Below are 115,343 nucleotides of genomic sequence, written 5' to 3' on the forward strand. Positions count from 1 at the left end.
TCTGCAATGCTACTTTCAACCACAGGCGTGTCGTTCACCGCATTCACGGTGACGTTGACCGTCGCTTGGTCAGTCAGCGAACCATCGGTGATGGTGTAAGTGATTTCGGCATCACCATGGAAGTTCTCGGCCGGTGTGAACACCAGTTTGCCATCAACAATCTCAACTGTCCCTTGGTCACTCGGCACAGACGCCGAGTCAATACGTAATGTATCACCATCGATGTCAGTATCGTTTGGCAAGATATCAATCGTAACAGCGGTATCTTCTTGTGTTGTTGCCGCGTCATCGTTTGCCACTGGCGCGTCATTCACTGGCGTCACATCGACGTTCACTGTGGTGGACTCCGATACCCCACCCGAGGTAACGATGTAGGTAAAACTGTCTGCCCCGTGATAGTTGTCGTTTGGCGTGTAAGTGACACTGCCGTCCGGGTTGACCGAGACCGTGCCGTTCGCTGGACCGTTATTGCTATCGAGCGACACCACTTTGTCGTCGCCTTCAAACGTATCGTTACCTAAGACCTTAATTATGGTTGGCGTGTCTTCCACAACCGTCGCGTTGTCTGCCACGATGTCCGCCACAGGGGCTACCGTGAAGTTCACCGTTTGGCTGACGCTTTCACCACTTGGATCGGTGGCCGTAAACGTTAGGGTTTCTGAGCCGTTCCAGTCTGCGGTTGGAGTGAACGTAGCAATCCCATTGACGATCGCCACTTGAATGTTGCTGTTGCCGGAGACGCTGAAGGTCAGATCGCCATCCACGTTATCTACATCGCTGAAAGCCGTATTTAGATCGATGCTGTATGGCGTAAAGTCTTCTGCCAAGGTTTGGTCTGCAATGCTGCTTTCAACCACAGGCGTGTCGTTCACCGCATTCACGGTGACGTTAACCGTCGCTTGGTCAGTCAGTGCACCATCGGTCACGGTGTAAGTGATTTCAGCGTCACCATGGAAGTTCTCAGCCGGTATGAAGACCAGTTTGCCATCAACGATCTCAACTGTACCTTGTGTTTCAGGTACGGAAGCCGATTCAATCGACAGCTTATCACCATCAATATCGGTGTCGTTTGGCAGGACATCAATCGTCACTGGCGTGTCTTCGTCAGTAACGGCATTGTCATTGGTCGCCACTGGCGCATCGTTCACTGGCGTGACATCGATGTTCACCGTGGTGGACTCCGATACCCCACCGGAGGTAACGATGTAGGTAAAGCTGTCTGCACCGTGGTAGTTGTCGTTTGGCGTGTAAGTGACGCTGCCATCCGGGTTGACCGAGACCGTGCCGTTCGCTGGACCGTTATTGCTATCCAGCGACACCACTTTATCGTCGCCTTCAAACGTGTCGTTACCTAAAACCTTAATGATGGTCGGCGTGTCTTCCACAACCGTCGCTTTATCTGCCACGATGTCCGCCACAGGCGCCACTGTGAAGTTCACCGTTTGGCTAACGCTTTCACCGCTTGGATCGGTAGCAGTAAAGGTCAATGCTTCTGAGCCGTTCCAGTCCGCGGTTGGAGTGAACGTAGCAATGCCATTTTCTATTGAGACATTGACATTACTGTTGCCTGAGACGCTAAACGTTAACTCACCATCCACGTTATCCACATCGCTGAAAGCAGTATTTAGATCGATGCTGTATGGCGTGAAATCTTCCGCCAAGGTTTGGTCTGCAATGTTGCTTTCAACCACAGGCGTGTCGTTCACCGCATTCACGGTGACGTTGACCGTCGCTTGGTCAGTCAGCGAACCATCGGTGATGGTGTAAGTGATTTCGGCATCACCATGGAAGTTCTCGGCCGGTGTGAACACCAGTTTGCCATCAACAATCTCAACTGTCCCTTGGTCACTCGGCACAGACGCCGAGTCAATACGTAATGTATCACCATCGATGTCAGTATCGTTTGGCAAGACATCAATCGTCACTGGCGTGTCTTCGTCAGTAATGGCCGTGTCATCGTTTGCCACTGGCGCATCGTTGACTGGTGTGACATCGACGTTCACCGTGGTGGACTCTGATACCCCACCCGACGTAACGATGTAGGTGAAGCTGTCTGTACCGTGGTAGTTGTCATTCGGCGTGTAGGTCACGCTGCCATCCGGGTTGACCGAGACCGTGCCGTTAGCTGGTCCATTGTTGGTATCCAGCGACACCACTTTGTCGTCGCCTTCGAACGTGTCGTTATCTAAGACCTTAATGATGGTTGGCGTATCTTCCACAACCGTCGCTTTATCTGCCACGATATCCGCCACTGGCGCTACTGTGAAGTTCACCGTTTGGCTAACGCTCTCGCCGCTTGGATCGGTAGCCGTAAACGTCAGCGCTTCTGAGCCGTTCCAGTCTGCCGTTGGAGTGAACGTAGCAATCCCATTGACGATCGCCACTTGAATGTTGCTGTTGCCAGAGACGCTAAACGTTAACTCGCCATCCACGTTATCCACATCGCTGAAAGCGGTATTCAGATTGATGCTGTATGGCGTGAAATCTTCCGCCAAGGTTTGGTCTGCAATGCTGCTTTCAACCACAGGCGTGTCGTTCACCGCATTCACGGTGACGTTAACCGTCGCTTGGTCAGTCAGTGCACCATCGGTCACGGTGTAAGTGATTTCAGCGTCACCATGGAAGTTCTCAGCCGGTATGAAGACCAGTTTGCCATCAACGATCTCAACTGTACCTTGTGTTTCAGGTACGGAAGCCGATTCAATCGACAGCTTATCACCATCAATATCGGTGTCGTTTGGCAGGACATCAATCGTTACTGAGCTATCTTCCTCTGTAATTGTTGTATCATTAGAGGCAATAGGCGCATCGTTAACTGAGTTTACTGTTACCGAAACTTGAGCTTCATCCTCTAACTCACCATCTGAGATGGTGTAGCTAATCGTTGCATTACCGTTGAAATTTTCAGCCGGAGTGAAAACAAGCTTACCATCGATAATCTCAACGATACCTTGCTCTTCTGGTACAGAAGCAGAGGTAATGATTAAATCATCACCTTCAATATCACTGTCGTTAGCGAGCACATCAATTACAACCAGGGAATCTTCGTCAGTTTGAATCGCATCATTAGTTGCTATTGGCGCGTCATTAACAGGCGTAATATCTAAGTTAGCAGTGCCATTAATAACACCACCATCATCATCAATGATGTCATAGGAGAATGACACTTCAGTGTCATCATCAGCTTCTGGGATGTAAGTCCAAGAGCCATCGCTGTTATCAATTAAGGTGCCATTCCCACTCTCAATAGTGACGTTTGTAATGACAAGAGTATCGGCATCATCAATATTGACATTCGATAGTAATTCTTCAGTAGTTATCGTGATTGGATCGCTATCTTCCTCAACAGCGCTTAATGTCACTGGAGAATTAGTAAGTGGCTTACTTGAGCCATCCCCACTTGTCTCGATACCTGTTGTGAAGAAGTCATTTAAGGTCAACGCTTGTGTTTCAGATAAGCCGAGGGATTCTAGGCCAATAGTTTCAAAGTTTGTTGAGGCTAGCACTTCAGTACCATCTCGTACAATCGTGGCACTATTTTGCAAACTGGAGCCACTATTTTCACCCGCTGCAGGTGCGAGTTCTTCATCAATAGCAGAAGGGTCTTGACCTTGCTCAATAGCACTAATAATCTGTGCTACATCGTCTGAAATATCTTTTAAACCTTGCTCTTGAGCAAGCTGAATTTTCAGGTCTTGAGGCGCAGCATCTGTCATTGCCACTATCACTTCACCTGGTAGAGGCTGCTGTCCTTCTGCAAGGACTCTCAGCTGCCCATCCAAACCTATTACGACGACTTGATTACCGAGTGGCACTAATGCTGTACGATCCATATAAACCTTAACCCTAAATAACTGTCAAGTTTTTGACTAACAATACTAATTTGCTATATATTGCCCGAATATATAGTGCAATAACAGCAATTTGATGCTCAATAAAGTAATTATGTGTCATACATCAATAAGAATCCAGATGCATAAGTGTTTTATTTTATTAAAATCTGGACTCTCGTTTCTAGCCATTACCTCCATGTTTAATTTGAGATCTTAATTCAATTTTTAGGCAGATTTAGTAGGTTGATTTATCAAAATTGAAACAAATGAACAGCGAATCAACAGGTTACTTCATCGCATATTAATGTTATTGTGCGCTAAATTATTGACGCCCTTATAAGTATTCCACTTATAAGCCCTATCACCTCGAGAATTTTTACCATTATCTAGGAGAATCACAGTGAAGTGGACTCGTGCCAACGCCTTTTGTATTGGTATGTTCACCGCTAGTCATGCTTTTGGGCAAACGCTAGAGCAAGCGGTTGAAAACACATTAAAAACCAATCCTGACATCAAAAGTGCGTTCAATGAATTCGTTAGCAAGCAGTATGTGAATGAAGCATCTGGTGGTGCTTACCTCCCATCCGTAGACTTAGATGCCGGTATCGGTTACGAAGGAATCAAACCTGCAGAGTCAGGGCGAGATTCAACCGATCTGACAAGAAAAGAAGCCACCGTGACACTAACCCAGCTAATATGGGATGGCTCAGCGACACTTAATGATATGGATCGAACAGCAGCTGATGCTGAATCGGTCCGTTATCAACTTCTAGCTGATGCCCAAGACACCGCTTTAGAGGTCGCGAAAGTTTATTTAGACTCAGTAAAAGCTTATGAAATTCTTACACTTTCCGAGAATAACTTGAAAGTGCATAAGAAGATCTATGAAGACATTAAAAAGCGAGTTAACTCAGGTATCGGTTCTACAGCAGACCTAACCCAGGTAGAGGCTCGTTTAGCAAAGGCTCACGGTAACTTGGTGGCAGCTCAGAACAACTTATATGACAGCCACACCACCTTTACACGCCTTGTCGGACAGTCACCACAAGGATTGATTTTCCCAAGAGCGGACCAAAACTTTATTCCCTACACCATCGATGAAGCGATTGACTTGGCATTCGAGTCACATCCAGTAATCAAAATTTCGGTAGCTGATGTGGACTCTGCAAAGTTCCAATACAAGCAATCTAAGGGAACTTACTACCCAACGATATCGGTAGAAGCGGCTCAAACATGGCGTGATGATGCAAGCGGTATCGAAGGAAGCAGCGAAGAGACAACAGCAATGTTACGTATGCGTTACAACCTCTTTAACGGTGGTAGTGACGTAGCCAACGCTGAAAGTTTTGCCTACCAACTAAATAAAGCAAAAGACCTAAGAGAACGTGCATACCGCCAAGTAGAAGAAGGCCTTCGTCTATCTTGGAGTGCGTTAGATTTAACACTTCAACAAAAAGAGTTCCTAGCGGATCACGTAGATTCGGCCTCTGAAACTGTCATCGCCTACGAAAAGCAGTATCGCATTGGAAAACGCACTCTGCTGGACTTGTTAAATACTGAAAACGAACTTTTCGAAGCGAGAAAGAACTACTTGGATGCTCGATACTCAGAGCAGTACGCCAAGTACCGCGTTATGAACGCGACTGGCCAATTGTTAAATGCCTTGCGTGTCGATGTACCTACAGAATGGAATGAAAAGGTGGAGTACTGATCATGAAACCAGTGAAGATTCTATTTGCATTGGGTATGCTCGCCATCACTCAACACGTTGTTGCTGAAGACGAATATGAGTATCGTCCTGTACCAAATGCAGAACAAATAGCAGATTTGCAAGATGACGATAACGATGGTGTCATCAATGCTCGAGATATGTGCCCAGGTACACCTGAAGGCTCAGAGGTCGACAACGACGGTTGTGGAGAATACATTAAAGCATCAGATAACATGCAAGTGCGGATACTTTTTGCTAACGACTCTGATGAGATCAATCCAGTCTTCAGAAGACAAGTTCGAGAGCTTTCCGACTTTTTAAAAGAGTACCCTACTACTTCGATAGAGCTGCACGGCTATGCTAGTAAAGTTGGTGGTTCGAAGCATAACCAAGATCTTTCTGAAAGACGAGCACGCAATGTCCGTGAAGCCCTACTAAGCTACGACATCGAACCGAGTAGAGTCCGCATTGTTGGTTTTGGTGACACTCACTTAGCACAGCAAGGGAGCGATGAAGTCAGCCATGCTTTAAATCGTCGAGTCACCGCATCAGTCGTTGGTTACAAAGGCGAGATAAAAAGAGAGTGGACAATATTCACAACTCTTCCAGAAAGGTAAAGTACCTGTTTTTGTTTGCTCTGCAAGCACAAAGCAAACAAAAACGAGTGAATACTTAACCTCAGAAAAGGAGCTTCGGCTCCTTTATTTTTACTCATTTCGACAACCGTATTATGCTTTAGGAATCGGCACTTTAGTGTTACTCTAGCCACGTCATAACAACGAGAGTTTTGAAATGAGCAAACTTACATCAGATATCCAAGCGAACCTTGACCTTTTTGTTGCAGAAACGAAAGAAAACCAATTGGTTTGGGGTTTACGCAATGAAGAAGGTTGGCTATCTTGCGATTCAACTGAATTCGAAAACAGCGAAGTCATGCCTTTCTGGTCTTCTAAAGAAGATGCAGAAGCACATAATGTTGAAGAATGGGCAGATTTTACTGTACTAGAAATCCCATTAGATATCTTTGTTGAAGATTGGCTTTTGACTCTTGCTGAAGATGGTGTTCTTGTTGGAACTAACTGGAACGATCAGTTAGAAGGCAAAGAAATGGAACCTCAAGATCTAGCAAAGCTTTACATTGATTAAAGATTTCTGACCTCAACTTTATGTTGAGGTCTTTCTTTTTTATGCCTCTTCTTTCAATATCTCGACCAAGTGCATAGTTTTACTACTCTTTTTCTTAGTACACCCAACTTAATCACAACGCTGATGCGTTAAAAGCGCTATGATAACTCAACTTTAAAGGCACCTTAAATTAAAGGCTCGTTTAAACATGCGCGTGCTCTATCCCTTGCTTGCGTCACTTTTGCTCACTCCAGTATATGCAAGCGACACTCAAGATATTGAACCAAACCAAAATATCACACAGTGGCACTCTGTCTACCAAACCACACTACGAAGCAACCCTGAGTCGGCATTGAGCATGCTTCAAGATCGCTACCATACAGCGAAATCGGACAGCGAAAAGCTCTACGTAAGTGGATTGATTTATGAATATATGTCAAACATAAATCAGCCTTACTACGGCAGCAGTCAAGTCTTAGACAACCGTTTTTCTCAATTAGAATCAGAATATATTCTTGCCTTAAAGGAACGTAAGCATGGTAGTTACGAGGCCTCAGTAGATAGCTTTTCTTCTTTGCGACAGACAATGAAGAAAATATCCGATTCCGAAGGCAAGGCTCTGATGAACTATCAACTTTGTTATACGCTGAATCAACAAGGTCGTTATCACAAAGCAAACTTTTATTGCTCATCCTTAGAGAGCCACTTAAATCATAAGCATCAAGAAAACTTCCCTGTTGATCTTGCTTTGCGCGTAATAGCAAATAACTACAATTACCGCGGTGACTATGAAAAAGCCTTAAGTTTGTATCGACAGTTGATGGCCAACATGTCGACGCAAAGCGATCCTTCAGGGATTTACAATGACGTCGGCAATTTACTTGCAGAGCTGGGGCAATTTGAACAATCAGAGCAATATCTCATTCAAGCCCTACTGGTTCGCCAAGATGAAGGGACACCTCTTGAAGTTGCACAAGTCGAACATAGTCTAGGAGCGATGTACAGAAAATCCAAAGAACTCGATAAGTCCATCAGCCACTACAAAAATGCATTGACGATTCTCGAACAACTTCATTACCCATACGGGCAAGGGTTGACCTATTTAGGGTTATCTGCTGCTTTGGCCGATTCTGGGCAATTAGATACCGCGGTAGATTACATTGGAAGAGCATTAAACATTGCCCAAACTTATGAGAATACGCACCTTGAAACAGAGGGTCATTTGGCTGCTGGATTGGCATATTTAAAGAACCATACACCCGAAAAATCGATTGAACACACTACAATAGCGTTAAGATTAGCGGTAAAAAACGCTAGGCCCTTATTGCAAGCGCAAGCCCAATTACTCCTCTCAAAAGCATACCAAGCTCAAAATGATTACAAAAAGGCGCTGGAGCATCACAAGGCCTACTCGACGATTGAACTAACGAACCGAGACGCGAGTAATATCAAGGCGTTAGAGGCACTAGATCTCACTAAAAAAGAGTATGAATATGATCTACAAGTCGCGCAGTTGAACAACGAAACTCTTCTAAGTCAGTACCAGTTTGAAAAACTCACAGATCAACAACGCACTTATAATTTTGTTGTTTTCTGTTTATTGGTTCTCCTCGCTCTGGCATTGATGGTTCAGCGACAAACACGCTTAAAAGCCAAAATAGACAGCTTAACGTGTGCATTAAACAGAGCGGCAATTATAGAGACGATTAAAAGCCAAACCTCCAAAGCTGAAGGAGACTTCCGCTACGTTCTAGCATTAATCGATCTAGATGACTTTAAGGCGATTAATGATCAGTATGGTCATCCGACTGGCGACTTAGTACTACAACAGGTGTGCAAAGCGCTTAAAGCTAAACTTAATAAGGGAGAGTACTTGGGTCGTTTAGGTGGAGAAGAGTTTATCTTGCTATTGAAAAACGTCGATGAGATTGACGTTCCCTTTAGAATACAAAGTCTGCATAAAACAATTTCAGAAAAGAGTGTACATTCGCTTAATAACCATCAATTGAATATATCTGCGAGTCTGGCCTATCTATCAACCTCAATGCCACTCACCAACTTTGATGAGCTCTATTCGATATTAGACCAAGCGTTATACAATGCTAAGAAGCAAGGAAAAAACTCCCTTGTGGACGCATACAACGAGCCGATCAGTTTAAGTGCTGAGTATATTCTCTAATAAAACCAAACCACCAGCGTAGTGGTTTGTTATAGGTGGAAGCATCAGTAAGCCATTCAGATGCAACATCATCATCAAGGAGTCTTTGTGCCCAAGGCAAGAAAAAACATTCAGTCTCTAGAGCGAGGTTTTCTAATCCTCGAGTTGCTCTCGATGAGTGAATCTCCCCTATCATTACAGACTATCAGTAATGCGATCCAGTTAAATAAGACGACTGTTCACGGGTTACTTGCGACTCTACACTCTCTTGGATATGTATCCAAACACAACCATAGCTACAGCCTAGGGTTTAGATGCTATGAACTGTCTAAGCCGATTGAACAAAAAAACGAAGCTATCCGACAACATTTTGTTCCATTGCTGAAAAAAATGGCCCAAATGACTAACAACACAGCTTACCTCGCTGTACAAAGTGGCGCTAAAGAGTACTTGTATATCGATGCTATAGAGCAGGATAACCCTCTTACTATCCGTAGCCCGAGAGGGAAACGAGAAGGACTCACAACATCTGCGATCGGCAAAGTTTTTCTTAGTTTTGATGATGAGCTTCGTCGAACATTACGCCTTGAAAACCAAATATCCCCCACGTTAGAAACTGAACTTAATCAGGTTGTATTATCAGGTTACGCACTCGATTTAGAAGAGGCAGAGCCAAACCTCAATTGCTTAGCGATCCCCCTTTACTTGGATGGTAAAGTCGTTGCTGTTGCAGGTGTTAGCGGTGCTGCCTCCGAACTGACGGTCACTAGGCTAAAACACTTTGCAAGAATCTTTCTCAAATTTTAAGATTTGACAATGTCGAATCCTAGGCCATTTTTATACTGTTTTGATTACATGCTTATACGTCGCCTCTAATATGGTCGTTGTTCAACTCAACAACGTAGGAGAAGCGATGTCTACTGTATTAATCACTGGCGCTAACCGTGGCTTAGGCTTGCAATTTGTCCGCCACTACCTTGGAAAAGGTTGGCAAGTTATCGCAACTTGTCGTTCACCAGAAAATGCTAAGCAGCTCAATGAACTAGTAACCCAATCCAATCAACTTCAACTGATGGCTCTAGACGTCACTAACCAACAAGATATCGATCAGTTAGCCACTCAATTAGCGGATCGTCCGCTCGATCATTTAGTTCTTAATGCAGGTGTATTAGGCGAAGAGTGTGCAAAGCTTGGCGAAATGACCCAGAAAAAATGGCTAGAAGTACTAAACATAAATACCGTCGCACCTGCCCTGCTAATTCAAGCCCTACAAGACAACGTTGCGAAAAGTCAGCACAAAACCATCGTGGGAATCTCAACCCGAGTTGCGAGTTTAAGCGATAACAGTTCAGGTAACATGTACAGTTATCGAGCATCTAAAGCAGCGCTTAATCAGGTTCTAGTATCAGCAGCACGCAATCTCGAATCACGAGGAGTAAAAACTGTCGCAGTTCATCCCGGCTGGGTAAAAACCGATATGGGCGGTGAGGACGCAACCTTTTCTGCCGAGGAAAGTGTTGCTGGTATTGTTTCGGTCGCAGAACAGCTAACACTTGAGCAATCCGGAAGCTTCCGCGTATTTGATGGCTCTACAATTGACTGGTAAATGATCTCTAAATGACGTCTCCCGGCCAAATTGAAGGCCGGGAGAATACAATAAACCAATAGGCCAAAAAGATAAAAGCACGCGCTATCGTCAGACAAGCTAGCCGTTATCGTCTATGGTGTTGTACCACCGTCAAGCGCTGAGGAAGTCAGCGATTGCAGCGGCATCATTTAGGCAATGATTTCCCGTGAAACTCACTCAATCGTCCCACTCAGGCGCTAGCCCTTCAGGGTTTACTTCGCGGCCATTTCTTTCCAGCGCATCTATCTTAGCGATCGCCTCTTCACTCAGATTAAGTTCAAGTGCTTTCAGGTTACTTGCCAAATTCTCTCGTTTAGTTGAAGACGGGATCACCGCGTAACCTTTTGACAAAGCCCAAGCAAGTGCGACTTGAGCTGGCGTGGCCTGATAGTCCTCAGCAATACCTGCAATAGTTGGGTCCCTAAGTACTTTCCCATATGCCAAGGTCATGTAAGACGTTACCTGAATATCGTTTTCCTGCATGAAGCTGACCAACTTACGATTTTGCAAATAAGGGCTAAGCTCGATTTGGTTAGTAACAATATTCTCTTTACCGACCACTTCTATCGCTTGTTGCAACAAGTCAATATTAAAGTTGGATACGCCAATATTACGGGTTAACCCTTGCGATTTAGCTTCAAGTAATGAAGCCATGTATTCGTTCAAGTTATTATTATTGCCAGGCCAATGGATCAAGGTCAAATCCACATAATCTGTATTTAGCTTTTCTAAGCTCTCTTTTAGACTTGGAATGAGTTGTTCCGTGTTCATGTTATCAACCCAGATCTTGGTCGTAATGAATAGCTCATCACGTGCAATACCGGACTGTGTCAATACTTCACCGATTTCTGCCTCATTACCGTAAATCTGTGCAGTATCAATTACGCGGTAACCCACTTCTAACGCATCACGGACTGAATCCTTAACTACTTCACCCTCTAAACGAAACGTGCCGACGCCAAATGATGGTACTTTCATCTAAATCTCCTGAATTATCGATTTTATAGTTGATTCGAAGCAAAACTTTACGCCGCAAGAAACTTTCCGTAAAGTTAACAATACTCAAATCTAATTTGAAATATATTCAACAATGAAAGCTACTCTAGATGAAATGCGCACCTTTATGGCCGTGGTCGATACGGGTTCAATCAGCTCTGCGGCTGAACTGTTATCGATGACCGTCTCGGCGGTGAGTCGATCGGTATCTCGGCTAGAAGCCAAACTCGAAACGACTTTGTTAAATCGCACAACCCGTAAGTTAGATGTTACTAACGAAGGAACGATATATCTCGATAAAGTCAGACATATTGTAGAAGCAGTAGAGAATGCCGAAGCACAACTGAAAAGCCAGAAATATAAGCCCTCTGGCCTCCTACGAATAAACGCAGCTACCCCCTTCTTACTGCACGTACTAACGCCGCACATTGCTAAATATCAGAGCTTGTATCCGGAAGTCGAAATCGATCTCAATTCCAATGAGGAAAATATTAGCCTTTTGGGAACAAAAACCGATATTGCTTTTCGTATCGGTGAGCTACAAAACTCAACCATGCGCGCGATATTTCTTGGTAAAAGTCGGATTCGAATCGTCGCGAGTCCAGAGTATTTAAGACAACATGGTACTCCAACCTCAATAGATCAGTTACTCAATCACAAGCTACTTGGATTCAACAAGCCGGAGTATCTTAAGGAATGGCCGATCATGGATGATAAGAACAAACTTCTGCGTATTATGAGTAGCCTAAGATCTGATAATGGCGAGACGCTAAGATGTTTAGCCTTACATGGTGCGGGGATAGCTTGCCTGTCTGACTTTATGACCTACTCTGACCGACAAGCTGGTCGCTTAGTGGGCGTGCTTAGTGAACACACGCATAATGTCGAACAGCCCGTTCATGCGGTGTATTACAAAAATGCCAGTACCTCACGCCGGATCAGCTCTTTTATTGACTTCATCAAGCAAGAAATCAAGGTAGAGAACCACCAGTTCCTTTAAAGACCACCGCTGTTTGTGGCAAAACACTTTTGTCTTTTTGCCGCTTTTTCTCACAACAAAAATCTCATAGTGTCCTGAATATCAGGGAGGCACCTTGCCTCCTAGTACTCACAGTAATAGTCAGGCTTCATAATGCATAAAGATTTAAGTAACAGATTCACCATCGGGGTTGAGCTCCCCCTAGATAATGACTGGACCCAAGAAGGCCAGAAAAAACGCCTGCTCCAACGAAAACCGTTCGGCGTACCAGACATGAGTGCACATAAACAGCGTATTATGTTAGCCGATAAGTTAGGCTTTAACGTAGCGTGGGTGAGAGATGTCCCGTTGTACGACCCTAACTTTGGAGACGCGGCACAAATTTATGAACCGTTCAGTTATCTTGGCTATCTCTCTGCGTGCACCGACAACATTCTACTAGGGACAGCAGCGATAGTATTACCGTTAAGACAACCTTGGCTAGTGAAAAAAGCCGCTGCGACCATCAACGAGTTAAGTGGTGACCGCCTGATACTCGGTGTGGCTAGTGGAGACCGCCCTAGTGAATATCCCGTTTTTAATGCCAACTTTGACAGCCGTGGCTCAGCTTTTCGAGAAAGTGTAGAGATTTTGAAAGATACGCAAAATGATAAGCTGGGTAACGATCTACAGTTATTACCCGAGTTTGCTGATATTCCTATCTATGTCGCAGGGTTAGCGCAGCAAAGTCCACAATGGATAGGAGAAAACCTAGACGGCTGGCTCGCCTACCCAGGCACACCTGATGATCATGAACACCGCGTTGCACTTTGGCGCTCCGTAGCGGGAAACAAACCCTACGCCAGCTTTATTCATCTTGATTTAGTCGATAACCCAAATGCACCAGTCGTTCGGCATCATTTTGGTATCCAGGCCGGAGTCAATGGCTTGAGCGATGAGCTAGAAAAAATGCAAGAAGCAGGAGTCAATCACATCGGGTTGCATTTCCGTCGTAATAGCCAACCAATTGATAAATCAATGGAACAGATCGCTCAGTACGTGTTGCCACGCTTTAACTAAGAGCAAATAAAAATATGTGCCACCTTACTAAGGGGTGGCACGCTAGGCTTGGCAGTTGGAAAAACAAAAGCTGCAATAACGACAAAACTCTTTTGTTAAAACAACAATAATAGTGTTATTTTAAAGTAAGTCTTGGTTGAATAAAGTCGATGAACGCGGAAATACGCTTAGAGACTGAAGAAGATTTGTAGAACACAGCATTGACCTGTTCTCGTCCAGTATTTGTGATTTTTTCCGATTCAAACAATGCCACTAACCGTCCAGAATCAAGATCATCTTTCACCATAAAGCCAGATAAACATGCAATGCCGTTCCCTGCCAGCACTAACTGTCTAACCGTTTCACCACTGCTGGATAGGATATCAGGCTCTATCATCTCAAACCCTCGTAATGGCCACTGATTTAACACTTTAGCGCCAGAAAAACCGATCAAGTTATGACTGCGCAAATCGCTCACCGCTTCAGGGAAACCTCGTTTAGATAAATAACCAGGCGTGGCAACGATAAATAGTGGGCTTGTTCCTAAAGGTTTAGCATGCAGTGTTGAATCCGATAATCGTCCAATACGTATCGCCACATCGGTTCTTTTTTCCAATAGATCCACAAAACCCTCATTAGAGGTAAGATCGAGTTGAATATCAGGATAAGCCTCTTTAAATGGCTGAATTAAAGGCACGAGTTGATGTAAAACAAATGGGCTAGCGGCATCAACTCTTAAGCGTCCCTTGGGTAATTCACCTCGTGTGATGATCTCTTCTTCAGCTTGCTGTATTTGTAGTAAACCTAAGCGAACCACTTCAACAAACTGATGCCCTTCCTCAGTAACTTCGACTCTGCGCGTCGTGCGATTCAGCAACGTTACCCCCAACTGTGATTCAACTTTACTAACCGCACGAGATACCCTAGCGACTTGAATACCTAGTGCATCAGCAGCGGAAGAAAATCCGCCACTATCCACAACTGCCATGAGAATCTCTAATTCATCTGATCGGGTTAACATTTCACCCCCTTTCTTAACTGCGCATTTTCATCATTTATAACAAAAGTATTTTGTAATAAACACCATTTTTCGCAACGAATAACTCTTTAATAATACACGACATGGAAACGGGCTATTCGTTTATCCATTCATATTCAATGATTATAAGAGAGAGTTGTTATGCCTTTAGCTTTACTTGCATTGACGCTTAGCGCCTTTGCTATTGGAACCACGGAGTTTGTAATTGTCGGTCTGATACCGACTATGGCCTCCGACCTCAACGTATCATTACCTTCAGCGGGTCTTTTAGTTAGCCTGTACGCACTTGGTGTCGCGGTTGGTGCTCCCGTTTTAACAGCGCTGACTGGTAACTGGAAAAGAAAGTACGTTCTGCTTTCTGTTATGGCACTGTTTGTTCTTGGCAATCTGTTAGCCTGGCAAGCACCTGGATACAACACACTAGTTACAGCAAGGATACTGACCGGGCTTGCACACGGTGTGTTCTTTTCGATCGGCTCGACTATCGCCACTGGCCTAGTGTCAAAAGAAAAAGCCGCTAGCGCAATTGCTATTATGTTTACCGGTCTCACCGTAGCTCTAGTGACGGGCGTGCCACTTGGCACCTGGATTGGCCAGACATTTGGTTGGCAGGCAACCTTCCTAATCGTCGCGAGCCTTGGAATCATCGCACTGATAGGAAGCGCTCTGCTAGTGCCGAGTAATCTGAAACAACCACCAGCAACCAAGCTGTCATCGCAAGTAAAAGTCTTGACTCAACCTCGTCTACTTTTGGTGTACGCAATCACCGCGCTCGGTTACGGTGGTACGTTCACAGCCTTCACTTACTTGGCTCCTATTTTGGAAGAAGTTTCGGGGTTTGGCTCTAGCGCTATCAGCCTAATTATGTTGGTTTATGGTTTATCAGTCGCATTCGGCAACATCTGGGGCGGAAAGATGGCCGACTCTATGGGGCCAATCAAAGCTCTGACAGCGACTTTCTCGGGCCTAATTGTGGTATTGCTCGTGTTTAGTGTCACAGCATTTAATCCAATTTCTGCAGTAGTGACCATTCTTGTCTGGGGTGCCTTTGCCTTTGGTAACGTTCCAGGACTTCAAGTTTATGTTGTCAAACTAGCAGAGAAATATTCACCTGATGCAGTCGACGTCGCTTCTGGTCTCAACATTGCTGCATTTAACGTAGGTATTGCACTGGGTTCTTGGGGCGGTGGCCTTATCGTGGCCAATGCTGGGCTGATGCACACACCTTGGATTGGCGCGATCGTAGTATTAGGTGCTCTACTACTAACCCGTTTCAGCGGAATGCTAGACAAGCGTGGAGAGCAGCCCGCAACGGCACACTGATTCACGTTCCAAATCGATAAAAATCACTTAAGTTAGCCCGGCATTACGTCGGGCTTTCAATACAGAGTTTAAATACACCATTGACTGAGGTAGAAAGTTTATTCTACCCTTAGGTAAAACAAACGTTCTACCTGGTGTATCAAATAGTGAAAGAAAAAATCGCAGCAAGCCTAGAAAAAGCATTCAGTCAGTATGGCTTCGCCGAGCCGAGCGTACCCCAACTCAAAAACGCCTGCGAAGTCAGCCTGAGAACCCTGTACAAATACTACCCCTCCAAGGAAGCGATGATTGTTGCAGCTCTCGAGCATCGCCATCAAAGGTATTTGAGTTTTTTGCTCGAAGACGCCCCTGCCAATGGAACACCGGCTGTATTACACCTATTCACTCGCCTCGAGGATTGGATGAAGGAGTTTGCACCGAATGGCTGTATGTCCATCAATGCATTAGCAGCCTATCCAGAAAATCTATCTATTAATCAAGCAGTAAAACAACACAAATTGGCGGTTCGTCAGCTTATGGTCCAACTAAGTCAGCGAGAAGACCTCGCAACCACACTCTTCTTGTTACATGAAGGTCTATCCAACGCATGGCCGGTTCTCGGTCACGCTGCCTTTGTATCCGCTGAACACACTCTGCTAGAACTAATGAAGGAGAACAATCAATGACCACAATCCCGAAAGTCATGAAAGGCGTCCAACTTATCGGTCATGGTGGGCCAGATATGCTTCGTTACCGCGATGATCTACCTGTGCCAGTCCCCTCACCTGATGATGTATTGATCCAAGTTGCCGCCGCCGGAGTCAATAACACCGACATCAATACCCGAACAGCATGGTATTCTAAAAACGACGCCAATAGCATGGATGCAAGTTGGTCAGGAGACGCGCTATCTCTCCCTCGAATCCAAGGTGCCGATGTATGCGGTACCATCGTCGCTGTTGGTGAGAATATCTGCCCATCACGAGTCGGCCAGCGCGTGCTCATCGAACCATGTATTACGCGCTTCAACAGTCAAGCACTTAGCTCGCCTTGGTACTTCGGTTCAGAATGTGATGGTGGCTTTGCTCAGTTCACTGTTGTTGACAGTGAACATGCATATGCAGTGAATAGTAGTTTATCGGATATCGACTTGGCCTCCTTCCCTTGTTCTTATTCAACGGCCGAGAACATGCTTGTCCGCTCTAATGTCACAGCGAGCGATACCCTACTGATTTCAGGGGCATCCGGTGGTGTTGGCTCTGCCGCAATCCAACTGGCGAAGGCGCGTGGAGCATACGTCATTGCTATCGCCAGCCCAGAAAAAAAGGAACAGATCACGGCATTAGGAGCAAACCAAGTTATCCCTCGCGATGCAAATTTGCCGGCGACTCTCGGAGAAAACAGCGTTGACGTAGTGATTGATTTGGTCGCAGGAGAGCAGTGGCCACAATTTCTTCAGGTACTAAAGCCAGGATCAAGATACGCTGTTTCCGGCGCCATCGGCGGCCCAATTGTCGAGCTGGATGTAAGAACTCTTTACCTTAAAGACCTAGCGTTATTTGGCTGTACCGTTTTGGCACCAGAAGTATTCGGTAACTTGGTTCGCTATATCGAACAGAACGCAATTCGTCCCTTAGTCGCGGAGTCATTTCCCTTAAACCAGATAGGTCAAGCGCAAGAAGTATTTTCACGCAAGCAACATACTGGAAAACTGGTTTTGGAAATCACATAGCTTTTCGATTAACAGCGGTCTATACAAGTCGTTGTAATTTAAGAACACTTTAAGCATCCTAAAAAGTTCTCAATACTTAGAAGATCGCTACGGTTGGCTTAGCTTGTTATCCCTTTTCATCACGCTAAGCCAGCTTGTAAAAATATGCGGTGTTTATAAATGTTTAATACCAACATTATCTTACTTCTGGCGTTTATGAACAGAACCGAGATCTGAACGACTTTGGTGTTAAACCTACGATCCTATTAAATATTTTCCTGAACGCGCTCACATCTTGGTAACCCACTCTAAATGATATTGCGTCAAATGTTAGGGTTGTCGACTCAAGTAAATCACAAGCTTTTTGGACTCTTAAGCTTTGTATGTATTGGTTAACATTGAAACCTGTCGCCTTTTTAAAGCGTCGCTGCAATGTCCTTTCTGTTAAACAACTCAACTCTGCAAGCTCTTTATTGCTCAGTTTTCCTTGATAATGATCGTTTATATAGTGCTGTAGTTGAACAATTACCTCATCACCATGTTGGAAGTTTGGGGTAAACTGTTGATAAAAGCGTTGCTCTCTCGGACCAGTATCAATAACCAACATTTTTCCTAACAGGCGCATTACTGCCGGTGACGCAAATAAGGAAACCAATTCCAAGCCTAAATCCACCCATGACATCATACCCCCAGCCGTAATGATCGTTCCTTCGTTAATAAGGATGGCTTCTTGTCTTACGTGGATATCGGGAAACTGACTCGCTAATGAAGGAGCCAAGCCCCAGTGTGTTGTACAAGACTTATTGGTCAACAACTGGGTTTGAGCAAGAATAAAAGTACCAGCGCAGGCGGAGGCTAAAATCGCACCTTTACTATATTGGACATTTAACCAGTCGAGTAGCTCTGGCTCTGGTTCTAAGTAATATTGACCAGTGCCGCTAGGCGGAATCATTACCGCTGTTTTCACATCGAAGTGCGTGTTTGACCAGTGATCCAATATCTCTACTTCAAAGTGCACATCAACGCCCAATTTAGCCGCCGCACGGTTTGCCATCTCGAAGAGTTCGCTTAAACCATATACGGAGGCTTGCGAGCTATCTGGGTAATTAACGAGTGCTATTTTCATTTATCTTCAAGTGTCGCTTTTTGACTCTTTTGTGTCATTTTAGACTCTAAAGAAGGTGGCTAAAAGTCTTTATATTATTCGTACCGCAATGATCCTCAATAAAAGGAAAAGAAAATGACTCAAAAAGCCCTACTTGTAATTGATTTGCAAAACGACTATTTCCCAGAAGGAAAGTTTCCTTTATGGAATACAGAATCAACTTTAGACAATGTTAAGAGAGCAATAACTAAAGCCAATGAGCAAAACATTCCTGTGATTCATATTCAGCATATTGCCGATCCTGCCATGGGTATTGCCCCATTCTTCAATGAAGGCAGCGACGGTGCCAATATTCACCCAGAAGTTCTTGCTTTAGCGCCGAATTCCGAAATCGTGGTAAAGCACTTCGCAGATAGCTTTGAAGGAACACGTTTAGAAGAAGTATTGGCAAGCAAAAATGTAACAGAGTTACTTGTATGCGGAATGATGACACAAAACTGCGTCACACATACTGCTATCTCAAAATCTGCGGACAAGTATGATGTTTCGATCTTAATGGATAGCTGTACCACGGTCGATGAAATGATTCACAACATTGCACTTCACGCTGTCTCAACGAGAGTTCCCCTCGTAACTATTGAAGATAAGCTGTAATACACGTAAAACCTTTCGCTCACACAATGCGGGCGAAAGGTCACACATATATGCACTTTCATTGATATTTGCTTACTTTGTGTTAAACATTGGTTTCCAAATAGTTACAAGGAAACATTTATGAAATGGATAGTCGTATTGTTTATTAGCTTATTTTCAGTTTTCAGCCATGCGAAAGAGTGGAAACAAATTCGCTTCACTGTTGAAGGGGCTTACCCTCCATTTAGCTGGACGACAAAAGAGGGAAAGCTAGAAGGGTTTGAAGTCGACCTCGCTAACGCGTTATGCAAAGAGTTAGAAGTAAAGTGCGTTATCTCAAAAATGGATTGGGATGGCATCATCCCTTCTCTCCTTAGTCGCAAGAACGATGCGATTATTGCTGCAATGACAATCACAGAAGAACGAGAAAAGAAAGTCGATTTCACCGTCCCTTATGCAAAAGTACCGACTCGTTTTGTAATGAAAAATGATAGAGAAATCAATATGGATGATGGCAGCCTAAATCGTTTATCTATTGGAGTTCAAAGAGCCACAATTGGTGATAAGTACCTTTCTGCCTTGTATCCAGATGTTGATATTCGTCGTTATGGTACGTTCGATGAGGCATTTACCGATCTACTCAATGGACGGTTAGATGCTGTATTTGGCGGCTCAATCGGTTTAAGTGCTGGTTTTCTTGAAACTGCACAAGGTAAAGGCTATCACTTTACTGGACCAGCGTTTACAGAGGAAAAGTGGTTCGGCCGTGGCATTGGCGTAGCAGTGAGAAAACAAGACAAAGAATTAAAAGCATTACTCGATAGCGGAATACAAAAATTGATCCAGAGCGGTAAGCATAAAACCATCGCCAGCAAGTATTTCTCCTATAGTATTTACGAGTAACCTCTTTATCTTTTTATAGCCTGCGCGGTATAGGAAACTTCCCTTTCCCTATATGGCAACAAAAACAGAGCCCTCGAGCAATCGCCCGAGGGTTATTTTTATAAAAAAGCCCAGCTATATAAGTAACCCGCTCCCATGGCCATCGTTAAGATAACGATTAGGAAGGCAGCGATCATTTGGTTCTTAAAAATTGATTTCAACAAAATCACTTCTGTAAGACTTGCGCCAGCACTACCAATAATAAGCGCCATAACAGATCCAAGAGCCATACCTTTTTGTACTAGTGCCGCGCTAAGTGGAATGACCGCCTCTGCACGGATGTACAATGGAATACCAATGATTGCTGCGACCGGAATCGCGTACCACTTCGCTTCACCAGCGAACTCCGCAATGAACTCCGTCGGGATGAAGCCATAGATAAATGAACCAATCGCAATGCCCATCATGAGATAAGGGAACACTTGCTTAAAGTCTTTCCAAGTTGATTGCCAAATACGTACCCAGCGGCTAGGTTCTTTCTCTTCCACGACTGTCGCTGTTGCACTACCGTCTGATGAGCAGCAAGACACTTCCACTTTAGGTTCAGGTTTTGGTGCATCACCACAGCAAGATGTTTTCGCCGCAACTGGCGTAGGTTCATTGCAGGCGCTGGTACCACAGATTGATGCTGGTCTCGCTTCTTCTTTTTTCTTGCTTGAATCGCCACAAGAAGTACCGCACGAAGAAGAACCTACCGCTTGATATGCTTCTGGTTTGACGTAACGTTCAAACCCTAGTTTTTCAAGTACATAGCCTGCTACCACTGATACTGACATCGCGATAGCAAAGTAAAATACCGCAACTTTCCAACCAAAAGTCACCACAAACAAGCCAATAATCACTGGGTTAAGCAACGGGCTTGCAAATAGGAACACCATCATAGGTCCAAAACCTGCTCTTGCACGCAACAAGCCTTTTAAGAAAGGAATGGTCGAACACGAACAGAAAGGCGTAATCGAACCTAGCAACGCAGCAATGAAGTAACCTTTACCCTTTTTCGAGCTGAGAATAGATTGAATTTTTTCTGGCGTTAGAAAATCTTGCAACACACCGACAATGTAGCTAATTGCCAGAAATAAGATGATAAGTTCGGTTGCTAGAAACGCAAACATATCCAGCGCTTCTTTAGCCATAGTTATAATTTCTGTATTCACATTTACTCTCCTAGTCATTTTTCGCTAACGAGCTTACCTGATAGATAAGCCTTTATTTCGATATTTCTGGAATTATAGAATCACAAAACAAAAAATCAACAGAATATTTCCATAAAAATGGAATAATAAAACTAGTCATTACTTATCATAAAGTTACATGTCGTTAGCTATGCAGACTGGTTGTCGATGATAATTTCAGAGCATCTCGATTCCTTTTTATCAAACATAACCTAAAATTATCAAAATAAGAAAAAACCATAATTATTGCAGCAGCACCCTCTGAGTTAGTATGACTTTCGACCATTCTTAATAATAAGGAAAACCTATGAGAGCGATAACTTACCAACGAGATAACGATACTTTCTCTTTATCCGAATTACCTACACCAAAACTAGAAACCCAATTTGATGTATTGGTTAAAGTTAACGCTGTTGGTTTGAACCCTGTCGATGCAAAAATTCATTATTGGTCAGACATGGTCACTAACATGGATAACAATTTTGTTGGCGGGTTAGACGTATCAGGAGAAATAGTCTCTGTAGGCGATGCGGTCGTTGATTGGAAGGTTGGCGATAAAGTGTTGTATCACGGCAACATGAGGCGCCATCACGGTGGATTCGCTGAATTTGCTATCCATGATTCAAGAACGCTCATAAAGCACCCTCAGGTTCCGGTTGAAGTGGCAGCATCTACACCTTGCGCAGCCTGGACCGCATATCGCGCTTTGGTAGACAAGCTCGATATTTCAAATCGAAGCAGCATTTTTATCGCCGGAGGTGCTGGCGGCGTTGGAAGCTTTGCTATTCAGTTAGCAAAGACATTTGGTGTTGAACAGATCATTGCTACTAGTTCAGAAGCTAATCACGCATATTTGTCCTCGTTAGGAGCAACCCATATGATTGATTATCATCATGAAGATGTAATTAAGCGAGTAATGGACATTACCGGAAATCATGGCGTTGAGGTTGCACTCGATTGTGTAGGCGGTGATAACGACCGAATTGCAGCCTCGGTGTTAACCTTTGAGGGCGAAATGGTGGAGCTCGTCAAGACTGTCGACCCTTCTCAATATCCAGATGCCTTCTTAAAAGGCTTGGGCTTCCATCAAATAAGTTTGGGCTCTGGTCATGTCTTTGGCGAGAGAGGGTTTGCAAGTATCGTTAATGCCGGAAAGGAAGTGTCTGAGCTATTAGAAAATGGAGAATTGGAAGTACCGAAACTGAAGATCATCGGCTTAGAAGATGTAGGTAACGCACTCTTGGACATGCGAAATCAGAGAACAGTTGGAAAGATTGTCGTTAATCTGAACCAAAAATAATTAATAAAGATCTCGAGGCAAACTGGCAAAGTAATGAGCAAGTTAAAGCATCTTGTTACTTTGCCAGATATGAAAGACCTTTATTTTGTCTATAACGATGAATGAAAAACAAAACCTCTTGCCATACTTCCCTGCGCTTCACCAAAATTAGGCGTTTTCGAGAGTGTCTCTCCAAGTCGCTAGCAATTTAATATGACGTGGTTCAATCCCACAGCAACCACCAATAATGCTCGCTCCCTGCGCATGCCACTTTTTAGCATACTCAAGATATTCAGTCGGAGAGAAATGACGAACTTCCTGAATGGTCTCGTTGGCTTGGTGCGCTTGCTTTATCGGAGCAAAGCTATTTGCGAAAACACCTATCGTCAATTCTCTACCTGACTCACTCAATACTGCTTGTGTATCTATGATCGCTTGCTCGACAACTTCAGGGATAGAGCAATTGAAAAAGATACCTGAAACATTTGTTTTCAACAGCGTATTAACCGCGACTTTAAGAGATTCCCCTGAGCGAAGGCGAGGCAAAGAGTTAGGCTCATCCATTAAGGTGAAAGCAAGATAATTGGGCTTATCTGTTTTGGCTAAAATTATTGATAGAACTTCAACTTCAGCAAGGCTAGACACGGTCTCAGCTAACCAAATATCAACATATTGATCTTGAGCTTCAAATAACTCAGAAGCCACTTCCAGTGCCCTTTTCGGCTCGAATAATTCAGGCCTGTAAGACCCCATTACAGGAGGAAGAGAACCCGCAACGAGCACTCTATCGTTAGAGCTGGTGACTACATCTCTGGCAATTTTGGCTGCAGATTTTGCTAACTCAGTCCCCCGTTTTGCATAGAGTCCCTCGCCTAAGTGAAATGGAACACATGCATAACTGTTGACAGTGATAATCTCTGCGCCAGCGTCTATGAAATTCTCATGGGCCATTTTTACATGTTGTGGTGATTCAATTAGCGCTTGTGCACTCCAAAGCGGCTGAGAAAAAGGGGCGCCAATACGTTTCAACTCTCGCCCCATGCCACCATCTAAAATTGTTACTTTCTTCATTTAGACATCCATACCGCCAAACATCCATAAGCTCTATTCAAACACAATTTTTATCAATTCAAAATGAAATTGTTATGTTTAAAGTGAACAAAGACTTAATGGCTGATTAAACACTTTAGTATTTACCAGACCTTTCATTCGGACCAAGCTAATGTTATCGCCATTAACTTCGAGTAAAAAGCCCATTATCTATGTCTCTCGGCGAGGCGAACGTTACGAGCCACAATAGTGCATGAAGTGATTGAGGGGCTAACCCTCAATCAAATTTTCTTTTTATTATAAGACCTTAGATAAAAATTTCTGCAATCTAGGATTGGAGGGGTTATCAAAAAATCGCTCAGGAGAGTCAGAAACCAAAAGCTCACCATCTTCCATAAACAACACCCTATCAGCGACCTCTTTTGCGAAACCCATTTCATGAGTAACCACGACCATGGTCATTCCGTCCTTGGCCAAATCTTTCATCACATCAAGAACTTCTCCAACCATTTCAGGGTCTAGTGCTGATGTGGGTTCATCAAACAACATAATGTTGGGCTTCATTGCTAACGCACGAGCGATTGCGACGCGCTGCTGCTGTCCACCTGATAAATGATTAGGATAATTATCCATTCTCTCCGACAGACCGACTTTATAAAGCAAATCTTTTGCTTCTTTCTTCACCGATTCAGGGTCACGTTTAGAAACCTTTAAAGGTGCCAACATGACATTCTCTATCGCCGTTTTATGTGGAAAAAGGTTGAAGCCTTGAAATACCATGCCCACATCAGCGCGTAGTTTATTGATATCCGTAGATTTGTGGTACATATCGATACCATCTACGATTATAGACCCACTATTTATTGTCTCTAATTGATTAATCGTCCGTAAGAATGTTGACTTACCAGAACCTGACGGTCCTACGATGACAATCACTTCCCCTTTTTCTACATTTACCGATACGTCCTTGAGCGCATGGCAGCCATTAGGGTAAATTTTATTAATTGTTTTTGCTGAAATAATGTATTCCATTAATGACTCCACCATTAATCACTTGCTGCCAATTTCTTTTCTAACGTTTGTATTGCCCAAGATAAGGTACTAGTTAGAAGCAAATAAAGGGCCGCAACGGTAAACCAAACTTCAAATGGGGCAAAACTACCACTTACGACTTCCCTGCCCGCTTTTGTCAGATCAGTAATCGAGATCACGGAGACGAGTGAGGAATCTTTTATCAGGTTGATAAACTGCCCGGCTAAGGGAGGTAATGTCTGCTTAAACGCTTGAGGTAAAATGACATAAATCATCGCTTTGGGATAATTCATTCCTAGTGAACGCGCCGCTTCCATTTGTCCTCTTGGGATTGACTGGATTCCTGACCGCACAATTTCTGCGACGTAAGCGGCGGTAAACACGGAGAGCGCTATCACTCCCGCAGTAAAACGCTCAAGGTCAAGCACAGTACCAATAAAGAAGTAAACGATAAAAATCTGTACTAAAAGAGGCGTTCCACGAATAACCTCGACATACACAAGCGCCAGCTTTTTTAATGCCGGATTGCTGGATATGCGCATTAGTCCGACAACTAAGCCCAACGCTAGAGCAATGATAAGTGACCAGAGTGAGATTTTAATGGTCGTCACAACACCATCTAAAATTGGGCCAGAGCGCCACTCTTTTATAGTTGCTAAGGTATCTCCTTCAAAAATAAGATCACCTTCATAGACGTCCACAGACTTATATTGGCTTAGTTCAAGAACAATATCACCATGAATACTCTCCAGAGCCAGTTGGTTATTCTCGTCGAGAATGATGTTCCCATCGACAGGCGCGGTAATGGATGAAGCAGCGTTAGTGGCAATATAAGGAAGGACACGCTCCCAATTCCAGCTGTAATCGATTCGCTTACCTGACAGATAGACAAGACCGCAAATTGATAGCAAAACAAGAACAAAAACAGCGTTCCACAATAGGGATTTAAAGTTATTTTGCATGTGATTCCGAGAATGACTTTGATTAAAGTTGGTTGGGTATTTGAATAAAGAAAAGCGTTAGCTTCACAGCGCGAACCGTTTGGTTGGCGATGAACCAAGCCAGAAGCTAACCGCTCCTCTACAATAACAATATGATTACTTGACTTGCTTTAACCATTTATCGTCGTTAAACCACTTATCGTAAATGCGATCGTAAGTTCCATCGCCCTTAATTTGACGTAAATAGTTGTTTAAGAAGTTGAGCGTATCTGGATTTCCTTGCGGCACAGCCCAACCCAAAGGCTCGTAAGTAAACGGTTTAGCCAAGTGCATTAACTGCCCTTTGTTTTCCGCCACATAAATAGAGTTGTAAGGAAAGTCATAAACAAACGCATCTACCTTTCCGTTGGCAACCTCAAGTACCGCTTCAGACTGAGTTTCGTATAAATTTATCTTAGCTTTCGGAAGGTATCGTTTTACCGCTTGCTCACCCGTTGTCCCAAGCTTAGTTGCAACAACATATTCTGGACTATTGAGATCACGGTAACTAGACACTTTACCTTCATGTTTGAGATCTACGAGAATGGATTGGCCAATAACCACATAGGGATCAGCGAAATTCACCTGAGTATTTCGCATAGGTGTGATAGTCATCCCGCCCATAATCATGTGACACTTACCAGTCAACAGTGTTGGGATAATGCCATCCCATGAAGTGTTTACCGGCACAAACTTAACATCCATGGCACGCGCCATTTGCTTACCCAAATCGATATCAAACCCGATGTACTGCCCATTTTTTGCTGTCATTTCAAAAGGCATATACCCAGAATCAAAGCAGACTTTTAGCTCCCCTGTACTTTTGATGTCGTCTAAAATTGGGTCTGCATTAACCGTCGTCGAAACAGCTAACCCCAGTGCAGCAAAACACAATAACTTTTTCATGGATATTCCTTTATCATTTGTTGTAAAGTTTTTTTATACACGACAATAGAATAAAAAACCACAAACAATGACTTTTTAATCACTAGAATTTGTAGGATCGTTACTAAGCTGGAAGATCTGAATGAAAATCTATACCAAGCCATTGCAATTGAATTGCATGCATTAAGTGATTAAGTTGTAGGCAGGTCACTATAACGACAAGAAACATACGCTTTGACTGAATAGTCAGCGTTTCCGAGAGTGGTTTAATTATTAACGAAACCATACAGATATTCGCTTTTTCACATTGACCGTAATGTCAAAAGTGCTTGAGTTTTATTGTTGACAATTCTTCCATAGTTAATGGTCACAAATGTGATGTACAGCACATTTATATAATGGCACTATCACCTTTGTCGAGAGATATTAACAAGGATTCGTTGGACATCTTGACTTTGTAATACAAATAAAAAGGTGACTATATGAAAAAACTAATGACGCTCTCATCACTATTATTATTCAGTTTATCTGCTACTGCTGGTATTCATGTCGAACACTCTACAAACAAAGTTGTTCTCAATGACTTTACGACAAAAGATGCAGCTTATAGCTCTGCGTTTGATCTTGTCGATGAATACCAAACGCTATCAAAACATGAACTTAGAAATCGTCTAAACATCATTGGAAGCGGTTTCCCTCGTGATATTGCAATCGATGATAGTAAAGTGAGAGTTGAAGAATACGCACTTAACCGTGATGAAGTTAAATATCGTGCAATCATAAACTTCGATTATCACTTCAGAACAAGTGACGGCGGTAAAAACTAAAAAATCATCTGCACCTTTACTTTCTTAGAGCCCTTCCTATTTTAAGAAAGTAAAGGTGTCTAATCATATTGAAACGACTGCTTTTCATAAATCGCTCTCTCCTTACATAAACAGTATCAATCCCTACCTCTATCGTTTACATAAAAATAATTTTTCCAATCTTCATTGAGATACATTTCGTCGTTTGGCGCTTTATCATTCACTTGGTTCGCCATATGGATTCCACATCACTTAAATGAAAAAGACCCTTGAAATTGAGTTCACTTTTTTATGAAGATTAACTCAACCTAAGATTGACAATTTTCGTTATATTTTTCTCGTTTATAGCAATATATAAAAAAACTCTTTTTGTTTTAATTAACCATAAGACGTAAAAAAAAGGCAACAAGATACTTCTTGTTGCCAAAGAAAAAAATCATCATTCAAAAAATATGAAAATGAAAACTAGCAGTGGACTAGCTAACAAAACAATTATATCCAAAACACTTTAACAAGTAACGATCAATATAATCCATTATATATGGATGAAAATCAGCACTTATAAAATTACACCGATAAATAAAAAGCCTGAAAATAGTTTCAGGCTTTTTATATTTATTAATTTTTTAGAATGAATATCTCGCAGCTATTGCAAGAATATCGTCTTCATTGTCTACATCTGTAATTCTGTATTCTGCTAGTGCTTTAAAATTAGAAGTCAAATCGTACTCTGCACCTAGTGAGTAGTAATCGACGACATCTTCATCATCACGCTCTAAATTGTTATAGCCAACTAGTGCCCAAAGCTTATCTGTTACTTCATAAGTGGCAACAGCTTCAATACCGGTGTAATCAATATTACTTTCAGAACCATCTTTAGCCCAGTTTTCACCATCACTGTATAAAACAGAGGCATAAAACTTGTCGTATTCAAATGCAATAGCACCCGTTAGCAGCTCTGCATCTTCTGCACCCGATTGCCCTTCACCTTCGTTGTAACCAAGCGCAACTTTGAAGCCATATGGCAACTTGTAGTCCGCCGCCGCACCATAAGAGGCTGCATCTGTTGACACTTCATCGTTTTCAGCCTGATAGCTAACATGAATATTCAAACCTTCATAGCTTGTCGTTAGCTTAAATACTGAATCGGAGCGACCGGTACCATATAGATCCGCACTTACGCCAGCAGCTTCATTACCAAACTCCGGGAAAATATCCGTGTAATCAGATACTAAAGTGACCGCACCGTATTGACGTCCATAACTTACTGTTCCGTAATCTGCACCAACTCCTACATAGCCTTTTCGGATATCAAATTCATCATCTTCAATCCCATCAGCATCTCTGCGATTAGACTTAAATTCCAACTCATATAAGCCGAAGGCATAAAGATCTTCATTTATTTTAGACTCACCTGAAAGTCCTACACGAATGTAGCTATTATCTCCGTCAGCATTTTTATCATCAGAGAAATAATACATCCCTTGCGCTCGGCCATGAATATTTAACACTGATTCTTGATCTTCATAAACTACGGCTGAATTTGCAGCACTTGCAGAGAAAAGTGCTGCGATTGCGATCGACGTTCTTGTCATTTTCATTTAATTACCACTACTTGTGTTGTTTGAATCGAGTGAAATTATGAACAGTGGCAATTATTTTTAAAGTGCAAATTCAACCATATTCTATGGATAAATATAAACAAGCCCTCAATCTAAAACATTATGTCCTAGTACTCATATTAGTTGAGATAATCCATCCAAACAGGAGGCGTCCCTATTATTTTTTGAACAGTATCAATGAATAGTTTGGCTAATGGTTGTTGATTTCGGTGAGTATACATTGCATATATTTCCCCTATTGCGGGAAGATTATAATCAGGAAGCAACTGGACAAGATCTTGTTTACTCAAACTCTCCTGAAGAAAGAACTGCCCTATTAAAGCATACCCTAGATCAGATTTTACGGCATCGAGCATTAACTCAGTTTCATTCACGAAGTACTGCCCGTTGATATTATACGTTCTAACGTCGCTTGATGACTGGCTTGGCGCTATACGTAGTTTATCCGCCTTAAAGTTAGCATTAGAGTATATTACTGCTGGCATTTTTATAAGCTCTTCTGGAGAGCTCGGGGCTCCATACTTGTCAATAAAACTCTTCGATGCAACCAGTGCCATATTATTGCTTGCCAACTTACGCACTATCATGTTGGACTCTCGGATTGGTCCGATACGAAACACAACATCAAAACCTTCGTGGATAACGTCGACTCGATTATCATCGAGCAGCAGCTCTACAGTAATGTTTGGGTACTGTTTTATAAACTCTTTAACTGCCTGATTTAAGTATGCTCTGCCAAAGAAAGTGGAGCTTGATATTTTCAAGTTACCCTTCGGTTCATCCTGAAATGTAGCAGCAATACTACGAGTTTCGGTTAGAACCTCTCTTACTTTCTTGGCTTGCGCCACCATCTCAACACCTGCATTGGTCAGGGATAGCGAACGCGTGGAACGGTTTAACAGCCGTAAGCCCAATTCATCCTCTAGCTTTTTGATCTGTTTTGACAAAGCTGAACGATCTATATGATTTCTGTCAGCAGCCTTAGCAAAAGTTCCGTATTCAGAGACATCCAGTAGTAATTCAAGTTGGCTTGCGAGATCCACTGCACAATTCCTTATTTAGTTTTTATTCTTTATGTGATGGGAAATGGATTTTACAAAATTAATTTCAATTTTTTATGGTTAAAATTGCATCAGTGAATTGCAAATAATGCACGAATTAAAAACGCTTTAATTTTCGTCGCTATCTTTAGCTTCTGTTTAGTTATTCCTATCTATTATGGCTTATTACATTTAACAATACTCCACGTCTTTAAAACCCTAAACTGATCTTTTTCAAACCAAAAAATGAGCATTTTGACCAATATTTAATCGTGCATTTTTATCACTACTCTATGTTCGCTGAGGGCCTATTTACCCATAGGTACAATGAATACAATGCCGTTCCTTTTAGTATGAACAGAATCATTTAGGGCGCGACAAATGTTAAAGAAAGTTTTCGGCATTGGCCTTTTATCCGTTTTAGCTGCTTGTGCAGACGAAGAGATAACCAAACAACCTAATACTCCCTTACCTACGATAGACGTCTCCAAAGTCATCTATGAGCCCGTTCAATCGTGGTTCACCTTTACAACAAGGCTTCAAGCCCCAGAGAAAGTTTCTTTAATGCCACGCGTTTCCGGAGTTATTGAAACGGTAGAGTTCAAAGACGGACAGAGTGTCAACAAAGGCGACTTACTCGTCACTCTTGATGATCGAACCTTCAAAGCTCAGGTCTCACGACTTGAAGCGCAAGTTAAGAGTGCTCGAGCTGCGCTAGAGCAAGCAGCAAACGAACAAAAGAGAGCCGCTCAACTTGTTAAGCGAAAAGCCATCTCAGCGGAACAAGCAGAGGCCCGAGATACCGCAGTAAAACAACGCTCTGCAGAACTAATGGCTTTGCGTGCTCAGTTAGAATCCGCAAAGTTAGATCTTGAGTTTACGAAGATATATGCCCCTATTAGCGGCACTATTTCAAGAGCATTCATTACTAAAGGAAACAATGTAAACGCAAATCAAAGCGTTATATCAAACATTGTCTCTAACGATCAGGTATATGCATACTTTGATGTCGATGAGCGAACTTGGAACCGTTACTTCTCGACAATCAATGCCGACTCTAACTTACCTACTCGTCTTGAACTATCTGGACAAAGTGGGCAGGAGTTTTTTGGACGCGTTGACTTTGTCGACAACTCCATCAACGAAAACACCGGTACTTTGCAGGTTCGAGCGGTATTCGATGCAACAAAATCAAACTTAAAAGTGGGATCGTTTGGCCGAGTTCAGATATCAACAACCAAACCAGTTGAACGAGTTCTCGTTCCAGAGCGTTCTATTGGCACAGATCTAGAAAACCGCTTTGTATTAACACTCAATGAAGAGAATACGTTGCAATACAGCATCGTAACCTTAGGCGAACGTTACGGAACATTTCGTGCTATCGAGAATGGCTTGAACGCCGACTCAATTATTGCGGTAAATGGCCCAGCAAAAGTTGGCCCAAATAGCAAAGTCACACCAAAAAATGTCACGCTAGATATTAGCAATACTTCATTGATTATGGCTTCAAACTCAACATCGTTGCCAAACAAACGTTTAGCTCAAGACTAAGAAGACAACCGAATGAAATTTGCACACTTTTTTATTCAAAGACCCATATTTGCCTCTATGTTATCGCTATTGATATTAATAGTAGGCGCAATTTCACTTTTGCAGTTGCCTGTGAGTGAATATCCAGAGGTTGTCCCTCCTACAGTAGTAGTTACAGCAAACTATCCTGGTGCGAACCCAAAAGTAATCGCAGAAACAGTTGCTACGCCTCTGGAGCAAGAAATTAATGGTACAGAAAACATGTTATATATGTTTTCGCAGGCAACCAGTGACGGCAGAATGACATTGACCGTAACCTTTGCTTTGGGTACGGACTTGGACAAAGCTCAGGTTCAAATTCAAAACCGCGTCACTACAGCTTTGCCCCGATTACCAGAAGCCGTCCAACGGTTAGGAGTTGTTGCCGAAAAAGCCTCTCCTGATCTCACCATGGTTGTGCATATATATTCTCCAGATTCTAGCCGTGAAGTCAGTTATTTAGCTAACTACGCTAATTTAAACTTGAAAGATGAGATAGCTCGGCTCGGAGGCGTTGGTGATGTGCGCCTTTTCGGTGGTGACGAGTACTCAATGCGCTTGTGGTTAAATCCAGATGAGCTCGCTTCTAGAAATCTAACCGTAATGGACGTTGTCTCCGCCGTCCGATCTCAAAACCAACAGGTGGCAGCAGGCTCATTAGGTGCGCAACCAGCCGCTAATGAAAACCAATTCCAAGTTTTGTTGAACGTAAAGGGCCGCTTGGAGAATATTGATGAATTCAACGACATCGTAGTAAAAGTTGACGAAACAGGGGCTTTGACGCGTCTTAAAGACGTTGCACGCGTAGAGCTAGGTCAAAACTCTTATGCACTGCGCGCCTTGTTAAATGGTAAACCAGCGGTGGCGATGCCCGTATTCCAACGCCCTGGTGCTAATGCTATTGAGCTATCTAATCAGGTTCGTTCAACCATGGACCGTTTACAAGCAGCCTTTCCAACTGGAGTTTCATATGAAATAGCCTACGACCCGACCGTCTTTGTTCGTGGTTCGATAGACGCGGTGGTTCATACTCTGCTAGAGGCAATTGTACTTGTTGTTGTCGTAGTTATTCTGTTTTTGCAAACATGGCGCGCGTCTATCATCCCTATCATTGCGGTGCCTGTTTCATTAATCGGTACGTTCGCTGTAATGCAAATGCTCGGAGTATCGATTAACACACTTTCGTTGTTTGGACTTGTTCTCGCCATAGGCATCGTCGTCGATGACGCCATTGTCGTCGTCGAAAACGTGGAACGGAACATCCATAATGGTCTTGCACCACTAGAAGCAACGAAACAAGCAATGACCGAAGTTACCGGGCCAATTATTGCAATTGCATTAGTGTTATGTGCGGTGTTTATCCCGACGACCTTTATTACAGGGTTATCCGGTCAGTTTTATAAGCAGTTCGCACTAACAATTACGATCTCGACGATTATTTCAGCAATTAACTCGTTGACGTTATCGCCTGCTTTATCAGCACTGCTATTACAAGATAAGAACGCAAAACCCGATCGGCTAACCAAACTCTTGGATGCGGTTTTTGGTAAGTATGTTTTTGCGCCATTCAATAGAATTTTTGAGTACAGCTCGAACCAATATCAAGCTCTGGTCAAGAAGCTGATTCGCTTTAGCCTTGTTGTTGTGGTGGTATACATTGCGTTACTCGGGGGAACGGTTTCTCTATTCAAAGCGGTTCCTGGAGGATTCATTCCTCAACAAGATAAGCAGTATTTAGTTGCGATCGCCCAACTTCCAGATGCAGCAAGTTTAGATAGAACAGAGTCCGTTATTAAAGAAATGGAAAACCTCGCGCTGGCAACACCTGGCGTAGCACAAACCATTTCTTTCCCAGGCTTATCGGTCAATGGTTTTACTAACAGTCCGAATAGTGGCATCGTTTTTGTTACGCTTGAGGACTTCGATAAACGAAATGATCCAACTCTCGGAGCAAATGCGATTGTTGCATCTTTGAATAAGAGCTTTTCAATCATTGATGAAGCCTTCGTTGCGATTTTTCCACCACCACCAATCCAAGGACTTGGCTCTACTGGCGGCTTTAAACTTCAAATCGAAGACCGTGCGAACAAGGGGTTTGATGAGCTCTTCAAGCAATTGAACTTGGTAATAAGTGAGGCATCAACAAGACCCGAGCTGATGGGATTATATTCCACATTTCGTATACAAGTGCCGCAGATGGACATCCAAATAGATCGTGAACAAGCGATGCTGCAAGGTGTTCCTCTAGAGCAGGTTTTTGATGCGCTTCAAGTTTATTTAGGATCATTATACGTCAATGACTTCAATATGTTTGGTAGAACATACAAAGTGAATGCCCAGGCAGACATGAACTATCGTCTCGAACCTGACCAAATACTTAATTACAAAGTAAGAAATGCTGCCGGAAAAATGGTTCCTCTCGGCGCTGTACTGGAGATCATACCCACGATTGGGCCTGACCGCGTGATGCACTATAACGGCTACCCTAGTGCAGAACTAAACGGCAGTCCTGCTTTTGGTTACAGCTCTGACCAAGCCCAAACGGCTATTGAGGAAGTACTGGATCAAAACCTAGCAGAGGGAATGGTTTATGAATGGACTGATGTAACCTACCAGCAGATTTTGGCTGGTAACACGATGGTGTATATATTCCCACTTGTTGTTTTGTTAGTTTTCATGGTGCTAGCTTCGCAGTACGAGAGTTTAAAACTGCCATTCGCTATCATTTTGATCGTTCCTATGACCATTTTTTCTGCACTAGCAGGTGTTTGGTTCATTGGTGGTGACAACAATATATTCACACAAATTGCTTTGATTGTCCTTGTGGCTCTAGCGTGTAAAAATGCCATCTTGATGGTGGAGTTCGCTAAAGAACTTAAAGACAATGGCCAAGATACCTTATCAGCGATTTTGGAAGCATGTCGTTTACGTCTTCGACCGATTCTAATGACATCAATTGCATTTACCGCTGGTGTTATTCCATTAATGATTGGTACAGGGGCCGGAGCGGAAATGCGACAAGCAATGGGTATTGCCGTATTCTCGGGTATGGTAGGCGTAACGGTATTTGGATTACTACTCACACCTGTTTTTTACATGTTAGTGAGTCGAAACAAAAAACGTCAAACACTATAACCATAATATAAATACTCATTTAAATTCATACTAAAGGGAGCTATTGCTCCCTTTTCTTTTGGTTATTAAGTATATTAATAATTTCTAGACAGAGCAGCAGTTATACATGAAACTAATACGCTAATATCTAACTTGGATAAACATTGTGGATTTAGCAAATAAACTACACCTGCTTTTAGAAGTCTCTAAAGCTGGATCTTTTGCAAAAGCAGCAGATGGGATGAATATCGACCGCTCTGTTTTATCTAAACACATCAAGCAGTTAGAAGAGCACTTAGGCGTTAGGCTATTAAACAGAACAACTCGCTCTCTTTCATTAACACAAGTCGGCAAGCAAATAGTTGAAAAAGCAGACCAAATATCTCAACTCCTTGATGATACTCAACAAATAGCGGAGAACTTTCAGACTGAGCCTTCAGGGAAAGTACGAATTTCAAGCTCAACATTATTTGGAAAACTCTATCTACAACCTTCGATAGAGAAGTTTTTACATAAGTACCCAAAAGCAAGTGTTGAACTAATGCTAGATGATCTTCATGTAGACGTGATTAGAAGTAATTTTGATATTGCTTTTCGAATCGGACCTATGAGGGATTCATCAATGGTAGCAAGAAAATTAGCAAAAAATACGACTGCAATCATTGCTTCTCGAAATTTAATTGAAAAACATGGTAACCCAGAAACGCCTGATGAGTTAGTTAAGCTACCTTTTATTATTTATTCAAATGGTAATTTTATTGTCGATAAACTTAAATTCTACGACAAAGCAAAATCAGATGGTTTAGATACATACCCAATATCAGGGTCATACATGGTAAATGAAGCTGAGCTAATAATTGAAAGCGTAAAGTCAGGTCTGGGCGCTGCACTTATAGGTCAATTTATGCTTCCTAACAACCTAGAGTCTTCTAATTTAGTTCAACTTTTACCAGAATATGAAACTCAAGATTTTGGTGATATTTATGCCATGTACTCACACCGTCAGCAATCACCATTGGTTAGGGCATTCATTGATATCGTTCAAGAAGAAGTTGGCATACCACCAATATGGGAAAAGCATTTCAATAAAAGCTAGTTGATTCTATTTAATCAAAATTAACAGAAAATCAAATAAAATCAATAATTTAAAACAGAAATGTTTAAGATCCATCGAAGTTTAATGTTAGGTGAATTAAGTTCCATTCTAAATGGCGCTTAATTCACTAAATATAAAAAATTCTTGATTTATAATACTAACAAATCCATCACCTATACAAGTTACGATGTATATTAAAGAAAAACACACCTCGGTCACTAGTTTGTTAGTATATAAAATATCTTATCTTATTTTTTTGGTTATTTATACGTTAGCAACGATTTATTTTAGCGTAAAAATGGACAAAAGCACATCGGAGAACTCTCTTATAGAAATGACTCAAATAGCATTTGTGCTTTTTTCATCGTTAATGTGTTTGTATAAATCTAAGGAGTATCTTGAACTCAAACACATATTAGTAATAATGTCTTCATTTTTTATGGTTATATTCGTTAGAGAAATGGACTACCACATAGAGCAGTATTTCTCTCACGGTTCATGGAAGTACCCTGCTTGGATTATAATAGTCTCGGTCTGTTATTTTTGTTTTAATAACATAGTTAACATAAAAAATGAGGTCAAACTTTTCATTTCTCATTCTAGCTTCACGACATTAACGATTGGCTTTTTCATTGTTTTCTTATTCTCACGCTTTGCAGGGTATGGTGATTTTTGGGTCGAGTTTATGGGGAACTCATACAATAGAGACGTGAAAAACTTGGTCGAAGAAAGCTTAGAGTTACTAGGTTACGCGATACTTTTTAACGGTGTTTTACTTATTAAAGTAGAAAACCACTAAGTATAAATAAAAGTTCATAGCTTGTAGTTCAAGCTTTGAACTTTTTTGGCTAAAAAAAAGCAGCAAATTATATTTGCTGCAAATGATGAAAAAACAATATGCGTAAGTTAACTTCCTAGCAATGGATGCGTTAACGAGTTAATAATAACGAACCGTAACAATTAAGTCTCGTTGAAAATAATCCATAAAGAATGGCATTTATTACACTGTTAATTATGTAATCTAATCTAGTTATCACACGCCGTCGTTTTTATATCTTATCTCTTTCCGTCAATAAATAGCTCTTCACATCAGATCCCATTTATCATCCCACAACAGTCGGATTCAAAACAAAGTAATAAAAATCAATAAATTAGAAGTAGCCACTTAAAAAATAAAAAGGAGTAAAAACGAAACTATATCAGATAGAACATATTAAAGATCACCGACTCTGAGTAGAAAGCCGTTCATACTCGTTACGCATACAATCAATAAAGACTTCCATCGCCGGCGTCACACACTTCCCAGCATGATAAGCGCAGAGTGGCTTGATCATCTGTGAAAATTCGGTGAACTCAAGCTCTTGTAAACTGCCCTCTTGCAACTCTTTTTCAACCGTAAAACGAGGTAAGTAAGAGATACCAATATTACTCTCAACGCAATTTTTGATCGTATTAATACTGCTAAGTTCGATCATGTTGTCGATGCTAATATCACGCTCTTGAATAATGCTCTCAAACATCTGTCGAAAAAGGCACTTAGGGCCATTGCTTATAAACCCTAAATCAATATGTTGCTCTCTCTTCTTTAAATCTAGCCCTTTTAAAAGCGGTGAAGCAACCAATACCAGTGGCTCGTGCTCAAACTCGTGGACCTTGAGCGTATCGTCATTACCTACTCGATAAAACACACCTAAATCAGCTTTATCCGCTATCAACTCATCTCGAATCTGATAGCAATTTTGTGATTGCAGAGAGAGTCTGACATTGGGCGCTCTGATCCTGAACTCTTTTAAAACATTAGCCATCTTATAAGCAAGTTGAGTCTCAGCAATCAGCACTTTCAATTCACCGGTCGGCTCCGAGTTTTCTTGCTGTGCTGTTCCCTCAATATTTTCCATCACTCGCGCCAGTTCATAGACGTAAGGCAGTATCTTTTCTCCTGCTTGAGTCAAAACCATCTTACGCCCTATTTTTTCGAACAGCTGCAGAGACAGATCTTGTTCCAACTGCTTGATTTGAAAGGTGACGGTTGATTGCGTGCAATAAAGCTTCTGTGACGCTTTTAGAAACGATCCTTCTTCAACAATAGCTTTAAAAGTAAGAAAGCGTTTTAGATTCATGACTAGACTCCACAACCAACAGTTCAATAAATTAAAAGTCTAAGTTTTAATTTATTCAATTTTTTAATCAATTGTAGCGAAGTATAGTGCAGTAAAAACAGGAGAGATAGAGATGACCGCCATCTACACCGCATTTTTTACTTACGTAATCATTACTTCATTTACACCAGGGCCAAACAACATTTTATCGCTCAGCATCGCGACGCAATATGGACTAAAACGCTCAACAAAAGTGATTTCGGGGATGTTTTGTGGCTATGTTGTTTTGATGCTACTTTGTGGCGCTTTCACGTATAACATGATCAGCCTCTTGCCCGTGATTACACCTTGGCTAACATGGATTGGAGCAGCTTATATTGTTTGGTTGGCTTGGGGGCTTGCTACGAGTGAGATCAAAACTTCATCGGATAATTCTAAAGGTATCAGTTTCTTAACAGGTTTCGGTTTGCAGTTCGTTAATGTGAAAATCATTCTTTATGGAATTACCTCTATTTCTACGTTCGTACTGCCCCACACTCAGAATATCTACTGGATCTTAGCGACTAGCCTCATTCTTGCTTTGATCGCACTTCTTAGCAACGTAGTTTGGGCCGTTGCAGGAAAGCTACTTCAATCGCAATTCCAGAGATATGGAAAAGTCATCAATATGAGCTTAGCAGCAGCTCTGATCTATTGTGCGACACAGTTATTTACTTAAGTATATAGTTGATCATCAAGAACAATATTGCTCTTCAACTTAGACGACTACGTTTATGTGAAGAGCAAATTCTGCTCTACAAATCGCTGCGGTTTCTCGTGCCCTTACTCGCTCCTCCCGCTCCTTCATACGGCAGTTTTTGAAGAAGTAGATTCAACGTCACTTAATCAACCTAAAGATGCGAAATCTTTTTTAGTTATACAGACACGGCCTTGGCGACCTCGGCAATAACTAAGCATTACTTAGTATACAAAAATCAGAAAAACTAAGATAATCTTAGTCATCCAAGTCCTTCGTATGAACTTTAAGTGTTGTTTAATAACCCACTCCCAGCCCGCCTTAAGCATGCGCGTAAACAAGCGAATCTGTCCCAAAAAGCACTGGGCATCCGTATCGGCATGGATGATAGTTCTGCAAGTGCAAGGATGAATCAATACGAAAGGGAGCGCCATACTCCCGACGTAAAAACGCTCAAACTTATCGCAGATGAGCTAAACGTGCCTCTAAACTATTTTTTTTGTGAAGATGAAATCACCGCTGAACTTGCGGTGAATCTCCACAAGCTGTCAAATGATGACAAGCAAAGAGTGCTTGAGAGCACAGCCCAGCTGATTGCGGACGCAATCGCCACGAAGTCGAGTACGTAATTGGGATTAAACGCCTAAGAATACGTATCAATACCAAAGAATCAAAGAGCATAACTAAGGGTTCAACATGGCTACAACAAAAGCACTTGTGGTTTTTTCCGGTGGGCAGGACTCTACGACCTGCTTAATCGATGCATTAAATACATATGATGAGGTTCATGCTATAACATTTGATTATGGCCAGCGTCATTCAGATGAAATAGATATCGCTATCGAATTAGGTAAGCAACTTAACATCAAAAGCCACAAAGTCCTGGATGTAAAATCAATTAATGAGTTAGCGATAAGCTCGCTGACAAGAGACAACATTCCGGTATCTAATGACTTAAGCGACGCTAACGTACCCAATACATTCGTTCCAGGGAGAAACATTCTCTTTCTTACTTACGCATGTATCCATGCTTACCAGCTTGGCATTCAAGACATCATTACGGGAGTTTGCGAAACAGACTTTAGTGGTTACCCTGACTGCCGAGACAACTTTATTCGCTCTCTAAATCTCTCTTGCAACTTAGGTATGGATAAAGCCTTCAATATTAAGACTCCTTTAATGTGGCTTACTAAAGCCGAGACCTGGGCTCTAGCTGATAAGCACAATATGTTGGAGTTTGTCCAAAACAATACTTTAACATGTTACAACGGAATCGTTGGTAAAGGCTGTGGTGAATGCCCAGCGTGCCTACTGCGACAAAGCGGCTTAGAAGAATACTTAGCGAGCAAATAGTCTTTGTTAGCGGTAATAGCGGTGGGATGAAACCTTTTGCGTTAGCTTCTAAACGCTTTATCTCAGCGTGAAACTCCAGCCAACAGAGCTTCATTTTGATGCCGCCAGATTGGTGGCATCAATTAAATGCGAAACGATTGTCGAACCAAAGATAGCACCACACCACAGCAGTCAACACTTCTTAGCTTTTACAACGCTATAAACTGTTTAGATATATCGACAATGTTTCGATAGCAAAGCTACCTCGAATGATGACGAGCCTCTCGTCTAAGCAATACTCAAATATTTATGAGTTTGAACAGACAAACGCCAATTGCGGGCAATACACGTATCAATACACAATTGCGTAGCACGAGGCTTCTGGCTAATTGGTTGTAGTGCAATGATAGTCTCAGCCGCCACGTTCGCATTTGCTAAAAGATCATCAAGGTGGTCGATGTCTTTCTGGGTACCGACTGGATGCTTAATCTCATTTGCCCGTTCTAACGCGCTATTAAGCACTGGTAATTTACCTTTCATTGCTACTTTTGGTGACACTGTCACCCACGTATTTTCTGAAGTAATCACTTCTGATGTGCCACTGGTTTCAATTTGGCATTGGCACCCCATATCTTCAAACGCCTTTGTTAAAGGGCGCAGATCATAAATACAAGGCTCTCCACCAGTAATCACGATATGCTTAGCATTAAAGCCTTGCTGTTGATATTGCTCTACGATGTTCTCGGCAGATGCAACACACCACGTCGGAGAGTCTTCCGTTTTCACCAGAATATCGCCTATTTGACGTTGATCATTCTCATCTGCATACCACGTTTGTTTGGTATCGCACCATGAGCAACCAACCGGACACTCTTGAAGCCGAACAAAAACAGCAGGGACTCCAGTGAAAACCCCTTCCCCTTGGATGGTTTCAAACATCTCATTTAGCTTATACAACGCAGAACTCACTCAACTCATAACATTTCGAGGCGAAGACCATAATGGACACGCGTGTCTAGGTCAATTTAAACCAAAAATTAATTGTTAAAATAGATCATTTTGTAGTTTCATAGCGTAATGAATATAGGTTTCTGGTTAACGTTAAACCAAGCCTTATTCACTGACAGCTCCCAAAAAACTTTAAGGTAAGAAATGATGTATAAACTGATCGCACTAGATATGGATGGCACGCTACTCAATAGTGATAAAGCCATTTCTGAAGAAAACAAACAAGCGATCGCAAAAGCTCGAGAAGCAGGCGTTACTGTCGTTCTCGCTTCTGGTCGCCCATTAGAAGGAATGCAAGACAAGCTCGACGAACTGAATATCCATTCCGATCGAGATTTTGTTCTTTACTACAACGGTTCGATGGTCAAGAACGTAGGCACAAACGACATCATCCACCAGCAAATCATAGATGGTAAAGCTGCAAAATTGGTGGCGCGAAAAGCCGAAGAGCTAGGTGCGTACGTCCATGCTTTTAGTCAAGTTCATGGTTTAATCACCAACGAACACAACCCTTACACCGATATTGAAGCAAAGATAAATGGCTTAAATGTCACCGAGATGAACTTCGAATCACTAGAAGACGATCATCCAATCATCAAAGCTATGATGGTTGCAGAGCCAAGCAAACTAACAGAAGTTATAGCAGCACTGCCAGCTGAAATGCGCGAAGCGTTTACGGTTGTTCAAAGCGCTCCGTTTTTCCTTGAGTTTCTTAACCCTGCGAGCAACAAAGGTATTGGTGTTGCCGCAATTGCCGAGTATCTGGGAATTAAACCGGAAGAAGTTATCTGTATGGGTGACGCAGAAAATGACCACCACATGCTGAAATACGCTGGCCTTGGTATCGCGATGGCAAATGCAATGGAAGAAACCAAGCAAATCGCTGACTACATTACGGCAAGTAATGATGAGCACGGTGTCGCTAAAGCTATAGAAAAGTTCGTGCTCAATGCATAGCCCTTTCCGCCATGTCTGTTGCGTTAAGCTTCTTACGTTTAACACCCCTAACCGTCCAAGATAGGCAAGCGGCGTTGTTCGTAGACTAAACGTGTAAAAGCCTTGCTGTAATGCAAGGCTTTGTTTTTACTCAAATACTAATAGATAACAAATACAGCCATCAATCTAGCAACGTTTTGCTCGGTTGGTTTTCACAAGTCAGCTTCCTTGCAAGCAGCATAAATAACAACATTAATAATGGATAATGTAACGTCGACAAGACTAATGACCACAAACCGCTAAACGATACGATATTAGCCGAGTACAAATAGAGTTGATCAACAAGCAACAATGCCAGCGTTACAAAGATCATCTGCCGAGTATCTAAATGTGCTTTCGACTCTTTAAATGTCATGACCAACGCTGATGCAGTGATTAAAATTGCTAGCCAGCGACCAAACACAGGTAATGGCCAGATGACAGAGATGACCGATGTTGCCGCAGTCATAATGAACCAGACGCCTTTTGAGCTTAGAACTTTATCAACGTTCACATCTTGATTTGTCTCCAGTCGAAGAACATGCCAAGCCACCAAGCTGCCTAACAGCGCGCCAAATAACATATCTAAAATAAAGGCACTGCCGAGGAAAAACTTACCTAACACCACAGTAAGAGTGATGAACACGAAGACTGCCGTTGTTCCATTCAAACCAAAATACTGGGTTCTATGAAACAAGAACGTCAGCACACAAAACCACACAGCGATAGGCAAGCTAGGAAAACTAAAGCCAAAGCTGTGCGTTAACTCCATCATTGGTATATAGACATGTGGGCGCGGTAGCGAAAAGCCTTGTTGAGCGACAAGCACCATAAGCGACGTTGCACTAATTGCGAAAAAGAGTCGGTACACAAACCGGCTACCAAAGCGCATCATGGCTAAAGGAAATAGAAAGAGTAGTACCGTCGGTTCTGTCAGATCTATAACGAGTTTCGAGATCTGACTAGCTACCTCGTAACTCGTTTCTGACAACGCCCCTACCCAACTCTGTAAATCTATCAGCCACGCCAATTCAACCTGACGAAATGAAGGCGCGGATTCGATCAACTGAGTCACATAAGATACTGATTGCTTGGTAGCTTGATCAAAAAACTGAGTGGCTTGTGGCCATTGCTCAGGATAACGATATAAAGATGATGGTAATTCAGATGGGCTAAGCAACATCGCTGAAGCAACTTCTACTCCATAATGAGGGGCAAACCAAATAGGCAGTTCATTTCCACCTAAAGAATTATTCATAGAAAAAGCGATAATGTCAGAGTCTGATATACAGTCGTAAAAAACCGCAGTGTCCGTTCTGCCAAGCTCCTCTCCAACCGTAACCACTATACCGGTTTCTTCCCACGTTTCTCGTTGAGCAGCAACTTGTGGAGACTCACCATCAATGATGGTTCCGCCAGGTAGAGAAATCTTATCCGTTAATACTTCATGAACTAGCACTAACTTGTCATCAGCGCGAACAATACAGAGCGCTCCTTTAACTTCGCTCGCAGTGGCTTTAGCCGTAGAGATCGGTGAAACAGGTAACAAAATAAAACAAAGGATGAGTAATAACAGCTGTCTCAACACAAAATATGACCTTAAATAAACATAATGATAACCAATGAATCATGGCAGTTAATCTTATCTTTTTCGACAAAAATTAAGTAACGAGTTATGCCAAACTGAGTTGATCGCGTAAAACCCGATCTCAACGCTCACTGGAGAATAATTTAATGCAAACCTGACAAAGATCAGACAAAACATAAAATGTTGATCGCAATTCTGCCAGTTATATAAAGATAACGTCAGGACAAAGTCATACACATTTTGTGGGTTCTCATAGTTGACACAATAAAAAAGGGCTTATTATTCGCAAACAATAAACCCTAGTTATAATAACTATGTACTGATCGTTGAAACCAAGAATGAATCTTATCTCATGGTCAACGAATCAAATTCACTGGCCCGATAGTTAGTTAGACGTGCAATTCGCATCGCCTACTTTTTGCCAAACACCCCAAGGCCCTGAGTCTGCTGGATTATCACCTTGAGTCCACCACTGCGCTTGCCAAACTTTACCATTCCAAGTAACCGTATCTCCTTTGAGATACACTAAGCTGTCTTGCCATACAGTTGTACAGCTATCTGTGGGAGGCGTTGTCACCGTTTTCGCTTGAGCGGATACTAACGCTTGGTATTGTGTGCTGGTCTTATCAACGTTGAAGTTCAAAGCCACTCTTGCTTCTCCGCTCTGAGTAGCACCAAATTCAACATCAACACGACAACTTGCATTCATTGCTAACGTCGCCTGAGAGCACTGATCATTGGCAATAACAGCTGCATCGGTAACACCCGAAGCAAACGCGCGAACATTTTCCACAGTGAACGTGGTGCTCCCTGAATTCTGGATAACAAAGCTATGTTGCTGTAACTCCCCAACATTAAATGATGCCAGTGTCTGTTCGGTGGTGTATCCAACAGAAACATTTTCTTTTGGTGGTGTTGCTGTTCCGATAACACCATCGACAAAATTGCGCATAGCAGCGATATCGCTATAAACCCCATACATACCAGGACGAGCACAACCTATTCCCCAACTGACCACACCAAGTTGAGTAATTACACCACTGCGATTAATGACGATTGGACCACCACTATCTCCCTGACAAGAATCTATCCCACCTTGAGGAATACCCGCACAGAATGACACTTCTCCAACCGTTGTGTAGTTGCCACCGGCTTGACGGCAAGTCATATCCGACACAAGTGGGACGTCAACCTCTTGCAATCGAGACGGAGAGCTTCCTCCTTCAGAAGTTCGCCCTAAGCCAGCAACACTAAGCCAATCTCCGATGCTCGCGTATTGCGTTAGACTGCCATTCGCAATCTCAACTGAAGAAACACCTTGAGGCACAGAGTCGAGCTTCAATACCGCGAGGTCGTGAGAAAGCGTCGCGCGGCGATATGCCGGGTGCATATGGATCTCACTGACGTTTGCACGAACACCGTCACTACCGTTATAAACAACGCCACCGATTTTAACCGCTATCTGATTCGGAGAATCACCCTCAACACAATGCGCAGCAGTCAGGACGTAACCATTCCCGATATAACTGGCCCCACAATATGATCGGTTACCATAACGACTAACAATTTGGGTGTAGAATTTCCAGTCACGTGGGTCGGCAGTTACTCCGCCTACGATCTGGGGTTGGATAGTATGATTTTGCGTCTGTGACAAATCATCAGCACTTGCGAACATTGGCAAAACGGCTAAAGCAAGTAACGATTTTGTTAGTTTCAAAATATTGTCCTCTTGTTTTTGTAAGCACGATCCTCGTGCTACTAATAAACAAGCAGACAAAAACGCCGATACCAATGTGGGTGCATATCAATTTGTTAACATTGCGAGCAACTTATAGAGAAAAGTCTATTGACGAACTGAATGATTTCAATTCGATAGAACCTAAATCACAATATTAAAGTTAAATACGATTATTCGTTCAGCGGTTTTCTTAAATAGTGGATATGATGTGCAAATCCTTGTTTTTCATACAAAGATATTGCGCCCTGGTTAAAATGCCATACTTCAACAAACATCTGTTTTGCACCGTAATCAGAGAACGTTGACTCAATTTTATTAATCAATGCCTGCGCCGTACCTTGTTTTCGATATTCAGGCAGCACATAGAGCTCATCCACACTTCCCATCATAACTGGCTGGCTGACGGTAGAAATAAGTTCACAGAAGTGACCAGAGATAAAGCCAATAATTTCATCTCCTTGTTTTGCTACGTAAACAAGGCACTCAGGGTCGTCAATATATCGAGCAATGCTTTTTTCTTGTTCTATCTCCTCTGCCGTTTTGAAAAGCTCAGGAGATTGAAGATGATGCTCATCATGAAGCTCGAACATAAGATCGTTGAGCAACTCTAGGTCGCTAAAACACGCAGGTTTAATCGCAAACGTGGTCATACAAAGGGTCACTAAAAATGGAATGGCTGTAGTTTGTGAGGAAAACGTCGTATTGGCAAGTCACAAATGCTTTCACGATACGTTTGTACTGTTTGAACAACAAAAAGGCCCCTGCACTTAATAAACGTACAGAGGCAGAACCAACCAACAGAGTTCGAGGATCAGGGGTTAGTTAGAATTGAGTTTTTCTCAGCGTCGTAGCACTCGCTCAATTTCGTTCAAGCTACTTGGGTCATCAATCGTTGACGGAACGGTGTATTTTTCACCATCAGCTATTTGACGTATAGTTCGACGCAAAATTTTACCTGAACGTGTTTTCGGTAAACGGTCTACAACCAACGCATGCTTGAAGCAAGCAACTGCACCTATCTCACTACGCACTTTGCCAACAAGCTCACCCTCAAGGTCTAGCTCATCCACTTTAACACCGTCTTTTAGTACCACAAAACCAAGTGGAAGCTGACCTTTTAGATCATCGTGGATACCAACCACCGCACATTCTGCAATCGCTGGGTGGCCTCCTACTATTTCTTCCATTTCACCTGTCGACAATCGGTGTCCAGCGACATTAATCACGTCATCAATACGTCCCATAATAAACAGGTAACCGTCTTCATCCAGATATCCACCATCACCTGACACGTAGTAGCCTGGGAATTGGCTAAGATAACCAGTTTCAAAACGGTCATGATTACGCCAAACCGTTGGCAGACAACTTGGTGGTAGCGGACGTTTTAATGCGACAAAGCCTTGTTGGTTAGGCCCGACAGCCTCTCCAAGTTCATTCAGAATCTCGACCTGATAACCCGGAATGGGCTTCGTCGAAGAACCAGCTTTAACTGGCATCATTTCGACACCTGTCGGGTTGCCCGAGATGGCCCAGCCCGTCTCGGTTTGCCACCAGTGGTCAATAACGGGCTTGTCCGCTTTGCTCTGAACCCACTCCAGTGTCGGAGGGTCGAGGCGTTCTCCCGCCATAAAGATGGTTTTCAGATTCGACAAGTCGTACTGTTTTAAGTGCTCGCCTTCCGGGTCCTCTTTCTTAATCGCACGAAACGCCGTTGGTGCAGAGAACAACGCATCTACTTTATATTCATCACACACTCGCCAAAATGCGCCAGGATCCGGTGTTCGAACAGGCTTGCCTTCGAATAGGATAGTAGTGCAACCGTGAATCAGTGGAGCGTAAACAATGTAAGAGTGCCCTACTACCCAGCCCACATCAGATGCCGCCCAAAAGACGCCATCTTGAGGAATGTTATAGATTGCGCTCATGGAGTACTTCATCGCGACAGCATGGCCACCGTTATCACGCACAACGCCTTTCGGCTTACCTGTCGTACCCGATGTATAAAGTATGTAGAGCGGATCGGTTGCTAACACCGGAACACAACCATGTGGCAGCGCTTGGTTGTACTCTCGCTGCCAATCTAAGTCTCTATCTTGGTTTAGCTCAGCGTCGCACTCTGGACGTTGGAAAACAAACACTTTCTCAGGCTTCCAACGGCTGTCCATAATGGCTTTGTCTACCATTGGTTTGTATGGAATGACTTTGTTGATCTCAATCCCGCACGACGCCGTCATGATCACTTTCGGCTCTGCATCTTCAATTCGTACAGCAAGCTCATTAGGAGCAAAACCGCCGAATACTACGGAATGAATCGCCCCCAAACGCGCGCAGGCAAGCATCGCCATTGCGGCTTCTGGGATCATCGGCATATAAATAACGACTCGGTCGCCTTTTTCAACACCTTGAGCAGACAGCATGCCAGCAATTTTTGCTACTTGGTCACGTAGGTCGCTATAGGTGTACGTGGCTTTACGACCTGTCACTGGCGAGTCATAAATGAGTGCAGTATTATCACCGCGTCCTTGCTCGCAATGGTAATCTAATGCTAACCAGCACGTATTCATTACACCATCTGGAAACCAACGTTCTATGCCGTTTTCATCAGATTTCAAGATAGTTTTAGGAGATTCAAACCAATCGATATTCTCCGCTTGAGCGCGCCAAAAACTCTCCGGTTCATTCTTCGCCCATAAGTATTCTTTTTCGTATGAAGACATATTGCTTCCTCCAGTATGTCCTGACATTGCTCTCGTTCTACTCAAAGATCGCTCTTTTAATCCAAAGATCGTCTCTTTTAATCGAAGACATAGAAGGGTACACGCACAAATCCCTCCATCAGTATTCTCGCACTTCGGCTCATAATGGCTTTTTGCACCACCCAGCCCTGCTCAGTTTGCTTCGCTTGTGCCCCAACTTTTAACGTTCCTGACGGGTGGCCAAAAGTCACGGACTCTTTTTCACCGCCACCAGCGGCTAAATTCACTAACGTTCCGGGCACACACGCAGCAGAAGCAATAGCAACGGCTGCTGTTCCCATCATTGCATGATGTAGCTTGCCCATCGACAGCGCGCGAACGAGCACATCAATATCCGACTCATTAACGGCTTTACCACTTGAAGACAGGTAACTTTTCGGTTTAGAAACAAACGCTATTTTCGGCGTATGTTGGCGTGTTTGAGCTTCTTCTAAATCAGAAATCAGGCCCATTTTTAACGCGCCATATGCACGGATGGATTCGAACATTGCTAATGCTGTGTCATCGTTGTTGATATCGTCTTGCAGCTCGGTGCCCTGATATCCAATCGATTCAGCATCAATAAAAATGGTTGGTATGCCCGCGTTAATAAAGGTCGCGTTGAACGTACCCACATCCGGCACCACTAAATCATCAACTAAGTTACCCGTAGGGAACATACTTCCTTCGCCATCAGAAGGGTCAACGAAATCGACTTGAATCTCGGCGGCCGGAAACGTCACGCCATCGAGCTCAAATTCGCCGGTTTCTTGAACGAAACCATTGACGATTGGCACGTGAATCAAGATGGTTTTGCTGATGTTCACCTGCCAAACACGCACCGTCACAATGCCATTTTCTGGAATGCGATCTTGTGGGATCAGACCAGCATGAATGGCGAAAGGACCGACAGCGGCAGACAAGTTGCCGCAGTTACCGCTCCAATCGACGAATGGTTTGTCGATCGACACTTGACCAAATAAGTAGTCAACATCGTGATCGGCTCTGCTGCTGCGCGAAACAATCACTGTTTTACTGGTGCTTGACGTCGCGCCCCCCATGCCATCAATTTGCTTCGCGTAAGGATCAGGGCTGCCAATAACGCGTAGCAACAGTTTGTCACGTGCGGCTCCAGCCACTTGCGCTTCTTGAGGTAAATCCTCTAGGTTGAAAAAGACACCTTTACTCGTGCCGCCACGCATGTACGTCGCGGGCACTTTTATTTGGCTTGTTTGATTCGGAGTATTATTTGACATACGCACTCCTTATTGTGCCAAGAAATCTTGCGCGAAACGCTGCAGAACACCGCCCGCGTTGTACACGTGAACTTCGTCAGCGGTATCTAAGCGACAAGTAACCGGAACATCGACTTTATCGCCGTTGCTGCGTGTGATAACCAGCGCTAAATCAGCGCCCGGCTTGATTTCTCCAACCACGTCGTAAAGTTCCGTACCATCCAGATCTAGCGTATTGCGGTTAACGCCCGACTTGAATTGCAGTGGTAGTACGCCCATGCCAACCAAGTTAGTACGGTGAATACGCTCAAATCCTTCAGCAACAATGGCTTCTACGCCTGCCAGTCGAACGCCTTTTGCTGCCCAGTCACGGGATGACCCCTGACCGTAATCCGCGCCAGCCACCACGATCAATGGTTGTTTACGATTCATGTAGGTTTCAATCGCTTCCCACATACGAACCACCTGCCCTTCTGGCTCTACACGCGCCAGAGATCCCTGCACGACTCCGCCGTTTTCCTTCACCATTTCATTGAACAACTTTGGGTTAGCGAAGGTCGCGCGTTGCGCCGTTAAGTGGTCACCACGGTGAGTCGCGTAAGAGTTGAAATCTTCTTCTGGCACACCCATTTTCGCTAAGTATTCACCTGCTGCGCTGCTTGCGAGAATCGCGTTGGATGGTGATAAGTGATCAGTGGTGATGTTGTCGCCCAGAATCGCCAATGGACGCATACCAGACAATGTTCTTTCTCCCGCTAGCGCACCTTCCCAGTACGGTGGTCGGCGGATATAGGTACTCATCGGACGCCAGTCGTACAGCGGGTTGGGATTTTGCTCTTGATCATTCAGCTTAAACATCTGAATGTAAACTTGCTTAAACTGCTCAGGTTTAACATGAGTACCGACAACTGCATCGATCTCTTCATCGCTTGGCCACAAATCATTGAGATAAATTGGTTTGCCGTGTTGGTCCGAGCCCAATGCATCGCGCTCGATATCAAAACGAATGGTACCCGCTAGCGCATAAGCGACAACCAATGGTGGTGAAGCCAAGAAAGCTTGTTTGGCGTACGGATGGATTCGACCATCAAAGTTACGGTTACCAGAAAGCACCGCTGTTGCATATAAATCACGGTCGATGATCTCTTGTTGGATTTTTGGATCCAGCGCACCACTCATACCGTTACAAGTTGTACATGCGTAACCAACAATGCCAAAGCCAAGCTTCTCTAGCTCTGGTAATAAGCCCGCTTCTTCCAGATACAAGCGTGCAACTTTAGAACCCGGAGCAAAAGACGATTTCACCCAAGGTTTACGTACAAGACCAAGTTCGTTGGCTTTCTTCGCCACAAGGCCAGCAGCAACCACGTTTCTTGGGTTACTAGTATTCGTACATGAGGTAATAGCAGCGATGATCACTGCACCATCTGGCAACTCGCCTTCTTTCTCTTCCCACGCTCCAGAAATACCGCGCTGTGCCAACTCAGAAGTTGGTAAACGACGATGAGGGTTTGACGGACCAGCCAAGTTACGGCTAACTGATGATAAATCGAACTCAAGTACACGCTCGTAAACTGCGCTATCAAGATCGTCTGCCCAAAGACCGGTTTGTTTTGCGTAATTTTCTACTAAAGCAACTTGTTCTTCATCTCGACCAGTTAGTTTCAAGTAATTGATGGTCTGCTCATCAATATAAAACATGCCAGCTGTTGCGCCGTATTCTGGTGTCATGTTTGAAATCGTTGCGCGGTCTCCGATCGTTAGATCACGTGCGCCTTCTCCGAAGAATTCAAGATATGAAGATACCACACGCTCATTACGAAGAAACTCAGTAATCGCGAGGACAATATCCGTTGCGGTAATGCCCGGTTGACGTTTACCCGTCAGTTTGACACCGACAATATCTGGTAGACGCATCATTGATGGTCGGCCAAGCATGACGGTTTCTGCTTCCAGACCACCGACACCTATCGCAATAACACCAAGAGCGTCTACGTGAGGCGTGTGACTGTCCGTACCCACACAGGTGTCAGGGTAGGCAATGCCCTGCTTTGCTTGTACCACAGGAGACATTTTTTCCAAGTTGATTTGGTGCATGATGCCATTCCCAGCTGGAATCACGCTGACGTTTTCAAACGCTGTTTTACACCACTCGATAAAGTGAAATCGGTCTTCATTACGGCGCTCTTCAATCGCGCGGTTTTTGTCGAAGGCATCAGGGTCAAAGCCCGCATGTTCAACCGCTAAAGAGTGGTCAACGATCAATTGTGTCTCAACCACTGGGTTCACTTTTGCAGGATCGCCGCCCTGATCTGAAATGGCATCGCGTAGACCCGCTAAATCGACTAGAGCGGTCTGACCAAGAATGTCATGACAAACAACGCGTGCTGGATACCAAGGAAAATCAAGATCGCGTTTGCGTTCAATTAACTGTTTCAGGCTATCTGTCAATGTGTTCGGGTCACAGCGACGGACCAGTTGCTCAGCTAGCACGCGAGAGGTATAAGGGAGTGTTTCATAGGCTCCAGGAGAAATGGCATTGACGGCTTCGCGTGCATCAAAATAATCCAGTTGAGTTCCCGGAAGCGGCTTACGATATTGAGTATTAATATTTGTGTTCATGGTTTGCTTCCATTCAGTCTTTACATCTTGCCTTCATCAAGGTTTTCCATTGCTCCAGAAACACAGTGATGAGAGGATCTCCTTCCTCTGTTAGAGAGAATGACAAAGGAAGGAGGTGGTCAACCAAAGCATATAATGCCCTCGTTGACCTTCGCGCTAGCGATTCTCGATAGGCACCCATTCTTGATGATCTGGGCCCGTGTAATCAGCACTTGGGCGAATAATACGGTTATTGGCACGCTGTTCATAAACGTGTGCAGCCCAGCCCGTTAAACGACTCATCACAAAGATTGGGGTAAATAGTTTGGTTGGAATGTCCATGAAGTGGTAAGCCGATGCATGGAAGAAGTCCGCATTACAGAACAGACCTTTCTCTCGCTTCATCACTGATTCAACACGCTCAGAAACCGCATATAGATGTGTATCACCAACTTGCTTCGATAACTCTTTGGACCAGCGTTTTATTAAGGCGTTGCGAGGGTCACTTTCACGATAAATCGCATGACCAAAGCCCATGATCTTGTCTTTATTGGCTAGCATTTTCATGATGTTCGCTTCCGCCTCGTCGGGCGTTTGCCAATCTTCAATCATTTCCATCGCCGCTTCGTTCGCACCTCCGTGAAGTGGTCCACGAAGCGTACCGATTGCTGCCGTGATACAAGAATGGATGTCTGACAACGTTGATGCACAAACGCGTGCTGCGAATGTAGAAGCATTAAACTCATGTTCAGCATAAAGAATAAGCGAGCAATGCATCACTTGTTTGTGCAGCGCAGATGGCGCTTTGTCTGTAAGTAATCGCAAAAAGTAACCACCGATGCAATCTTCAGTCTGATCCTCGGTGTTGATACGCACGCCATCATGACTAAAGCGGTACCAGTAACAGATGATGGCAGGGAACAAGGCAAGCATACGTTCGGTTGCTTTCAGTTGCTCCTCGAAGCTCATTTCCTGCTCTAGGTTACCCAATACAGAACAACCCGTGCGCATTACGTCCATTGGGTGTGCGCTTGCAGGAATCAACTCTAAAGCTTGTTTTAGCTCGGCTGGCAAACCTCTAAGGCTGAGTAGATGTGTCTTGTACGCATCAAGTTCTTGTTGATTCGGTAAGTGACCGCGTAACAGAAGGTGAGCCACTTCTTCAAACTGTGCGTTGTTCGCAAGATCAGTAATATCGTATCCACGATAAGTTAGACCAGTTCCCGTTTTTCCGACAGTACATAAAGCTGTGCTTCCTGCGCTTTGACCACGAAGGCCTGCGCCACCTAATTCTGCTTTCTTTTCTGCAGTTTGAGACATTGTTTGAACTCCTTTTCTGTCTGACTTTTCCCTCTCTGGGGTGTTTTTAGCCAAACGAATTTCACGTTATTAGATGAGATAAATTCCGATTATCTTTTTCTTGGGCTTCCGTCTATTTTTGCTTTTCCCCGCTATTTCCCTTCAGAGAATAACTGGTCAAGTTTGTCTTCATAGTCGTGGTAATTCAGGTGCTGATACAACTCTTTACGTGTTTGCATCGAATCAACCAGTGCTTCCTGATTACCCACTTCTAGCAAATGTTTGTAGACCGTTTCAGCAGCTTTGTTCATGGCACGGAACGCACTTAATGGATAAAGCACCATGTCCACTTTTGCTTTCGCTAGCTCATCGCAGCCATAAAGCGGTGTCGCGCCAAACTCTGTAATATTAGCCAGAATAGGAACGTGCTTTCCGGTCGCTTGCTCAAGCGCATTTGAAAACTGAAGGTACTGGTCCAGCTTGTTCATCGCTTCGGGGAAGATCATGTCTGCGCCAGCTTCCACACACGCAATCGCGCGCTCGATTGCGCTGTCCATGCCTTCAACAGCTAACGCGTCAGTACGAGCCATAATCACGAAACTTTCATCATTGCGTGCATCAACCGCGGCTTTTACACGATCAACCATCTCTTGCTGGCTGACTATTGCTTTGTTCGGACGATGACCACAACGTTTCTGTGCGACTTGGTCTTCCATGTGCACCGCTGCCGCGCCTGCTTTTTCCATCGCTTTGATCGTGCGAGCAATGTTAAATGCACCGCCAAAACCCGTGTCGATATCAACCAAAAGAGGCAAATCACATGCGTTAGTGATGCGGTCAACGTCAACCAAAACGTCGTTTAATGTTGTGATACCGAGATCCGGCAATCCGTATGACGCATTTGCGATACCGCCACCAGACAAGTAGATCGCTTGGTGACCCAAGTTTTTTGCCATCATGGCGCAATACGGGTTTATAGTGCCGACAATTTGTAGTGGATTATTTTGTTCAATGGCGAGTCTGAATTTCGCTCCCGGTGTTAAGCTCATGACGAATTCCTTCTAGTCTTTGTCTAAACTTTCTGTATGTATAATTTGAGATTGGATGAGCTTTCGACTTCCTGATATGTGTCTTCTCATCAACATTTCTGCAAGCTCTTCATCGCGATTGCGAATGGCTTCCAAAATGAATTTGTGTTCGGTGAGCGCCTCATTCGGGCGAGATTGTGCACGTGGCGACTGGTAACGATACATCCGTAATAAGTGATAGAGTTCATCACACAGCAGAGATATTAACTTACTGTTTCTGCTCGCTTGGATGATGCGATAGTGAAAATCAAAGTCACCATGTTGATGGAAGTAAGACGCGCCTTCCATTTGGTCTATATGCTTGGAATGTGTCGACAATAGCATTTCCAAGCTTAAAAGCTCTTCTTGCGTAATGTGTCGCGCAGCTAACCTTGCCGCCATGCCTTCCAATGCTTCTCGAACGGCATAAAGTTCTATCAGCTTTTCCGGAGAAAAAGTGGTCACTCTGGCCCCAACATGAGGAATTCGCTCGATGAGCCCTAGCCCCTCTAAGCGCATCAATGCTTCACGCAAAGGCCCACGACTGACTTGATATTTCTTTGCTAGCTCAGGCTCTGATATCTTATGGCCAGGCTTCACATCGCCATTAACAATGACTTCAATCAGTGTTTCGGTCAGCGTTTCGGATTTGGTGTGTTCTTTCTCAGAACCCAGCACTTTATAACGAGCTTTCAACTCAGAGTTCATATTCAGATACTCTTGTTACCGACATCGAAATGTCTACAATTTCTTAACCTGAATATAAAGTAGTCGATCAAAGTGTCGACAATCAAGTTAATTGTCGACAATTTAGACTAAGGTCGTAATTTAAATGGGCCTAAAATGCCCATTAAGTGCCTTTTTTAGCAGAAATAAAGAATGGTGAGTTCATATTGTCGACAACTTATAAACCTTTAAGCTTATGATCTAAAAACTAAAAGCTCAGCTGTCGAACAATAATCGGATAAAAAACTATTCTTTAGGTACAAATTGATCAAAGACTTGTTGCGAAGTCATCTTTTGTGAAGCGGAATTGAGGTCATAATAAGCTGGCTTTTCATCGGTAAAAATCTCTAAAGTGAGTTTGAAATCTGGGTTATCGAACAAACCAGCGGAAAGAATGTACTCACCTGTCGGCAACAAATGATAGAAAAGGTTTGTGCCGCATTCGCCACAAAAACCTCTCACCGCCCAGTCAGACGATTGATAACGCTTTGGCTCGGCCCCCTTAAACGTTACGTTAGGCCCACAATGCACCGCATGAAGTGCGCCACTCGACCATTTTCGACACATAGAGCAATGGCACAGGCTAACCTCATTTTTAACCTCAGCGATGACTTCAATTGCGCCGCACAAACACGTCCCTTTCATTCTCTTTTCCTCGTTCATTTTCCGTCATTTTATTATGGCCTACCAAAGCGTAAAGCCGCGTGACCTAACACCAACTTCTCGCCGTGAACTTTATGAACAAAATAACCGAAATGCTCAATATTCTCTTTATATCTCTTTTACAGACAGATATTTAACACTTAATTAACCTTTACACCAAGTTCAGCTTTAACGCTTACAAGGCATGACAACTGAGCAAAAACAATAAGGCTCAACTAAATAGAGTCGCCAACATAAGGAACGTGAACATGTTAAAGGTACTCAAACCAACGCTCGCCGCTTCAATCATCGCAGCTTCATTTTCATTCAACGCTCTTGCTGCAGATATTGAAAAAATGCACTTTCTTATCCCTGGAGGTGCCGGTGGCGGTTGGGACATGACCGCCCGAGGTACTGGTGATGTATTAATAAAGTCAGACATCATCGAAACCGTATCATTTCAAAACCTATCTGGTGGTGGCGGTGGCAAAGCAATCGCACATTTGATTGAAACGGCTGATCGTCAAGAAGATACACTCATGGTGAACTCAACACCGATCGTCGTTCGCTCGCTCAGTGGGATCTTCCCACAATCTTTCCGCGACTTGACTCCTGTTGCCGCAACGGTTGCCGATTATGGCGCCATTGTTACATCAGCCGATTCTCCTTACAGCTCTTGGGAAGATGTCGTTAAAGCTTTTAAAGAAAACCCACGTAAGGTGAAGGTTGCTGGTGGCTCTGCTCGTGGTTCTATGGATCATTTGGTTATAGCAGCAGCTTTCAAAGGTGAAGGTTTTGATGCGCGTAAAGTTCGTTACATTGCCTATGATGCAGGTGGAAAAGCCATGGCAGCCCTACTTTCAGGCGAAACACAACTGCTCTCTACAGGGCTAGGTGAAGTACTCGAAATGTCTAAGTCTGGGCAAGTGAAAGTGTTAGCGATTACAGCACCAAAACGTTTAGAAGCTGCGCCTAACATTCCAACTCTCACCGAATATGGTAATGAAACTGTCTTTGCTAACTGGCGTGGATTCTTTGCAGCACCAGGCACAAGCCAAGAAAAGCTAGATGAATGGAATGCCGCATTTACTAAAATGTATAACACCGACGAATGGCAAGTCGTTCGAGACCGCAATGGTTGGATCGACAACTATAAAGCGGATAAAGCATTCTTCGCGTTTCTTGAAGATCAAGAGCAACAGATGGGTGACTTAATGCGCGAGTTAGGCTTCCTGAAGTAACAGTCGAATCGGGGTCCCTCAGATACCAACCTCAATGAATAACGTAGGTTGGTATTTCCCCATTGTATTTGCACTCTAAGTTTCACCGCATATGGACATTGTCGACAATCGGCATGCACACTCCTTTGTTTATATACCCAAAGCGGCTCGACTAGCAGCGAAATGCTTAATTGTTAATGGTTTAGTTTATTCATTAACGTCCATATGCGGTCTTTTTTACTTTTGTTAGGAGTTGAATATGCCTCGTTCAACCAACTTTTTCACCAAAGAGTATTTGCTCTGTCGTGACCGCGTCGGCGCAATGATCTTTCTACTTTTCTGTCTTTGCTACGGTTATCAAACCTCGCAGATTCCATTGTTTCCAGGTGATGAGTATGAACCATTCACCGCACGTACTCTGCCAACCATCCTGACTTACGTTGGTGTCGGCCTTTCTTTGCTATTGCTGGTGACAGGACAACCAGATAAACAAAGTGGCGCAGTGCTGACCTTCAATTGGAAGTTACTGATTGCCTTTTTAATTTTAATGGCGCTCTACGGCGTGGGCCTGACTTATCTAGGTTTTGTGATAGCTACTGGCTTCTTTTTATTGGCTGGCTTTTATCTGCTCGGGGAAAGACGTAAACCCGTTCTGTTTGGCGCGTCGTTTCCATTCGTGATCGCGTTCTACTTATTACTCACTCAAGGTTTGGACATCTATCTCGAACCGGGTTTGATTTTCACCATCTGGTAGTCAAAGAAAGGACTGAATTATGTTAGATGGAATTCTACAAGGTTTATCCACCGCAGTAATGCCAATGAACATTATGATGGTGATCGTTGGTTGCTTCGTCGGTACATTTATCGGCATGTTACCTGGACTTGGGCCGATCTCAGCCATTGCTTTGATGATCCCAATTACTTATGGCCTAGAGCCCTCCTCTGGCCTTATTTTAATGGCGGGTGTTTATTACGGTGCGGTATTTGGTGGTTCTACATCGTCGATTTTAATTAACGCGCCGGGTTGTTCTTCAACCGTGGTCACAGCATTCGACGGCTACCCAATGGCTCAAAAAGGCCAGGCAGGTAAAGCATTAGCTTTGGCAGCTTATTCGTCTTTCACTGGCGGTACGCTATCTGCCATTATGTTGCTTGTTGCCGCACCAGCATTGGCTAGCGTCTCCCTTAGCTTCCAATCGTCGGACTATTTTGCGTTGATGCTACTTGGGTTATCAGCAGTCGCGGCTTTTGCGGGGAAAGGTCAGGTAATCAAAGCGTGGATGATGACCATTCTTGGTTTGATGCTATCTACAGTTGGAATCGATAAAGGCGTAGGCGTTGAACGCTTTACCTTCGGTTTAACGGATTTAATGGATGGCTTTAGCTTCTTGTTGCTTGCAATGGCGACATTCGCACTGGGTGAGACACTGATGGGCATCCTTAAACCATCAAAAGACACCAGCGATGAAGAACAAGAAAAGCTGAGCAACATTGGCTCAATGAAAGTGACCAAGGAAGAAATCAAAGATGTTGCGCCTGTTTCAATTCGCTCTTCAATATTAGGTTTCTTCACTGGCGTTCTTCCTGGCGCAGGGGCAACCATTGCTGCTTTTTTAAGCTATGGTATGGAGCGCAACCTCGCACCTAAAGAGAAAAAGGATGAGTTCGGTAAAGGCAGTATCCGTGGTTTGGTTGCGCCAGAGTCTGCGAACAATGCAGCATCTAGTGGTTCATTTGTACCGCTATTAACGCTTGGTATTCCGGGCTCTGGTACAACAGCAATAATGCTCGGTGCGCTGATCGCTTATGGTATTCAACCTGGACCTCGCCTATTTGTTGAACACCCAGATGTGTTCTGGTCAGTGATCATTTCCATGTACTTCGGCAACATCGTACTTGTGATCCTGAACTTACCATTAATTCCGTACATTTCAAAGCTTTTGGCGGTTCCGAGAACGGTGCTTCTACCGATGATTTTATTCTTCTCAATCACCGGGGTTTATTTGGTCTCTTTTAACACTATGGATGTGTTCGTGATGCTGATTGTGGCTATGGCTGCCATTGCACTTCGGCTCGCTAACTTCCCGCTCGCACCTTTATTGCTGGGCTTCATCCTTGGAGGATTAATGGAAGAGAACTTACGCCGCGCATTAATGATTTCAGATGGAGAACTGAGTTTCCTATGGGAGCGTCCTATTACCCTTACCTTTACTGTTTTAGCTGTATTGGTATTGGCAAGTCCACTAATCGTAAAGCTGATTCAAAAGTTTAAAGCACAGCCAGTCAGCGTTGAGCAGTAATCGCTGTCTCTTTCAACCTAGATAAAGCCATCCATCGTGATGGCTTTATCTTCCGCCCTCCAAATCGTTCGCTTATTGTGCAGATGGTATTGACAAATCACTGTCGTTATATGAAGGTGATTGTATGAACACACACTTAGCGCAACTTAACCAACGAATTATCATCATTCCATAGGAATGGTGGGATTTTTTGATGCGCTCAGTATTTATCGAACCCACCCATAGCGGTGGGTTTTCTGTCTCTACCGTATGGGAAAAGCTCTCTTGGAGGCGGTCACAATGCAAAAAATAGCAGTTTTTGGTAAACCCGGCAGTGGAAAATCGACGGTAAGTAAAGCAATCGCGTCTGCTACCGGTCTTCCTCTTCATCAATTAGATTCAATAGTATATAAACCAAACGGTGATCCCGTTGAGCGTAACGTTTTTGATGAAGCCCATAGCAATATACTAAGCTCAGATCGTTGGATTATAGATGGCCTTGGACCGATCAGCTCTTTCAACGCTCGTTTAGATGCAGCCGATACTCTCATTTATATTGATCTACCATACTCCGTAAGCTATTGGTTTGTGACGAAACGTCTCCTTAAAGGACTATTCATAAAACCTGAAGGTTGGCCTGATGGTAGTTCGGTACTGAAAGGAACGTTACAAAGCTGCAAAGTTCTTCAGCAATGCCCCGCATTCTGGAATGATGACTTTATGTATCGCCTCGAAGGGTACTCTCAAACTAAAGCCGTTCATGTCATCAAAAACGTTACAGAACTGAACAATTTTGTTTTAGAGCGGGTAAAGTAAACCTCATATCAGAACATTAGAGCATGTAGGTTAGATCATCTGAAGCTCTAACAATGAAAAAGAACATAACAAGGATTGTTTATGCTTTTAGAACTCGCACTTTTATTCTTTGCTGGCGTAATTGGTGGGATCATTAACTCCATAGCGGGAGGCGGAAGCTTTATTACTTTTCCGGCTCTATTGGCAGTTGGTGTTCCTCCTATTATGGCTAACGCAACAAACACATATGCTTCATGTGCGGGTTACATTAGTGGAGCCGTCGGGTTCAGAGAAGAGATCATGAAGAACAAGCATGAACTGCTGTTCACAGTCTCATTCAGTTTAGTCGGCGGCGCTGTCGGAGCATATCTGTTGCTCAACACGCCAGAGTCGCTATTTATGGAAGCCATCCCTTGGTTACTCTTATTTGCCACCGTGCTTTTTCTCACCGGTTCTCGTTTAACAATGCTAATCAAAACTGTCACGAAAGAGCACAAACATGCTGGCATACTCGGAGCAATCGCGTTGGGTTTACTACTTGTTGGTGTCTCTGCTTACGGTGGTTTTTTCAACGCAGGTTTAGGGGTTATTGTTCTGAGCTATCTGGTAGTAGCGGGCCACCAAGACATTAATTTAATGAACGGTTTGAAATTGCTCGTATCTACGTGTGTTTCACTCATTGCTATCGTGATTTTTGTTGCCAATGGCTCCATTGACTGGCACACAGGTAGTGTTGTTTTGGTCGGTACGTTGGTAGGTGGGTATCTTGCAGCTCGCGTCTCTCGTCAACTGAATCCCAATCATGTTAAAGGGTTTGTTGCTCTTTCTTCTATTCTCATCACTATCTACTTTTTCATTGATGTTTATGTTTAAGCAAAACTTGTACAAGTGGATAACAATCCTACAAAAACACCAGCGCGAAAGATTAATGCAGATAGCTTAACGATTTTTTGTGTCACTCCAGCGAGGTTAGGAATCTAATAGCACTACACTGAGCGGCTAATGAAACCATTTTGATCACAAAGTGCTCGGATGGAAGATCCTGTATCACGCTCCTTCGTCGCTGTACAGGATGACGAGAGATAGAAATATGCCACTCGCAGTTAAACGAGTGGCATTGATCGAGAAAGATGGCGTTTTACATCAATAATAAGAGAAGGTAACGCTTACTTAATCAGCCCTACTTCTTTGTAGTATTTGAGCGCACCTGGGTGAAGAGGCGCAGATAAACCGTCTTTTACCATTTCCTCTTTCTTCAAGTTTGCAAACGCTGGGTGGAGACGGCGGAAATCATCGAAGTTTTCAAATACCGCTTTAACCACGTTATAAACCACATCTTCTGGTACCGCAGTAGAAGAAACGAACGTCGCGCCCACACCAAAGGTTTGAACATCACTATCTGTGCCACGATACATACCACCCGGGACATTTGCGACACGATAGAAGCTGTTGTCTGCAACCAGTTTTTCTACATTAGGTCCAGCTACCGTTACGATATTACTATCACACGACGTAGTGGCTTCTTTAATCGCTCCACTTGGGTGACCAACGGTATAAATCATCGCATCAATTTTGTTATCACAAAGTGCTTTTGATTGCTCTGCTGCTTTTAACTCAGAGACAAGCTTAAAGTCGTCGTTATTCCAACCATACTGGTTCATTAGCACTTCCATAGTACCTCGCTGACCAGAACCAGGATTACCAATGTTAACGCGCTTACCTTTCAAATCATCAAAAGTTTTGATGTTCGCGTCTTTACGTGCAACGACAGTAAACGGTTCTGGATGAACGGAGAATACGGCGCGTAGCTCTTTAAAAGGCCCGCTTTCTTCAAACTTACTGGTTCCTTTGTAAGCATGATACTGCCAGTCTGATTGCGCGATACCGAGGTCCAATTCACCAGCACGAATAGTGTTGATGTTATAAATCGATCCCCCAGTACTTTCTACCGAACAACGGATACCGTGATCTTCTCGCGATTTGTTAACCAAGCGACAAATAGCGCCACCAGTCGGATAATAAACCCCTGTTACGCCACCGGTACCAATCGTGACAAACGTTTCCTCCGCAGACGCAGAAAAGCCTGTTGTGAGTGCCGCTAAAGAAGCAGCAAGTGCGATTTGCTTAAACTTAAACATTGAACATCCCTTTTACCTGTGTTGATGACCGTTTAAGTATAGCAACCGTTAACAATTTGATAACGTTTGAGTTCTCATCCTTGGAGGTTGATTTATAGATATATACTTTTTTATCAACTTAACCTACTGATAAATAGCATTTAGACTTGAATCCCATAAAAAAAGCGTTGTATAAACAACGCTTTGTAGTTAGTGAAACGGATGGTTACACCGTTGGGACTGACGCTCGCCACGCTTGGTTCTGGCTATCTGAGATAGATCGGAACAAGTCACGTAGCTCTTTCAATAAACCTTCTTGGAAACCAATGTTTTCATCGGCTTTCTGTTTGGCTGCTTGTGCGCGAGTCGCTTGTACTTCATCATCTTTGCTGCGCGCTTGCGCTTTGGTTTGCTCTACATTCGATGCTGAGTTTGCCATCTGGCCCAAAGCTTGAAGAATCGCGTTCTTTGCTTGGTTTGAGCTCATCAACTTATCGAACTTACGGCCACCACTTGTCAGCTGCGCTGTCGTGTCTGCGATATTGTCTTTCGCTAGTGAGTGCGCACGCTTAACCTGATCTTGCTGCGTTTTAGACAAGCTATTGTTATTTAATAACTCTTCTGCTTGATCGAAGCCAGCTTTTTGCGTTTTCAGTACATTATTGCTCGCCATTTCATTCTTGATTTCTTTCCCTGCTTTGAAAGAACCAAGGGCACCAATAATTGCGGTAGCACCCGCTAATACACCCGAAACGACTGCCATCGCGATCATTGCGCTTGCCGAGTTGTTGAGTTCTGCCGCTTGGCTTTCTAAACTCGCGACGTTTGCTTCAACAGCAATTTCACGTTGTAGCACTTGCTGCTCACGGCTCAGCTTTGATACTTGATACAACAATGTTAATAGCGTCAACGATTGTGATACCGCATCTGATGGTAACTTGATCACCTCCTCACCGTTAAGCGCTTTCATCGTTGTGCTCATTAATGAGCTCACCGTCGGTGCAAGAGCGCTCATTAGGTTTGCAACAACCTGAGCTTGGTTACTCACTGTAGGAGCTTTAGGTGTCTCTAACTGGTAGCGTGCTGCACCAGAAACACCTGACTCACTCTGGCTTTTAACGGCGCCCGCTTCAAGCTTTGTTTCCGGCGCTTTTTCTGCTTTGTTGGTTTTTATGGTATCGCCTAAACCGTATAGTTCACCACGACCCGTTCCGCCTACTTTATCTAGCATAATAAACTCCTTATACCGTTGCAGGACGGCTTAACACCGTTTGCATAGTTTCACTTTTCGCTTGAATCATTTGCATGATGAGGCTCATCAACTCTTGGAAGTCTTCCATCAACTTACCAATCTCTTCTTTGAGCTTATCAATGACAGCCTGGCTTAACGTCATTTTGGCTCGAAGGTCTGTGATATCAGCCTGAATCTCTGTCACGTGAGCATTGTTAGCAGCGTGGACACTGTCCGTTGCGCCTTTACCCACATTGACGGCAAGATCGACGGTTTCTGCGCCATAACGAATCGCTTTCGCTGTTGTTGTCGCAGCTTTTGTGCCCATATCCGCCACTTTAGCCATGTTTGCAGCGGCTTTCGTAGCGATTTCCGTGACCTTTTGAGCTACCTTACCAGCACCTTTCGCTGCAAGTTTCGCGATACCGCCAGCTGCTGCACCACCAAATGTCACAACAGCTCCGATAACCGCGACGGCGATTTCTAATGCCATTACGACTTTGTTTAGCACATCGACATTTACGCCCGCTTCTTTTAGCGCATCTTGAACGGCTGGCTCTTGCAACGCCATGCTCACTGCTCCCATGACGCCACCAGCGATCATAAGTGCACCGGCCGCTGCACCAACACCCGTTGCCACCATTACGGCACCAACAACAATAGAAACCACCGCACTGATCCAACCAAAGATCTTCGCTGCTAAGCCTGATTTTTGGGCTTCTTTTGCAGCGGCTTCCGATTCTTTGATTTTGTCTTGGTTTTCCACCATCTCTTTTTCGTGCTTAGCTTTTGCGACCTTCACTTCCTGAATTTTCAGCTCGTTTTGAGCACTTTTCAGTTTATCCGTGATAGCAGCAAGCTCTACTTCAAAATCATCAGCAGATCCTGCGATGATTTTGACGGCAATCGAACCTGTTTGGTCTGCAACTGCATGGAGAGATTTTGCAATGGTATCGACGATCTTTTGCAGCTGTGCCATGGCTTTTAGCGTCAAATCATTCACTTTGTCACTAACAGCTGCGTTAGGTGCATCTAACTGAACTTTTACTTTTCCGGTGTTCAGTACATCTGCATCTTTACTCTTCACGTTTTCTACCGTCACAGAAGGCGTCGCTGTAGACGCCGTTTTCTGCACGTTATCTAACGTGGCTTGGCCAGATTCAGGGCTATAAACCTGTGTCTGGATGCGGTCAAGTGCAATAGAACTCATAGTCTAATTACTCCTTTTTATTTCTCACCGCTTCTAACATGATGCCTGCACGCTCATGCAAATCTGCATATTGTGATTTTCCGGCAGACATCTCCTTCGCGCTGTAAAACCCACTCTCTGCTTCTGTCAGTTGTTCCAGTTTAAGGTGACATTCAGCAGAGTGAAAAGGTGGGCGTGGATCATTTACGTCCACTAGCGCTGCGTAGCTGTAGGCGTCTATTGCCTGCAGATACTCACCCAACTCCTGACGAGCCGCGCCAAGGCCAATGAAAAATCGCGCCTGATAATGATCAAGCATGCTGAGTAATTGAAATACTTTCGCTGCTTGCTCAATCTTTCCCGATTGGAAAAAGTTGTAACCTACGGCATAAATGTGTTCGATGGTGTCCTGAGACACATCGTGCAACATTTTTAGCGTGCCTCCCTCTTCCAGAAAAGACAGCAGCTCTTCTGCTTGCATTTGGGATGGATCGGTCGCGTTTGTTTTAGTCATGGTTGGTTATCCTTAAATGGCTCGTAGGATTTCTTGTAAAATACTGTGGTACTTCTGAACAAACTTGTTCATCGCTTCAACGGTCGAGTTGTATTGAGAACTGGTGTCGTTCAGCTCAGTGGTTTTGATTTGCACTTCATCGTTAAGCAACTTGGATTTAGCACTGACAGAACTAGAAAAATTAGACAGTTTTTTCGACTTCTCTTCGTCTTGGTACGACGCACCATCACCGATAGTAATACCTTGTGTTTGAAGGAAGTCTCGATGGTTTGTTATCTTATTATCCGTCAAATACTTGTACTCAGGTGAAGCTTCAAAATCCGTTTGATTGCTGTAGTTAAAGTCACTCGCTTTGAAGTTACTTTCTGGATATCCCGGTTTATAAACCCCATCAACACTTTGCGTAGAGTGAATTTTTGATTGCACAACACCAAAAACTTTAAGCTGTATTGTGAGATCCTCTAATGCCTCTTTCTGGTCATTACGTTTCTCTAAACGGTTAACACGACGCTCATTTAGTGCAAGCAGCACTTGCTCATCAAAACGGTCTCCAATGCTGGACTCAACAACGGCCAACAAATCACGAGCCGTTAGAGAGTGCTCTGCTCTCACCTCGCGATCCGCTTTCTCTTTATCGGTGATATTGAGTAGACGCTCTTTCAATGCCCCTAAGTTCTTGCGCAATGCCTCGTATCGCTCAGTAAATGAAGCCCCGGTAGATTCACCTTTTACTATTTTTTCAAACTGTAATCGGATATCTCGTTCGGTGTTTTCTTTGATCAAATTAACTTGAGCTGCCGTTATTTGTGTCTTTTGGACATCGGCTATCGCGCTGTCCTGGTAAAAGTCGTCGATTTCTATATTTGTTAAACTCACCGCGAAGTTGGCGAACAGACTAGAAAGGGTCAAAGGCTCAGTTCCACCAATGACAGTATTAAGTGCTGCTTTTAGATTATTCGTTCCACTCGCCTCACCATAAGCTGCGCTATATTGGCCTTTCACTTGAGCGGCCATTTCATCTAACGCTTCTTTAAGCTGCTGTTTAGAAATACCAGGAGTCCAGGTAATTCTGCTAGCTAGCGCACTTGCGTCATCGGTGCTTAAAGTAATACCGATGCCTTGAAAACTACTTTTTAATTGAGCTGAGACTTGAAGAGCGAAACTCTCTTTAGTCAACAGAAAATCCGAGCTCTTCAGTTGCGCGAGATTAACGGAACCTAAGCTACTAAAGGCATTGCGAAGAAAAGAAATAGAAGCATCTCTCACTTCACGGGAGCCCATTTGATTAGCAAGCTCTGCAACAAAAAGAGAAATCTCTTTGGTGGCATTAGCCAGACCTGTCTCGGAGAGGTTGGCGATCTGCTCCGCTTGGTTACTCTGAGTGCCCAGATTAAATTGACTAACAAACTCAGTAGATAACGAGCTATCTACGTTTTCCGTCAGTAACTTACTAAACCAAGACTGAAACTGATTTGATAGCGTTTGGTTTGTTTGAGCATTAAACTCGGCTGCGGTTAATTCACCATCTGAGTTAGCACTTTGTAGCGACTTTAGCCAAACAGATGCGGTGTCGGTAAATGATATACCAGCAAACGCGTTATTTTTCGCTTTTAGGTTTTCAAGCGTATCAACATAAAGCGCGATGCTTTGTGATTCCGTTTGTCCCGAGATAGTTGGCAATGAAGAGATTATCGAGGCAAGTTGCTGAGTCTCTGCTTCACCCAGTACAGGGGTAAATACCTCTATCAAGTTTTGTTGGAAAGTGGGTAATGGTGCACTACTCGCAGCTGTGTCTGTTGCTCCTGTCGTAGAGCCAGTCGTTTTCATATTCGTCATTTCCAAACCTCTAAATCATCATGCCGCGCATCACTGTGGGACGCTTTCTGCGTTTACCTGACGTACCTTGTAGCTGAGTTTGTTGTTGCCGGCGGCGCTGGACTTCGTCTATTAGCTCTTGCTCTGCACGTTTCATGGTATCTACTGGCGCTTTTATGCCGCCAAGTAATACATCCCCCGCAACAGGACCAACACCTAAGCCTTCCAATAGCTCATTAAAAATATCGGTTCTGTCTTCAGCTTTTCTAATGGCAAGCTCAGCGTTCTCAATCGCATCGGTAAACGGTTGCTTCATCTTGATTCCTATCTTAAAGCGGGTCATCTCATCGGTGCTGTCAGTAACAGTCGTGAGTTTTTACTTTTTCAACTTTTTCAACTTTTTCAACTTTTTCAAAGGTCTATAATCTGCTAGGCGTAAACAGTACCAGTCTTCTAGCTCATCATGGCTTGCACCGCATGCTTTTAGATAGAACTGTGCCAATCGCTGGCTGCTCATGTTGCTACCACGTAACACATCGACGTTGCCGCGAATGACCCAATCGGAGGGATAAAGTTGAATGGCATGTTCAGCCAAGAGAAATAAGCCGGCAAAGGGGTTACTCAACCCCAATTTTGGACGAACGCGTTTCAGAAGAACGATGATGATTTCACCGTCCTCCACCCGAAAAACGAGCTCTAAGCCTTCAACTTCAATTCGATAACCAAGTTGAATTTCACTTTGTTGCCAAAAGTATGGCGTCACTTCGATCCCCGCTTGCGCCAGCGAGAGTATTAGTTTTGTTTTCATTACATCCCCACCCTTCCAAGTGGCTGAATATTGATTTGCTGGGTTAGTTCTTGAAATGACAAAACAGGCAGATCGTAGTATTCCGATTCAATAAGCTTTCGCACATATCGGCGTACATCCATAGACACAACTAGCACAGGTTTATTCGGCATGCGGCTTAAGTCACCAATGGTCTGTTTCACATCACTGACAAATTGTTGCGTTACTGACGGGTCTAACGCCAAGTAACTCCCTGCTGAGGTTTGACGAATACCGCTGCGTATTGTGTCTTCGAGACTTTGATCCAATAAGTAAGCGGGCAACATGTTTTGTCCGCTCGCGTATTTGTAGCAAATGTAACGTTTTAAGCTGGAACGAATGTACTCCGTCAGCTGTACAACATCTTTCTCTTTTTGGCCCCACTCAACCATCGCTTCCAAGATCACGCGAAGGTTTCGGATAGAAATGTCTTCAGAAACCAAGCGTTGCAAGATTTCCGTCATTTTTTGCAACGGAACAATACGCTGGGCCTCTTTGACTAGCTCCGAATAACTGCCTTCCATCTGCTCCAACAGATAACGCGTCTCCTGAATACCAATAAAGTCTTGTGCGTACTCCTTGAGAACATGAGACAAGTGGTACGTTAAAATCCTGTCGGGTGTGAGAAAACCGACATGACTGGCTACGAGTTTTTGCTCATAACTCTGTGCCACCCAAATGCTAGAAATACCGGGTAGAAAATCTTCATCTTGCTCATAAGGCACGCCTAATAAGTCGATCTGCTCATTCCCTTCTGTCACCAAGAGTTGGTCTTTTACAATTCGTCCTCGTGCAACCGGAACTTCTTGTAACTGAATTAAATATTCGCCATTTTGCATCCCCTCGTTAAAACGCAGGTGGATACCCGGGAAAGGCACGCCGAGGTCGAGATATAGTGCGCGCCTCACCCTTGCTAGCTCTTCATTTAATGCGACCGCTTCCAAGCTTTCCTGAAGGCTCGCGTCAAGATCAATCAACAGCGGGACCGTCATGGCGAACTCTTCTTGCTCACCTAACTTACCTTTACTGTTTCGAGAAGGCGTAGGTTTGCTTGGCTTCGCTGCTGGCGAACCGGCCCCTTGCGAAACAAAGCTTGATAAGTCGGTGCTATCTGATTCCGCTTGTTTTTTCTGTTGATAGAAAAGGAAGAAACCACCACCACCAACCACGGCGGCCAAGACCAGAAAAGTGATTTTTGGAAACCCAGGGATGAGTGCGAACAGCACCAAAAGCACACCACCAATAAGAAGTGCTCGTGGCTGAGCAATCACCTGCCCACCAATATCCGATCCAAGATCAGAAGAGTCTTCATGAGAAACACGCGTCACGATAATACCGGCGGTAATCGCGATAAAGAGTGCCGGGATCTGCGATACCAAACCATCACCAACGGTCAAAATCGCAAACAATTCAAGTGCTTCAGAAGCACTCATGCCTTTTTGCGTTACCCCGATCGTGACGCCACCTAAGATGTTGACCACAATGATGACCAGACCCGCAATGGAGTCGCCTTTAACGAACTTCATCGCGCCATCCATCGAGCCATACATTTGGCTTTCTTTTTCAATCAGTGATCGTCGGTGCCTAGCTTCGTGTACGTCAATTACTCCGGCACGCATGTCACCGTCAATACTCATCTGCTTACCAGGCATCGCATCGAGTGAGAATCGCGCACTAACTTCTGCTACCCTTTCTGAGCCTTTAGTGATCACCATAAACTGAACAATGGTAATGATCAGGAACACAACAATACCGACCACTAAGTTACCGCCCACAACGAAGTTACCGAATGTATAAACGATTTGACCAGCATCGCCTTGTAGCAAGATCAAGCGGGTTGTCGTGATAGATAAAGACAGACGAAACAATGTCGTGATCAATAGCACCGCAGGAAATGCAGAGAACTCAAGTGGCGTGGTGATGTAAATCGCTAACATAAGCAGCACCACCGCAATGCTCATGTTGGTGCCAATCAGCACATCCACCAGTGCGGTAGGAAGTGGCAATATCATCATAAAGACGATCGCGAGTAACATCACCGCAAGCATGATGTCTTTGCGTTGCCCTACTTTGTTTAGAATATCGATCAACTTATTCATGTGATTCACTATTTAAAGATTGCAGATAGCGTCGGTGCGCTTGACGGGCGCCATCGACGTCATTTTGTTTCCAACGCGCTTGGCTTAAACAAAACCAGAGTCCTGCCGAGTCAGGATGAAGGTCGGATTTTAATAAGTGCTCACACACCTCAATCGCCCGGGTATATCGACCACTTTGTAAACACGCCACAGCAAGTGTTTGCATCGCCTCTTTGTGCTGCGGTTCTATTTCTAGAACCGCATCGAGAATAGAAATGGCATGCTCTGGCTTTTGGTATTGAACTTGTAGCGCAGCGTGAACAAGTAAGAGTTCAATGTCTTTGGATCTCAACATGTTGGTTAGACCTGGATAAGGAGATTGAGCGCCATAGTGAGGTAACGCTGATCAAGTTGTGTACTTTGTAGCGTTTCAGATGCTTTGATAAAAGAAGCGGAGCCTGAGTCCTGTGCAAGAACTTGCAGCTGAGCCAACGTTTCATCAAATTGTTGACGGTATTTTTCTGGACGCAACAACTCTGAGTGCAGCAGCTTGGGCTTAGTTAACGCGATGAGATATTGGTCTGAAGGCCGGAGGTCATAGAGCTTCTCTAAATGTGTAGCGACCGCCTGACCATCAGGAAGCAATTGAAATCGCTCTGGGAAATCGGCCTTAACTTCACTATGAGTAACATGCGTAAAGGCTTCGATGCCTACGTTTAAAGTGCTGACTCGAGTCATGAGCCTGCCACATCGTTATGTAGACGAGCCAAAAGCGTAAACGCTTGCTCTAAGGTCGGAAGTGTTACTTCTTCTCCTTTTAGCCTTGCTGAAAAAACCAGAGTTTGTTCATCTAACAAGCCGGTTTTAATTTCGAAAGGCCAGCCTTGATCGGCATGACACAAACACAGTGCACTTTGAATAATGTCACTGGTTTGATGCCAAGATAACGCTCGAGACAACATCAAGAATAACTGCTCACCCTGTCGCTCAATATGCAGCGTACCACTTTGCTCAAAATCCAGCTGCACCCGTCCAGCTGATGAGAAATCGACGGCATCGAGCCCCATTCCTCGGCAAAATTCATCGACGGATGCATCAATCCAACTCATCTTCCCACGCTTCCTCTTCTTCTATATCAATGGCTTCGTCTAGCGCCTTTTGTACCGCTTGGATTAAATTCTGTCGTTGTTCTTCATCGGCGAATACGTCAATTGGGATTGCGCGAACTAACTTATGGAACTCTCGAAAAAAATCGATTTTTTGTTCTACCGCCGTCAATTCCATTGCGTTGGCGACTTTCCATATCTCATCACTGCTTACCCATCGCTGCTCTACCAACGCAATCACATCAGCCATCAAATTAGAAACTTGATAAGCCATAATTCGTCCTTTCCGGTTTAAACATTTGGAACAGCTGACTCACACGATCTTGCAACGTATTTAGAGTTTTGAGTTTTTGCATATCGGACATCAACCACTGCAACTTAACCGAATCGATACTGCTACCTTGAACACTAAGATCTGCACTCATGCCTTGCAGCATAAAGTCAACAGCGGTCGATACCTCCTGCTCACCAAAGCGCGCCACCACATCTTGATAAGCAGCGCCGAGCCCTTGATAACTATGAACGGTATCGCGGTAGAAGCCGCGCAGCTGATGCAAAGAGCTAAACTCTTGCTCTTGGCTATATTCATCAGCAAAATTTGAGACACGGATTTCCGTATCAATTTGAGACCATGTATCTGGGTTTTGCTCGATTCTTAGAAGTGCTTGGTCAATCAGCGCTAGTAGGTGTTTACTTTCTGGACTCGCACTCAAAAACTTTTTAACGGCTTTTAGCGCGAGGTATTGATGGCTTTTCTCCTCGGAAAACCCATTCAAGTAGGCTTGTAATTGCGCGATGGTCGAGATATTTCCTCCCGCCATTTTTGTAGCCAAATCTTTGATCTTTTGATTCTTTTCAAGATCAGGGACTTTTCTTAAATAGTCCGAAACGAGTTCATGTGCTTCATTAACTCGAACACCACTGTCTTTCACTTTGCGCTTAGTCAGATCTTTCTCTGCTTTTTCGGAACCGAGTGAAGTGAGTTCTTCCATCGCATCAAAAAGTGATTGTGTAGCATTGTGAACACGGACGGTTTCACCGCGATAATTGCCTTTTTGTGAAACGTCGGGGCGAGACGATTCCAACCCGTTTTGGATAGACGCATCAAACTTTGGATTTGTTGCGATATGATTGTTGATAATACTCATTCACTTGCACTCCTTCCGCACAATACAGGCGAATTATAGAAAGTGCGCTTTGTTGAAGCTGTCAAAATCAGACGTGTTTTTTTAGTGCGCTTTCAGTTTTCTAAAAACTCCCGACTGATATTCACTATAAATTGATTCTTATACTTTCTATCCTCTCAGCATCAATCATTGCGCATATTTTTACCTTGAACGATTTCTCATACATCACTGATATCCAACAATCTGCGATTAAACACACGCGTTTGATCCAAATTCGCGGGCGCGTTACACAAGTCACCGGCACCATTATCAAAGCTGTCGTCCCTGGCGTTCGTGTAGGTGAACTGTGTGAGTTGCGCAATCCCGATCAAACTCTGTCTTTGTTAGCGGAAGTGGTTGGCTTCCAGCAGCATCACGCTTTGCTCACCCCGTTAGGAAATATGTTTGGGATTTCCTCAAATACAGAAGTAAGCCCAATGGGCAAAATGCACGAAGTGGGTGTTGGCGACCACCTGTTAGGTACAACGCTTGACGGGCTTGGACGTCCTTTCGATGGTACGCAAAGTCAGGAACCAAGTGCTTGGTATCCTGTTTATCGCGATGCGCCACCACCAATGCAACGTAAACTAATTGAAAAGCCAATCTCTCTTGGCGTTCGATCCATTGATGGGCTACTGACCTGTGGTGAAGGTCAGCGCATGGGTATTTTTGCAGCGGCTGGCGGGGGTAAAAGTACCCTACTGGCAAAACTGATTCGCTCCGCAGAAGTTGACGTGACCGTTCTCGCCTTAATTGGTGAACGCGGACGCGAAGTGCGCGAGTTTATTGAGCATGACCTAGGCGAAGAAGGAATGGCCAAATCGGTTTTAGTGGTCGCTACCTCTGATCGCCCAGCAATGGAGCGTGCCAAAGCCGCTTTTGTTGCCACTTCTATCGCAGAATATTTTCGTGATCAAGGTAAACGCGTGCTACTGCTGATGGATTCTGTAACGCGTTTCGCCCGCGCACAGAGGGAGATTGGACTAGCCGCAGGCGAGCCACCAACACGACGTGGCTATCCGCCTTCTGTTTTTGCCGCTTTGCCAAAGCTGATGGAACGAGCTGGACAATCAGACAAAGGATCAATTACAGCACTGTACACCGTGTTGGTGGAAGGTGACGACATGACGGAGCCTGTCGCGGATGAAACTCGCTCAATTCTAGACGGGCACATCATTCTCTCGCGCAAACTTGCGGCAATGAACCATTACCCCGCCATTGATGTACTTCGGTCAGCAAGCCGAGTGATGAATCAAATCGTTGAACCCGATCATCAGGCGTCTGCTGCTCATATTCGCGAAATGTTAGCTAAGTATGAAGAAGTTGAGCTGCTAATCAAAATTGGCGAATACCAACATGGCGCAGATAGTCGAGCGGATTTGGCCATTGCACAAAGTGATGATATACGCGCCTTTTTACGCCAAGGCACTCATGAACCAAGCGATCTTGATGGCGCTATCGCTCAACTTAAAGGGATGGCGAAACAATGATAGAACGCTTATTAGAAATCAAAAAAATTCGCGCTGAACGTGCGGATAAAGCCGTCAAGCGTCAAGAATACCGAGTGTCAAACGCCGCAGCACAGGTTCAAAAGGCCGAACGTTCTGTCGCGGACTATCACGTTTGGCGCCAGGAAGAAGAAGAGCGACGTTTTGCTAAAGCAAAACAACAAACACTCGTTCTCAAAGAGCTAGAAACATTAAGACAAGAAATCGCGTTGTTAAGAGAGAGAGAAGCCGAACTTAAACAACGTGTGGCCGAGTCAAAAAAAGCGCTTGAAATCGAACGCTCGGCACTTAAAGAAAAGCAAAAAGAGGCGCGACAAGCCCATAAAACCAAAGAAAAATTCGTTCAGTTGCAGCAACAAGAAGTCGCGGAAAAATCGCGAGAAAGGCAATACAAAGAAGAACTCGAACAGGAAGAGTTTCGCACTGTCGACATTATCTAAAGGTTCACTATGCGCATTACCCCAACAACTGAAACATCGAATACGCTGCACAAATCAACGCCGGAACAAGTGCCTCTCGAGAAGGAGGCCGAGCTTCAATCACAATTCGAGCATGCAATGACGAAGAAGCCTAGCAAGGGAAAGGAGTCTATCGTTGGGAATCCCCAAAAAAATCATACTGGCGAAGAAGACATACCGCTAAGGCATAAGACATCTCAAAGTCTAGATAAGAAACATAACCTATCGAACCAAGAAGCCAACGCTGACAAAAACATCTCCACTTTAAAAGGCAAAAGTGACGTCGTTACTAAGAGAGACGTAGAGAAATCGCAAGACGACGCAGCAAATAGCGAAGAAATAATTAGCGAAAACAATAAACTGCTTAAAAATGACGGAAAAAGCGATGGCGACACAGTTCTAAGCTCCCCTTCTACCGAGCTTGTTGATCCTCACTTTCAAGCTCATTTGAAAGATGACAAACCGACGCCGATGGATAAACGTATCTCACCGGATTGTCTCTCTACGCTTGAATCTGGCTTGCTCCCCCAAAGTGCGACAGCGACAGAGCTCGCTCAAGATGGGATTAACATTGTTGGCTTAACAGAAAAGCAAACTGAAACAGCGCACAATAAACGCGCAACTCATTCGCTACAGAATACAGGCAAACGATTAGACCAAACTGATGGCCTGCCTGAAACCAAGCCTCTTGAAAAAATCGAGACGAAAAGCGCACTAGTCACCGTTAAAACGGATGAAGAAAAAGTACCTTCTCAGCCCTTTGCAAGTGCGGTAACACAAGGCGATGTCATCCTAAAAAGTGTTGCTTCGCAGGCTCAACCGAGCCCAACGCGAGACGTAAACCAATTACTCCAGCAATTGGTGGATAAAATCTATGTTGCTCTGCCAACCGCATCGGACAACAAAGAGGTTCGGCTGTTTCTAAGTGAAGGACAATTAAAAGGTGGCGAAATCCACATCAAGTTGGACGCTCAAGGGTATAGCGTGACGATTCGACAAGAGCATGCCCTTTCCATTATTAGCCAGCAAGCTAGACAAGATCTTGCTGAACGGCTAAACCGATTCGGTGGTGAGCAGCCACTTCGCTTAGCGATCAGCGAACAAACTCAACAGCTCGATCAACAACAACATGAACAACAACACTCACGCCAACAACGCAGCGTGTATGAAGAATGGCAAGCGGAGAATGACCTATGACACCGTTAATAATACCCAAAGTGGATGCAGAAAGTATCGCGCTCAGCAATCAACTTTGTGCAAAACAGTGCCACTTCCAAGGGACTGATGGTCAGAGCGTATCGATTACTGTTGCTCAAATCCCTTCATTTGAAGGGTTCCGTTTAACCACGTTGATTGGAGGGCAAACCCTACAAGTAGACTTTTCTCGTGCGCAGCTCCAACATTGGCTGAAATCGACCTTAAATGCTACTGCGTTTGAGTCCCTGCCTAACTCCCTCCAGTTAGCACTTTTGAGCTCACAGATAGAACCGCATAGTGAGGCAATCAAAGCGCTATTTGGTCAGTTACCCATTCTTAGTCAACTACAGCCGTTAGAGGCGAGCCAGGCCCAAGAGCATACTTTAATGTTAACCCTCAATAAGCCTAACGGCTCTCTTTGTTTGTGGGTTAGCGAAGGATCAGACGTGTTATTGGATGCGCTACCAAACAGCGCTGCTCTACAAGCTCGACACCTCGCTTTACCTGTGTGGTTAAGTCTTGGAAGGACCCATTTGACGTTAAGCGAATTTAATTCGCTCGAGCTGGGAGATGTCATCTTTTTTGACGATGGTTACATCGCCAAGCAACAAGCCATTTTTCAAGTATCTAACCAGAATCTCTGGCGCTGCCAGCTAGATGACCAAACTCTTCACATTATTGAAAAAGAAACCAATATGAATGACGTAAACACTTCAGAAATGTTAACCGACCACCAGCAACTGCCTGTGGAACTCACGTTTGATATCGGCCATCAAACCATCACGCTAGAGCAGCTTAACCAGCTTCAGCCAGGGTACGTATTCGAGCTAAACCAGCCTGTATCTAAGCCGGTAACATTGCGTGCCAACGGCAAAATCATTGGTGAGTGTGAACTGGTTAATGTTAACGAACATTTAGGTGTGCGCGTACTGGAGCTGTTCGGTGGCACGCAGGAGCCAGCATGATCCAGTTACCCGACGAGCTCAATCTCATTGTCAGCTTAGCACTGCTGGCACTGATCCCATTTATCGCCATGATGGCGACGTCGTTTGTGAAACTCGCCGTTGTATTCTCACTGCTGCGTAACGCTCTCGGTGTACAGCAAATTCCGCCGAATATGGCGCTTTACGGATTGGCTATCATTCTGTCAATTTTCATCATGGCTCCCGTCGGGTTTGAAACCTACGACTACGTAAAGCAGCATGATATCTCCCTTGAAGATTCTGCAAGTGTAGAAGGCCTCATTGAAAGCGGTTTACAGCCTTATCGAGAATTTTTGAAAAAGCATATTCGGGAAACCGAAGCCATATTCTTCACTGATGCTGCACGCACATTGTGGCCACAGAAGTACGTAGACCGTTTAGAGTCGGACAGCTTATTGCTCTTACTGCCCGCATTTACCGTCAGCGAGCTTACTCGCGCTTTTGAAATTGGCTTTCTGTTGTACTTACCGTTCATAGCTATTGACCTAATTGTGTCGAATATCCTACTCGCGATGGGGATGATGATGGTATCGCCAATGACGATTTCCCTCCCCTTCAAATTGTTGCTTTTTGTCTTGCTTGACGGCTGGACAAAGCTCACCCACGGCTTAGTGTTGAGTTACGGTTAATCACGGAGAAAGTATGCATTCTGCTGAAATCATTCATTTCACGACTCAAGCATTAACCCTAGTGTTGTACTTGTCATTACCGCCGATTTTAGTCGCAGCATTGGTTGGTACATTGGTGTCGCTTATTCAGGCGTTAACTCAGGTCCAAGAACAAACGTTAGGCTTTGTGGTCAAGCTTATCGCGGTCATTATTACGCTGTTCGTCACAACGCAATGGCTAGGGGCAGAGCTCCACGCCTTCGCCTCGCTTGCTATGGATAAAATTCCTCAAATACGATGAGTTATCACGACTTACACCAGGCTTTATTTTTGTACAGCCTGACGTTACCTAGGTTAATGGCATGCTTCATCTTTTTGCCTATTTTGAGCAAGCAAATGTTAGGCGGCACCATGGTGAGAAATGGTGTGCTTTGCTCACTCGCACTGTTTATATTTCCGATGATTAATCAGCAAAGCTTGCCCGCAGAAACCGACGGCATTTGGCTGATAATGATTTTGGGTAAGGAGGTATTAATTGGGCTATTGATAGGGTTTGTTGCTGCTATCCCTTTTTGGGCGATAGAAGCGGCCGGTTTTCTGGTCGACAACCAACGTGGGGCTGCCATGGCAAGTATGTTTAACCCAACGCTAGGCTCACAATCCACACCAACAGCGGTATTACTGACCCAAACGTTGATTACCCTGTTCTTCTCTGGCGGGGGCTTTGTCACTTTTATCTATGCGTTATTCAAAAGCTATACATCTTGGCCGATCGTGGACTTTTTCCCAACCGTTAGCGACGCATGGGTGAGCTTCTTCTACGCGCAATTTGAACAGCTTATGTGGCTTGGTGTGTTGATGTCCGCTCCATTAGTGTTGGCAATGTTTCTTGCTGAGTTTGGTCTAGCGCTTATCAGTCGTTTTGCACCGCAATTGAATGTTTTTTTCCTTGCCATGCCAATAAAAAGTGCCATCGCGAGTGTTTTACTGATCGTGTATCTCGGAATAATGATGGATCACTTTGAAGTACAGTTTTACGGCATTACCCGATTCGCAGAACAACTCAATACCATTTGGCAATAACGCTTAGGATTCTTTATGAGTGCAGAAAAAACAGAGCAACCCACCGCAAAAAAGTTACGCGATGCTCGGCAGAAAGGTCAGGTTGCCAAAAGCCAAGAAATCGTATCGTCTGCATTAATTTTGGCGCTCATAATTGTACTGTTTGCGTTCGCCGATTATTACATGTCGCACATCTCAGCGCTTATTCTCCTACCAAGTAAGCTTGCTTATCAGGGTTTCCAAGATGCGCTAGTCGATGTCGCTATCGCCATCGCAAAAGAAATTGCCTATCTACTCGCTCCGATTATTCTGGTTGCTGCACTCGTCGCCATCTTTTCCAATATGGGGCAGTTCGGGTTCCTATTTAGTGGTGAATCCGTTAAACCCGACATCAAAAAGATCAATCCCGTCGAAGGGGCCAAACGCATTTTTTCCCTCAAGAGTGTGATTGAGTTTATCAAGTCGATCCTTAAAGTCTCTCTTCTTTCCTTCATTATCTGGGTGACATTACGCGGTAACATCAACGCTTTAATGCAAATTCCAACTTGTGGGCTAGAATGTGTCCCGACCATTACTGGCGTCATGATTAAACAATTAATGATTATCTCTTCGGTAGGCTTCATCGTCATCGCTGCCGCAGATTTTGCGTACCAGAAGTTTGATCACACGAAAAAGCTCAAAATGAGCAAGGACGAAGTGAAGCGCGAATACAAAGAGATGGAAGGCAGTCCAGAAATAAAAAGCAAACGTCGTCAGTTACACCAAGAGCTACAAGCCTCTAATCAACGTGAAAACGTTAAACGTTCTAATGTATTAGTTACAAACCCAACACATATCGCGGTTGGCCTTTATTACAAGAAAGGCGAAACGCCCCTGCCCGTCATCACTTTGATGGAAACCGATGCGGTAGCCAAACGTATGGTCGCAATCGCTAAAGAGGAAGGCGTGCCTGTGATGCAAAAAGTCCCTCTTGCTCGTGCACTATACGCCGACGGTAACGTCGACCAGTACATCCCAAGCGATCTTATTGAGGCAACTGCGGAAGTGCTTCGTTGGTTGGCTTCGTTAGAGTCCGAGGCGGACTAACAAACCACATCCCATTCAAGATCTGGGCTTACAACTGCCCAGCTTTCAACCTCGATACTTTCAACGCTATAATGCGGTATCCTTTAACTGTATGTTGTTTTTATGAAATCTAGCTTAAGCATTCGCTCCTACACGAAACGTATGAGCCGACATACTCATAGTGATTATCATCAACTGGTGCTTCCTCTCCAGGGCAACATACATATTGATATGGATAGCTATGTCGGAAAGGTGGCGGTTGGCGACTGCATAGTCATCCCCAAAAGTTGTGCTCACGGGTTTAATGCCGAAGAGTCATCACGCTTTATTGTTGCGGATATGACCACTTTGCCCACTCATTTGATGGATAATAGTGTGGCTGTGTTTTCGATTAGCCCGCCTCTACTGAGCTTTATCCAGTTTGTCGAAAAGCAACTTGAGTATCAGGTTAATGATGAAATTGAAAACTCAATGGTTGCAACCTTCTATCTGTTGCTGGAGCAGCAAAAGCGGTCTCGCTCCGTGGATTTGCGTATTCGAGATGTACAGGTTGTGATCGCGGAGCAGCTTGATCAGCCACTCACCATTGCCTCATTAGCGAATGCCGCTTGCTTGAGTCCGACGCAGTTTAAAAAGCTTTTTAAAGAGCAGCTAAAAGTGAGCGTCCATAAGTACATTACACTACAACGTATGGAAAAAGCCAAAGCACTACTGACTCATACAGACCTTCCAGTTCAGTTGATAGCTGAACGAGTTGGTTATAGTGACCTTTCCGCGTTTAGTCGACGGTTTTCAATGCATTTTGGTATGTCTCCTAGAGAGTTTTCCCGATAGTCACTAAAATAGTCTTCTGGAACAAGTATTCCGTCTTTTCAGCACAAAAATCTCTATCGCTTTCTTTTATTCTTTCTACCCTAAAACAGCCATTCACTAGGTAGAAATTACAGTGTTAAAAAAACATTTCACCGACTATCAATTAGGAACTTTATCCATACTTTTTGCTTCAACCCTGTGGGGAACGACGGGCACCGCTGCCAGCTTGGCACCGGATGTCAGTGCTCTCGCCATTGGCGCATTTTCTATGGGTATTGGTGGGTTTATGCAAGCATGTCTATCTGCGAAGTCACTGAAGAGAGATTTTCGAAAAGTCGTACATAAGAAGAAAACGTTACTGATTAGTATTATCGCCTTAGCCACCTACCCACTGGCTTTTTATTCATCAATGCGATTCGCTGGTGTGGCTATTGGTACGGTTATTTCTATCTCCACTGCTCCTTTCTTTTCTGCTTTGTTAGAGTGTCTCTTTAGCCGAAATCAGACCATAACCAAGCGCTGGATGATGAGTTTCGCAATCGGGGTCATTGGCATTACCTTGTTGCTGGCTTCTGAGTCATCCGCAAATAGCTTATTTGATCAGGATATGAAGCATTGGGGTGTATTACTTGGCCTATTGGCAGGTTTGACGTACGCCATTTACTCATGGGGAGTAAAGACTATGATTGACCACGGCATTGAATCGCAAACGGCCATGGGAAGTGTTTTTGGTATTGGTGGAGTTTTGCTTCTACCAACACTTTTCATCACGGGTGATAATCTATTTGCATCGTCAACTAATACGGCGGTCATGCTCTACATGGCCTTGATTCCAATGGGGTTAGGTTACGTCGCTTTTGGGTTTGGGCTACGGTTTGTTACAGCCAGTGGAGCTAGCATACTCACGCTATTTGAACCTGTTATCGCAGCAGCACTAGCAGTTGCGATTGTTGGGGAAGAAATTTCTTTCATTGGTTGGGTTGGTATAACGTTGACACTTGTGTGTTTGTTTCTTCAGTCGAAAAGTTAAATTAAACCGATATTAGCCAGCCCCAAAAAGGAACGCTGACGGTAGATAAAGTAAGGAGCAGCACCTACTCCCTACTTTACCATTTGAAATTACACCCAGCCTTCTGCCAAGTACATCAATCGCAATTGACTTGGTGAGCCTAGTTTTTCTAGCGCATCTAATTGGACGTCACTCAGGTTTGGGCATTTATCAAGATAAACTCGTCCGTTTGCTGCATCTAGGGGGAGCTTGTAGGTTAGCTTTTCGTTTATTTTACTTGCTTCCCCTTTATCAATCGCTCGAACAGCTGGCATGAGCCAATCCCAATCTTCTCCTAACAGTTTTTTAAACGCCCCGTTAGCAATAGACTCGGTTTTACTTGGTGCATCCTCTGGGCTTAGCTTCAAGATAGAATCTACGTCAGGAACCAAGTGCTCACTTGGCTCTGAACCCAACATCTTTTTCAGTGTTAATCGAGCGGCTTCCATCTCTTGTGCCTCTTTAGGCGCTTGAGGAGAAGTCATTGCAGTATCCTCCTTAGGGCCAAGGTACGCCATTAATGCGCGGACAGAAGCCGGATCTTGCATACTGAAGGTAAAGTCTCCTTTTGCATTGGAAACTTCAAGTCTAGGTAAAACACCAGACATTTCGCCTTGCATAAGTTGCTCTTTTACTTCCGTATTTAACCCGTATGCCCCAGCTTGGTTCGCCACAAAGCCACCGCCGCTCATGATAGCAGTCGTTGCCGCAGAACCGATTGCCTCTTTTGCTATCGGTGTGACGCCCACCGTTGCTACAGAGCTAACACCGAACGTGCCCAGGCTCCCCGTCGCCATACCTAACGTAGCTCCAATGCCACCTTCAGCCGACAGTATCGCATGACCTTGAGCCAAGGTTTGCTGCATCGGCATAGAAAGACGTTGATCTCGCCCTGGCAGCTGTGAAATTTGTTCTAACTGATGATGGTAAGCCTCAGCATCACCATTTACGGCCGCTTTGTGCAGCTCTCGACCTGTAGAAATCAATAAGCCAACACCAGGTAATGCCAAGTTAATAACGGCGTTCACACCAGAACCTTTTAGCTTTTCTTTGCCCATCTGTAACAGTTCAGCAGCGAAGCCATCCATTTTTCCTGGATACTGGGCTTCTAAACTCACCTGCATACGCGGATCTTTGCTGATCGCATCAAACGTATTTTTAAGCTGCTGGTACGCATCGCTGCTCACTTTTATTTCATCCAATAGGCTGACAACTTCTAAGATTTTACGCTCAGTAAGTGGCTCACCGCGATAGCCTGAAGGACTCACTAGGGAGTATGCCAACAGCGCAACCTCAGGTTTTTCTTGCTTAAGTAGCGCCTGCTTTAAATCAAGGTGAGTTTTGATGTTTTCTTGGAAAAACTTAGTGTATTTGCTTCTCAATACGCCTTCGTGAATAGAAGCAAACTTATGACCTTTGTGGAATGTGGAAGGTTCTTTTACTTCACCTCTTTTACTGATCACTCGGTCATCTTTTTGTGCAGCAACTGCACGAAACTGTTCTAGATCAGGTACTGGGCTTTGGCTGATTTTTTGTGTTGTATTAACCATTTTTCTCTCCTACACACGAAGTGATTGAACATGAGCTTGTTCATGATTAGAGGTGGTTGGAATCGCTTGATCCAACATTGCGAAACGCGCTTGCCACAGCTCGGCCTGTTCAATAACTTCGTGAAACCAAGCGGTAAGGTTCGTCGTATTTAGATGCTCAACGGGTTTACGTCCTGCTAAGACAAGCTGTCGACCGTTTGGAGCCAAAGCAAGTGCGAGGCTGCCACTACCTATTCCTTGATAGTTAGCATGAGCAAGAAGCTCTAAACCTTTTAGTCGTTGTTCACCGGATTTTTCTAACCCTCCGAACGTTACAGACAACATCAAATCATCCGTATCTGTCGCGATGAAATACAACATGTAGCGATCATCGACCAGTAGCTGACAACGTTCATTTTCTTCAAAATTCAGTTCGGGCAACTCATTGAGTTGGCAAAACTCCAAGAGCAGTTGTTGAATCGTGTTCATAACTTTTTCCTTTTGTTTCAATAACTCTATTGAACAACGATTGCAGATTGAACGATGTCGGTAATGGCTTTATTTTTGTCACTTTTTCGCCTTCATTGTGAGGTTTTCCGCAGAAACCTCGCTCTAAAAACGAGTTGCCAGAGTAATAAAAAAGAGCAGCTCAGAGCTGCTCTTTCAATAAAGGTTAGATGCTTAGCATGGTGTATTTGCTCACTTCTTTTGCAGAGTGACTAACCCAGTTTATGGCTATCAAAAATGACTTCTGTTGGCGGGAACATATTCGAAACAGGTGGTCGTTGTGCATCTCCAAACATTGGTGCACCGAATGCAGATGTCGCCCACGGGTCAACAATTTTCACATCCTTACTCCACGTTGATGGATCTTTTATGTCGCTCCCCTCTTGTCGACCAACCAGTACATAAAGGTGTGTACCTGAATGACCCTTTTTAAACGCAACCACTTCTACTTTGGGTTCACTTTCAGGTGTTCCTGACATGCCTTGAATCATCTCAGCGGCGGCAGCAAAGGCAAATGTAGTACAGCAGCCGGCTTTCGCGGTTTGTACTGCCTTAGCAATGTTCTGTAGAGTGCTTAATTGCGGTGCGGTTCCTCTTTGTGCTGCAGCTTGAATTCCGTTTGCGGACATCGTCGCTCTGTGATCTTGCATGATTCGCGCTTGATCCGCGTGAAGCTCTTTTAGTCGTGGCTTTCCTTTTGTTTCATAAAACTGTGACCCCTTAACACCGAACGTATTTAAGTCCGTACAGGCAAAATCACCAAGCTTTTGAAGGTTGGCTTTATGTTCGTTGATAAGCGCGACACTCGATGAGGCTTTATTGGTTTTGGAAGAAGAGGCTGCCGTTTGTGCCGTTGGCCAATTTGAGCTAGGGCCAGACGACAATCTCTCAAGATTTTTCAGGCTCCCAAGCGTTAACTTGTTCTCACCGTTCAACACATTTTTCAGCATGAGCTTCGCAACATCTTTAGGAATACCCTGCTTAGTAAGCAGGTTCACTACAATATCTTTCGCTTTATTCTGGTGGCTAATACGCGCGCTGATACTTTTATTTTTTGGTGCACCCTCTTTAACAAAAATATCTTTGCCGTTGTGTGCTCGAACCTCTTTGTCGTCAGCCTGATTTTGTGTCGCCAAATGTGACGTTAACTGACTCAACGAGTGCATGTGCGATGTATTAATATTGACCATGTGTGATGCCTTAAACTTGAATAAATGCGTGTACGTCTGTTTGGCTAAAATCTACAACCGTGTTGTTTTGAAATAACTGTCCCCAAGTATCAACTAATTCATTCAACTGAATGATTAAGTTAGCAATGTTGGTGAGTTCACTTCCAGCCGCGATAGCAACTTGAAGAACAACGTCTTTGCGTGTTGGATTCACACAAAACTGCACACCACCTGTTTCTCGATACAAGAAGTTGTATTCAAGTAAAACTTGAAGTTTATCTAGCGTAATATCATCTTGTTCTATAAGCAGGTTTTTGGAAATCAATAACTCGCCTTTTTCCTCTACGAGCAGAACATCGACACTGTTGTTTTCAGCAAAATGCAGTGACCACATTTGATCGTCATACGCTGTCACGCGCTCAAGGTTCAGCACTTCTCCTAGCTCAGAGAGAAGCATATTAATCTTTCCTGTATCCATGTTGTGTCCTGTCTAATTTATTATAACTAAGTGACATCGATATATTTATTTCAGCGAAGCCACTTGGGTATAACGGCTCATTTAAATAAGCGAATAAGGATAAAAGAGATTTTATGGCGAGATAGAAACCGACACTTTATTTCAACGTCTCATTTTTATTGCTATTAGCCGTTTTATTGAGAAGAAAAATTAAGGTTAAGCTGGAAAATAAAAGAGCGGCAATCGCCGCTCCAAAAATTAAATAGAAGTAGAAAATCACTTAATACCGTGAAGGCTATTTTCTGCATCCATAGCTAAAGGATTGAACGAGTCGTTACGAAGTTCTGCTATCGCGTATAGCATGCGCCCCATGCGACCATTTCCATCGGTAAAGCCATGGTACCCGATAACTCCGGCGAACAAATGTTTACCTAAGTCTTTATCTTCTACAGGGTTCTCTTTCAAAAAGCCTTCAATGTGCTGCTTTAACATGCCCTCACCGCCAATACTTGACGGCAAAGTGCCACCCGAAATATTTGGCCCTCGGTAATCACGCTCAACATTAGGCACCAATCGAGCGTGTAGCTCTTTTAGGTTTTCCATATTCAATAAATCTTTACCATTAGACGCGTATTCTTTCAGTAAAGACGTAATATTTTCGGCATCGTTTCCTTTAGAGTTAGAAGCATTAATGATCCACGCCGCAGCTCTTTCAACATTATTGGTTACGCCACTTTTGTTAAACGCACCCTCCGCCAGTCCTTCAGCGTATACACCTTGGCTTAGATCGGTGCTTGCTAGACCTTCGATATGACGTTGCGCCGATTTAAGATGCATCACCTCCATATCAAACACCGCTTGCATTTGATTAATGCTACCTGCCGGGTTTTTCTGCGCTGCAGATACACCACCGCCGTAGTCTTTTACTACACGTCCAGCAAGCGACTTCGCTGCACTTTCGCCAATCAGTGATGTGAGGTTTTTACCAGAATCGGTTTCTAACATTGCCTCTGTCATCGCTCGCTCTGCTAACTGGTTTAGCTCAGCAGAGTTCGACTGAACTGATTTACTGTCTAACTTCGCAAAGGCATTTAAGACATCTGATGCGGTTTTTATGCTTCCATCTTTGAAGAACATTTGTCCATGCTCAACAGAAGAAGCAGCTTGTAAACGCTGAGCTTGTCCTTGCTCATTATCAAATACGGCTTTTGTAAGGGCTTTCGCTACCGATTGTGGGCTACCTTCGCGAAACAGTTTTCCTGTCGCTTCAAAAAATCGCGCTACTGCACCATTCGTAGGATTGGCGCGAGTAAATTCTTGGGTCGCTGCGTTGATTTGGTATTCTTTGCCACCAATACTCAGCTTACCTTGGTTAAGTATCTCGTTACGAGCTTGCGGCATGGCAGCCTGCAACGCGCTAACACTTCCAAAACTGATCATGTTTTAAACCCTTAATGTGGAAAAATGAGTGGTATTCGTTTCCGGTACTTCGGTTGTTTTATTGGTTACTTCTTGTGTATTCGCACTTTTTAACCACTCGATGAAATTCGCAAATGACTCATCGAAAAAAGATGCAGTTAGCAGTTGCTGAGGCAGGTGTATGAAACCGATATATCCGGTCTCTTCCTCCCAGCATACCGCTGGAGAGCCTTGCGTTAAGGCATCTTTCATATGTTGATGCAAAATATCAGCACTCGGTTTATTACCTGAAATCAGCCCGATAAGCGTCACACGATCTTCTTGTGCACGAATTGTGATTGCTGTGTTTTGCTCAACGAGTAGATGGCAACAATCATCCTCATCAAAAACCAACGGCTCCAATTGGCAGCGGCTGGCAAAATCTGTCAGTAAAGAAGTTATAAATCCATTAGCCATTCGACTAAATAATCCTATTTTTGTTGTTTTAGATGCGCTGCTTAGTTGCAAGACTTATCAACTAAGCAGCTTTCTTAGGTGTATTCTTAAGGATTTATGGCAGTGAATATTTTAGAAATGGTCGGATTTTTTTTGTTTAAAGGCATTAAAATGAAAAAACTCAGCAAGTGCTGAGTTTTTGAGGTTCATTCATGAATCGTAATTTTACGCTCGCTGAGCTGCTTCACCATGGCTTGCTTTAATGCATGCAGCTGTCCATCAATACTAGCGTCGATGATCCCAACTTCTGTTTCCAAAATGCAGCCTCCATTTTTCAAGCGCGCATCTGCTACCACGTCAACGTAACCGACTTCAGGGAAATCACTTAATACACCAGCCACCTTTTCTCTCACCTCAACAACCTGCTCTGGGTGGACATGTAAAATGACCTGCTTTTGGTTACTCACCAGTTGCAACGCTTCTCGAACTACACTCACCGTGGTATCGACATCATCGAAGGTATCGATGATCTTACGTACTGCTTCTAACACCACACCTGTCATTTTTTCTTCGACTTGCTGATAGTAGTCATTACAACGTGCTAAGGTTTCAACCATCGTTTGCGCATTTTCAATCTTGGCTTGTGCAAGGCCATCTTGATAACCACGTTGTTTTTCGGTTTCGTAGGCTTGTTGGGCATTAGCAATGATGCTTTCAGCTTTGGAGTTCGCGGCTTCAACTAAGTGTTGCGAATCCAGATAACTGGCATAATCTTTCGCTTTCAGCACCTTTAAGCCAGGTGCCAGCTGCAAATTGTCTGTTTTTATTTCAACAAATGAAACCATTGAGGAATAACCTGTTTTGCGATTTTTTTTGTGAGTCGATACGCCAGATCTCGTTGATCCGCTTCCAACCAGTTAGCTGTTTCTGCGTTTTCGCTAAGTTGCTTTTCCAATTTGAATTGCCAACGAAGAACAACATCTTCCGGTGAGTTAATCAAAATAAACCTCATCCAAAAATATCCCAGCGCCCTCATGCTTGCTTCAACAGACCTTTCATCCAGTAGTTCTGGTAACGAACGCTGCCAGCCTTGCGGCCAGCAGGATAACAGCATCGGCCCGTTTTGAATTAAGAACCGAGCGCCTTCCAAACCAAAAACGTTGTTCAGAACCTGTTTAGGATGTTTTAAGACAACGCTTCGCATCGCAACACAATGCAAAGCTCCACCCACCATCAATACGAGTTGATTCAACGCGTCTGTCGGGAGCAATGCCAAACTATGACAAGGTCTGTTAAAAGCCGTCTCAGGAACGGGAGATAACGCCCACTCATTGATACACCATTGGTTGAACATGGGGTTATCTCTCCAGCCTTCGATATTTAGTAACCAAGGCTGCTTTTGCTCTATCCAACTTCTATGGATGTACTGGCAAGGCGCATAGTTAAACTGGTGTTGTACCTGCGCGAGTGGTGTTTCTGGTTTAACCACGCTTCGTGTTCCTACGACACCATGTAAAAGTAGCGATATTCGAGCCGATGAGTGCCGCTACCAAGAACACCAAAATGGCGATAAGATTATTCGCCGTCTCTTTGGTGACCTGAACCGACAAAATGCTTTTAAATTGATTGTTTTGAGTAGCAACTCGAACCTCTGATGAGGGTACCATCACTACGCTGATTCGATCGTAGTTCAGCCCCTCAATGCTATTGTTCACTAATAATTTGATCTGCGGAACATATGAATCAAGCGCAATATCTGCTGCGTGTTTAATAAATACGGAGGCAGAAGCTGGAGTTGGGCGCTCTCCTGGACGCAGATCTTGATCTTCCAAAACAACATGAACACGTGCCACCAGCACGCCATCAATCTGAGATAAGGTTGACGAGAGCTCTTGAGATTTCGCGTATACCAAACGTGCTCGTTCTGCTAATGGTGACGAGATCAAATCGTCTTTGGGAAACACTTCTTTCAGTGTGGAAAACTGCTCTCTTGGATAACCTTTTCGCTTTAGCGCATCTACCGCGAAGGCGATTTGAGAACTGTCTACCATTAACTTGACGGTGTTGTCTTTGTCAGGTTCTTTTGTTGCAACGACACCTTCGGATAGTAAGATCGACAACATCTCATTACCCTCTTTCTGAGTAACGTTGGTGTATAGCTCGGTCTGACAACCTACCAGAAACAACGTGAGCATGATGAAAACTGCTCTCATTTTATTCATCATCACTATTGTGCCTTCAATAACGTTTCTACGTTTTGTGTGGTTTTACCCACGGTTTTCGCGATCAGCTCTTCTTGAAAAGTAATGCGTGTCAATGCCCACTGCATTTGCAGCAATTGCGCCGGATCATCACCCACCATCTTCATGTTGTCTTGCAGGTTACTTTTCGCGTTATCGATAGTGTTTTTCAACTCGCTGATGTTTTCTAGCAAACCGCCCTCCAGGCCATTATTTGCCTCGGGAACCGACATAGCTTGCTCAAAACGTTCGCTTAAACCGTCTTCGACTTGCGCATCCTGTAACTTATCAATGTTGGTTTGCATCACCTCGGTGTACTGCGTGTTTATCATATGTACTCCTAAGATAAATCTAACTTGTGACTGTGAGTCATGATGTTTTTCACCATCGCATTTTTTTGGATCATGAAGCTAAGTTCATCACGAACCATGTCCAGTGTTGATGCCATATCAGGTAACGACTTCAACTCTGCCCAGCAATGCCATAAGGCTTGTTCTTTCTGGGCACCCAGTGGAAAATGCTGCGCTAGCATTGCTTTTAGTGCTGTTTTATCAGCAGGTGGTTCGGCAATAAGCTGTCCCGAAAAATTCCCTAGTAACTCCTGCTTCAACACCTTTAACAAATCAGATTGTGGCTGCTCGTTGCCTTTTGCACTCTTCGCCTCATGAAAGGCGTACCACATTGCCTCTCGTTTAACTTGAGGGTCGGAGAACGCTTCATTTAACGATGATAAGACACTTTGTTTACTGACAACCTCTGCGTCTTTTAATGATTCGTACCACGCTTTAATCTCCGCCAGTTTGGCTTCTGTTTTCTCTAGCGTCTCTTTTGGAGAAACATGTGAAACTTGCTCTTGCTTGTTACTTCGCTCCATGAGTGCTTTCATCTTGTCTTCATCGCTCCGCTCATAATGGCGCGACTCCGACTGACGCAAAGATTGGTGTTGAAGACTTAGGTTACTTGAATCAATGATCATCCAAGATTCCTAATGTCCTGAGAAAAGCTCGCAGCAAATGCTTGGCTTTCTTCGCTTCCTTGTGACGCAAGTTCTACCCAGCTTTCCGCTTTGCTCAGTAAACCGGCTTTGGCAGAAGCAAGAGCCGCTAAGCTGATCAGATCTGGATAGGCGTTACAAAGTGGTTCGAGTAATTGATGAGCCTCTTCATACAAGCCTTTATTCATGAGGCTCATTGCACGAATCATCGCAACGGTCTCTTCAGAACCTGAGCTTGCTTCAAGGCCATCTGCAATGGTGTTGGCTTCTTGATGACGATGCATACCTGTTGCCATCAGCGCGATTTCAGCCAGCAGTTGGCGCGTTTCTCGTTCCATGCTTTACACCTTCTGGAGAATCGACTGCATCACATCTTTAATCGCACGAGTGGTGGTCGCATTGATATTGTAAACAACAGACCATTTGTTGATCGCGTGCTGAAGCTCGGCAAGCTTTGATGGATCATCGGCATTGGTTTCTAGGTTCTTGATGGCTGCCGTCACTTCTGTGTTGGCATCTTTCGCTTGTTGTTCTAACTTAGCTTTAACATCATCAAGGTTTACACTGTTACTAGCATCGTAAAATGACATAAGACTTCCTCGTATTTTTTAGTTAGCTTCGTATGATTCAACGACCGCATGGGCGGCTGTGTAAGCTTCATACTGTTTGAGTAGCAATTGGTACTGCTGTGGTGAGCACCCTAAATCCAACTGACGTTTCACCACCGCTTGTGCTTCTAAGAGCTTGCTCTTAATCTTGTGCACTTCCGCACCGTTTGTGTCGTTATTTAAAATTTGTTCAAGATTTGTCATTGTTCGTCTCACCTTCATATCCAAGTTCTATTGTTATCACCCGCCCGCCTTTAACCAACTCAATACCAGCAGGTGTAACACTGGATATTCGGTAGCCCTGAGGCGTTCTTGCACCGACCATATAGCGAACGTTATCGGTCAGAATCACATATGGAACCTGGCCAAAGTTGACGCTACGAAACGGGAAATCGATGTTGGTGCCTTTACTCACCTTAGGTATGGATTTCAAAACTAAGTACGGTTTCTCACCATATTGTTCCCGGAAGTCTCGGGTCACACCGTAAAATCGAGTCGTTTCGATATCATCAAGCTCACCACGAACTTCGATGCGATCACCGCTGGTGACCAACTGGACTTTTTTCAGTAACTCCGCATCCGTCAATAACGCTTTTAGCGTATCCATGTAGGCACCCGCTCGCTGCAGTTCAACCTTCCACGCAATAAGACCCGGCACGTCTCGCTCCAAGATTTGTTCAACTTGGTTCCAGCGGCTTGCATCATCGATATAGCCCGTCAGCAGCAGTGTGCCGGTCTCATCGCCATTTTCGACTTTCACTTGGTGATAGCCGAGGTTGCGCAAAATAAATCGAACCCCGCGACGGATTTCTTCCATCGTTCTTAAGTCACTTTTGTAATTGATGCCCAATACATCAATTCGACCAAGCAGATCGAGTTTCTGTGTTCGGTCTTCAACATAGCCCTCTAAGACTGCTTGGCGTGCGGCGGCATTCCATTCCACACGAACGTCGCTAAGTTTGAGCTCGCCTAAGATGTTACGTACCAAAACAATGGGTTCTGCTTCTGTAACAATTTCATTGTTGTTTCCGTTAGCTTGGCTGTACCACATACCGGCAAAAATGACACTCGGGACAAAACTACAGAGCAAAGCGATGAGCGTTGTTTTTTTCCAGCTAGAGCGTTGCACAGCAACCACAGGTGTATTCTGTTGGCTAGATTCGTCGCTGACGTTACTCACAATTAACGCATCTTCCGCGTATCCCAGAGCGAACTTCACAACGCCGACCGAGACAACAGCATGGCGTGACAACTCGATACCATCACCTGCAACAGCGATGTCTTCACTGTTAATATTTGCCTCTTCGCAGCCTCGTAAAATGACCGAGTCTTGCTGGCAAACGAGGGTGAAATGGTTCGCTTCGACCCCAGCATCAGACAGTACAAGATCAGCAATAAAGTCGTCACTGCCAAGCACGAGAGCACCTTCAGGTAAGGTGACTTCTACTCCGGTATGCACGCCTGATAAAATACGAATTTTCCATTGCTGCATCGCGGTTAAGACTCCTCTGAAGAGCGCACACACTCACTTTGTGAGTCATCACATTCCAATACTTTCACCCGCCAACCCTTTTGCCCTGTTGGTAATTGGCACTGCGTTAATTGAGACGACTTTTGCTGTGACAATAAGTCTTGTTGATAGCGCTCGGCTTGAACCCTCGATGTGCAGCTATATACTTCCACTACCGATTTAAATTCAGCGCTATTGTTGGAGATGTTGTTAAGCTTGCCGATACTTGGTCGCAAGTCATATTCGTTGCCAATCAACACACTATCGCCAATACCATCCACAACAATTCGAGGTTCTAAAATAAACATTCGTACTGTGCGGCGCTTAGTGTTGGTATTACTTCTAAACAGCGCGCCTAAATATGGGATGTCTCCTAGCAATGGCACTTTACGTAACTGATGGCTCACTTCATCTCGGTACACACCACCGATAAGTAAGCTTTGCCCTTGTTTAACCGTCGCTAAGGTGCTGATTTCAGTTTTACGAACGGAAGGAAGATCATCGACGCCACCATCAGCGATCTTTGCACCGTCTTCGAGATGAAGGCTCAGGTTAATTTCAGGTCGTGCAGCAAATCTATCACCAACGATACGTGGGACAATTCTCAGTAACGTGCCATACGTGACCTCTTCCAGCGCTGCGGTTTCTTTACCAACCAGCTTGACGTAAAAAGTGCTGCTGTTGTTCAGTACCGCTTCGACATTTTCCTGAGTTAACAATGTTGGTCTTGAAACCACTTGAGCACTGCCTTTGGATTCCAATAAACGAATTTGAGCCAGCAAGTAATTTAGGTTGGTTGAATCAAGCAAGGACTTAAAGTTCTGTCCACTGCCGAGCGTCACATCCCCCGAATTCACATCACCTGTTGTTTTGATATCGACAATGCGGTTGTTTCCGACAGACACTCCCGCTCGCCAATCCACGCCTAACTGACTTAGATCGTTGGCACTGATATCGACAATCGATAGCGCGACTTCAATTCTTGATTGCGGCTGGTCTAATTGCGCGACCAGTTTACGATAGAGCGGTAATCGTGCTTGAGTATCACGAACGATAATCGCATTAAGACCCGGCTCTGCTTCAACTGTTGCGCCACCATGAACTGAGGCGGTTTTATTACTTTTTACAGGCTGATCTGGACTGGTAACTTCTTTGCTAGACGCACTCGCCACTTGCGTTTGAACACCAGACACGACCCGTTTTAACACCGATGCGATGCCCGGGACCGTAATTGTCTGATCTCGATATGCAATTTCTCTATCCGTTGCAGAAGCGTACTTCAAAGGAATTATCTCAACGAATAATTCGTCGGTTGAATTCGATTTCTGCAGCAAGCGCGTTTCCAATGCCTCCGCCGTTTGTACCACTAAGTCGACATAACGTGGAGGACCCGCAAGATAGACTAACCCTTTGCTCTCAGCAGCTCTCCAACCATAACGAGAATCCCAAACGCCGGTGGAAATTAACGTACTGCGTAGCTCTCTAGCCGTAAGTAATTCCAATTGAAGTAAACGTGAGCGAGTTTCTGTCGCCTTATAGACATGTAAGACGGCTCCATCGAAATACCACATCAAGTTGTACACTTGCGATAAGTAATCGAGGAATTCCGCCGGATCTTCAGGGGTAAAACGCCCATTCACTCGATCGTTGACTTTGTCACTAACAGAAACCGAGACACGATAATTTGCACCGAAGTTATTCAACAACTCTTTTAATGAGTCATTATCTGCATAGTAGCGGAACGGTTGTTCGGGCCAGTGTAAGTCTGTTGCTTGCGCGTATCCCAAAGGAACAACACTCACTGCGCATAACAATGCCTTTGTTGCAGCACGCCTAATGTTGGGAAAGATTTTTAGCATCATGGTAACCACACTGTATGGTTGATTGTGTGGTTCACGCGTTCTTGTTCCAATAATGCAATGTAACGCTCACATAGATTGACGTGCTTAGAAAGCAAAGCAGAGAACCGTTCCACCGAACAGTCCTCAACCCTTACTTTACTTTGCAAAATCAATTGCTGATCATCATTGGTTGTCAGTACGCCGCCATCCTCACGAATGGTTTTTAATGAGAGCTGCATGCAACGTTGTAACGCTTGTTCTTGTTGATAATCTAGATGCTCTTTAAACTGGAAGGGTAACGTCGCTTCCCATAAAATCCATGACGCATGTTGCTTGATGGTCAGTGATAACTGGTCAACCTCGATGTTGTAAGAACCATTTTCTGAGGCAATAAAATCCCCTACCTTTAGCGCTTCCGCTAAAGATTTCATCATCTTATCTAACATTTAACGCCCTATTTAGATCTGGCTGAGGTGATTGCAAGCCTGGCCGCACTGACCACTTTGAGTATCAAAATAGTAGTGATCGATATCACCAACAGTTTGCATGTTCTTGAACCATTGCCATACTTTCGCAACCGCATTTTGGTCGTTGTAAACCACATCGCATGCATCCCAAACTTCGTTCAGCTCGGGGGCTTCAAGTCGCACTTCCGAACACCAATTTTTCCACTCAGAAATAAATTGTTCGGTTGTAGAGGTGTACTCCGCGAACCCTTTCAGCTCGTCTAAAGACGGTTGCCACTTCTCAATTAACAAACGATGACATTCAATCACTTGCAACTGTTGTTCGCTTAACGTCCCAAGTTGCTTTTTAAGTTGATGCTGCTGGCTCTTAATAAGATCGAGTTGCTGTTGAACAAAGACGGCACTGGTGTCTTCCCCTGATAGCTTCGACCAATATTCCTTCTGAATATCGAGTTGATTGATAAGTTGTTCAACTTTAATCGAAGCATGAAGAGCACTTTGATCGACTTGTCGGTTAATCCACTCGTTGAGTGATAAATGGAAACAAAGCATCAACGTTTTTGGGACAGCCAAATTAAAGCGAAAGCCCAGACGAGAGTTGATGTAGTCCAGCCTTTGTTCGAACGTTGTGATTGTGCTGCTATCACTGAGCTGCGATCCAATCTCCAAAAATAAACGCATGGCAAACCGGTCTATCGAAGCACCAAGTTTTTGATACGTTTTAACTAACTGGCTAGCGCATAGGCTATCGACGACATTTCTATCCAACAAGCGTTGAAGTAAAGATAACTGCTCATAATTTATGACGCCTTCACTCAACAATTGTCGGTGATTGACGTGCACAACATTGAGATCCTGCGTAGGTTTCGAGGCGCTTTCATAACGAGCTCCTCTTTGTAAAACAGTCACTTTCCGCTGTGTCACTATGCTGTCTGGAAAAAGCGAACGGCGTCGCCAATGCTGCTTTTTCATTTATGTTCGTCTCCGCACCCCTTTCGAACAATCCAGAAAGAAAGAGATGTAATAATTTTTAATCGTTCGTTGTTACACGATACATAATAGAATTTACACTGGTGAGTGACTTTCAAAATTAGTCAGAAAATTTTAGTCCCAAGTCATTTCATTTCGCGATAGCCACTTGATCGTCTCCCGAACGTACGCGGCTTGGGGTCGTTCCAAAACGACGACGGTAACTCTGCGTAAAGTAAGACTGACTGGAAAACCCTGCCTCCATCGCCACATCTACGATGCTCATCTTGCTCGTCAACAGCAGTTTATGAGCATGCAGTAGTCGACGCTCACTGATCCAAGCTCTTGGAGAAATGCCATAGTGCTCATTAAAAAGCTCTTTAAAAGTGGTTAAGCTGGCACCAAACTCCTGCGCGTAGTCTGTCAACTTCCATTCTTTTAAGTAATGCTGTTCCATAAATCGACGTAACCGTTCCGACGTACGGTTTGTTTGTTGTGACAGCAACGCATACAGTGATTCTCCTCCTTTGCTGTGTAGCAAGAGAATGAGTAGTTCTTCGTATTTTAGGCACATAATGGCATCAGGGTACGCTTGTTGCTCAAGCGTCTGCATGCTAGAAAGCACTTGTTCAACGAGTATGTTCAAACCAAAAGTAAACAAACCAGAACAAACTTTGTCTACCTTAGGCAGCATCATCAAGAGATCACTGTGTTTTTGCAGCAACTGACTAACGAGTTCATTGTCGTAAGCAATAATCGACGCTTTGTATGCCCCATCTAGCGGAGAGTACTCTAACAAGTAATCCCCTTGAGATAGAAATACCCCATTTTCTGCAGCAACATCGATTGTGCAATCACCTGTTTGAACTCGAAGCTGACCATTGTGAACGACAACAATGTGAGACTGGTCTGAGTGAAATACTTCGTCAGATTTTTCATAGCAGGAAAAACTACGAATTTTTCGTGAACTCGAGTCGACCCTTTCTGAGTTTAGTTGGCCTGACACATCCATTTTCTACCCTTCATTATTTTGAGTTTCTCAGTGCAAATGTTGAGAAACTTTCAAAGCACTACTTTGATCGTTGTTATTTCTAAGTACTGCTGTATGAATTAAAGAAGCAAAGAAAAGAGCATAGAAGTTCTATCACTTACCATACCCCCCGAATAATTAGCAAATAACCCAAGCATTACCTTTACCTGAAGGTAAAGGTTTGACTTAGTAAATTTCTGCTGTCCGTCTTTATTATTTTTATCAGATAGCGTTTATCATTAGCCAAAACTTAAATATCATTTCGTTATTTAAGTTTGGTTGTTTTGTTATACATTAGAATACAATTAAATAGATTTCGGCACCGTTTCGAGAACAAAATTAAATTTCCAAAATCATAAAAATGTATATTTTATAGCCTAAAACGCCAAGCCAACGTGTTCAAGGAGCGAGATATAATCATAAAAAATACTGTTTTTGCAACAAGTATGAGTCTAAAAAACAACTGACCCGATGACTTCAAAGTCATGTAATTAATGTTTATAAAAGACAACAAATCTTTCACAACAGGAAAGATATAGTCTTTATTTTTATAAATTAGAAAATTCTAATAAAAATGTAGTGCTTAAAATTTTATCTGTTTATTTTTGGAACAAGAATCAAGTTTTCTTGTTTATTTCCCTCTAAAAATAAATAGTTCTTTTCTTTTTCCGCAACGAGCTCACCGTTTGAATAAAGCTTTCCAATAATCTTCATTTTTCCTTCACCAGCTTGAATTGGTGCAATTAAAAACGAATACTGCACAGGCAACTGAACGCCTTGGTAGCTCTGAGATACCGATTTAAGACATTGATTATCAATAACTTTACATATTTCCACTTCAAGAGAAGTAATCGAAGGTGGAAAGTAGCCGTCGACAGAAACCCAACCATAGACTGATGCCTGACTCTGTGTATCAAAGTCATCCACCCCATTGACGGACACAGTCTGACTGCACCCACTCAGTATGAATAACCCAATAAAACCAGCCCATATAGAATTGTTCATTATGACCCCATAAACTTATTTTATATAATCTAGCTCATTTGAAATCCACACAATTCTTTATGTAAAAATATAAAAGATCAACTTATATTTATACTACAAGCGGACAATAAATCGCATTTTTCAACAACACGTAGTTAACATGGACTGTAATTTCAAAAGCAGTTTCTGCTCACTTTCATTCCTTCCTTAATTGAAGTTTATTAGAGAAAAATGATATTCATATATATCATTACCATCGAGATATGCATCTGAACACATTTACTTTTGCCTTTCTATTTCTCTCAACACATTTAAAAGCCAAAATATAATAACAACCGACTAATATTGATAAACATGAAGAGATACATCTAATATTTTCCTTGATAAAATTTCAAAAGGGACTATTCCTATGTCAGCACGCCAAACTATCGATGAGATTTTGCTAAAGTTTGCTCATCAAATAGGCTTGCCTGCACTGCATCTAACGGAAAATGAAGTAAGCTTAGCCTTTGATGATAATCTAAGGGTGCATATCATCTTTCATCCTGAATCGACAACTCTGCAGCTCGAAGCTGAGATTGTTGGCCTTCAAATTGTAAATTCCGATCTTTATCGTTCTTTCTTGGCCTTTAATTATCACTGGCCTGAGCACCAGTTATTTTTTAGTTTAGATAACCACCGACATGTCCTATGTTTAAACCGACTCATTAACATTAGGCGACTGGATTACGAATATTTTGAAACAGCTTTAGCAGAATTGCTGACGCACAGCGAGTCGTGGGAAGCGTTATTGTCTTCTCATGTAACCATTGATGAGGCACCACCGATGCCACAAACTTTAGACTTGAGAGTTTAGGTGTCTTTATGTCCAATGACATCCAATCCACATACACCAATTCATCGGTTCATGACGCTCAACAAGCGCAGCAAAGTGATGCAGTGCCGCAAGGAACGTTTCATGGCCGTAAAGTCACCCTACTCTCCTCATCAGAAAGCAGTCTGATGCGAACAAGCTCTAAAAGAGAGCTTGGTGAATGTTTAAATCAATTTGCCAGTCTCGAATCTTGCAATCGCGTTTTGGACTTTGATCCACAACTCAATATTGACAAGCAAAACGCCGCCGTAGAAAAGCTTATGGAACGAAAAGTGGCGATAATTCAACGTTCCTGATATCACAATATAAGCAGGTTAAACATCTAAGTTACCCTTCAGCCGACAAGCTCACGCTAATAAAAAACCCCGAAGATTCGGGGTTTTGATTCATACTGCTTTTTCTTTATTAATTACTTAGTTTCACTAGAAGAAGCCTAACGGGTCGATGCTGTAGCTAATCAGCAAGTTCTTCGTGTTCTGGTAGTGATCCAGCATCATCTTGTGCGTTTCGCGCCCGATACCCGATTTTTTGTAACCACCGAACGCTGCGTGTGCAGGGTAAGCGTGGTAACAGTTAATCCAGATCCGACCAGCTTCAATATTACGGCCCATACGATATGCAACGTTCGCATCACGTGTCCAAACACCTGCGCCTAAGCCATATTCAGTGTCGTTTGCGATTTCCAACGCTTCAGCCTCATCTTTGAATTTGGTGATAGCGATCACTGGGCCAAAGATTTCTTCTTGGAAGATTCGCATCTTGTTGTGGCCTTCCAACATGGTTGGCTGAATGTAGTACCCCTGGTTGATAGACTCTGGCTGTTCTGACACTCCACCACCAAAGACCACTTTTGCGCCTTCTTCACGGCCGATTTCCAGGTAACTTAAAATCTTATCAAACTGTTCTTGAGAAGCCTGAGCACCGACTTGAGTATCGGTATCGAGCGGATTACCTTGTTTAATCAGATGTGCGCGTTCCGTCAGTTTCTCTACAAACTTGTCATAAATCGCTTCATGAACCAGTACGCGAGATGGACAGGTACAAACTTCACCTTGGTTGAAGAAACCAAGTAACGTACCTTCGATACACTTATCAAGATACTCATCTTCGTAATCGAAGATATCTGAGAAGTAGATGTTTGGAGATTTACCACCTAACTCAACTGTCGATGGGATCAAGTTGTCTGCTGCACATTTCAGAATGTGGTTGCCAACTTGCGTAGACCCGGTAAACGCGAGTTTCGCAATGCGGTTGCTGGTTGCTAATGCTTGACCCGCTTCAGAACCATATCCGTTTACAACGTTGATGACACCAGGAGGAAGAAGGTCACCGATTTTTTCCATCAGAACCAGAATGGATGTTGGGGTTTGCTCTGCTGGCTTCAATACCACACAGCAACCCGCCGCTAGTGCCGGTGCTAGTTTCCAAGCCGCCATCAACATTGGGAAGTTCCACGGAATAATTTGACCCACCACACCAATCGGTTCTGGGAAGTGGTAGCTTGCGGTGTGCTCATCCAGTTCTGCCGCACTGCCTTCTTGCGCGCGAATACAGCCAGCGAAGTAACGGAAGTGATCCACTACTAAAGGTAAATCTGCCGCCAAGGTTTCGCGAACTGGTTTGCCGTTTTCCCAAGTTTCTGCAACTGCAAGCTCTTCTAGATGCTGCTCAATACGGTCAGCAATTTTCAGCAAGATGTTCGAACGTTCTGTCACGCTGGTTTTGGCCCATTTTGCTCTGATGTTGTGCGCGGCATCCAGTGCTAAATTAATATCTTCCTCGCCAGAGCGAGCAACTTTACAATACGCTTGTCCGTTGATTGGTGAGATATTGTCAAAGTACTCACCACCCGTTGGTTTTACCCATTCCCCACCGATAAAGTTATCGTAATGCGATTTAAAGTTAACAATGGCATTTTCACTACCTGGCTGTGCATAGATCATAACTCTTCCTTTTGTTTCTCGTTCAATGTGTTATTGCAGTGTCGTATCGCACTGTTCACAAAGAGCATTACGCAAGTCACACGCCAACTACGCCACACTTGTTGTTAATTAAATGTAAAACTATGATTACCAAGCGATAACAAACCAAGTGAGCGACGTTTGAGCGGATGTATGGTGTGAACACCAATGTTCAAGTGTTCCAAAATGGCACACCCTCACTGTGACAAAATGGTACAGTCATGGAACTTCAACATATTAGCGATAACAATTGGCTTTCAACTTCATGGGTCAGAAGTGAACAAGCGGGTTTAAAACAGCGTCGACGCCCTGAAGATATTCGAGTAACGCCAGCGACGCTCCAAGATAGGCGTCACCAACTCAATTTTTTGCTAGAGGCAGTCACTCAATTTGCGCTCCCTTTGTTTAATCAGCTATTTGCTCATAGCGACAGTCGCTTAATTTTGACGGATTCAGATGGTGTCATCATCGGCAGTTGGGGACAGCCTAGATTTCGTGAAAAGTTAACGGAAATCTCGCTAAGCTCTGGAGCATGCTGGCAAGAAAAGGTCAAAGGCACCAACGCGATTGGTACAGCCTTGGTTGAAGCAAAGCCCGTTTCTGTTATTGGTGATCAGCACTTTATCCAACACCATCGTTTTATTAGCTGTTCGGCTAATCCTATTTTCGATCATCTTGGTAACCTCATTGGCGTATTAGATATTACGAGCGAGCAAAAGAGACATGACTTCTCAACGCAAGTACTAGTACAAAACATGGTCCAGCAAGTGGAGAATCAACTACTTAACTTGATTCCACAAGGGCATATTCGTGTGGATTTAGCGTGCGAAAAAGGTTTACTGAATAGTGGTTGGCAAGGAATTATCATTGCAAATGAAGACGGACAAGTTTTGGCTCACAATCAAGTAGCCTCTCAACTTTTTGCGCAAAAAAGTATCATTGGGCAATCCTTAGACGACATTCTATCCACTCGGGGAAATGAGCACCCTTTCGTTTTCAAAACAAAACCGCTTACCGATAAAGATAGCAAGGTCAAGTCTCGTGCTGTAGCGGCGTCCAATGATCTTCATTATGGCGACTCCGCAGTTGAGCACTGTTGGCAGCAAGCCAATCGCGTCATCGATAAAGACATCAGTTTGTTGATTCTCGGAGAGACTGGTGTTGGCAAAAACGAGTTTGTGAAAGCGCTTCATAAAAACAGCCAGAGAAAAACGGGACCGTTGGTTTCCGTTAACTGCGGAGCGCTACCAAAAGATCTGGTTGAATCTGAATTATTTGGCTACGTAGCCGGTGCCTTTACTGGCGCAAACAGCAAAGGCTATCAGGGGAAAATTCGCCAAGCACACAAAGGGATTTTGTTTCTGGATGAAATCGCAGATTTACCCTTGGAAGCTCAAAGCCGCTTGCTCCATGTATTGCAAGATAAAACCGTGCTTCCCGTGGGTTCAAACCAAAGTATTCAAGTCGATACGCAAATCATTGCAGCCACGCATAAAGATCTGGAACATTTGGTCAGCGAAGGATTGTTCCGCCAAGATTTGTATTATCGCCTTAATGGCTTGATCATTGAGCTACCTCGCTTTGAGGAACGTGATGACAAACGACAACTGATTGAGAACATTCATCGGCGTCACGCCGAATCTGAACAACAGCTTTGCCCTCACCTACTTTCTCTGATGCTGTCTTACTCATGGCCAGGAAATTTGCGTGAACTCGATAGTTTAATCAAAGTATCCGCCTTAATGGCGCAAGGTGAAGAAATATTGGAACTCACACACGTCCCAGCCCACCTAAGTAAGAAACTCAGCCAAGCTCAAGAAGGAGCAGCATCCGCTGAACCAACTTCAGAACTGCGTGCAACCGTCGAAGATAAGTTGCTCAAAACATATCAAGCCAACCAGGGGAACATTAGCAAAACGTCTCGTATGCTTGGTGTGAGCCGAAATACCATTTACAGAAAGTTGAAAAGCCTTGGCATATTAAGTTAATTCTACGACCTCAGATACAAAAAGAGCACCGTTGCGGTGCTCTTTCTCTTTGAAACCTAGCTTACAGGCCGCCTTGTTGTTGTGCCTGTTTTACTAATGCCTGACGTTGAGTTTCCTTCTCAGAGATCACTTGATTGTCCTTGTGCATTTCCTGTTCCAATTCTGCTGGAATGAAAACAAAGTACTTGTTAAGAGTCATCTTAGAACCTCAATTTGCTGTGTTAATTACCTTCTTGGTCGACGTAAACAAAACCAGAAAAACATGTTTTACTGGATCCTTGTTGCTAGTTTCAAAAAATAAAGGATGTTCATATAATAAACATCCTCCATGTAGGCGCTAATTATAGGCGTAGTTTAGAGGCTTACCTAGCACTCTTTTTCACCTTTTGTGCAATCTGAGTTTCGATCGAAAAACAGATTTAATTGCCCGTAGTTACTAAGGTATTGTTAAACAGAGAAAAAAGCTTTTACTGTAACTGACGACAGGGATGAGCTTACGAGTGTAGGTTCACTTGCAATTGTGTATCGTAGAGTTCGAATACGATAATAACAGCGCTACATGCCCTTAATCTGCGTAGTTAAAAACTTTGAAGTGATAGACAACCGAAGTCATATCTGTGCAACTCAGTTTAACGATTTGTCTACCAGTTCAATATTTCACCTTTTTTGAGAAATCTTTAGCCACTTTTTTGTGTGAAACGTCCCAAAAGAGCAGACAATTAAAGTGTGGTATATGACCTCAATTGTCTATTCCCACTTAGCTTCGGGAGGCGTTTATGAAAAGTAACAAACTTGGCCATGTAATGTCTTTCAGCAGGATGTTTTCCTTCATTGCATTCTTGACGGCCACATTCGCATGGATTCTCAGCATGTACGCCCTATTTACTGTTTCTTTAGTGGCTCTTGTGGTCAGTGCAATTCTCTACCTAAAAGACAGGTTTTATCAAAACAAGAAAACGACCACTGAAAAGAGCGCCTAGGCGCTCTTTTCTATTGGATGTCATTTCCGTGTGACTTGATATAGTTATCAATCCGTTCGAGTTCGTGAAAATAACCATACATACCAATACGATTAATTTCTGGTTCTATACAGTATTTTTCTTCTTTTACCATAGCTTCTACAAACATTCCGCTTGATGCAATTGTGAAAGGTGGACACGCTGAGTAACCATTACTTTCTGCAATATACTTCAATCGCCCAAATTCAAAAATTTGACCTGGAATAGCAACGATAAGGGACAAGACAATTGTTATAGTTATCACTTTAATCGGCACTTTGACTAACTGAGTCATTCGATCAAATAAAATATAGACCAATAATGTAGGGCATAAGAGTAAGCTTGCGATACTTAAAACATATGACGCATCAATGTAGAGCACTTGAAAACCACTACTGAGCTGAAGCGGTAGAGATTCGAAAACGAAATGATGATAAAGGCGATAGATAGAGTAAGTAATCAGTAATATGAACATAAGCAACACGAAAGCTGTGTGAAATGGATGCTTCTGTTGTGTCATTTCTATTACCTTATAGTTGAGGAGACGGCAGAGAGCTGCTTAGCTTCACTCTTCGAAGAGAAATATTAAACTGCTAGCAAATGCATGCTCTCCCATTTCTGAGAAGTGCGTGACGAATCAACGTTTAATGTAACTTTTAAATCTACCAATATCTTACAGACACAAAAAAGGATGCCACTTGGGCATCCCTTTATATCTTTATATTTAGTCGGTTTACTTAAAACGATTACACGTCGTAAGTTGTAGACGCTGTGTCGCCGCCTGTACCAGTCCAGTTAGTGTGGAAGAATTCACCACGTGGACGGTCAATACGCTCATAAGTGTGAGCACCGAAGTAGTCACGTTGAGCTTGAAGCAGGTTCGCTGGTAGACGAGCTGTTGTGTAACCGTCTAGGAAAGATAGCGCAGAAATCGTACATGGCATTGGGATACCAGATTCTAGAGATTTCGCTGCTACTTTACGCCATGCTGCTAGGCTGCCTTGTAGGATGTTTTTGAAGTACTCATCAGAACCTAGGAATGCGATGTCTGGGTTCGCTTCGTACGCATCACGGATGTTGCCTAGGAACGCAGAGCGGATGATACAACCACCACGCCACATTAGGGCTACGTTACCGTAGTTTAGGTCCCAACCGTTCTCGTTCGATGCTTCGCGCATTAGCATGAAGCCTTGAGCGTAAGAGATGATCTTAGAAGCTAGTAGCGCTTGACGTAGTGCATCAACCCACTCTTGCTTGTCGCCTTCAACAGGAGTGATTGTCTTACCGAATAGAGATTCAGCTTCAACACGTTGGTCTTTCAGTGCAGATAGACAACGAGAGAATACAGACTCAGAGATAAGTGTTAGTGGAATACCTAGGTCTAGTGCGTTAATACCAGTCCATTTACCAGTACCTTTTTGGCCTGCTGTGTCTAGGATCTTCTCAACTAGAGGCTCACCGTCTTCATCTTTGTAGCCAAGGATGTCAGCCGTGATTTCAACAAGGTAGCTGTCTAGTTCAGTCTTGTTCCAATCAGCGAATACTGCTTGCATCTCGTCAGCAGACATACCAAGACCGTCTTTCATGAACTGGTAAGCTTCTGTGATAAGCTGCATGTCACCGTATTCGATGCCGTTGTGTACCATCTTAACGAAGTGACCAGCACCATCGTTACCAACCCAGTCACAACATGGCTCACCAGCGTCAGTTTTCGCAGCGATACCTTGGAAGATAGGCTTAACCGCTTCCCATGCTTCAGCAGCACCGCCAGGCATGATAGATGGACCGAAGCGCGCACCTTCTTCACCACCAGATACACCAGTACCGATGAAGTGGATACCTTTTTCACGTAGTGCAGCAACACGACGGTTTGTATCTGGGTAGTTAGTGTTACCACCGTCAATAATGATGTCGCCTTTGTCTAGCAGAGGTACTAGCGCTTCGATGAACTTGTCTACAACGTCACCAGCGCGAACCATCAACATTACTTTACGCGGCGTTTCTAGCTTCTCTACTAGTTCTTCTAGAGAGTATGCACCGATGATGTTCGTGCCTTTTGCTGGACCTTCCAGGAACTCGTCTACTTTAGCAGCAGTACGGTTGTGAGCAACCACTTTAAAGCCGTGATCGTTCATGTTTAGGATAAGGTTTTGACCCATTACTGCTAGGCCAATTACACCGATATCACCTTTCATTGTTTCTCTCCAATTTTATTTCATCGACGAGCAGCGTCTTAAGCAATTTTTGCTGCCGCGTCTAAATCTAAATACCATTCAGTTAGGCCCGATTTCGCTTGAATCTTAGCCGCTGGGTATGGCAGTGCGTGTGCTGGTGAACTGTTAATTTCTTCAACAATGTCCGCTTTTCCTGCACCAAGCACTAAGTAACTAATGCGTTTCGCTGCTTCTAATACGCGTGCGGTTTTCGACACACGAAGTTGGCCCGATTCAGGATGCGACGCCACAAGAGATAGGTTCGCATCATCATAATTCGTTTGGCCAGGGAACAGAGAAGCTGTATGACCATCTGCACCAACGCCTAATAAGATCCAGTCAAACACAGGTGTGCCGTTTTCATTCGGGATTACCTCTGCCATCTCTTTTGCAAAGCGCTCGGCTTCTGCTTTAGGCTCATCTTCGCCACGGATGCGGTGAATGTTTTCTGCAGGAATATTTACTTGGCTAAACAACAATGTGTTCGCTTCACCGTAGTTGCTTTCTGCATCGTCAGGGGCAACACAACGTTCGTCACCCCACCAAAAGTGGAGGTTTTCCCATTGAATGGAGGTTGCGTAAGCCTCTGAAGCCAGTAGTTTAAACAGCATTTTAGGAGTGCTGCCGCCAGAAAGAGAGATGTGAACAGGTCTGCCCATTTCGCTAAACGCTTTCATATCGTTAGCTAGGCTTTCAACTACCTGTTCTGCTGTTTGGTAGATCTTATGGTTGATCATAGTTCACAGTAATCCGTATCTGTTAAGTTTTTACATGGGAAACGCCAAGCGCGGCCATCACGCTGTAACAAGTCATCTGACTCTTTAGGTCCCCAAGTGCCGCATGCGTACCCGAAGAGGGATTGTGGATCTTGCTTAAAATCTAAGATTGGCTGTACGTATTGCCAGCACGCTTCCACCGCATCACTACGTGCAAATAGCGTAGCATCACCATTCAAAGCATCAAGTAGAAGACGCTCGTATGCCGTTAGCATTTGCGTTTCTTGCAGGTCAGCGTAATGGAAGTTCATTTTCACTTCCTTCGCTTCAAAGCCTGCGCCTGGCTCTTTCAAGCCAAAGCTCATTTGAATGCCTTCGTCTGGTTGAATACGAATGATCAGCTTGTTTTCTGGTGCGTTTTGACCAAACACAGGATGCGGTGTTTGTTTAAAGTGGATAACCACCTCAGTAACGCGTGTTGGAAGACGCTTACCAGTACGCACGTAAAATGGCACGCCATTCCAACGCCAGTTGTTGATGTACGCTTTCAAACCGATGTAAGTCTCTGTACGAGAATCGTCTGCAACTCCCGGCTCTTCACGGTAGCCGCGTAGGCTTTGCCCACGGACTTCAGACGCCGTGTATTGGCCTAATACTAGGTCATTGCGCAGAGCGTTTTCGTCTAATGGCTTTAGGCATTGAAGCACTTTTACCACTTCATCACGCATCGAGTCTGCATTGATTTGCGCTGGTGGTTCCATACCTACCATTGCTAATACTTGTAGCAAGTGGTTTTGGAACATGTCGCGCACAGCGCCAGAGTTGTCGTAGTAACCACCACGCTCCTCTACGCCAAGGAATTCTGCGCCTGTGATTTCAACGTAATCAATGAAGTTACGGTTCCAAAGCGGCTCAAACATCGCATTAGAGAAACGAAGCACAAGTAGGTTTTGTACCGTTTCTTTACCTAAGTAATGGTCAATTCGGTAGATTTGATGCTCTTGGAAGTGCTCGTGAATTTCTTTGTCCAGAATACGCGCCGATTCAAGATCATAGCCGAATGGTTTCTCAATGATCAGGCGTTTCCAGCCATCCTCTTCACTGTTAAGGCCATGTGCTGCAAGACTTGCAGGGATCACACTGTATAAACTTGGTGGGGTTGCTAAGTAAAAAAGCGTATTGCGTTGCTCGAATTGATATTCGTCCGCAAGTTGGTCTAAGCGAGAAGATAGCTTACCGTAATCTTGTGTGTCAGAAGTATTAATTGCTTGGTAGTGCAGATGGTTAATAAATGCATCAAGCGTTTCTGGCTCAGTCTTTTCCATTTCCTGAAGCGATTTTTTCAGCTTCGCGCGGTAAGACTCATCACTGTATTCAGTGCGACTTACACCCAGAATGGCAAAATTCTCTGGAAGCTGCTTGTTCGCGTAGAGGTGGTATAAAGCAGGAATGAGCTTACGGTACGTAAGGTCACCTGAAGCACCAAAAATAACGATGCTGCTGTTTTCTGGTATTACCATCATCTTTCCCTTAAAAACGAGGTACTTATTGTGTGCCCGGATACGGCTAGAGAATGAGCCAACCCTATCAATGGCACCTCAAAATAGAAAATTGGTCTTACCTATTACGTTGATAGGTAAAGTCTATGGGCCCAAAGAACCTCAAGAAGTTGCATTTCCGATTCTTGAAAACACGACGTATTGAGGTCATTTAAGTCACTTATGTCTCAAAAGTACACACTGTACTCGCTGGAGGAGAGTCCGACACGGGGCAATATTGTCTACGACTATTTGATTTACATCAACACTTGCCAGTGCAAACGTTTAAATAAGTTGCACAAAACGTCATAAGCGATTGTATTTTATTGATAAAAAAAGTTTCATCTGAACACTCCAAAATTTAAGCAAAAACTCTAATGTGGGCAATAATTACTCATCCTTGCAAGCCATTACAGTTTTATCGTGATCTGTGTTACTTACTTTTTATTTCATCATCCTATTGATAATGATACTCAATTAAAGATAATGAAATCACTATTAATGTGAAAGTAGAACGCCATGAAATCAAGCGCCATTAACCCACATCCCATAAACCGAATACAATCGGTGCTTGACTACATTCACACCAACTTAGACAGCACTCTGAGCGTAGATGAAATATCGAAAGCAAGTTGTTGGTCTCGCTGGCAACTGCAACGCGTATTTCAACAACACACTGGCGTATCCGTCGCTCACTACATCAGAGAGCTTAAACTTAGCCTTGCGGCTGAGCGCTTAATCCATACTTCTGACCGCTCGTTAGATATAGCGATAGAAATGGGATTTACATCTGAACACGCATTTAGCCGTGCGTTCAGGAATATGTTTTCAAAAAGCCCCCGCGAATATCGAAAAACGCAACAACTCTCCGGGTTGAGGCAACCTTTGACGCTGCGTAAGACACCAGAAGAAGAGAAAAAACATCAGCGCTTTATTGAAGTTCGAATAGAAACAAAACCGGCTTTTGAACTTGCTGGTTATCATGAACCTATTCACGGATTGTTTTCCGCTACGCCCGATTTCCAATCCAAAGTACCGTCACTTTGGTCACGTCTTTATTCATCTGAAAACCTTAATAATTCGGAAAGTACTTACTTTGGCGTGATTGATGTGACGCAAGCGTATTCAAACAACCAACAACTTGAATACTGGGCAGGTTATGAGTGTAGTCCAACAGCAAACGCATCAAGATCAACGAACTCTTCCAACTCGGGGTTAGAGCTCTTGGCTGTTCCTGAGCAAACCTACGCCGTCATTACACACATAGGCAAAGCATCAGAGCTCGCCTCAACGCTGGAATGGTTTATTTTACATTGGCTACCCTACTCTAATTATCATGCTATCGATGGTTATGAGTTAGAGCTTTATCCAGAAGGTTATGATGTTGATAGCGAACAAGCACAAATGCAGTATTGGATTCCTGTCGAGCCAAACGACTCGCTATCTTTAAAACCTAAGAACAGAAGAATAAGTTCCAAAGATTAGTGTTTTGCACCAAATTGTTAACTTTTCCTATTTCTTTGAATATAGAATACAAATAACAATCATTATCAATAAATAGAAAAAGTAGTGGAATTTATAAATATGGAAAGTCCGATTCGATTTCATCGTTCAGCGGTTGCTATCGTCGTATCCGCATTGCTCGCTGGCCACGCCAATGCAACTGAGAGCGTATCCCAACACGAAACGATTACGGTGCTAGGAGAAACATACCGAAACACCGCAACTAAAACCGTTTTAGAACCGGAAGAAACACCGCAAGCGATCACGGTAATCACTAAAGATGACATGGACCTACGCGGCGTAAACTCGGTGAGCGAAGCATTGCGTTACGCGCCTGGCGTAAATACAGAATTGCGTGGCGGTGCCGTTTCCCGACTTGACCTATTCAATATTCGTGGTTTTATTAACTACACCAACTTTTATGATGGTCTTCCTTTGCTGTACAACGGTTGGAACCTTCAACCGCAGGTCGATTCCGTTGCTCTTGAGCAAATCGAGGTTTTTAAAGGGCCAACGTCTGTTCTTTACGGCAATATTCCACCAGGAGGTATGGTCAACATTATCGCCAAGGCGCCTCAGTCAACACCCTCGCACTCTGTCTCGATTAGTACTGGGACTAACAGCCTAAAAGAACTGACGTTCGACACCACAGGACAAATTGGTGATTCTAATGTGGATTACCGTATCGTCGGCCTGGCAAAACAGCGAGATGGTCAAGCCGATACGTCTGAAGATGAACGTTATGTACTCGCCCCATCTTTCAATTGGCAAGCGACAGAAAGCACATTAGTGAACGTGAATGTTTACTATCAAAATGATCCATCAGCAGGTATCTACACGACTGTGCCTGCATCTGGCTCAGTGATTAAAAACCCACTTGGCTCGATGTCACCAAGCACTTATTTAGGGGATGAGGACTGGAACACTTACGAACGCGAAGTTCTGATGATGGGTTACAAAGTCCAACACGACTTTAACAACAATTGGCAATTTCTACAGAATGCCCGCTACATGACCGCCGATGCCTATCAGGAAAACACATATAACGGTGCACTTGAAGCGGATAACCGTACCGTTGGTCGAAATGCCTATTTAACCGATGAAAAGTCCAAATCCTTTGTGATTGACAACCAACTATCGGGCTACATTAAAACAGGAAATTTTGAACATAACTTATTGTTCGGGCTTGATTATCAGTATCTAGACTCAGATGTAAAATACAAAGACACGCTTGGGTATTCGCTAACTCAGGACATTTTTAATCCTGACCACAACAGCATTGATCGTAATGCACTGAATTTCCAATACAAACAAAACTTGGATATCAAAACGAAGCAGATTGGCGTTTATTTCCAAGATCAAGTTCGTTACGACCAACTTGTAATGATTGCAGGTCTTCGTTGGGATAAATACGATTCAAATACAGACGCCGTTAGCGATTATCTAGGAACAGTATCCAACAGCAAGGAAGAGTTAGACGATACCAACGTATCTTTCCGAGTCGGTGGTTTGTATGAGCTAGACTTTGGTCTCTCGCCATACCTTACTTACTCGGAAAGTTTCGAGCCAATTGCGGGTGCCGACTCTTCTGGTAAAGCATTTGAGCCATCAACCGGTCATCAATGGGAGTTAGGCTTTAAATACGCCCCATTATCTGGTGATATCTCAGGTAACTTAGCACTCTTCCATATTACGAAGAAAAACGCGATCTTGACCGATCCGAATAATCCTTATGCACCGAACTATCAAGCGGGCGAAGTGGTATCACAAGGTATTGAACTTGAGGCAAAATGGCAAGCCACAGCACAAGCTGATTTCACTCTAGGCTATACATATACCGATATGGAGATTACCGAGGACAGTTATTACAACCAAGAAGGTAAAACGCCGGTTTGGGTACCTGAGCAAACGGCCTCTCTATGGGCCAATTACTTCTTTGAAGGAAATCTTTCAGGCCTTCGTACCAGTGCTGGCGTTCGCTATGTCGGGGAAGCACAAATTGATGCACAGAATAGTCAAAAAGTACCGGACTACACCTTGTTTGATTTGGCAGCAAGTTACGATTTCTCAACGGTATCTGAATCAATGAAAGGGGCTAGCGTCACGCTTTCTGCAAGCAATCTATTCGATAAAGAATACTATTCTTGTTACGACAAAAATAACTGTTGGTTTGGCGCTGAGCGCTCTATCGAAGCGAAGTTAGAATACAACTTCTAACCTCTTAGAGCGGAACAGCAGTAATTTGTAAAGCGATGGTTTCTACAATAAGCCATCGCTTTTTATTTTGCATAGAGCATCAATATAAACGCTACCGCGTCACTTTTTTATAGCACCTTTCTGGCCTACCTACCGACCCATAGTTTAAATCAGCCTCTAGTTCACCAGTGCTGATCAGATACTCCAAATAGCGCCTCGCCGTTGTTCGGCTCACTCCGATTTTTTCACCTGCCTCATCAGCGGTCAGCGCACTGCCATTTGGGAACAACTCTCTGATCTTGTCTAGGGTTACACCATCAATCCCTTTTGGTAATCGGTTCGGCAAGTTGTCTTGATTGGCGTGAGACTGCAGCATTTTATCAACGAGGTTCTGATCCAAACTCTCTACGATGTCTAGTTGTTGGCGTTGGGACACATACTTTTTCAGTGCGGCATCTAAACGTGGAAACATCACTGGTTTTAACAGGTAATCGACAACGCCACCCCTCATCGCCTGTTGTAACGTATCGACATCCCTTGCGGCTGTAATCAAAATGACATCACACGTTTGGTTACTTGCACGCAGTGTATTTAGTATCTCAAGCCCTGTGCCATCGGGAAGATAGACATCCATCAATAGTAAATCTGGCTTAAGAATGCCGAGTTGCATTTCTGCTTCCATTCTCGTGGTCGCAATTCCAACCACTTCCAAACCTGTCAGTTGGCTTAAGTATTTGTGGTGCAGCTCAGCAATAGCCAGATCATCTTCAATGATCATAACGCGAGTCGCCATACTCATAATTGTTCTTCCTTGGGTAAGTACACCGTTATTCTTGTCCCATAATTTGTATTGGGTATCATCTCAACATGGCCGTGATATCGAGTAGCAAGCTGATTGACAAGGTGTAACCCAACACCTCGATTTTGACGAGATTTCGTCGAAACGCCTTTTGTAAATAATGTTTGTGGATCCATTGTTTTTGGGAGGCCACAGCCATGATCTATCACCTCAAGTATCACTTCATTTCCGTAATCGCTAACGGACACATCAATGTTTCTGCGTTCTGACGCAACATTTGATTCATCGCGAATTGAAGTTAACGTGGCATCGAAAGCGTTATCAATCAAATTACCCAAAATTGTGACAAGGTCTTCCGAATTTAGCCACTCAGGTAGGGGCTCCAGACGACTGCCTTCCTCAACCACCAGTTGTAAGCCTAACTCGCGAGCACGTTCAGTTTTTCCAAGCAACATACCTGCAATTAGCGGGTCCTTAACGGTATCTCTTAAAAACTCAATCATTGCTTGATAGTGTGCGGTTTCTTGTCCAATTAACTTTTGCACCGCATCAAGCTCACCCATTTGTACTAGCCCACTAATGGTGTTGAGCTTATTGCGATGCTCATGGGTTTGCGAACGTAACAAATCTGCATATTCCTTGGTTTGTGATAGCTGCTCGGTTAGATCATTAATTTCATCCCTTAAACGGAAACTCGATACCGCCCCCACGATTTTTCCATCAACATAAATTGGAGAGCGATTTGCAATCAGGCGCTTATGATTAAGGAATATTTCAATATCATGATCTTCCTGCCCGCTTTCTAATACTGTATATAGATCGCTATCACGCAGCGTGTCAGTCAAAGGTTTATTGAGCGCTGATTCTCTATCAATACCGAGAATCTGGCAGGCACTACGATTTATCGAGCGAAGTATCCCTTGGGCATCAATGCTTAACACGCCCTCTTTGATGGTGCTCATCGTCACTTCTAATTCGCCGTACAACCGCCCTATCTCTTCAGGCTCAAAGCCTAAAATGGCGCGCTGAAACTTTCTCGACGCATAATTGGATACAATGGCATTAGCGACGACAACTACGATGACCATTAAAATCAAAAAGGCCAAAAATGGTTCGATGCGGTCTTGCAGTCGGTCGAGCAAATAGCCAACCGAAACCACACCAATGATGTTCCCTTGCTCGTCAAAAATCGCAGCTTTACCACGAACTGAATAACCTAACGAGCCCTGTGCCGTCGAAACATAAGACAACCCCTGTTCTAGCGCTCGACGATTGTCGCCACCTCTCATTGGCTTGCCCAACCGCTCATCAACAGGGTGGATTAAGCGTACTCCCTTATGGTCGCCAATAACGATGAATGCAGCACCTATGGCTTCGGTTAATTCTCTAAAGCGAAGTTGGTATGGCTGGGGGTTTTGGGTTTCGATCATTTCACGAACAACCGCTGAGTCCGCTAAAAAACGGGCAACACCCAGTGCTTTTTCTCCCATTTCTTGCTCTTGATTGATTTTGAGATAAGTGAACCCTGCGGCGACAAGCAATAACAGCTCTATCAACCCCGATAGCGTCATGATAATGAGCATCCGCTTACGAAAGCTGATGGTTTTCCAACTCATTGATACATCCTTGTGATTCACTCTTGAGCGTAACGTTAACACTCAGTTAACAGCATGACGTTGTCGCGGTGATAAATCTGTGAGGAAGGCAAACAAACCGCAGAGTTTACGGTTAATTAATCGACGAGCTGAAACATAAAATTACAACCATTCACCAAATTTAGCATTCCTCTCTGATACTCAATTCCATACATAAATTGCCCTTAAAATCATGATCGCGATCACATCGATTTTAGCGGTTTTTGAGGCGTTTTTAGACTTTACAACGTATAATTTTTAATCAACGAAACCAATGAGAGTTTCGGTTTGAAAGCAGTGAAGCTGGAAGTCTATTAAAAGCTCAACATTGATGTCAGTGGTTTGGACAAAAATAAAACAAAACACAAATACTGACTACATGACAAACACTTAGACACCATCTGAAAACTGGAAAACTATAAACAGAGGTGCATTTATAGTTAGAAGGAACACCAAACATGGAACGCGATACCTTTGGAATATGCCTGAATAAGGCGATGCTGTCAGAGAATATGTATTCAACATTTACACACGTCAGGGCTTATGAAAAAAACGGAGGCGGTACTTCTGATCTCAAAGTCCTGTTATCGTTCCCTCAAATGAGTGGAAAAGATCTATTGAATACGATGCGAGGTTCTCGTCAGCTCGAGTGGAGAGCGGAGTTTCACTGTCCATATACGAAATAAATTTGTAACATCTCCTGCGCCCAGCACAAATATAACTGGGCGCATACTACTGCCCAATTTTCCCTCCTACTTAACACGCAGTTACGAATCCTTTATATTAGAGCTAATACTCTACGACAAAGCAGCCATTATGAAAAAAACAGGAAAGTTTTGGATACTGGGCTTACTCAGCAGCTCGATTTCCCTTGCCTGTCATGCGGCACCGATCACTTTTGATACCGCATGGCAGCTATTGCTAGAAAACAACTATTCTCTTAAAGCTCAACGCTCAAACGTCGAGAACTACCAATACCAAGAGAGTGCCACCAGCAATCTCAACTTACCTCAAGTTACCATTGGCGCGAATTACACGCGTTTAGATACCGATATCACGCTGTCGGGAAAACAGATCCTAGACAGCACAGGAGCACACATTAACGTACCTCCTGCTTTTCAGCCTATTTTTGGTGCCTTAGCTAATACCACTTCGACCATAACCGAGCGCGATATTTTCTCTTCGTCTATTCGTGCCATTTGGCCAATTTTTACTGGTGGTCGAATTTCTGCGGCTCAATCAGCAGCAGAAGGCAAAACGGATGAGGCGAAAAGTCAGCTTCTAATGGAACAACAAGCGCGTTTTGAAGATTTATCGAAGTACTACTTTTCTGTCGTACTGGCAAAGGAAGTACTCACAACGCGGCAAGCGGTTGAAGCAGGGCTAAAAAAGCATCGAGATTTTGCCATTAAGCTTGAAGAGCAAGGACAAATCGCGCACGTTGAGCGCCTGCAAGCCGAGGCTTCTTTAGATAAAGCATCTGTAGAAACACGTAAAGCAGCCAGCGATTTGAGTATCGCTCAGGCTGCATTAGGTAAATTACTCGCGCAAGATGATGCCGTAGAGCCCGCTGAATCTTTGTTTATCAACGACAGTCTTCCCCCTCTTACCGCTTTTGTCGATCAAACGCTGCTTACCTATCCGGGGTTAGAACTTCTGAGCGCTAAACACAAACAAGCCTCTAGCTTAATCAAAGCAGAAAAAGGGAAATACTACCCTGAAGTTTATCTTTACGGCGACTACAGCTTGTATGAAGACGATTCTCTCGCAAGCCAAATGAAGCCAGACTGGTTAGTTGGTGTTGGTGTCAGCATTCCACTGATTGAATCATCAGGGCGAAGCGAAAAAGTCAAAGCCGCTCAAAGCGTCGTCTCGCAGGTCGACTCATTAAAGTCCCAAGCCAAACAAGACTTATCGCTGTTAGTCCAAAAGACATACTTGGAGGCTCAGCAAGCCATTGATGAAGTACAAGGGCTCGCATCTAGCATTGAACTCGCTAACGAAAACCTGCGCTTGCGTGAAAAAGCATTTACTCAGGGTCTGTCGTCCTCTCTGGATGTT

109 protein-coding genes (1 of these 109 running past the window's edge) are annotated in these 115,343 nt (G+C 43.9%); 45 read left to right on the forward strand and 64 right to left on the reverse strand.

The genetic code is table 11. The features are described from left to right. Positions 1 to 3,833, reverse strand: a 3,833-nt coding sequence (locus R7Q11_RS16305) for a tandem-95 repeat protein (protein WP_225466580.1), incomplete at its 3' end; no start/stop codon positions are given. 400 nt (positions 3,834 to 4,233) lie between these two features. On the opposite strand from R7Q11_RS16305, the gene R7Q11_RS16310 reads away from it, so the two are divergent. The 6 genes from R7Q11_RS16310 (at position 4,234) to R7Q11_RS16335 (ending at position 10,433) form a co-directional block, all read left to right on the forward strand. Next, complete coding sequence (locus tag R7Q11_RS16310) at positions 4,234 to 5,544, forward strand: TolC family outer membrane protein (protein WP_017635971.1); 1,311 nt, start codon at positions 4,234 to 4,236, stop codon at positions 5,542 to 5,544. Positions 5,545 to 5,546: 2 nt separating this feature from the next. Further along, positions 5,547 to 6,161, forward strand: a complete 615-nt coding sequence (locus tag R7Q11_RS16315) for an OmpA family protein (RefSeq protein WP_171343397.1) — start codon at positions 5,547 to 5,549, stop codon at positions 6,159 to 6,161. A 175-nt stretch (positions 6,162 to 6,336) separates the two neighbouring features. After that, positions 6,337 to 6,690: a DUF2750 domain-containing protein gene (locus R7Q11_RS16320; RefSeq protein ID WP_005377352.1), complete on the forward strand. Its 354-nt coding sequence runs from the start codon at positions 6,337 to 6,339 to the stop codon at positions 6,688 to 6,690. A gap of 187 nt (positions 6,691 to 6,877) precedes the next feature. Next, on the forward strand, positions 6,878 to 8,848 hold the full coding sequence (locus R7Q11_RS16325) for a diguanylate cyclase domain-containing protein (RefSeq protein ID WP_170897342.1): 1,971 nt from the start codon (positions 6,878 to 6,880) through the stop codon (positions 8,846 to 8,848). An 87-nt stretch (positions 8,849 to 8,935) separates the two neighbouring features. After that, positions 8,936 to 9,634: an IclR family transcriptional regulator gene (locus R7Q11_RS16330; RefSeq protein WP_104979219.1), complete on the forward strand. Its 699-nt coding sequence runs from the start codon at positions 8,936 to 8,938 to the stop codon at positions 9,632 to 9,634. Between the two features lie 106 nt (positions 9,635 to 9,740). Beyond that, positions 9,741 to 10,433: an SDR family oxidoreductase gene (locus R7Q11_RS16335; RefSeq protein WP_171343396.1), complete on the forward strand. Its 693-nt coding sequence runs from the start codon at positions 9,741 to 9,743 to the stop codon at positions 10,431 to 10,433. 198 nt (positions 10,434 to 10,631) lie between these two features. On the opposite strand, the gene dkgB is transcribed toward R7Q11_RS16335, so the two are convergent. Then, positions 10,632 to 11,432, reverse strand: coding sequence for a 2,5-didehydrogluconate reductase DkgB (dkgB, locus tag R7Q11_RS16340; RefSeq protein WP_171343395.1), 801 nt, complete (start codon positions 11,430 to 11,432; stop codon positions 10,632 to 10,634). A gap of 112 nt (positions 11,433 to 11,544) precedes the next feature. Here dkgB and R7Q11_RS16345 point away from each other — a divergent pair, with 112 nt between their 5' ends. Together R7Q11_RS16345 and R7Q11_RS16350 are read left to right on the forward strand one after the other, a co-directional pair. After that, positions 11,545 to 12,450: a LysR family transcriptional regulator gene (locus R7Q11_RS16345; protein ID WP_005377343.1), complete on the forward strand. Its 906-nt coding sequence runs from the start codon at positions 11,545 to 11,547 to the stop codon at positions 12,448 to 12,450. Positions 12,451 to 12,582: 132 nt separating this feature from the next. Beyond that, the gene (locus R7Q11_RS16350; RefSeq protein ID WP_086046771.1) at positions 12,583 to 13,488 is read left to right on the forward strand and encodes a TIGR03571 family LLM class oxidoreductase; all 906 of its coding nucleotides are present in this window, start codon (positions 12,583 to 12,585) and stop codon (positions 13,486 to 13,488) included. Positions 13,489 to 13,603: 115 nt separating this feature from the next. Here R7Q11_RS16350 and R7Q11_RS16355 read toward each other — a convergent pair whose 3' ends face one another. Then, the gene (locus tag R7Q11_RS16355) at positions 13,604 to 14,488 is read right to left on the reverse strand and encodes a LysR family transcriptional regulator (protein WP_171343394.1); all 885 of its coding nucleotides are present in this window, start codon (positions 14,486 to 14,488) and stop codon (positions 13,604 to 13,606) included. A gap of 159 nt (positions 14,489 to 14,647) precedes the next feature. On the opposite strand from R7Q11_RS16355, the gene R7Q11_RS16360 reads away from it, so the two are divergent. The 3 genes from R7Q11_RS16360 (at position 14,648) to R7Q11_RS16370 (ending at position 17,540) form a co-directional block, all read left to right on the forward strand. Beyond that, entirely contained in the window at positions 14,648 to 15,829 is a 1,182-nt protein-coding gene (locus tag R7Q11_RS16360; protein WP_225466581.1) for an MFS transporter, read from the forward strand. 143 nt (positions 15,830 to 15,972) lie between these two features. Next, the gene (locus R7Q11_RS16365; protein ID WP_170897349.1) at positions 15,973 to 16,494 is read left to right on the forward strand and encodes a TetR/AcrR family transcriptional regulator; all 522 of its coding nucleotides are present in this window, start codon (positions 15,973 to 15,975) and stop codon (positions 16,492 to 16,494) included. Beyond that, a complete protein-coding gene (locus R7Q11_RS16370; protein ID WP_171343392.1) occupies positions 16,491 to 17,540 on the forward strand; it encodes an alcohol dehydrogenase family protein in 1,050 nt (349 codons plus the stop codon). Before R7Q11_RS16365 ends, R7Q11_RS16370 begins: the two co-directional genes overlap by 4 nt. 193 nt (positions 17,541 to 17,733) lie before the next feature. Here the strand turns inward: R7Q11_RS16370 and R7Q11_RS16375 are convergent, their stop codons facing one another. Further along, on the reverse strand, positions 17,734 to 18,645 hold the full coding sequence (locus R7Q11_RS16375; RefSeq protein WP_054579521.1) for a GlxA family transcriptional regulator: 912 nt from the start codon (positions 18,643 to 18,645) through the stop codon (positions 17,734 to 17,736). A 114-nt stretch (positions 18,646 to 18,759) separates the two neighbouring features. Here R7Q11_RS16375 and R7Q11_RS16380 point away from each other — a divergent pair, with 114 nt between their 5' ends. Then, positions 18,760 to 19,278 (forward strand): cysteine hydrolase family protein, encoded by a 519-nt coding sequence (locus tag R7Q11_RS16380; RefSeq protein ID WP_005377333.1) that lies wholly within the window; start codon positions 18,760 to 18,762, stop codon positions 19,276 to 19,278. 120 nt (positions 19,279 to 19,398) lie between these two features. Further along, positions 19,399 to 20,160, forward strand: a complete 762-nt coding sequence (locus tag R7Q11_RS16385) for a transporter substrate-binding domain-containing protein (protein WP_225466582.1) — start codon at positions 19,399 to 19,401, stop codon at positions 20,158 to 20,160. Positions 20,161 to 20,258: 98 nt separating this feature from the next. On the opposite strand, the gene R7Q11_RS16390 is transcribed toward R7Q11_RS16385, so the two are convergent. Then, positions 20,259 to 21,332, reverse strand: coding sequence for a permease (locus R7Q11_RS16390; protein WP_250154655.1), 1,074 nt, complete (start codon positions 21,330 to 21,332; stop codon positions 20,259 to 20,261). A gap of 346 nt (positions 21,333 to 21,678) precedes the next feature. On the opposite strand from R7Q11_RS16390, the gene R7Q11_RS16395 reads away from it, so the two are divergent. Continuing rightward, positions 21,679 to 22,671, forward strand: coding sequence for a zinc-binding dehydrogenase (locus R7Q11_RS16395; protein ID WP_171343389.1), 993 nt, complete (start codon positions 21,679 to 21,681; stop codon positions 22,669 to 22,671). A 147-nt stretch (positions 22,672 to 22,818) separates the two neighbouring features. Here R7Q11_RS16395 and R7Q11_RS16400 read toward each other — a convergent pair whose 3' ends face one another. The 4 genes from R7Q11_RS16400 to R7Q11_RS16415 all read right to left on the reverse strand — a co-directional run bounded on the left by R7Q11_RS16400 (position 22,819) and on the right by R7Q11_RS16415 (position 26,618). After that, positions 22,819 to 23,721, reverse strand: coding sequence for a homocysteine S-methyltransferase family protein (locus R7Q11_RS16400; protein ID WP_225466583.1), 903 nt, complete (start codon positions 23,719 to 23,721; stop codon positions 22,819 to 22,821). 276 nt (positions 23,722 to 23,997) lie between these two features. Further along, the gene (locus R7Q11_RS16405) at positions 23,998 to 24,732 is read right to left on the reverse strand and encodes an amino acid ABC transporter ATP-binding protein (protein ID WP_005377326.1); all 735 of its coding nucleotides are present in this window, start codon (positions 24,730 to 24,732) and stop codon (positions 23,998 to 24,000) included. A gap of 14 nt (positions 24,733 to 24,746) precedes the next feature. Beyond that, entirely contained in the window at positions 24,747 to 25,694 is a 948-nt protein-coding gene (locus R7Q11_RS16410; RefSeq protein WP_005377325.1) for an amino acid ABC transporter permease, read from the reverse strand. Positions 25,695 to 25,829: 135 nt separating this feature from the next. Continuing rightward, on the reverse strand, positions 25,830 to 26,618 hold the full coding sequence (locus R7Q11_RS16415; RefSeq protein WP_005377324.1) for a transporter substrate-binding domain-containing protein: 789 nt from the start codon (positions 26,616 to 26,618) through the stop codon (positions 25,830 to 25,832). Positions 26,619 to 27,079: 461 nt separating this feature from the next. Here R7Q11_RS16415 and R7Q11_RS16420 point away from each other — a divergent pair, with 461 nt between their 5' ends. Further along, complete coding sequence (locus tag R7Q11_RS16420; RefSeq protein WP_005377323.1) at positions 27,080 to 27,424, forward strand: DUF3316 domain-containing protein; 345 nt, start codon at positions 27,080 to 27,082, stop codon at positions 27,422 to 27,424. 605 nt (positions 27,425 to 28,029) lie between these two features. On the opposite strand, the gene R7Q11_RS16425 is transcribed toward R7Q11_RS16420, so the two are convergent. Both R7Q11_RS16425 and R7Q11_RS16430 read right to left on the reverse strand, forming a co-directional pair. Then, complete coding sequence (locus R7Q11_RS16425) at positions 28,030 to 29,004, reverse strand: porin (RefSeq protein WP_005377322.1); 975 nt, start codon at positions 29,002 to 29,004, stop codon at positions 28,030 to 28,032. Between the two features lie 140 nt (positions 29,005 to 29,144). Continuing rightward, positions 29,145 to 30,068: a LysR family transcriptional regulator gene (locus R7Q11_RS16430; protein ID WP_085570005.1), complete on the reverse strand. Its 924-nt coding sequence runs from the start codon at positions 30,066 to 30,068 to the stop codon at positions 29,145 to 29,147. A 378-nt stretch (positions 30,069 to 30,446) separates the two neighbouring features. Here R7Q11_RS16430 and R7Q11_RS16435 point away from each other — a divergent pair, with 378 nt between their 5' ends. The 3 genes from R7Q11_RS16435 to R7Q11_RS16445 all read left to right on the forward strand — a co-directional run bounded on the left by R7Q11_RS16435 (position 30,447) and on the right by R7Q11_RS16445 (position 35,844). Next, positions 30,447 to 31,616 carry an efflux RND transporter periplasmic adaptor subunit gene (locus tag R7Q11_RS16435; RefSeq protein ID WP_225466584.1) on the forward strand — a complete coding sequence of 390 codons (1,170 nt, stop codon included), beginning with the start codon at positions 30,447 to 30,449 and terminating at the stop codon, positions 31,614 to 31,616. A 12-nt stretch (positions 31,617 to 31,628) separates the two neighbouring features. Beyond that, complete coding sequence (locus R7Q11_RS16440; RefSeq protein ID WP_225466585.1) at positions 31,629 to 34,769, forward strand: efflux RND transporter permease subunit; 3,141 nt, start codon at positions 31,629 to 31,631, stop codon at positions 34,767 to 34,769. Positions 34,770 to 34,914: 145 nt separating this feature from the next. Further along, on the forward strand, positions 34,915 to 35,844 hold the full coding sequence (locus tag R7Q11_RS16445) for a LysR family transcriptional regulator (RefSeq protein WP_005377305.1): 930 nt from the start codon (positions 34,915 to 34,917) through the stop codon (positions 35,842 to 35,844). Positions 35,845 to 37,064: 1,220 nt separating this feature from the next. Here R7Q11_RS16445 and R7Q11_RS16450 read toward each other — a convergent pair. Continuing rightward, a complete protein-coding gene (locus tag R7Q11_RS16450) occupies positions 37,065 to 37,964 on the reverse strand; it encodes a LysR family transcriptional regulator (protein ID WP_213885711.1) in 900 nt (299 codons plus the stop codon). Positions 37,965 to 38,076: 112 nt separating this feature from the next. Between R7Q11_RS16450 and eamB the strand changes: the two genes are divergently transcribed. From eamB to queC, 3 genes are all read left to right on the forward strand, one after another. Further along, positions 38,077 to 38,661 (forward strand): cysteine/O-acetylserine transporter, encoded by a 585-nt coding sequence (eamB, locus tag R7Q11_RS16455; protein WP_171343287.1) that lies wholly within the window; start codon positions 38,077 to 38,079, stop codon positions 38,659 to 38,661. A 308-nt stretch (positions 38,662 to 38,969) separates the two neighbouring features. After that, entirely contained in the window at positions 38,970 to 39,308 is a 339-nt protein-coding gene (locus R7Q11_RS16460) for a helix-turn-helix domain-containing protein (RefSeq protein WP_005388200.1), read from the forward strand. Between the two features lie 67 nt (positions 39,309 to 39,375). Next, positions 39,376 to 40,032 carry a 7-cyano-7-deazaguanine synthase QueC gene (queC, locus tag R7Q11_RS16465; RefSeq protein WP_005377298.1) on the forward strand — a complete coding sequence of 219 codons (657 nt, stop codon included), beginning with the start codon at positions 39,376 to 39,378 and terminating at the stop codon, positions 40,030 to 40,032. A gap of 267 nt (positions 40,033 to 40,299) precedes the next feature. Here the strand turns inward: queC and queE are convergent, their stop codons facing one another. Then, the gene (gene queE / locus R7Q11_RS16470) at positions 40,300 to 40,950 is read right to left on the reverse strand and encodes a 7-carboxy-7-deazaguanine synthase QueE (protein ID WP_005377296.1); all 651 of its coding nucleotides are present in this window, start codon (positions 40,948 to 40,950) and stop codon (positions 40,300 to 40,302) included. A gap of 216 nt (positions 40,951 to 41,166) precedes the next feature. Between queE and R7Q11_RS16475 the strand changes: the two genes are divergently transcribed. After that, positions 41,167 to 41,976 (forward strand): Cof-type HAD-IIB family hydrolase, encoded by an 810-nt coding sequence (locus R7Q11_RS16475; RefSeq protein ID WP_017821691.1) that lies wholly within the window; start codon positions 41,167 to 41,169, stop codon positions 41,974 to 41,976. Between the two features lie 160 nt (positions 41,977 to 42,136). On the opposite strand, the gene R7Q11_RS16480 is transcribed toward R7Q11_RS16475, so the two are convergent. From R7Q11_RS16480 to R7Q11_RS16525, 10 genes are all read right to left on the reverse strand, one after another. Then, complete coding sequence (locus R7Q11_RS16480) at positions 42,137 to 43,582, reverse strand: bifunctional NUDIX hydrolase/phosphatase PAP2 family protein (RefSeq protein ID WP_005388193.1); 1,446 nt, start codon at positions 43,580 to 43,582, stop codon at positions 42,137 to 42,139. A gap of 385 nt (positions 43,583 to 43,967) precedes the next feature. Beyond that, positions 43,968 to 45,299: a trypsin-like serine protease gene (locus tag R7Q11_RS16485; RefSeq protein ID WP_225466586.1), complete on the reverse strand. Its 1,332-nt coding sequence runs from the start codon at positions 45,297 to 45,299 to the stop codon at positions 43,968 to 43,970. Between the two features lie 191 nt (positions 45,300 to 45,490). Further along, positions 45,491 to 45,970 (reverse strand): GNAT family N-acetyltransferase, encoded by a 480-nt coding sequence (locus R7Q11_RS16490; RefSeq protein WP_005377290.1) that lies wholly within the window; start codon positions 45,968 to 45,970, stop codon positions 45,491 to 45,493. Between the two features lie 189 nt (positions 45,971 to 46,159). Next, the gene (locus R7Q11_RS16495) at positions 46,160 to 48,037 is read right to left on the reverse strand and encodes a propionyl-CoA synthetase (protein WP_225466587.1); all 1,878 of its coding nucleotides are present in this window, start codon (positions 48,035 to 48,037) and stop codon (positions 46,160 to 46,162) included. 77 nt (positions 48,038 to 48,114) lie between these two features. Next, on the reverse strand, positions 48,115 to 49,311 hold the full coding sequence (gene prpF / locus R7Q11_RS16500; RefSeq protein ID WP_005377286.1) for a 2-methylaconitate cis-trans isomerase PrpF: 1,197 nt from the start codon (positions 49,309 to 49,311) through the stop codon (positions 48,115 to 48,117). Positions 49,312 to 49,320: 9 nt separating this feature from the next. Further along, complete coding sequence (gene acnD / locus R7Q11_RS16505; protein ID WP_225466588.1) at positions 49,321 to 51,912, reverse strand: Fe/S-dependent 2-methylisocitrate dehydratase AcnD; 2,592 nt, start codon at positions 51,910 to 51,912, stop codon at positions 49,321 to 49,323. A gap of 156 nt (positions 51,913 to 52,068) precedes the next feature. Continuing rightward, complete coding sequence (gene prpC / locus R7Q11_RS16510) at positions 52,069 to 53,211, reverse strand: 2-methylcitrate synthase (protein ID WP_005377283.1); 1,143 nt, start codon at positions 53,209 to 53,211, stop codon at positions 52,069 to 52,071. A gap of 131 nt (positions 53,212 to 53,342) precedes the next feature. After that, the gene (gene prpB, locus R7Q11_RS16515) at positions 53,343 to 54,239 is read right to left on the reverse strand and encodes a methylisocitrate lyase (RefSeq protein ID WP_005388185.1); all 897 of its coding nucleotides are present in this window, start codon (positions 54,237 to 54,239) and stop codon (positions 53,343 to 53,345) included. A 12-nt stretch (positions 54,240 to 54,251) separates the two neighbouring features. Then, entirely contained in the window at positions 54,252 to 54,965 is a 714-nt protein-coding gene (locus R7Q11_RS16520; protein ID WP_005377279.1) for a GntR family transcriptional regulator, read from the reverse strand. Between the two features lie 264 nt (positions 54,966 to 55,229). Then, positions 55,230 to 55,628, reverse strand: a complete 399-nt coding sequence (locus R7Q11_RS16525; RefSeq protein WP_005377278.1) for a GFA family protein — start codon at positions 55,626 to 55,628, stop codon at positions 55,230 to 55,232. Between the two features lie 266 nt (positions 55,629 to 55,894). On the opposite strand from R7Q11_RS16525, the gene R7Q11_RS16530 reads away from it, so the two are divergent. The 5 genes from R7Q11_RS16530 (at position 55,895) to R7Q11_RS16550 (ending at position 60,792) form a co-directional block, all read left to right on the forward strand. Next, the gene (locus R7Q11_RS16530; protein WP_225466589.1) at positions 55,895 to 56,866 is read left to right on the forward strand and encodes a tripartite tricarboxylate transporter substrate binding protein; all 972 of its coding nucleotides are present in this window, start codon (positions 55,895 to 55,897) and stop codon (positions 56,864 to 56,866) included. Positions 56,867 to 57,104: 238 nt separating this feature from the next. Then, a complete protein-coding gene (locus R7Q11_RS16535; protein WP_005388179.1) occupies positions 57,105 to 57,599 on the forward strand; it encodes a tripartite tricarboxylate transporter TctB family protein in 495 nt (164 codons plus the stop codon). Positions 57,600 to 57,618: 19 nt separating this feature from the next. Beyond that, entirely contained in the window at positions 57,619 to 59,145 is a 1,527-nt protein-coding gene (locus R7Q11_RS16540; protein WP_005388177.1) for a tripartite tricarboxylate transporter permease, read from the forward strand. A 279-nt stretch (positions 59,146 to 59,424) separates the two neighbouring features. Continuing rightward, positions 59,425 to 59,940, forward strand: coding sequence for an adenylate kinase (locus R7Q11_RS16545; RefSeq protein ID WP_225466590.1), 516 nt, complete (start codon positions 59,425 to 59,427; stop codon positions 59,938 to 59,940). Between the two features lie 81 nt (positions 59,941 to 60,021). Further along, positions 60,022 to 60,792 (forward strand): sulfite exporter TauE/SafE family protein, encoded by a 771-nt coding sequence (locus tag R7Q11_RS16550; RefSeq protein ID WP_225466591.1) that lies wholly within the window; start codon positions 60,022 to 60,024, stop codon positions 60,790 to 60,792. A 293-nt stretch (positions 60,793 to 61,085) separates the two neighbouring features. Here R7Q11_RS16550 and R7Q11_RS16555 read toward each other — a convergent pair whose 3' ends face one another. From R7Q11_RS16555 to sctW, 13 genes are all read right to left on the reverse strand, one after another. Then, positions 61,086 to 62,057 carry a TAXI family TRAP transporter solute-binding subunit gene (locus tag R7Q11_RS16555; protein ID WP_225466592.1) on the reverse strand — a complete coding sequence of 324 codons (972 nt, stop codon included), beginning with the start codon at positions 62,055 to 62,057 and terminating at the stop codon, positions 61,086 to 61,088. Between the two features lie 205 nt (positions 62,058 to 62,262). Next, complete coding sequence (vopD, locus tag R7Q11_RS16560; protein WP_225466593.1) at positions 62,263 to 63,267, reverse strand: type III secretion system translocon subunit VopD; 1,005 nt, start codon at positions 63,265 to 63,267, stop codon at positions 62,263 to 62,265. 10 nt (positions 63,268 to 63,277) lie between these two features. Next, the gene (gene vopB, locus R7Q11_RS16565; protein ID WP_005377260.1) at positions 63,278 to 64,477 is read right to left on the reverse strand and encodes a type III secretion system translocon subunit VopB; all 1,200 of its coding nucleotides are present in this window, start codon (positions 64,475 to 64,477) and stop codon (positions 63,278 to 63,280) included. 7 nt (positions 64,478 to 64,484) lie between these two features. Next, a complete protein-coding gene (gene vcrH, locus R7Q11_RS16570) occupies positions 64,485 to 64,970 on the reverse strand; it encodes a SycD/LcrH family type III secretion system chaperone VcrH (RefSeq protein WP_005377258.1) in 486 nt (161 codons plus the stop codon). Between the two features lie 12 nt (positions 64,971 to 64,982). Continuing rightward, entirely contained in the window at positions 64,983 to 66,806 is a 1,824-nt protein-coding gene (locus R7Q11_RS16575; RefSeq protein WP_276577022.1) for a virulence-associated V antigen, read from the reverse strand. Positions 66,807 to 66,816: 10 nt separating this feature from the next. Continuing rightward, positions 66,817 to 67,101, reverse strand: coding sequence for an LcrG family type III secretion system chaperone (locus R7Q11_RS16580; RefSeq protein WP_005377254.1), 285 nt, complete (start codon positions 67,099 to 67,101; stop codon positions 66,817 to 66,819). Positions 67,102 to 67,161: 60 nt separating this feature from the next. Beyond that, on the reverse strand, positions 67,162 to 67,593 hold the full coding sequence (locus R7Q11_RS16585) for an LcrR family type III secretion system chaperone (protein WP_213967049.1): 432 nt from the start codon (positions 67,591 to 67,593) through the stop codon (positions 67,162 to 67,164). Continuing rightward, a complete protein-coding gene (gene vcrD / locus R7Q11_RS16590) occupies positions 67,593 to 69,719 on the reverse strand; it encodes a SctV family type III secretion system export apparatus subunit VcrD (RefSeq protein WP_104979251.1) in 2,127 nt (708 codons plus the stop codon). The genes R7Q11_RS16585 and vcrD overlap by 1 nt, the downstream gene beginning before the upstream one ends. Continuing rightward, complete coding sequence (gene vscY / locus R7Q11_RS16595) at positions 69,703 to 70,044, reverse strand: type III secretion system chaperone VscY (RefSeq protein ID WP_005377248.1); 342 nt, start codon at positions 70,042 to 70,044, stop codon at positions 69,703 to 69,705. Before vscY ends, vcrD begins: the two co-directional genes overlap by 17 nt. A gap of 5 nt (positions 70,045 to 70,049) precedes the next feature. Then, complete coding sequence (gene vscX / locus R7Q11_RS16600; protein ID WP_005377246.1) at positions 70,050 to 70,427, reverse strand: type III secretion system protein VscX; 378 nt, start codon at positions 70,425 to 70,427, stop codon at positions 70,050 to 70,052. Further along, complete coding sequence (gene sycN, locus R7Q11_RS16605) at positions 70,424 to 70,798, reverse strand: type III secretion chaperone SycN (protein WP_005377240.1); 375 nt, start codon at positions 70,796 to 70,798, stop codon at positions 70,424 to 70,426. The genes vscX and sycN overlap by 4 nt, the downstream gene beginning before the upstream one ends. Continuing rightward, complete coding sequence (locus tag R7Q11_RS16610) at positions 70,785 to 71,069, reverse strand: TyeA family type III secretion system gatekeeper subunit (RefSeq protein WP_005377239.1); 285 nt, start codon at positions 71,067 to 71,069, stop codon at positions 70,785 to 70,787. The genes sycN and R7Q11_RS16610 overlap by 14 nt, the downstream gene beginning before the upstream one ends. Beyond that, positions 71,050 to 71,943, reverse strand: coding sequence for a type III secretion system gatekeeper subunit SctW (gene sctW / locus R7Q11_RS16615; protein WP_017821331.1), 894 nt, complete (start codon positions 71,941 to 71,943; stop codon positions 71,050 to 71,052). Before sctW ends, R7Q11_RS16610 begins: the two co-directional genes overlap by 20 nt. Before the next feature lie 185 nt (positions 71,944 to 72,128). Between sctW and vscN the strand changes: the two genes are divergently transcribed. From vscN to R7Q11_RS16665, 10 genes are all read left to right on the forward strand, one after another. Further along, a complete protein-coding gene (gene vscN, locus R7Q11_RS16620; RefSeq protein WP_017821332.1) occupies positions 72,129 to 73,451 on the forward strand; it encodes a SctN family type III secretion system ATPase VscN in 1,323 nt (440 codons plus the stop codon). Then, on the forward strand, positions 73,448 to 73,909 hold the full coding sequence (locus R7Q11_RS16625; RefSeq protein ID WP_025768127.1) for a type III secretion protein: 462 nt from the start codon (positions 73,448 to 73,450) through the stop codon (positions 73,907 to 73,909). The genes vscN and R7Q11_RS16625 overlap by 4 nt, the downstream gene beginning before the upstream one ends. Before the next feature lie 9 nt (positions 73,910 to 73,918). Then, positions 73,919 to 75,124, forward strand: coding sequence for a type III secretion system needle length determinant (locus R7Q11_RS16630; protein ID WP_213908120.1), 1,206 nt, complete (start codon positions 73,919 to 73,921; stop codon positions 75,122 to 75,124). Continuing rightward, positions 75,121 to 76,089: a SctQ family type III secretion system cytoplasmic ring protein VscQ gene (vscQ, locus tag R7Q11_RS16635; protein WP_025768125.1), complete on the forward strand. Its 969-nt coding sequence runs from the start codon at positions 75,121 to 75,123 to the stop codon at positions 76,087 to 76,089. The genes R7Q11_RS16630 and vscQ overlap by 4 nt, the downstream gene beginning before the upstream one ends. Continuing rightward, the gene (gene vscR / locus R7Q11_RS16640; RefSeq protein ID WP_005377232.1) at positions 76,086 to 76,736 is read left to right on the forward strand and encodes a SctR family type III secretion system export apparatus subunit VscR; all 651 of its coding nucleotides are present in this window, start codon (positions 76,086 to 76,088) and stop codon (positions 76,734 to 76,736) included. Before vscQ ends, vscR begins: the two co-directional genes overlap by 4 nt. Positions 76,737 to 76,749: 13 nt before the next feature. Beyond that, the gene (gene vscS / locus R7Q11_RS16645) at positions 76,750 to 77,016 is read left to right on the forward strand and encodes a SctS family type III secretion system export apparatus subunit VscS (protein ID WP_005377227.1); all 267 of its coding nucleotides are present in this window, start codon (positions 76,750 to 76,752) and stop codon (positions 77,014 to 77,016) included. Beyond that, on the forward strand, positions 77,013 to 77,798 hold the full coding sequence (gene sctT / locus R7Q11_RS16650) for a type III secretion system export apparatus subunit SctT (RefSeq protein WP_031778955.1): 786 nt from the start codon (positions 77,013 to 77,015) through the stop codon (positions 77,796 to 77,798). Before vscS ends, sctT begins: the two co-directional genes overlap by 4 nt. A gap of 15 nt (positions 77,799 to 77,813) precedes the next feature. After that, positions 77,814 to 78,863: a SctU family type III secretion system export apparatus subunit VscU gene (gene vscU / locus R7Q11_RS16655; protein ID WP_225466594.1), complete on the forward strand. Its 1,050-nt coding sequence runs from the start codon at positions 77,814 to 77,816 to the stop codon at positions 78,861 to 78,863. 102 nt (positions 78,864 to 78,965) lie between these two features. Beyond that, on the forward strand, positions 78,966 to 79,676 hold the full coding sequence (locus R7Q11_RS16660; RefSeq protein WP_021707757.1) for a helix-turn-helix domain-containing protein: 711 nt from the start codon (positions 78,966 to 78,968) through the stop codon (positions 79,674 to 79,676). Between the two features lie 106 nt (positions 79,677 to 79,782). Continuing rightward, a complete protein-coding gene (locus tag R7Q11_RS16665) occupies positions 79,783 to 80,685 on the forward strand; it encodes a DMT family transporter (RefSeq protein ID WP_395229550.1) in 903 nt (300 codons plus the stop codon). An 89-nt stretch (positions 80,686 to 80,774) separates the two neighbouring features. Here the strand turns inward: R7Q11_RS16665 and R7Q11_RS16670 are convergent, their stop codons facing one another. The 20 genes from R7Q11_RS16670 to R7Q11_RS16765 form a co-directional block, all read right to left on the reverse strand. Next, positions 80,775 to 82,253 (reverse strand): CesT family type III secretion system chaperone, encoded by a 1,479-nt coding sequence (locus R7Q11_RS16670; protein ID WP_151514830.1) that lies wholly within the window; start codon positions 82,251 to 82,253, stop codon positions 80,775 to 80,777. A 9-nt stretch (positions 82,254 to 82,262) separates the two neighbouring features. After that, positions 82,263 to 82,721, reverse strand: a complete 459-nt coding sequence (locus tag R7Q11_RS16675) for a CesT family type III secretion system chaperone (protein WP_005387141.1) — start codon at positions 82,719 to 82,721, stop codon at positions 82,263 to 82,265. A 230-nt stretch (positions 82,722 to 82,951) separates the two neighbouring features. After that, positions 82,952 to 83,929: a type III secretion system effector VopR gene (vopR, locus tag R7Q11_RS16680; protein ID WP_213908123.1), complete on the reverse strand. Its 978-nt coding sequence runs from the start codon at positions 83,927 to 83,929 to the stop codon at positions 82,952 to 82,954. Positions 83,930 to 83,939: 10 nt separating this feature from the next. Then, a complete protein-coding gene (locus R7Q11_RS16685; RefSeq protein ID WP_033906168.1) occupies positions 83,940 to 84,386 on the reverse strand; it encodes a type III secretion system chaperone in 447 nt (148 codons plus the stop codon). A 255-nt stretch (positions 84,387 to 84,641) separates the two neighbouring features. Beyond that, positions 84,642 to 85,805: a VopS family T3SS effector adenosine monophosphate-protein transferase gene (locus R7Q11_RS16690; protein WP_005377207.1), complete on the reverse strand. Its 1,164-nt coding sequence runs from the start codon at positions 85,803 to 85,805 to the stop codon at positions 84,642 to 84,644. Between the two features lie 3 nt (positions 85,806 to 85,808). Then, positions 85,809 to 86,240, reverse strand: coding sequence for a type III secretion system chaperone (locus R7Q11_RS16695; RefSeq protein WP_005377206.1), 432 nt, complete (start codon positions 86,238 to 86,240; stop codon positions 85,809 to 85,811). A 185-nt stretch (positions 86,241 to 86,425) separates the two neighbouring features. Then, the gene (locus tag R7Q11_RS16700; protein WP_005387146.1) at positions 86,426 to 87,064 is read right to left on the reverse strand and encodes an HrpE/YscL family type III secretion apparatus protein; all 639 of its coding nucleotides are present in this window, start codon (positions 87,062 to 87,064) and stop codon (positions 86,426 to 86,428) included. Then, positions 87,043 to 87,708: a SctK family type III secretion system sorting platform protein VscK gene (gene vscK, locus R7Q11_RS16705; protein WP_005377204.1), complete on the reverse strand. Its 666-nt coding sequence runs from the start codon at positions 87,706 to 87,708 to the stop codon at positions 87,043 to 87,045. Before vscK ends, R7Q11_RS16700 begins: the two co-directional genes overlap by 22 nt. After that, a complete protein-coding gene (sctJ, locus tag R7Q11_RS16710) occupies positions 87,701 to 88,447 on the reverse strand; it encodes a type III secretion system inner membrane ring lipoprotein SctJ (protein ID WP_086012989.1) in 747 nt (248 codons plus the stop codon). The genes vscK and sctJ overlap by 8 nt, the downstream gene beginning before the upstream one ends. Next, the gene (gene vscI / locus R7Q11_RS16715; RefSeq protein WP_005377202.1) at positions 88,447 to 88,791 is read right to left on the reverse strand and encodes a SctI family type III secretion system inner rod subunit VscI; all 345 of its coding nucleotides are present in this window, start codon (positions 88,789 to 88,791) and stop codon (positions 88,447 to 88,449) included. The genes sctJ and vscI overlap by 1 nt, the downstream gene beginning before the upstream one ends. A gap of 8 nt (positions 88,792 to 88,799) precedes the next feature. Beyond that, positions 88,800 to 89,435, reverse strand: a complete 636-nt coding sequence (locus R7Q11_RS16720; protein WP_005377201.1) for a YopR family T3SS polymerization control protein — start codon at positions 89,433 to 89,435, stop codon at positions 88,800 to 88,802. Next, the gene (locus tag R7Q11_RS16725; RefSeq protein WP_005377200.1) at positions 89,432 to 89,791 is read right to left on the reverse strand and encodes a YscG family type III secretion system chaperone; all 360 of its coding nucleotides are present in this window, start codon (positions 89,789 to 89,791) and stop codon (positions 89,432 to 89,434) included. Before R7Q11_RS16725 ends, R7Q11_RS16720 begins: the two co-directional genes overlap by 4 nt. 3 nt (positions 89,792 to 89,794) lie before the next feature. Beyond that, on the reverse strand, positions 89,795 to 90,043 hold the full coding sequence (gene sctF / locus R7Q11_RS16730) for a type III secretion system needle filament subunit SctF (protein WP_005377199.1): 249 nt from the start codon (positions 90,041 to 90,043) through the stop codon (positions 89,795 to 89,797). Between the two features lie 18 nt (positions 90,044 to 90,061). Beyond that, the gene (locus R7Q11_RS16735; protein ID WP_005377198.1) at positions 90,062 to 90,265 is read right to left on the reverse strand and encodes an EscE/YscE/SsaE family type III secretion system needle protein co-chaperone; all 204 of its coding nucleotides are present in this window, start codon (positions 90,263 to 90,265) and stop codon (positions 90,062 to 90,064) included. Then, entirely contained in the window at positions 90,252 to 91,553 is a 1,302-nt protein-coding gene (sctD, locus tag R7Q11_RS16740) for a type III secretion system inner membrane ring subunit SctD (protein WP_005377197.1), read from the reverse strand. Before sctD ends, R7Q11_RS16735 begins: the two co-directional genes overlap by 14 nt. 5 nt (positions 91,554 to 91,558) lie before the next feature. Then, complete coding sequence (gene sctC, locus R7Q11_RS16745; protein ID WP_263857167.1) at positions 91,559 to 93,433, reverse strand: type III secretion system outer membrane ring subunit SctC; 1,875 nt, start codon at positions 93,431 to 93,433, stop codon at positions 91,559 to 91,561. Further along, positions 93,430 to 93,858, reverse strand: coding sequence for a YscB family type III secretion system chaperone (locus R7Q11_RS16750; RefSeq protein ID WP_005377195.1), 429 nt, complete (start codon positions 93,856 to 93,858; stop codon positions 93,430 to 93,432). Before R7Q11_RS16750 ends, sctC begins: the two co-directional genes overlap by 4 nt. Before the next feature lie 12 nt (positions 93,859 to 93,870). Then, complete coding sequence (locus R7Q11_RS16755; RefSeq protein ID WP_005377193.1) at positions 93,871 to 94,851, reverse strand: T3SS regulon anti-activator ExsD domain-containing protein; 981 nt, start codon at positions 94,849 to 94,851, stop codon at positions 93,871 to 93,873. A gap of 148 nt (positions 94,852 to 94,999) precedes the next feature. Then, positions 95,000 to 95,860 (reverse strand): AraC family transcriptional regulator, encoded by an 861-nt coding sequence (locus R7Q11_RS16760; RefSeq protein ID WP_005377191.1) that lies wholly within the window; start codon positions 95,858 to 95,860, stop codon positions 95,000 to 95,002. 609 nt (positions 95,861 to 96,469) lie between these two features. Continuing rightward, complete coding sequence (locus tag R7Q11_RS16765; protein ID WP_031778954.1) at positions 96,470 to 96,883, reverse strand: YscW family type III secretion system pilotin; 414 nt, start codon at positions 96,881 to 96,883, stop codon at positions 96,470 to 96,472. Positions 96,884 to 97,271: 388 nt separating this feature from the next. On the opposite strand from R7Q11_RS16765, the gene exsC reads away from it, so the two are divergent. Together exsC and exsE2 are read left to right on the forward strand one after the other, a co-directional pair. After that, entirely contained in the window at positions 97,272 to 97,718 is a 447-nt protein-coding gene (gene exsC / locus R7Q11_RS16770; protein WP_005377174.1) for a type III secretion system regulatory chaperone ExsC, read from the forward strand. Between the two features lie 8 nt (positions 97,719 to 97,726). Further along, entirely contained in the window at positions 97,727 to 98,032 is a 306-nt protein-coding gene (gene exsE2, locus R7Q11_RS16775; RefSeq protein WP_005387156.1) for a T3SS regulon translocated regulator ExsE2, read from the forward strand. A 126-nt stretch (positions 98,033 to 98,158) separates the two neighbouring features. Here the strand turns inward: exsE2 and R7Q11_RS16780 are convergent, their stop codons facing one another. Continuing rightward, positions 98,159 to 99,679 carry an aldehyde dehydrogenase family protein gene (locus tag R7Q11_RS16780; RefSeq protein ID WP_104975362.1) on the reverse strand — a complete coding sequence of 507 codons (1,521 nt, stop codon included), beginning with the start codon at positions 99,677 to 99,679 and terminating at the stop codon, positions 98,159 to 98,161. Positions 99,680 to 99,918: 239 nt separating this feature from the next. Between R7Q11_RS16780 and R7Q11_RS16785 the strand changes: the two genes are divergently transcribed. Then, a complete protein-coding gene (locus tag R7Q11_RS16785) occupies positions 99,919 to 101,685 on the forward strand; it encodes a sigma-54-dependent Fis family transcriptional regulator (RefSeq protein ID WP_005377167.1) in 1,767 nt (588 codons plus the stop codon). 61 nt (positions 101,686 to 101,746) lie between these two features. On the opposite strand, the gene R7Q11_RS16790 is transcribed toward R7Q11_RS16785, so the two are convergent. Further along, positions 101,747 to 101,884, reverse strand: a complete 138-nt coding sequence (locus R7Q11_RS16790) for a hypothetical protein (protein ID WP_005377165.1) — start codon at positions 101,882 to 101,884, stop codon at positions 101,747 to 101,749. A 577-nt stretch (positions 101,885 to 102,461) separates the two neighbouring features. On the opposite strand from R7Q11_RS16790, the gene R7Q11_RS16795 reads away from it, so the two are divergent. Then, positions 102,462 to 102,665, forward strand: coding sequence for a hypothetical protein (locus tag R7Q11_RS16795; protein ID WP_005377162.1), 204 nt, complete (start codon positions 102,462 to 102,464; stop codon positions 102,663 to 102,665). A 10-nt stretch (positions 102,666 to 102,675) separates the two neighbouring features. On the opposite strand, the gene R7Q11_RS16800 is transcribed toward R7Q11_RS16795, so the two are convergent. The 4 genes from R7Q11_RS16800 to zwf form a co-directional block, all read right to left on the reverse strand. Continuing rightward, positions 102,676 to 103,203: a hypothetical protein gene (locus R7Q11_RS16800; protein ID WP_033906174.1), complete on the reverse strand. Its 528-nt coding sequence runs from the start codon at positions 103,201 to 103,203 to the stop codon at positions 102,676 to 102,678. 226 nt (positions 103,204 to 103,429) lie between these two features. Further along, positions 103,430 to 104,878 carry a decarboxylating NADP(+)-dependent phosphogluconate dehydrogenase gene (gene gnd, locus R7Q11_RS16805; protein WP_005377160.1) on the reverse strand — a complete coding sequence of 483 codons (1,449 nt, stop codon included), beginning with the start codon at positions 104,876 to 104,878 and terminating at the stop codon, positions 103,430 to 103,432. A 38-nt stretch (positions 104,879 to 104,916) separates the two neighbouring features. Next, the gene (pgl, locus tag R7Q11_RS16810; protein ID WP_005387158.1) at positions 104,917 to 105,633 is read right to left on the reverse strand and encodes a 6-phosphogluconolactonase; all 717 of its coding nucleotides are present in this window, start codon (positions 105,631 to 105,633) and stop codon (positions 104,917 to 104,919) included. Beyond that, complete coding sequence (gene zwf, locus R7Q11_RS16815; protein ID WP_017634563.1) at positions 105,630 to 107,132, reverse strand: glucose-6-phosphate dehydrogenase; 1,503 nt, start codon at positions 107,130 to 107,132, stop codon at positions 105,630 to 105,632. The genes pgl and zwf overlap by 4 nt, the downstream gene beginning before the upstream one ends. Positions 107,133 to 107,669: 537 nt before the next feature. On the opposite strand from zwf, the gene R7Q11_RS16820 reads away from it, so the two are divergent. Together R7Q11_RS16820 and R7Q11_RS16825 are read left to right on the forward strand one after the other, a co-directional pair. Continuing rightward, on the forward strand, positions 107,670 to 108,635 hold the full coding sequence (locus R7Q11_RS16820) for a helix-turn-helix domain-containing protein (RefSeq protein WP_225466597.1): 966 nt from the start codon (positions 107,670 to 107,672) through the stop codon (positions 108,633 to 108,635). 99 nt (positions 108,636 to 108,734) lie between these two features. Then, positions 108,735 to 110,870 (forward strand): TonB-dependent siderophore receptor, encoded by a 2,136-nt coding sequence (locus tag R7Q11_RS16825; RefSeq protein WP_225466598.1) that lies wholly within the window; start codon positions 108,735 to 108,737, stop codon positions 110,868 to 110,870. A gap of 91 nt (positions 110,871 to 110,961) precedes the next feature. On the opposite strand, the gene R7Q11_RS16830 is transcribed toward R7Q11_RS16825, so the two are convergent. Both R7Q11_RS16830 and R7Q11_RS16835 read right to left on the reverse strand, forming a co-directional pair. Continuing rightward, positions 110,962 to 111,648: a response regulator gene (locus tag R7Q11_RS16830; protein WP_225466599.1), complete on the reverse strand. Its 687-nt coding sequence runs from the start codon at positions 111,646 to 111,648 to the stop codon at positions 110,962 to 110,964. After that, entirely contained in the window at positions 111,645 to 113,264 is a 1,620-nt protein-coding gene (locus R7Q11_RS16835) for a sensor histidine kinase (RefSeq protein WP_053306993.1), read from the reverse strand. The genes R7Q11_RS16830 and R7Q11_RS16835 overlap by 4 nt, the downstream gene beginning before the upstream one ends. Before the next feature lie 476 nt (positions 113,265 to 113,740). Between R7Q11_RS16835 and R7Q11_RS16840 the strand changes: the two genes are divergently transcribed. Together R7Q11_RS16840 and R7Q11_RS16845 are read left to right on the forward strand one after the other, a co-directional pair. Beyond that, entirely contained in the window at positions 113,741 to 113,968 is a 228-nt protein-coding gene (locus R7Q11_RS16840; protein ID WP_005377125.1) for a hypothetical protein, read from the forward strand. Between the two features lie 130 nt (positions 113,969 to 114,098). Next, a protein-coding gene (locus R7Q11_RS16845; RefSeq protein ID WP_225466600.1) for a TolC family protein crosses the window boundary here: on the forward strand, positions 114,099 to 115,343 show its 5' portion. The gene runs 171 nt beyond the window's last position; only the first 1,245 of its 1,416 coding nucleotides appear in the window; its start codon is at positions 114,099 to 114,101; its stop codon lies beyond the right edge, outside the window.

This window comes from Vibrio sp. 970, assembly GCF_033339075.1.

Excerpts from the sequence above, each read along its gene's own strand:
- R7Q11_RS16315 (WP_171343397.1), top strand. The coding sequence starts at position 5,547 with ATGAAACCAGTGAAGATTCTATTTGCATTGGGTATGCTCGCCATCACT.
- R7Q11_RS16320 (WP_005377352.1), top strand. The coding sequence starts at position 6,337 with ATGAGCAAACTTACATCAGATATCCAAGCGAACCTTGACCTTTTTGTT.
- R7Q11_RS16325 (WP_170897342.1), top strand. The coding sequence starts at position 6,878 with ATGCGCGTGCTCTATCCCTTGCTTGCGTCACTTTTGCTCACTCCAGTA.
- R7Q11_RS16335 (WP_171343396.1), top strand. The coding sequence starts at position 9,741 with ATGTCTACTGTATTAATCACTGGCGCTAACCGTGGCTTAGGCTTGCAA.
- dkgB (WP_171343395.1), bottom strand. The coding sequence starts at position 11,432 with ATGAAAGTACCATCATTTGGCGTCGGCACGTTTCGTTTAGAGGGTGAA.
- R7Q11_RS16345 (WP_005377343.1), top strand. The coding sequence starts at position 11,545 with ATGAAAGCTACTCTAGATGAAATGCGCACCTTTATGGCCGTGGTCGAT.
- R7Q11_RS16350 (WP_086046771.1), top strand. The coding sequence starts at position 12,583 with ATGCATAAAGATTTAAGTAACAGATTCACCATCGGGGTTGAGCTCCCC.
- R7Q11_RS16355 (WP_171343394.1), bottom strand. The coding sequence starts at position 14,488 with ATGTTAACCCGATCAGATGAATTAGAGATTCTCATGGCAGTTGTGGAT.
- R7Q11_RS16360 (WP_225466581.1), top strand. The coding sequence starts at position 14,648 with ATGCCTTTAGCTTTACTTGCATTGACGCTTAGCGCCTTTGCTATTGGA.
- R7Q11_RS16370 (WP_171343392.1), top strand. The coding sequence starts at position 16,491 with ATGACCACAATCCCGAAAGTCATGAAAGGCGTCCAACTTATCGGTCAT.
- R7Q11_RS16375 (WP_054579521.1), bottom strand. The coding sequence starts at position 18,645 with ATGAAAATAGCACTCGTTAATTACCCAGATAGCTCGCAAGCCTCCGTA.
- R7Q11_RS16380 (WP_005377333.1), top strand. The coding sequence starts at position 18,760 with ATGACTCAAAAAGCCCTACTTGTAATTGATTTGCAAAACGACTATTTC.
- R7Q11_RS16385 (WP_225466582.1), top strand. The coding sequence starts at position 19,399 with ATGAAATGGATAGTCGTATTGTTTATTAGCTTATTTTCAGTTTTCAGC.
- R7Q11_RS16390 (WP_250154655.1), bottom strand. The coding sequence starts at position 21,332 with ATGGCTAAAGAAGCGCTGGATATGTTTGCGTTTCTAGCAACCGAACTT.
- R7Q11_RS16395 (WP_171343389.1), top strand. The coding sequence starts at position 21,679 with ATGAGAGCGATAACTTACCAACGAGATAACGATACTTTCTCTTTATCC.
- R7Q11_RS16400 (WP_225466583.1), bottom strand. The coding sequence starts at position 23,721 with ATGAAGAAAGTAACAATTTTAGATGGTGGCATGGGGCGAGAGTTGAAA.
- R7Q11_RS16405 (WP_005377326.1), bottom strand. The coding sequence starts at position 24,732 with ATGGAATACATTATTTCAGCAAAAACAATTAATAAAATTTACCCTAAT.
- R7Q11_RS16410 (WP_005377325.1), bottom strand. The coding sequence starts at position 25,694 with ATGCAAAATAACTTTAAATCCCTATTGTGGAACGCTGTTTTTGTTCTT.
- R7Q11_RS16415 (WP_005377324.1), bottom strand. The coding sequence starts at position 26,618 with ATGAAAAAGTTATTGTGTTTTGCTGCACTGGGGTTAGCTGTTTCGACG.
- R7Q11_RS16420 (WP_005377323.1), top strand. The coding sequence starts at position 27,080 with ATGAAAAAACTAATGACGCTCTCATCACTATTATTATTCAGTTTATCT.
- R7Q11_RS16425 (WP_005377322.1), bottom strand. The coding sequence starts at position 29,004 with ATGAAAATGACAAGAACGTCGATCGCAATCGCAGCACTTTTCTCTGCA.
- R7Q11_RS16435 (WP_225466584.1), top strand. The coding sequence starts at position 30,447 with ATGTTAAAGAAAGTTTTCGGCATTGGCCTTTTATCCGTTTTAGCTGCT.
- R7Q11_RS16440 (WP_225466585.1), top strand. The coding sequence starts at position 31,629 with ATGAAATTTGCACACTTTTTTATTCAAAGACCCATATTTGCCTCTATG.
- R7Q11_RS16450 (WP_213885711.1), bottom strand. The coding sequence starts at position 37,964 with ATGAATCTAAAACGCTTTCTTACTTTTAAAGCTATTGTTGAAGAAGGA.
- eamB (WP_171343287.1), top strand. The coding sequence starts at position 38,077 with ATGACCGCCATCTACACCGCATTTTTTACTTACGTAATCATTACTTCA.
- queC (WP_005377298.1), top strand. The coding sequence starts at position 39,376 with ATGGCTACAACAAAAGCACTTGTGGTTTTTTCCGGTGGGCAGGACTCT.
- queE (WP_005377296.1), bottom strand. The coding sequence starts at position 40,950 with ATGTTTGAAACCATCCAAGGGGAAGGGGTTTTCACTGGAGTCCCTGCT.
- R7Q11_RS16475 (WP_017821691.1), top strand. The coding sequence starts at position 41,167 with ATGTATAAACTGATCGCACTAGATATGGATGGCACGCTACTCAATAGT.
- R7Q11_RS16490 (WP_005377290.1), bottom strand. The coding sequence starts at position 45,970 with ATGACCACGTTTGCGATTAAACCTGCGTGTTTTAGCGACCTAGAGTTG.
- R7Q11_RS16495 (WP_225466587.1), bottom strand. The coding sequence starts at position 48,037 with ATGTCTTCATACGAAAAAGAATACTTATGGGCGAAGAATGAACCGGAG.
- prpF (WP_005377286.1), bottom strand. The coding sequence starts at position 49,311 with ATGTCAAATAATACTCCGAATCAAACAAGCCAAATAAAAGTGCCCGCG.
- acnD (WP_225466588.1), bottom strand. The coding sequence starts at position 51,912 with ATGAACACAAATATTAATACTCAATATCGTAAGCCGCTTCCGGGAACT.
- prpC (WP_005377283.1), bottom strand. The coding sequence starts at position 53,211 with ATGTCTCAAACTGCAGAAAAGAAAGCAGAATTAGGTGGCGCAGGCCTT.
- prpB (WP_005388185.1), bottom strand. The coding sequence starts at position 54,239 with ATGAGCTTAACACCGGGAGCGAAATTCAGACTCGCCATTGAACAAAAT.
- R7Q11_RS16520 (WP_005377279.1), bottom strand. The coding sequence starts at position 54,965 with ATGAACTCTGAGTTGAAAGCTCGTTATAAAGTGCTGGGTTCTGAGAAA.
- R7Q11_RS16525 (WP_005377278.1), bottom strand. The coding sequence starts at position 55,628 with ATGAAAGGGACGTGTTTGTGCGGCGCAATTGAAGTCATCGCTGAGGTT.
- R7Q11_RS16530 (WP_225466589.1), top strand. The coding sequence starts at position 55,895 with ATGTTAAAGGTACTCAAACCAACGCTCGCCGCTTCAATCATCGCAGCT.
- R7Q11_RS16535 (WP_005388179.1), top strand. The coding sequence starts at position 57,105 with ATGCCTCGTTCAACCAACTTTTTCACCAAAGAGTATTTGCTCTGTCGT.
- R7Q11_RS16540 (WP_005388177.1), top strand. The coding sequence starts at position 57,619 with ATGTTAGATGGAATTCTACAAGGTTTATCCACCGCAGTAATGCCAATG.
- R7Q11_RS16545 (WP_225466590.1), top strand. The coding sequence starts at position 59,425 with ATGCAAAAAATAGCAGTTTTTGGTAAACCCGGCAGTGGAAAATCGACG.
- R7Q11_RS16550 (WP_225466591.1), top strand. The coding sequence starts at position 60,022 with ATGCTTTTAGAACTCGCACTTTTATTCTTTGCTGGCGTAATTGGTGGG.
- R7Q11_RS16555 (WP_225466592.1), bottom strand. The coding sequence starts at position 62,057 with ATGTTTAAGTTTAAGCAAATCGCACTTGCTGCTTCTTTAGCGGCACTC.
- vopD (WP_225466593.1), bottom strand. The coding sequence starts at position 63,267 with ATGCTAGATAAAGTAGGCGGAACGGGTCGTGGTGAACTATACGGTTTA.
- vopB (WP_005377260.1), bottom strand. The coding sequence starts at position 64,477 with ATGAGTTCTATTGCACTTGACCGCATCCAGACACAGGTTTATAGCCCT.
- vcrH (WP_005377258.1), bottom strand. The coding sequence starts at position 64,970 with ATGACTAAAACAAACGCGACCGATCCATCCCAAATGCAAGCAGAAGAG.
- R7Q11_RS16575 (WP_276577022.1), bottom strand. The coding sequence starts at position 66,806 with ATGACGAATATGAAAACGACTGGCTCTACGACAGGAGCAACAGACACA.
- R7Q11_RS16580 (WP_005377254.1), bottom strand. The coding sequence starts at position 67,101 with ATGAAGCAACCGTTTACCGATGCGATTGAGAACGCTGAGCTTGCCATT.
- R7Q11_RS16585 (WP_213967049.1), bottom strand. The coding sequence starts at position 67,593 with ATGAAAACAAAACTAATACTCTCGCTGGCGCAAGCGGGGATCGAAGTG.
- vscY (WP_005377248.1), bottom strand. The coding sequence starts at position 70,044 with ATGTTGAGATCCAAAGACATTGAACTCTTACTTGTTCACGCTGCGCTA.
- vscX (WP_005377246.1), bottom strand. The coding sequence starts at position 70,427 with ATGACTCGAGTCAGCACTTTAAACGTAGGCATCGAAGCCTTTACGCAT.
- sycN (WP_005377240.1), bottom strand. The coding sequence starts at position 70,798 with ATGAGTTGGATTGATGCATCCGTCGATGAATTTTGCCGAGGAATGGGG.
- R7Q11_RS16610 (WP_005377239.1), bottom strand. The coding sequence starts at position 71,069 with ATGGCTTATCAAGTTTCTAATTTGATGGCTGATGTGATTGCGTTGGTA.
- sctW (WP_017821331.1), bottom strand. The coding sequence starts at position 71,943 with ATGAGTATTATCAACAATCATATCGCAACAAATCCAAAGTTTGATGCG.
- R7Q11_RS16625 (WP_025768127.1), top strand. The coding sequence starts at position 73,448 with ATGATAGAACGCTTATTAGAAATCAAAAAAATTCGCGCTGAACGTGCG.
- R7Q11_RS16630 (WP_213908120.1), top strand. The coding sequence starts at position 73,919 with ATGCGCATTACCCCAACAACTGAAACATCGAATACGCTGCACAAATCA.
- vscQ (WP_025768125.1), top strand. The coding sequence starts at position 75,121 with ATGACACCGTTAATAATACCCAAAGTGGATGCAGAAAGTATCGCGCTC.
- vscR (WP_005377232.1), top strand. The coding sequence starts at position 76,086 with ATGATCCAGTTACCCGACGAGCTCAATCTCATTGTCAGCTTAGCACTG.
- vscS (WP_005377227.1), top strand. The coding sequence starts at position 76,750 with ATGCATTCTGCTGAAATCATTCATTTCACGACTCAAGCATTAACCCTA.
- sctT (WP_031778955.1), top strand. The coding sequence starts at position 77,013 with ATGAGTTATCACGACTTACACCAGGCTTTATTTTTGTACAGCCTGACG.
- vscU (WP_225466594.1), top strand. The coding sequence starts at position 77,814 with ATGAGTGCAGAAAAAACAGAGCAACCCACCGCAAAAAAGTTACGCGAT.
- R7Q11_RS16660 (WP_021707757.1), top strand. The coding sequence starts at position 78,966 with ATGAAATCTAGCTTAAGCATTCGCTCCTACACGAAACGTATGAGCCGA.
- R7Q11_RS16670 (WP_151514830.1), bottom strand. The coding sequence starts at position 82,253 with ATGGTTAATACAACACAAAAAATCAGCCAAAGCCCAGTACCTGATCTA.
- R7Q11_RS16675 (WP_005387141.1), bottom strand. The coding sequence starts at position 82,721 with ATGAACACGATTCAACAACTGCTCTTGGAGTTTTGCCAACTCAATGAG.
- vopR (WP_213908123.1), bottom strand. The coding sequence starts at position 83,929 with ATGGTCAATATTAATACATCGCACATGCACTCGTTGAGTCAGTTAACG.
- R7Q11_RS16685 (WP_033906168.1), bottom strand. The coding sequence starts at position 84,386 with ATGGATACAGGAAAGATTAATATGCTTCTCTCTGAGCTAGGAGAAGTG.
- R7Q11_RS16690 (WP_005377207.1), bottom strand. The coding sequence starts at position 85,805 with ATGATCAGTTTTGGAAGTGTTAGCGCGTTGCAGGCTGCCATGCCGCAA.
- R7Q11_RS16695 (WP_005377206.1), bottom strand. The coding sequence starts at position 86,240 with ATGGCTAATGGATTTATAACTTCTTTACTGACAGATTTTGCCAGCCGC.
- R7Q11_RS16700 (WP_005387146.1), bottom strand. The coding sequence starts at position 87,064 with ATGGTTTCATTTGTTGAAATAAAAACAGACAATTTGCAGCTGGCACCT.
- vscI (WP_005377202.1), bottom strand. The coding sequence starts at position 88,791 with ATGATAAACACGCAGTACACCGAGGTGATGCAAACCAACATTGATAAG.
- R7Q11_RS16720 (WP_005377201.1), bottom strand. The coding sequence starts at position 89,435 with ATGATCATTGATTCAAGTAACCTAAGTCTTCAACACCAATCTTTGCGT.
- R7Q11_RS16725 (WP_005377200.1), bottom strand. The coding sequence starts at position 89,791 with ATGGAACGAGAAACGCGCCAACTGCTGGCTGAAATCGCGCTGATGGCA.
- sctF (WP_005377199.1), bottom strand. The coding sequence starts at position 90,043 with ATGTCATTTTACGATGCTAGTAACAGTGTAAACCTTGATGATGTTAAA.
- R7Q11_RS16735 (WP_005377198.1), bottom strand. The coding sequence starts at position 90,265 with ATGACAAATCTTGAACAAATTTTAAATAACGACACAAACGGTGCGGAA.
- sctD (WP_005377197.1), bottom strand. The coding sequence starts at position 91,553 with ATGCAGCAATGGAAAATTCGTATTTTATCAGGCGTGCATACCGGAGTA.
- sctC (WP_263857167.1), bottom strand. The coding sequence starts at position 93,433 with ATGATGCTAAAAATCTTTCCCAACATTAGGCGTGCTGCAACAAAGGCA.
- R7Q11_RS16750 (WP_005377195.1), bottom strand. The coding sequence starts at position 93,858 with ATGTTAGATAAGATGATGAAATCTTTAGCGGAAGCGCTAAAGGTAGGG.
- R7Q11_RS16755 (WP_005377193.1), bottom strand. The coding sequence starts at position 94,851 with ATGAAAAAGCAGCATTGGCGACGCCGTTCGCTTTTTCCAGACAGCATA.
- R7Q11_RS16760 (WP_005377191.1), bottom strand. The coding sequence starts at position 95,860 with ATGGATGTGTCAGGCCAACTAAACTCAGAAAGGGTCGACTCGAGTTCA.
- R7Q11_RS16765 (WP_031778954.1), bottom strand. The coding sequence starts at position 96,883 with ATGAACAATTCTATATGGGCTGGTTTTATTGGGTTATTCATACTGAGT.
- exsC (WP_005377174.1), top strand. The coding sequence starts at position 97,272 with ATGTCAGCACGCCAAACTATCGATGAGATTTTGCTAAAGTTTGCTCAT.
- exsE2 (WP_005387156.1), top strand. The coding sequence starts at position 97,727 with ATGTCCAATGACATCCAATCCACATACACCAATTCATCGGTTCATGAC.
- R7Q11_RS16780 (WP_104975362.1), bottom strand. The coding sequence starts at position 99,679 with ATGATCTATGCACAGCCAGGTAGTGAAAATGCCATTGTTAACTTTAAA.
- R7Q11_RS16785 (WP_005377167.1), top strand. The coding sequence starts at position 99,919 with ATGGAACTTCAACATATTAGCGATAACAATTGGCTTTCAACTTCATGG.
- R7Q11_RS16790 (WP_005377165.1), bottom strand. The coding sequence starts at position 101,884 with ATGACTCTTAACAAGTACTTTGTTTTCATTCCAGCAGAATTGGAACAG.
- R7Q11_RS16795 (WP_005377162.1), top strand. The coding sequence starts at position 102,462 with ATGAAAAGTAACAAACTTGGCCATGTAATGTCTTTCAGCAGGATGTTT.
- R7Q11_RS16800 (WP_033906174.1), bottom strand. The coding sequence starts at position 103,203 with ATGACACAACAGAAGCATCCATTTCACACAGCTTTCGTGTTGCTTATG.
- gnd (WP_005377160.1), bottom strand. The coding sequence starts at position 104,878 with ATGAAAGGTGATATCGGTGTAATTGGCCTAGCAGTAATGGGTCAAAAC.
- pgl (WP_005387158.1), bottom strand. The coding sequence starts at position 105,633 with ATGATCAACCATAAGATCTACCAAACAGCAGAACAGGTAGTTGAAAGC.
- zwf (WP_017634563.1), bottom strand. The coding sequence starts at position 107,132 with ATGGTAATACCAGAAAACAGCAGCATCGTTATTTTTGGTGCTTCAGGT.
- R7Q11_RS16820 (WP_225466597.1), top strand. The coding sequence starts at position 107,670 with ATGAAATCAAGCGCCATTAACCCACATCCCATAAACCGAATACAATCG.
- R7Q11_RS16825 (WP_225466598.1), top strand. The coding sequence starts at position 108,735 with ATGGAAAGTCCGATTCGATTTCATCGTTCAGCGGTTGCTATCGTCGTA.
- R7Q11_RS16830 (WP_225466599.1), bottom strand. The coding sequence starts at position 111,648 with ATGAGTATGGCGACTCGCGTTATGATCATTGAAGATGATCTGGCTATT.
- R7Q11_RS16835 (WP_053306993.1), bottom strand. The coding sequence starts at position 113,264 with ATGAGTTGGAAAACCATCAGCTTTCGTAAGCGGATGCTCATTATCATG.
- R7Q11_RS16840 (WP_005377125.1), top strand. The coding sequence starts at position 113,741 with ATGGAACGCGATACCTTTGGAATATGCCTGAATAAGGCGATGCTGTCA.